Source organism: Paenibacillus nicotianae (assembly GCF_042681745.1).
In the GTDB taxonomy this organism is placed as follows: domain Bacteria; phylum Bacillota; class Bacilli; order Paenibacillales; family Paenibacillaceae; genus Saccharibacillus; species Saccharibacillus nicotianae.
On sequence record NZ_JBHUGF010000011.1, the window covers coordinates 361,570 to 476,912 of the forward strand.

Sequence of the window (115,343 nt, forward strand, 5' to 3'; positions counted from 1 at the left end):
GAAGCGCTTTCCCATCAATCCAGCACATTTCCACCCAGACCAGAGTGAAGGTTTTTCCACAACCATTTTAATGAAAGGGGAGTACCAACGTGAGAATGTCTACTTACCTCCGCAGATACTGGCAGTTGTATTTCCTGCTCATTTTACCGCTTGCTTACTTTCTAACATTTAAATACGGGCCGATGTACGGTATTCAAATTGCTTTTAAAGACTTTAACTTTTTTCAAGGAATTAATGATAGTGAATGGATCGGTTGGGATGCGTTCCGCGAAGTTTTTCAAAATCAGGATTTCTACAAAACATTGCGTAATACATTAATGCTGAACTTTCTAGATCTGTTGGTTTCTTTTCCAGCACCGTTATTATTAGCGATCATGTTGTATGAAGTCAAAGCGGTCTGGTTCAAAAAGTTATCGCAGACTATTCTGTATATTCCGCATTTTATTTCATGGGTAATTATCGGAGGCATTGTGTATCAAGTGTTCGGTACGCAATCTGGATTCGTCAACAATATGTGGATGGCTCTTGGCTTTCAGCCGATTCCTTTTCTTACCGATCCGAATTATTGGTTGGTAACGTACTTGCTAACAGGAGTATGGCAAAGTGCAGGTTGGGGTACGATTTTATACTTAGCTGCTTTGACAGGTATCAACAAAGAACTGTATGAAGCCGCAGATATGGATGGAGCAGGACGACTCAAGCGGATCTGGCATATTACATTACCGGGACTCAAAACAACGATTATTACATTGCTAATTATCAATCTAGGTAATATGGTAACGATCGGATTTGAACGTCCATTTGTAATTGGTAATGTAGCGGTACAAGATTACTCGGATGTGCTTAGTACATTTGTCTATCGGATTGGTCTAGAATCCGGTCAATACACGCTGGCTACAGTGGTTGGACTTTTTCAGGCAGTCGTTGGATTGATATTTGTACTCGGTGCGAACTATGCATCTAAGAAATCGACAGGAGAGGGGATACTCTAATGGAGAAAATAGCCGATATCAGCAAAACCACTGCGGTAAAAGCCAAAACAACGACCAGCAAAGGTGATCGTATTTTTGATATTGTGAATATCACTTTACTGACTATTGTCGTGTTAGTCTGTCTGATTCCTTTTATTCATATTCTGGCAATCTCTCTTAGCTCGGCGCGTCCGATTATGTCAGGCGAAGTATCGCTTTTTCCAGTCGAGTGGACAACAGAAGCGTATGTCAAAGTATTTAGCGATATGTCGATGATTCGTTCGCTTGGATTTACTGTGATGCTGACTGTTATTTTTACGATCCTTTGTATGGCGATGACGATTGCGGCAGGGTATCCATTGTCCAAGTCTAACCTTAAAGGACGCGGATTTTTTATGGTATTGATTATTATTACGATGTTTTTCAGTGGCGGTATTATTCCTGAGTATATTCTGGTGCGTAATCTGCATTTGCTGGATACGATGTGGGCATTGATTTTACCGGGATTGATTAGCCCTTTTTATCTTATTATTATGATTTCCTTTTTCCGTAATATTCCTGAGAGTCTGGAAGAAGCGGCTGAAATGGATGGAAGCAGTCACTTTTATACATTATGGCGAATTATTTTACCATTATCGTTACCGGTGATTGCTACATTAAGTCTGTTTTATGCGGTCGGACGCTGGAATGGATTTATGGATACGCTGATGTATATTAATAGCCCGGAATTATACCCGTTACAGCTCAAATTATATCAATTGATCCAAAATAATATGGCAAGCGAATTGATGCGCAATGAAGTGGTTGGTTCTGCACAAATGATGCCGGAAAGTCTCAAAGCCGCTAGTGTTATTTTTGCAACGATTCCGATTCTAATTGTCTATCCGTGGTTGCAACGTTATTTTGTCAGTGGAGTGATGTTAGGTGCAGTCAAAGGATAAGGTTATAGCACGTCTAAAGAGGTCATGAAAGGAGTCTATATGCTTACATCCAAAGGAGAATATTCTTTTTCAACATGCTGGAATATTAAGCGTCATACCAGTGGAGCAGAGATGATCGCTGAGATTCAAGAATTGGGATTTCAGCAAGTAGAACTGAATTACAATGTGACCACCGAGATGTTGCAGACGATTGAGCCGATGATTGAACGTGGCTTAATCGGTATCTCCAGTGTGCATAATACATTTCCTCACACCCCTGATCCTGATTATGGAACCGATTCGGTATTGCTCGGGTTCGATGATAAAGTGAAACGGCAAAAAGCGATCGATTTACTGGTAAAGTCCGCGGAATATGCTTATCGTTATGGAGCTAGAGCAGTTGTCGTGCATCCCGGAGAAGTCCCTTTTGCTACCAATATAGATGAGACGTTAAAAGGCATTTATCATGAACAAGGCAAAGACTCGCCTGCGTATCAACAGCTATGGTCAGAAATGATCGAGCGTCGGGAAAGTCTATCCGAGCATTATTTACAAAGGATTCAGCACAGTCTGGAAGAAGTATGTGATCGTGTGTTATCCAAAGGATATGATGTAGCTTTTGGCATCGAAACCCGTTCCCGTTGTTATCAAATGCCTACCCTATCTGAAGCGAAAAAGATACGTGATCGTATGCAAGGTGCGCCTGTCTATCTCTGGTACGATATCGGACATGGGATGATGATGGATCGGATGGGATTGTATCAGAATGCCGAAGAAGCGAACGCGATGAAAGATGATATTATCGGTGTGCATATTCATGAGACATTAGGATTATCAGATCATTGGTGTCCTTATATTCATAGTAAAGATATGACGTTTTTTGATCGTTTTCTCGATATTATTGATGCGGCTCCTGTCAAAGTATATGAATTGAAAGCCGCCTGTCAGCCTCAAGAGATTGAAGATAGTCATCAGTTATTGATAAGTAAAATTCAAGAACGACATCGCAAATAAAACATCCTATTCATATGACGAGATATCATATACAGACAAGTCGATATCAAACCAATAACAAGCAAGGAGGAATCTCTATGGCTGTGAGCGAGCAACTGGTGAAATTGAATGATCGTTGGGTAGAACAAGGTCTGGCGGGACAGATTCTAGATCAAAATCACCGATCGTTTGGTGGAGTGATTGATCCTGAAAATGGCATTGCCTGGCCGAATCATCATGCAGGAACGCCAGTCTGGATGGCGGTCTGGGGAGCGGCATTAGTCAACCCTTCTTCAGCCTATTACCATAGCGAACAAGTGTTAGAGCGACTTGAATATGCGGCTCAATATATGCTTGCTTTTCAACATGACGATGGGTCCATCTCTCCGGGGTGGACTAATTTTCATTCGCCTCCAGATACCGCTTTTGTCGTAGTCGGGTATTCGCAATTGTATCTATTGTTAGAACAGGATGATTGGAGTAAAAGTGCTCCGGTCGCTAGTCGTATATTATTATTTCTCAAGCAAACCATTCCGGTCATGGTAACAGGCGGTTGTCATACGCCTAATCATCGCTGGGTATTATCGGCGGCACTTAGTTATCTGTATCGATTATTCGGTGATGTTAGACTGCTAGAGCGAGCAGAACAATGGTTAGCAGAAGGGATTGATATCACTCCAGATGGAGAATGGACAGAGCGTAGTAACGGTATTTACAATGCGGTGAGCGATGTGATGTTTATTCATACGGCTCGCTTATTAGACAAGCCCGAATTGCTAGAGCCTGTGCGAGCGAATCTAGAGATGATGATCTATCTGATCCATCCGTCAGGCGAGATTGTGACTGATTATTCAGGTCGTCAAGATTTTGGACAGAATTTTACACTGGATAGTTATATGCTGTCTTACTATCTAATGACGATTATCGATCAGAATTCTCAATTTGCGGCAATGACAGGATTAGCTCAGCAAGCTTTACAGAATACTGCTCGTCCACCAAGCAGTGCGAACAATCCACTGGTAGGCATGTTGTTATATCCTGATGAAGGTGAGGCTGTACTGGCGACAGCTTTACCGACCCATTATCGCAAAATGATCAATCTTTCTTTTAATCGTCACCAGTATATCAAGCAGATTGCCGAAGTAGGCTATCATCAGATTCAATACAGTCGCCCTCATTTGGATTTCGGTGCACCGGTAATGCGTATTCGTAAAGGAGATACCAGCATTACAATGATGACAGAAACATCTTCATTGCTAGCTATCCGATACGGTCAAGTGCGATTGCTTGGTCTACAGATTGCTTCTTATTTCGGCCCGGGCTTTGTACCGATGCAATCTTTAACACCAACAGCAGATGGGTTCACAATGACAGCGACGTATGAAAAGGGTTACAATAGTTGTGTGCCCGAGCATGAATTACCTGATTCTGCACAAGCAACAGTGAGTCCATGGTATTTACTTCCTCATCAACACCGTACAGCTACGCATACGCAGACCTATCAACTGGAAGTGCGTATAAGTGAATTGGAACATGGATTTGATCTAGAGATTATCTCTAACGAGCCTACCGATGTAATGACACAGCTATCGTTTGTGTTTGACCAGCAAGCGATGATTACAGCCGTCGATGGGCAATTGGAGCAGATCACTCCTGAATCTCATTTATGGTCAGCAGGAACGGTTGTTGTTCAGCAAGGAAATGACATGATGGAATTAACAGGTGGATGTCTACAACATACCGCTAGCAGTGTACGAGAAGCATCGTATCCACGCGATTGTCAGACATTACTTGTGAATGTAATGACTCCTTTTGTGCATAGAATAGGGATTCGTTTCTTATCCGGTACCGATGTATGATTGAATCTATATACATCTACAACTATGTCGACTAAAGAGGTGATTGATTTGCGTAACCAAAAGTATACGTATACCGCTCCACCGAACGGGTTTCCTGAATGGAACCGCAATCCCGGTATTTTCCGTCTTAATCGTCTAGATGCTCATGCGTCTGTTATTCCGTATGATTCGGTAGAACAGACTTTACATGGAGAAATTACAGATTCACCTTATTACCAATCCCTAAATGGAACATGGCAATTCGCATGGGCTGAAAATCCAGATCAGCGTATTGTTGATTTTTATACAAAAGAGTATGACACCAGTACATGGCAAACGATCCCTGTACCTGCACACTGGCAAATGCATGGTTATGATGCTCCTCATTATACCAATGTACGTTATCCGTGGGATGGGCATGAAGATATTCAACCACCGGAAGCACCGACCAAGTTCAATCCTGTCGGTTCCTATGTACGCACGTTTTCTGTCCCTCAAGAATGGCAGGATAAAGGTTCGGTCTATATCCATTTTGCAGGTGTAGAATCTGCTTTTTATATCTGGGTGAATGGCGATCTTGTCGGTTATAGTGAAGACTCATTTACTCCGGCAGAATTTGATCTGACACCTTATTTACAAGCAGGTGAAAATAAATTAGCAGTAGAAGTCTATCGTTGGTGTGATAGTAGCTGGTTAGAAGATCAAGACTTTTGGCGATTGAGCGGTATTTTTAGAGATGTGTATCTATATGCGTTGCCGGATACACATATCCAAGACTTCTTTGTACATACTGATCTGGATGCACAGTGTCAGGACGCACAATTCACCGTCGATCTTACATTGCATCATTCCGGTTCAGCACTAGCTTATCCTGATCCTACAGACAGCCTACGATTTACTGATGTGGATAAGGAGTCTTACAGTGTACATGCCCAACTGTATGATGCAGACCGCAATCCACTCTGGGATCTTCCGTTAAGTAGCCCGGTTTCGTTTCCTTTTAATGCAACTGAAGGATTAGAAGGCGGAGATATTCATCGCACACAGATTCAGTTGTCGACCGATGTTATTAACCCTTTGAAATGGAGTGCAGAAGCGCCACACCTCTATCATCTGGTGTTGACGCTTAAAGATACCAACGGTCATATTATTCATCATACAGGCTGTCAGGTAGGCTTCCGTACGTTTGCAATTGAAGGCAATGTGATGAAGATCAACGGGAAAACAGTAGTCTTTAAAGGAGTTAACCGGCATGAGTTCAATGCGGTGACCGGACGTGCAATTACACGTGACGATATGATCGCAGATATTCAGCTCATGAAATCATACAATATCAATGCAGTACGGACTTCTCATTATCCGAATCATCCGCTCTGGTATGAACTATGCAATCAATATGGATTGTATGTGATCGATGAAGTGAATCTGGAAAGTCATGGCGCTTGGACATACGGGCAAAAAGAACTGCTCAATACAGTGCCAGGTAGCAATCCAGATTGGACATATAATGTGTTAGATCGTACGAACTCAATGTTCCAGCGGGATAAAAATCATCCATCTATCGTAATCTGGTCGCTTGGTAATGAATCGTTTGGTGGCGATAATTTCTTGCATATGGCAGACTTTTTACGCAAAGCAGATCCATCGCGAGTAGTACATTATGAAGGTGTATTTCATTATCGTCCTTCTGAAGATGCTTCGGATATCGAAAGTCAGATGTACACCCATATTCGGGAGATTGAGAAATATGCTCAACATAATCCAACGAAGCCGTTTATCCTGTGTGAATACAGCCATGCGATGGGGAATTCCTGTGGTGGTTTAGCAGAATACTGGAAATTGTTCGATCGTTATGAAGTATTACAAGGTGGATTTATCTGGGATTGGATCGATCAAGCGATTCAGACACAGACTGAAGACGGAACCACATATTTAGCATACGGTGGTGACTTTGGTGAGACTCCTCATGACGGTAATTTCTGCGGAGATGGTCTGATTTTTGCTGATCGTACGGTATCTGCGAAGCTGGATGAAGTGAAAAAATGTTATGAGCAGGTGAAGTTCAACTGGCGATTAGGTGAAGATCATCCTGTCGATGATGGGCTGGAATCGAATGCGGTCATTACAACTAAGCATTTATCCGCAGGCGAAGCAGTGATAGAGGTTGAATTAACAAATCAGTATTTGTTTACATCGTTAGAAGAATTTGATTTCAAATGGATATTAACAGCGAATGGTCAACCTGTTGATCAGGGTGTACTAAGCGATGTAAGTTGTGCGCCAGGGCAGAATGTGACCGTCACTTTACCAGAGTTGAAGCAGATTCAACGTGCACCAGGGGTGGAGTATATTTTGACATTATCGATCGTGCTTCGCGCGGATCAATTATGGGCGCAAGCCGGTCATGAAGTAGCCTTTTCCCAATTTACATTGCCTGTGGTATTGTCGTTCGGTTCGCATCATGATGCTGAATTGCACGATCCAGAGCCGATTAGCGAATCTAGCCTTGTCGCTGTACAACATGCAGGTATGATTATGATCAATGGTGAAGGATTCTCGATCATTTTCGATTCAACCAATGGCGAGATGCTGTCTTATCAGATCAACAAAGTACAATTGTTGGCTCAAGCACCTGCTCCGCATTTCTGGCGTGCGATGACAGACAATGATCGCGGGAATCATCTGGATCAGCGTAGCGAGGTATGGCGTAGTGCTTCAGATGAGCGAGAATTGGTTCATTTTGAAGTCGATCTGGCACGAGCACAAGATATCATCATTATCAAAGTAGAATATTTACTGCCGACCGCAGGGTATTCGCAGTGTTTTGTAGATTATCATATTTTTGCCGATGGACGGGTCGAAGTGACTCAACGATTGAATCCGGGCAAAGACTTACCTGAAATTCCAGAGATCGGTATGCTATTGATGATGGATGCTTCTTTTGATCAATTATCATGGTATGGATTAGGCCCGCATGAGACATATTGGGATCGTCAATCTAGCGGCAAAGTAGGCATCTACAATGGAACGGTAGCTGAACAAATGGCTCCGTATCTCAAACCACAGGAATGTGGAAATAAAGTAGATGTACGCTTAGCGACGATTACCAATAGCGATGGAGTAGGCTTACAAATTACAGGTCTGCCACTGGTGGAACTGAATGTTCTTCCATATACACCAGCAGAACTGGAAGCCGCTCCACATCATTACCAGTTGCCTGTCAGCGGACATACCGTTGTGCGTATCAATGATAAGCAAACCGGTGTCGGTGGCGATGATAGCTGGGGTTCCGAACCACATGAACAATATCGTCTGTATGCGAATCGTTCGTATACGTATAGTTATGTGATGCAAGGAATAGTGAAATAAATACAGACTGACGTAGGTAAAGACTAGAATCACATATATAGTATTAATTTTGTCCCCTCTTGGGAAAATGTGAAAAGATCTTTAGATTAAAATAAGATCAACACTAAAAACCAAAAGGGGATTTTTTATGATTGAAAAAACAATTTATATGAGAAAAAAATTTTAAAAGAAATTATTTACTATACATAATCGAATCTATACTAAGTATATTTATCGTAAAATTTCTCTAAAAAGTTCTTTGTACCTATTTATAAATATATATTATTTTTATAAATAAACAAAAAGGACTACAAAATTAGAAAATAAAGTGTACAATGTAATAGTCTGGAAGTCACTAGAAAATACATTCAGCCGATGAATACATAACTTTAGGAGGAATGAGAATGTTAATAAATCCAGGGAAATATGTACCAGTTTTAAAATGGAAGCAAGGGGAACAAAGAGCAGTCGAAGTACTACCCCATAGTATTAAAGAGAGAATGTCTCCATTACTTGAACTACCTCCTATTGATTGGGATTATGAAAATGAATGTCCAAAAAAGACAATAGATGAACATATATTAAGAATTGGAGAAACACTATCTGCTTCTTGGGCTATCGAAGCTCCTTTATTTATGGATTTGATTTATATTGATCCAAATGAGAGGCTTTACAATAGTCAACATCCTGTGTCCTATGTAATGCAAGAAGCAAGAAACAGAAATATTAATCTAATTCCAGTTACAAGTCCTGATCGTGATACTGCGTATCAAAACGAAGTTAGATTAGCTCATCAGCATGATCAAAACGGTATTTGCATTAGACTCAAAGAACATGATTTTTCAAATTTAGAACATAATATTACTAATTTAGTTTCCAATCTGAATGTGGGTTTTTCGGAGGTTGATTTAATTATAGATTACGAGTATTCTGATCCTGAAAATCAAGTAAGAACTTTATTTTTTTTGGAAGGTTTACTAAGTAATATTACTTTAATTCAACATTTTAGAAGTGTTATTTTAATTGGAACATCTTTTCCGCCAGATCTTTCTAAAATCGGTTCTAATTCTATAGATACAATAGAACGCAGTGAATGGTTAATATGGAAATCTATAATTCAAACAAATGATTTATACAAAACTATTCAGTTTGGTGATTACGTAATTTCTAATCCTGTACCATTTGATGCTGATCCTCGTTTTATTAACATGAGTGCCAATATTAGATATACAGCTACTGATAAGTATATTATTTTCAAAGGAAAATCAATTAGAAAAACAGGAGCTTCTCAATATTTTAGAATTGCTGCAGAAGTAGTTAGACATCTTGAATACTATGGAGCAAGTTATAGTAATGGAGACAATTATATAAATGAAGTTGCAAACCAAAATGAAGGTCCTGGAAATGCAACCTCTTGGCGCAAAGCAGGAACCAACCATCATCTTACAGTTGTTGTTAATGAGCTTTCCAATTTGATCTTGCCTTAAGTCTAATTCTTATTTCCTCTTGTAATTCGGTTATAGGAATTTTTTTAGCAAGTGCATCCCACAACACAGGTCGGGGTTTGCTTAAAAGTCCTTTTTGTAAACCCCGTTCTTTTAAAATATTTATTGCTTCATCTCTCCACAGCAATTGGGCAAGAGCATAAGCTTCAATATCATTATTTTTTTTTGGATGTCTAATTGTAAAAAAATGAATAATACCTTCATCGTCTTTCTCAGCTTGAATAATACCCCACCAATCTGGAACAATATCTTTTATATCCTCTAAATATTTTGCTGCAGACAAAATAGTTACTTTGTCAAACACCTTATTGTAGTATTCTGTTTGTAAAGGCAATCTAACTAAAGTATCGCTCTCACTCTTAATTTCATATCCGCTTATTTCTCCGTTTACAACAGCGACATCAATTCTTGCATCACCTTGACAAACAGAAAGCTCATCAAGTATCAATGTATCTGGTTCATTATTATGTTCTTGATTTAACATGAAATGAAGTGATGTTCTAATATCAATATCTCTAGTTTTCATTATCTACACCTCAATATTATCTATATATCATAAAAATGACTCTGCTAGTACTAGCAGAGTCATTTACAAAAATGCAAATTTTCTATTATGATTATTTCCTTTTTCTTGAAATAATCATAATAGAAAATTTTTATTTTGTAAACTTTAGATGATCTATTTTGGAATCAAAACATATTAAATAAAAATAATATAATTTATAGTACTATATATTTTCTTTTATCGAATTCATAAACTATTATAGCTTATTTATCTAATAATTTGATTATTGATTTATTACTTTTTGAAAAAATTATTTGTTTCTTCAAATTAAGAAGTTAATAATTAGACTTTGTACTCATAGGGTATTTAATATCTGTTCAATCAGCCAACCGCTTGCTCAAATGCTTGCGAAGTGATTCGGTAAGCGCAGGTTCTGCTAATAATTGGCGCAAAGCCGGTGTGTCGCCACGTTCATCATACAAAATCCGATTACATGCAGCGATTGTACTTCCATTACCTTCCTGACGGATCATTTCAAATTCATCCCCTGCTTGCACGACTCCATCTTCCAATACCCGAAAATAAAATCCAGAATATCCAGTTTCCCGTACACGCATAATCATTTCTTTACGTTCCAGATGAGCGGATAATTTAAAACAAGGTTGACGGGGTTGGCTAACCTGTACAACAGCGGTTCCGATCCGGTACACATCTCCGATACATACCACATCTTCAGTCAATCCAGTAACGGTAAAATTTTCGCCAAAAGCGCCTGCTTCAAAAGGACGATCCATTTCTTTTGCCCACCAATCATAATGATCTTGTGAGTAGACACAAGCGGCTTTGTCCGGCCCGCCATGATTTTTGAGATCGCCTTGACCATCGCCCTCGATGCCTTGCGAACTAATGGGTAATGATTTGGTAGAAGGACGTTTGATAAATCCGGTATAGACGGATTTGTTATTCCATTCTACATTTACAGGTAATGCTGTGTTTAACGAACATAATTTTGGTAACATAGATGTAGTAGGGTTTACCATAAGATCATTTCCTCCAGATTGAATTAAGATTACAAATATTGTTATAAGTTCTATCATAATATAAGCCTATTTATTAAAACATCTTTTTCACCAAAATATCCTTTTTGTTAAAGGCGCCCTGTGGAGCAGGGAAGAAAGGAAATGATCGATGAACATAGACAAACGCACACTCAAAATATGGCTTCCACTATTGTTCGTATGCTGGTTGATCTCGCAAAGTATGACAGGGATAGTGTATAGTGCACAGCAACAAGGATTTGTACGGGATGACGCAGGGCTATTCAGCAGTAGTGAGATTGACAAGCTTAATACAGAGCTAAGCGGACAAGAGTACCAGATGTATGTGAATACAGCTACAGGCATGGATGAAGCGCAGGGATTAGCGTATGCGAATCAGATTTATGATCGTTCCAATTTGGGCAAAAACGATATTGTACTTGTTATTACAACCAATCCGAATTATGTCCATCTGGTATTTCAAAATGCAGTGCTTGCTAACAAAATTGCAAATAGCAATGAGCGTACTGTACAAGGAGTAACTGATAACGAATTTGTCCCTTCAGCACAGGATGGCGATATTGTAGGCGGTGTGCTGGCAGTCAATAAATATATCAATCATGTGCCATTAACGACTGTTATTTCACAAAAGTTAGCACAAGTTGGTCTGAACTGGGGGTCGGCGATTGCCTTATTGATCGGTGGAATCGCTCTGATCTGGCTGGTCATATGGTTGATTATTCGACTGAACCGGGTGGGTAAGCTTCGTGCTCGTCGTCAGCAGATACAAGTACAGCATGATCAGATTGCGACCTCACTGAATAGCTTGATTGTATCTGATCTGTTCAAAGAATTAGAAATGGGATTTGTCACCGGACAAACCAAAGAAATGATTGAGCAATTGCAAGCACAATTGATGCAAGAACATGCGCGTATTGCTACTTCTCAGCAACAAATAGATGCTGTGACTATCTCCATAGGCACTGTCAAAAAGTCGGCTACCGATCTCGAACATATCGAACAACAGCAGACACAGTGGGCGACTGATATGGCAAATGTACAACAACATCATCAAGAAATTGACGAGTTATCACGTACAGTACGTGGCATAGTGGAAGCGTCCAAAGTAAATCTGGAACAAGTCAAACAAACTGTTACGAATTTGGAAAAGCAATACCAGTATCCACTGACAGCGATGAAAGATCGAATCGCTACGATTGAGCATATTTTGCAAGAAGCTGATCAACTGGATGAATTTGATTTTATCAAAGCCAAAGAACCGGCTGAACGTGCAGATCAATGGTTAGATGTTCTATTGGAAGATATTCGTCTATATGGAGAATGGGTACAGCGCAGTCAAAGGTATACCGCTGAGATCGACAATACCGAACAAGAATTACGTCCGGTTGTCGAACGGGAAAAGCTTAAATTAACTGTCGACGATCCTTTCCGTATATTAGAACATGCACGAGCAGAAGAGATCAGGCTGACTCAATTGCTGGCGGGTGGGAACGTAGAATTGATCCGTCAAAGTATGACTATAATCGAGCAAGATATTGCAGAAGCTCGTCAGGTAGTCAGTGATCTGATTCGTTTCCGGGATGAGTCCAACAAGACATTGGCAATGGCGCAACAGCAAATGACAGATTTTCGCAATATGCCTGAAGTATACAATCAAGAAGTGAGTCGTCTGCAAGCAGAGTATGCGAGCGTTCATATTCAAGAACAAGGGGCACGTTATCAAGAAATTCAGAAAAGACAGGGCGAAGTGAATATACTGACTCCGCAAATTGTGAATGCACTACATGATCAGATACAACAGTATCGTCAAGCCAATACGTGGAGTGAACAAGTAAGAGAGTCTTTATCTCGTATGGAGCAATTACGTACCGAGATTACAAGTTACAAAGACCTGTTAGACAATCAGAAGCAAAGTGAACAGCAACGATTACTCCATCTACAAGAAGACTACCAGCGTGCAAATAACCAGCAAGTGGCAATTAGCGTTCATCCTGACGATACACAACAAGTGCAAGCGATAAGTTATGACGCTCTGGAACAAGCAGAGCAGATGATTAGCGGAAGTTTGCTCAATATGTTGAAAGTAAAAGAAGCAGTAGATCATGCGGCAAGCGCTACAAAGAGTTTTGTAGAACGTGTAGAAGAACTGACCAGACAACGTCAAGAAGCTGTGGAAGCGATCGAAGGACTACTGCAAGAACACCGGAATTTGTCGGCTCGTTATTTTACAACAGCAATCACTACGCATGTTCCGATGCTTCATCGACTGATCGAAGAGTTACAGCAACTGGTTAGTCAGGGTTATTTTGTACAAGCACAGCAACAAGCGCAGGAAGGCGAAAGTATATTGCAATTGATTGCTCTCGAATACAAAGCTATCTATGATCAGGAGCAAGAGCGCAAGCGTCGTCAACGTTCATCAGGCGGAGGTTCAGGAGGTTCATCATCCGGTGGAGGAAGTCGCTCATCTAGCAGTTCCAGTTGGAGTGGAAGCAGTAGCCGTTCATCCGGTTCATCGAAATGGTAAATGATTTGCTGATTTATTGTATATTTTCTGAAAGCTATATTTGCAAACACGTCATTGAGAAGACTATGATAAGAATAGCTAGCAAGTCTAAAGACGATTGTATCAATATAGGGAGGTAGAACAATGGATCAGCACTCTTCAGATCAACCGGGACAACCAGCATCATCCAAACCGCTACCCGTCGAAAGTAAATATGTTAGAGAAACACGTTGCTTCAAAACATCCCGCGTGTTCCCGACCGATGTTAACAATCACAATACCTTATTTGGTGGTAAATTGATGTCCTATATCGATGATATCGCTTCGATTACTGCGTCCAAATTATGTCGTGTCGATACAGTTACAGCTTCTACAGACTCTGTCGATTTTCTATATCCGATCAATCCGACCGATTCGGTGACACTGGAATCGTTTGTCACATGGACAGGTCGTAGTTCGATGGAGATTTTTGTGAAAGTCATACGCGAAGACCTCAAAACAGGAGAAAAACGTATTGCAGCAACTGCCTTTCTTACCTTCGTAGCGATTGGTGAAGACAATCATAAAGTCCAAGTACCGACAGTCATTCCAGAAACCGAAGAAGAAAAGAAATTGCACGAAACCGCTCCTTCACGAGCAGCGATGCGTCGTCAGCGCAGAGAAGAAAGTAAAGAATTTGCTGACTATTTAACCACTGAATATCCCTGGGAATAACAATAAAAGCATGTATACTCTATCTGAATTAGAGCATACATGCTTTTTATTTTATGCCATCAATATCAACGGCTATACTACTCTTTCTGCTCGGTCTTGCGAGCTTTCCAGCGCCACATCATTTCTCCGAACAAATATCCGCACAACAAAAACAAAGGAACCGTATCTGTGATTTCTTCGAGAATACTATGAAAAGTCAGTACAAAACGATGATCTATATAATGCATGGCGATCATGCCGAGAGATGTTGTCCCACCGTAGCCTAATACACCTTCGCTCCATATAAATTGATACTTACTCATCATGACCTCCACATTAGTAACGGTATTAAAATCAATGTACGACAATACCTACATCTATCCGAACATGACAACTATTTCTAAATAATAGCGCATTCATAAAAGAGTCGCAAGACTATTCCTGCATAATTGGAAAATAAATACAATCGGAAGAATATCATATCTACTTGTAATGCTATCCCAGTTGCATATTTACATGCCGTCAGAGTAATTTCTACGCTTTACAAAGGGAGCAAGTCTTGTCTTTTGGCGATATGTTCACAATCTTTGCAGACTCCGACTAATCCACCATTATCATTAGCATAAAAAGTGAGATGTTTGACCTCTTTTTTGCAATACGAGCATTTTTGAAGGCGTCCACTGGAAAAAGATTGGACTTGCTTGGGTTGATGTAAATTGCGAACAGTTGCTAATTTGGGAGGGGTAGATACCGGTGGTACCGTTGTATCTTTGAGTTGAATATCAGCAGAGTTAGCAGCGTATTTTTGTTCAGATGTTAGATGTTTACGTTCACGAAAAGCAGATAAATCTACGATATTGGGGTTGGAATTGGACGTTGGGTGCTCTTGTGTTGTGTGATCTGGTTGAGATTCTTGAACAGGCAATATAGGATCTGCCGGATGGATCGTTACCTTTTTGAGAGGGAACACAATCCAGAGAACAACAGCAACAGCAACCATGGCTACTACAATAATACTGGTCAAAATAATCGATCCTGGTTGCATAGACATTTCCTTTCTTTTACACATATTTAGTAAGAAAAAAACAAATAATTACAAAGCGATTCCCTTTTAATTCCTATCTATCCCTTTTTTGTTACATTTAGTTTTGCTATAATTCGTGTCATAGGTAGAACGGTGCCTGTGTCTGGCATCAACACCGCGATATCTTACATATTACATGATGGTCGTAGAAAGTATAACTGCCACACGAGAGGAATGAAGATTGTGAAAAAGAAATTTAGAAGTTGGATGTCATTATGTCTAATCGCTACATTATGCGTATCTCTACTCAGTGCATGTGGTTCAGACGCCAAAGATAATGAGGCAAAAGATGGCAAAGTCACCTTGAAATTCTGGACGATTGCTCTTCAACCTACGTTCAATGATTATTTTAATGGCTTAATATCAGAATACCAAAAAAGTCATCCCGGGGTAACTGTAGAATGGAGCGATTATCCATATGATGCTATTTCCAATAAGTTATTAACCGGAATCGCGAGTGGTAATGTACCTGATGTAGTGAATTTAAATACAGAATTTGCTAATCAAATGGCTTCGAAAGGCGCACTTGCTGATCTAGGACAATGGATGAGCGCTGATGAGAAAAAATCATATTTTGATGGTATTTTTAATTCGACTGTTTTTGATAACAAAGCTTATGCTTTACCGTGGTATACCGGAACAGAAGTGTTATTTATGAACACTCGTCTGGTAAAACAAGCAGGGCTTGATCCCAAAAATCCGCCGAAAACGCGTGATGAGCTAAATGAATGGTCTCGTCAGATCAAAGCCAAAACAGGAGCGACTGGTTATGCGACTACGTTTGCAGCGAGAATGTTCCCGGTTGAAGGTATCTCGATCTTGAATGAAGACAAAACCGCAGCAGCGTTTAATACGCCAGCTACACTAGCTTTAATTCAGAAAATGCAAGGATTGATCCAAGAAGGTGTACTGGTGAAAGAAGATGCTAACTTTGATAAGCAGATTCAATACTATTCCAGTGAACAGACAGCTTTTGAAATTGCAGGTCCTACTTTTATTAATTTTATCAAAACATCTGCACCAGATGTATATAAAAATACGATTGCTGTTCCGCTACCTACAGGCAAAGCCGATGTGCGTTTGTCGAATACGATGAATGTTGTTGTACCTTTAAAATCAGCGAATGCCGAACAAGCGGCTGAATTTGCGAAATTTTTGACCAATGCAACCAATCAGACCGCATTTGCCAAAGCAGCAAATACATTACCAAGTACCAAAGAATCGATTAAAGATCCTTTCTTCACTCAAAATGATGGCACACTGGAATCTGAAGCCAAAGTCGTATCTGCCGAAAGTTTGGATAAAGCAGTCGATTATATGGTAGGTGTACCGAATGCAGGGGATGTGAACTCAGCGATTGCCCGTCAATTGCAAGAAATCTTTATGAATGGGAAAGACCCTCAACAAGGATTGACAGAAGCTGAACAAGAAGTAAACCAAATTCTGTCGCAAAACTAAGGGGCTCTGCAAACAGATCAGCAACCTAACCAAAGAAAGACCCTTTGAAGGCGGTGGACGAACATGAAGAAATGGATAAGAACAGAAACATTTGCCGCATGGGCATTTATGGCTCCTGGACTGCTAATTGTCGCTGTATTCGTGTTATGGCCAATTGTATACGGACTTCCATTATCGTTAACCGATTATTCGGTGATTGGAGAAACGCACTATGTCGGTCTAGACAATTATGTAACAGCTTTTCAAGATAAAAGCTTTTTGGCGTCGTTATGGAATTCGATGGTCTATGTGTTGATTGTACCGATTATTCAGATTATTTCGATATTAATGGCGATTCTGGTAAATAGCCGAATCCCATTAATCAAAGCTTTTCGCGCCGCTTACTATATCCCGGTCGTCACCTCTATGGTGGCGGTCGCGCTGATGTGGAGCTGGTTGTTCAGCAGTAATGGTGTGATCAACTATGCCTTGATTCAATTAGGTGTGATTCAAGAGCAGGTCGGCTGGCTGTCCAGTAGTAACACAGCATTGTATGTGATTATGTTTATTACGATGTGGAAAGGGCTTGGCTATTATATGATGCTGTATCTGGCTGGACTTCAATCGATTCCAACCGATCTCTATGAAGCATCTATGATTGATGGAGCAAGTCGCTGGCAGACTATTTACCGGATTACGATCCCTTTACTGCGTCCGCATATTTTATTTTGTACATTAATCTCGTTAATGGGGGCTATTCGTGTATTTGATGAAGTATTTGTATTAACCAATGGTAAAGGTGGGCCGGGTACAGCAACACTCACATCCAGTCTATATATTTATCAAAAAGGATTGGTACAATTTAACTTTGGTTACGCATCAGCACTCGGTCTGATCGTAAGTGTGATCGTCGGCATTTTGAGTATACTGGTGTTCCGTCTGAACAAGAAAGGCGGTGTGCAAACGTACTGATGAACAATCCAACGATAAATACCAAACCCAATTACAAAACACCCAGTCCACAAGCACGTAAATGGAAAAAAGGATTGCGGTATACGATTACGTATATTTTGCTGATTGCTTTAGCTTTTTTTATGACCGGCCCTTTTCTATGGTTGCTCAGTGTATCGCTGATGCCAGGGCGCAATGTATTTTCCAATCCACCTGCTATTTTCCCGACATTTATTAATTTCAGCAATTATGCGCAAGTGTGGAACTTTATGAATTTTCCAAAATACATTATGAATACTGTGATTATTACAGTGATGGGTGTAGTTTTTAATATTATTTTGTCCTGTATGACTGCTTATCCGTTAGCTGTATTTCGTTTTAAAGGAAGAGATGTAGTCTTTACAATGCTGATTGCTACAATGATTATTCCATCATCTACAGCAATGATCGTGCATTACTTAACCATTCAATGGATGAATCTAGGCAATACGTATCTAGGTGTAGTCTTACCTGCGGCAGTATCGGTATTTAATATTTTCTTGATGCGCCAGACGTTCTTAACGATTCCCGGCGAAATTCGCGATTCCGGTAAAATGGACGGCGCATCCGAATTACGCATCTGGTGGCAACTGGTATTACCACTTGTCAAACCGGGGATTGCAGTCATCATGCTACTTGAAGTAATGGCATTCTGGAACAATTTCCTGTGGCCAATCGTTGTGCTAGATGATCCCGAAAAATACCCATTAGCATCTGCACTCACGTATCTTAACGGACAATTTTCCTACAACTTCGGCTGGATCGCCGCCGGAACGATCATTTCCGTTATTCCCATCATCGTCGTTTTCCTGTTCACCCAACGCTACTACATGGAAGGCTTGGCAGGAGCCGTCAAAGGATAACAGAAGCAATACGCATTATAACCCGTCCCACATTTCGGGCAGGACTTTACAAAAAAGTATTAAAAATTTCCAACTACCACTTTCTTACTACCATATTCACAACAAGCTTTTCCCATAAACAATTCTCTATCTCTTTTCTTTTACACGTTTACAACAAGTATTGCTTAAAACAAAATAGCATTACCTTTACAGCGAGCAGTTGATCTTTTACTGCCCCACCAAATAGAAAATTGCCGAGCTTACTCTGAGCGAAGGGAACGATATCATGCTGAAAGAGCGAAGCGCTCGCCTTTAAGGTTGGATATCGACTGCTTAGCAGTCAAATCAAGATATCCAATCTTACCAGCGACGACAAGCAAGATATCGTTCCCAAAGCGGTGTAACCTCAAAGGAGTCATATTCCCAATGAAATTGGTGATTGTACCGTTAGACGAAAGACCTTGTAATTACAACTTTCCATATGAATTAACACGAGGTACTTCCTATCAGGCTGTTCGTCCACCTCATGAATGGATGGGTCGCAAAAAGATTGCCGCAGATACGCAGCGATTGTGGACATGGACACAACTGGAATGTCAATCGGCTGACGGAGCAGTGATTGCGTTAGATACATTGCTGTATGGTGGAATTGTTCCTTCCCGTCTGCACGAACTGGATATCGATGAACTGACTCGTCGTCTTGATCAATTAAAACAATTGAAAGAGCAGAATCCGTCGCTCAAATTGTTTGCTTTTCAACTGATTATGCGATGCCCGCAATATTCTTCTTCCGATGAAGAACCGGATTATTATGCCGATTGGGGACGAGAAATTTTTCGCAAAGGATATCTAGAACATTATGCGGAAGAGCACACCTTAACAACGGAAGAACAGCAAGAACTGGATGATATCAATAGCCGTTTGCCACAAGAAGTACTGGATGATTATCTAGGTCGTCGTGCCGTTAATCGAGAGATCAATCGTTTAGCACTAAACTATGTAGAACAAGATGTGATCGATTTTCTGATTTTCCCGCAAGACGATTCAGCACCTTATGGCTATACGGCACGTGATCAGCAAGAAGTGAGAGCTCGTATTCGATCATTGCGTCTAGGTTTACGCGTCTATATGTATCCGGGTGCAGATGAAGTCGGTTGTACACTGGTGGCTCGTATGATCAATCAACTAAGTAACAAGATTCCACAAGTCTATGTTCGCTTTAGCTCGGTGAACGGAGCATTCATTATTCCTGCGTATGAAGATCGCCGCTTATATGAAACGTTGAAGTACCAGATTATTGCCGCAGGAGGTATGGTTGCTTCAGATGAACAGAGCGCAGATATCCTGTTACTGCTTAATACCGCGGGCGAAAAAATGGGCGAAGCAGTCTATCAAGGATCACCTTCTGCTAACTATGATACAGAACGAACCACTGTAGAATTGGTCGAGTATGCAGGTTACCTATTGGATCGTAATCCTGACGCTGTAGTAGCGATAGGAGATATCGCTTATGCCAATGGTGGCGATCTGGAATTACTGGATTTGCTTCGTCAGCGAGGCATTTTATATCAACTGGCAGGCTATGCAGGGTGGAATACCAGCTCCAATACGTTAGGTACAGTCATTGCGCAAGCGATGATTTATCGTATCTATGGTTCGACTCAAGAACATATCGATTTTCTAGCGCTACGATATGTAGAAGATCTAGGCTACGATTCGGTCGTGCGTAAGTATTTGAGCAATGGGCCGATCCAAGAATTAGGTCTGGATAAATTTCAATTAGATGGTGAACGAGGATATGTTGCCGAAATGGTACGTAGCCATTTGGAGCAATTTATTCAGGAGCATTTGCAAGAAAATGGAGTTCGTATAGATATTCAAGATTGTTATATGCCATGGAATCGTATGTTTGAAGTAGGGTTATCGATTCGTACGCATCAATCGTGACCAGATCGCAAAGGAGAACAATTATGACAGAACAAATCAGACAAACAGATGTTGTTGTAATAGGTGGCGGTCTAGGAGGCTGTATGGCAGCTCTCGCCGCCGCCAAGCAAGGATTAACAGTCACGTTAACGGAACCGACTGACTGGTTAGGTGGACAGCTTACATCACAAGCGGTTCCACCGGATGAACATCGCTGGATCGAACGTACCGGAGCAACTGCTACATTTCGTGAATTTCGTGAACGTGTACGCGATTATTATCGTCGTAACTATCCATTAACGGATGAAGCTATGAACAATCCGATTCTGAATCCAGGTAACGGCTGGGTGAGTCGCTTAGCGCATGAGCCTAAGATTGCACTTGATGTACTGCATGAAATGCTGTCTCCTTATCTCCACACACAGCGTATTCAAGTGTTGTATCATACAGTGCCTGTGGAAGTAGCTACAGAATACGATCGTATCGTATCGGTCACAGTAAGTCATACGCAAGCTGTCGGCACAGTAAATGAATATACGCAATTGATTGGTCAATACTATCTGGATGCTACGGAAGAAGGCGACCTGTTAGCACAATCGGGAACAGAATTTGTAAGTGGAGCTGAATCCAAATCCGATACGAATGAACCGCATGCACTAGAACATGCAGATCCACTGGATATGCAGTCGATCACTCATGTCGCTGCTGTCGATTATGTAGAAGGTGAAGATTTTACAATCGACAAGCCAGCAGAATATGAGTACTGGCGTGAGTATATGCCTTCGTTTTCTCGTTTTCCAATTTTGAGCTGGTATGCATCAGATGCGAATGATACGACCAAGTTAAAAGAATTTACTCTTTTTCCAAATGATCAAGGGGTAACTTCTTTATGGGATTATCGCCGTATTATTGATCCAGCTATCTGGCAACAGCCGCTTCGCGAACAGATTCAAGAAGTCAGTCTACTGAACTGGGCGCAAAATGATTACTATGCAGGAGCGGTGACAGGTGTACCGATCTATGAACGTACCCAAAATCTAGAAAGTGCACGCCAGCTTACGTTTTCATTAGTGTACTGGCTACAGACAGAAGCACCGCGTCTGGATGGTGGCAAAGGCTTCCCTGGTATTCGTTTGCGTGGAGATATTCTAGGTACAGCAGATGGGCTTGCCAAAGCACCTTATATTCGGGAGTCTCGCCGAATCAAAGCACTATATACGATTACTGAACATGATGTGAGTAAAGAGTTACGCGGAGCTGAAGGAATCAAGCGATATGAAGATAGTGTAGGAGTAGGCAGTTATTCACTCGATCTACATCCAACCGTCAAAACACATCGTACATTCTATATTCCTAACTATCCATTTGAAATTCCATTAGGTTCGTTGATTCCGGTACGGGTCAAAAATTTATTGCCTGCTTGTAAAAATATTGGCATGACCCAGATTGCTGGCGGTTGCTATCGTCTGCATCCGGTAGAATGGAATATTGGAGAGTCGGCAGGATATCTGGTTGCTTATGCTATTCAGCAAGGTATTACACCGCGTGAAGTCTACGAATCTACAGAACATGTGAGTCGTTATCAAGACATGTTGATCGAAGCAGGCGTAGTGATTCACTGGCCGGAAGATGTAGAACAAGAAGTATTGAATCCACAGTAATATCGTCTTTTTCTTGTGCTAGTCACCCATACATGAAATAGCCTTGTGTCCATAGATCATACGGACAGAAGGCTATTTTTGTATAAAATATACAGTACTATAGCATGTAGAACGCCAGCTATCGTTATGATTGAATATGAAGATCATTCTGTTAAGCCTGCTGTCACCAGTTCTAACAATTCGGTACGTAATGTCTGCATCGCATCTTCATATGGCATCCGCAGATATTTACTCAAATGCTTCATATCTTCTTCATAGTAATCAAGTAACGCTAACATTGCTGCTTGATCCTGCTGTTGCTGAACCAATTGTAAAAGATTCACGAACTGATCTTCTGAGAGAGGTAATGCAAGCTTTTGCGCTTCCATCGGTTCACCGCCTGTTGACTAATTTGTAGTTGTTCTGCTAATTGCGCTTCGGTCTGTTGATGTAGATATAATCCTTCAATAATTTGCTTACCTTGAGCAAAAGGTAATGTATTGATAAGCTCCTGAAGAAGGATATCGGAATACGATTCTTCCATATGGTAAGGTGTATACGTATTGGCTTCGGTCAGTGTATTGAACGACTGGTATTCAGAACGAATCCGTACTTTATTGCGATACTGGATACGCCACGCGATCTGCTTGAGTTGTTTACGATATTGCTCGGATAACGAAAGAGTCTGTTCCATCATCATATCTCCTTTAAATAGATTTCCTTATTTTGTTACTTTAGGGAACTTATGTTCTTATTTTATAATAAAAAAGAAATGATGAGGTTGGAGATAAGAGTAATTTATAGCGATTTATAAGCTGATTTAAAGCGAGGAAAAAGATGGTCGTTATGGAAAAACCTTAATTGATACTTGATCCCATGTGTAGAAAGAGATAGTGTAGAGGTTGAATATCTATAGATCACTAATGACATACACGATTATGTTGAAAAAGAAAGGTGTTTTTGCACGTTATGCTTAAAATTCTAATGTTTATTTTTCTGATTCAGATTGTATATGTAACAGCGTATACGTTACGAACGATACTTACACTCAAAGGACAAAAATATGTAGCATCTGCAATCAGTATTGTCGAAGTCGTTATCTATGTGATGGGACTGAATCTGGTGCTCAAATATCTGGATCAACCGCTAAGTCTAACCGTATATGCGATAGGATATGGACTCGGTATCCTGCTCGGCTCATGGATCGAAGAAAAAATTGCGCTCGGGTATATTACAGTCAAAGTGATTAGCGATGTGCCGAATCAACGACTAGCAGAAGTATTGCGGGACAAAGGATATGGTGTTACATCATGGCTTGGACAAGGACGCGATGGTGATCGAATTGTGATGGAGATTTTAGCCAAACGCAAAAATCAGGATAGTCTGTATAAGACCATCCTGTCTGTCGATCCCAAAGCGTTTGTCATTATGGTGGAACCGCGTGAATTTCATGGTGGCTTCTGGACGAAAGCAATTAAGCGTTAAATCATACAGCAATATAATTTAGTAGCATATTTGAAAAGGTACTCCTCTATATTGAGCGGATCCCAAGCTATCCATGTTTACCAATGGTTCAATGGTTTAAATAATGATTGAAGCAAAATAAGAGGAGGGCTTTTGATATGCACACGAACGTTCCAACAAAAAAACTAAATGATGGACTGGATATTCCAGCAATCGGGCTGGGTACTTATTCGCTTAATGGTTATAAAGGTGCTGAATCGATCAAGCAAGGGATTGAAGCAGGTTATCGTCTGATTGACTCTGCTTTTAACTATGAAAATGAAGGTGCTGTAGGCAAAGCAGTACGTGAAAGTTCAGTGCCACGCGATCAGTTACGTGTCTGCTCCAAATTACCGGGACGACATCATGCGTATGATGAAGCATTAGTAACAATTGAAGAATCACTGCTTCGCACAGGACTTGATTATTTCGATTTGTATATTATTCACTGGCCTAATCCAAAAGTAGATAAATATGTAGAAGCATGGCAAGCGATGATTGAAGCGCAAAAGCGCGGTTATGTACGTTCGATCGGAGTTAGTAACTTTTTACCTGAGCATCTAGAACGCATTATTGCAGAGACAGGAGTAGCACCTAGTCTTAATCAGGTGGAGTTGCATCCGTATTTTGAACAGGCAGAGCAACGAGCAGCCAATGACAAGCATCAAATCATCACTGAATCTTGGAGTCCACTCGGTCGTGGTCGCGGAGAAAGTGTATTGGAAGACGCTGGAGTAAAAGCTATAGCAGATGCTCATGGAAAAACACGGACACAGGTGATTTTACGCTGGCATACTCAATTAGGTGCTGTACCGATTCCCAAAGCAGGATCGCTAGAGCATCAACAAGAAAACTTAAACATTTTCGACTTCGAGCTGACACCTGAGCAAATGAGTACTATTTCCGCATTTAGTAAAGACAACAAACGCTTATGGGATCAAGATCCAGCAGAGTATCAAGAATTTTAAACAAACAATAGATTCACTTTATATCGTCTATAGTTGAGCATATAACATACAAAAAAGCATCCAAATGAGGATGCTTTTTTTGTATGTCATAGTCTATTCTTATTTATTGCACAAACAACTGCATATGTTGGGTTAACCATTGTACATAACTTTGTTCGCGTGCGATTGCTTTGGTCAGCACTAGATAATGTCCAAGATGAGGATGATCAAAGTTCATCATCTTCCCTTCAGTACGCTCTATACCGAATACAGGCAATAATTGCTGATATTCCTCTTCTAAATGAACTAACTTTTCTTGGCGCTGATGTAGTTGATGTTCAAATAATGTGTGTGCTTCTTCTCGTGATAATGTATGGATAAAATACATTTTGAGCATAAAAGCATCTTTTTCTGTTTCCGGTAAAGGTTCTGGAGATACCGCCCATGCTAACAGTTCTTTTCGCCCGGCATCTGTAATGGTATACATTTTTTTTTCTAACTTTTCGCCTTGAATCTGAGTACGGAAATGAAGAAGCCCTTCTTCTACCAGCTTGCGTAACTCCGGGTAAATCTGACTATGCTTGGCACTCCAGAACTGCCCGATTTCTTTTTTAAATTGGCTGGTTATATCGTAACCACTGTATTCTTGACGATACAGTAGACCGAGAATCGCAAATTTTAATACCCTCACTTTTTCCATCCCCTTTACATCATCATTCGTATATTTGACCATAGCATATCATAGTGTTAAAATAAACATGTTGATATTTACATGTTTTACAAAACAGTTTGCAAGACAGAGTGAATGATAATTGAATTCAAATTCTAGAAAGCAGGTGCTGTACAATGGAAAACTTTGTAGGAAGTCACATGATTTATACGTATGAGAATGGTTGGGAATATGAGATTTATATCAAAAATGATCATACGATCGATTACCGTATTCATAGTGGTATGGTAGCTGGACGTTGGGTACGCGATCAAGAAGTGGATTTGGTGAAATTGACAGAAGGTGTATACAAAGTAGCATGGACAGAACCTACAGGTACAGATGTAGCGCTGAACTTTATGCCTCTTGAAAAACGTATGCATGGTATTATTTTCTTCCCGAAATGGGTACATGAACATCCTGAAATTACTGTTTGTTACCAGAATGACCATATCGCTTTGATGGAAGAATCCCGCGAAAAATACGAAACCTATCCTAAATATGTAGTACCTGAATTTGCAGATATTACATTTATCGAAAATGCCGGAGTAGACAATGAACAAGTCGTTGCCAAAGCACCGTATCCAGGAATGACAGACGATATTCGCGCAGGTAAATTCAAATAAAATTTGTATAATACACATTATGACCGTAATAAGGTTTATCTATAATCAATACAGCAAAAAGGAACGTCGCGATGACGCTCCTTTTATTTTTTTCTACAAATTAAATTCCTGCAAATGATTACGTCGCTGTATGCAGTGGAATAACCGATTCACGCTCGATCACACGTCCAGGAACAAGTGCACGTCCAAAAGTATAATAAGGATTACTTACTTTTTTCAAAATAGATTGCACAGCAAGCTTCGCCATTCGTTCCACATCGACTTCAACAGTAGTAAGTGGTGGTCTGGTGAGGGTCGCATAAATATCATTATCAAATCCTGTAACTGAATAATCGTGAGGAACAGTATAGCCTAGATCTTGTAATTTAGTAATCAGATTATGAGCGACTTGATCACAATTACATACAAATGCACTCGGCATAGGATCAGGTAATTGAATATCGATATACGTTCCATCTTCATCACGATCATCTAATATCCATTGAGATTGTAAAGGGATTCGATGTTCCAACAACGATTTGTAATAACCTAAAAAGCGATCTTGAATACTGCTCGTTGAATAAAGTGTACCTACATAAGCAATATCTCGATGACCACCACGAATCAACAGATTAGTCAATTCATAGGCTCCATAGAAATTATCCGTAACCACAGCATCCATATCGACATGCTCATCATAGAAGTCGAGAAAAATCTTAGGTAACTGCATTTCTTGCATTGCTTCAATATAAGGCTTGCCTATCTGCCCCAAAATAATCAAACCGTCTATTTTTTGCTCATAGTACAATCGCGGCAACGTCAGTGTCGATTCTTCTTGTTCTCCCAAAGTGGTCATAATGCCGTAATAACCACCTTGCTCTAGAATTTTGGCAATATATTTATACATGCGAAAATAAAAAGAATGATTGGTGCCAGTAAATCGCTCCGGGATCATCACCCCGATATTGTACGATAAGCCGTCTTTCATCGATTTGGCGGCGGTGTTATACCGATAGCCCATTTCTTCGGCAACTTGTTTAATCTTTTCTTTTAGACTATCGCTCACACCATCTTTATCTCCAAGCGCTTTGGAGACGGTTACACTACTGATATTCAAGCGATCTGCGATATCTTTCATCGTTACTTTATGATTCACAAGCGCACCCCTTTGTACTGGATCTATTGCATCTATATGTGAAGGTTTATCGGTAGCTTATTACTATAGATATGAACGTTCGCTGATTCCAATTCATCAAAAAAAGCTGTAACAGATTAATACTAATTTTTTTGCAAAAGGCTGTCAATTGATGATTAGTGATAGCCAGGAGCTTACAGCGAATCACATCATAAGTGTAACCGATAACAGCAACATAAAGGGGTTCGCTTGATCTTTGACTCCAAACACTTTACCGTATAATGAATAGCAATACATCACGCATCTTTACCAACGATAGGTGGAATATAGATGGAACAATCACATCTAGAACAAATAGTCCAACAAGCGATTACTACGAGTGTTTTATTAGATGATTATTATGTCAGTGAACAAGAAGTGATCTATACCAGTCTGTATGGAGATCATATCGAACGATTTCGTTTGAAGGCGAATCAACAATCTTATATTTTAAAAAGATTACCTGCCGATCAGGAGCCATATCGAGAATTATGGGTATACAAGCATATTATGCCACTGTTGCCAGAACACTATCCGAAATTAATCGCTTATGCCGCTAATGACTGGAACGATGATCTATCCGGGTATAATAATGCTGCTCAACAGTATAAAAGGTATACGTCTTCATGGATCGTTTTGGAAGATGTAGGAGAGATTCAGCATATCCATCAAGAACAGACTTTAATAGAGATGATCGATCAGATAGCAATTTACCATAGTAGTGATACTTCGTCGATTCCCAACATGCCGACTGAAGGGCAAAAGCCATCGATCACAGTGCTACAACAACAATTGTTATCCCAATGGGATGATTTCTATACATTAATACAAGATCGGGTGCAACAAGGTAATACTCATACAGATTGGATATCTTTGATCTCCGAGTTAAAGCAGGATATTCAGCAAAGGGAATGGATACAATCTACTGTTCTGTGTCATGGTGATCTGCATGCAGGCAATTACGGTCTTACGCCAACAGGGCGATTGATTATCTTAGACTGGGAACATTGTCATCTCAATATACCGTTTTGGGATTTGTATCATGTAATCGATCTATCTCATCCTTTATTCCCGCGGGCTATGGATATGAATTTGCGGATACGATTGTTATCACGATACTGGGAACAACAGGTCAATCCGGTACAATCAAAGTCAGATATGATAAAGCAGTACAGTGTATTTGCTATTATCTTTTCTAGCTGGATGTTGTTATTGATCGAGCGAGATTTACAGCTAGAGCAACCGATCTGGTCACATGCTCAATTATATGTGCAACAAGCAGAAGTATGGGAGCATCTAGAGCAGTGTATCCTGTTATGGCAATCGTATAGATAAGATCGAATGATCAATAGACAATCCAAAAAAACCTCGAAAGCTATTGAGTAGCCAACGAGGTTTTTTGGATATTTCAAATCTTATATATTTCGAATCTTGTATCTTATTCTTTTGAAGAATGAGCTTAGAATTTCAATTCATATCCTTCTTTATCACGGAATTTACCTAAAATAATAATGATAATATCAACAATAACCCAGACACCGCCTAGACCGGCTGTAAATAACATCAATAATCCTGTTCCTACTTTACCTACATAAAAACGATGTATTCCTAAATATCCAAAAAAGATACACAATAATAAGCTGACTAGATTACTTTTACGACTATACATAATGTTCCCTCCAAAGTGTGTTACTTATGATATTACATACGCATGTCCAGTGGTGAAGGTTCCTCTTTTTTTCGTTTAACGGTATATTTAGTATATACACGCTATACATGGATTGACGCAATAATTAAAAATAATAATAGAACTACTGGTGGAGGAACATTATGCAAAAAGTTGGACTTCTTATGCGCAAAATTCAATTTACTGAAAATCAAGGCCCACGTGTATTTGCTGAACGATTACAGACATTGGGACGAGAATTAGGGGTAGATATTGTATTTATTTCACCAGAACGTCATGTGAGCGGATATGATTGGTTACCTGGATATGAACATGAGAAAAGCGATCTGGTTAACTACGATATCGTATTGGATCAGATTCATAAAGAACAGATAGAACATGTTATTTATACGGTTTCTGGATTTACGTATTTGAAAATGTTTTTGCCCAAAAGTGTGCTGTTCCCGCATAGTTTCCCTGATCCGGCACTGACAGGATATGAGATGATGAAGCCTTTTTATAATATGGTCGACAAAGCGGTCGTACAGACTCCTTTTCTCAAACGGCAACTGGCTTCGCAATTCAATATTCATGATGTTGATGTGATTCCCATTGGCTTTAGTGAGACGTTAGCGAACAAACATTTTGATCCATCTCAAGTAGTGGATAATCGTATCTTATGGATTGGACGAGATGAAGAAAATCGCCGTCCTGATCTGGTGCTCAAGTATGCTCGCCAGAATCCAGACAAAGAAGTATTTATGGTGTTCGGGGGAGAACGTTATCGGGAGAGTATGCAGAAGTACGATATTCCTTCCAATATTCATTTACGATTTGCTTTATCGCAAGATGAGATTTTCCAGTTGATGAATTCCAGTAAAGTGTACTGGAGTTGCTCCAAATTCGATACGTTTGCGATGCCACTTACTGAAGCATTGGCAATGGGTAAAATTGTAGTCAAACCAGAGCATCCTTGTTATGACCATATCAGCTCGACCCATGCTTTTGCTGGTAATGAACGTAACTGGTTTGAACTGGTGAATATGGCGGCGGCTTCTCCGCGTTCCTTTTCACAGGACAATCGAGATTATGCGTTTGATACATTTTCCAGTTCGATTATGAGAGAAGGGTATCGTCAGTTCTTTTCTGAATGGTTAAAATAACAGCAGGTCTCGTCTCTATCGTGATGTTGATTGACATCCCTTCGTATCCTTGATACAGTTTTGATGAACAGAATAGACTTCTCATGGGATGTTACCATTCGGGCATAACCTGAACCAACCTGATTGCACATATAGTGTAAACAGGTGAGTTCAGGTTTTTTTATTTTCTGGTTCGATGGAGGCATCTGCTTTTAAACTCACATACAGGAGGAGAAATACAATGACAACAACATTTCCACAAGGCTTTTTATGGGGAGGAGCAATCGCTGCCAATCAAGCAGAAGGAGCTTATTTAGAAGATGGAAAAGGGTTAAGTATTGTTGATCTATTACCTACAGGAGAAAAGCGACGTGCGATTATGAAAGGCAATGTGCCTTCGTTAACGCCGCTAGAAGGAGAATTTTACCCTTCTCATGAAGCAATCGATTTTTATCATCGTTATCCTGAAGATATTGCGTTACTTGCTGAAATGGGTTTTAAAGTTTTGCGTGTCTCTATCGCTTGGGCGCGGATTTTTCCTACAGGCGAAGAAGAAGTACCTAATGAAGCAGGGTTATTATTTTATGATCGGTTATTCGATGAATTATTACGCTATGGTATTCAACCGGTTGTTACCCTTGCTCACTTTGATGTACCTATTCATCTGATTGAGAAATACGGTAGCTGGCGTCATCGTCAATTAATCACTTTGTTTGAAAAGTATGCGATTACTGTTTTTACACGTTATCAGCATAAAGTAAAATACTGGATGACCTTTAATGAGATCAATATGTTATTACACTTGCCGTTTTTAGGAGCAGGTCTTGTATTTGAAGAAGGGGACGATATTGAGCAGATCAAGTATCAAGCCGCTCATCATCAGCTTGTGGCGAGTGCTTTAGCTGTCAAAGCATGCCACGAGATTATTCCAGATGCTCAAATTGGTTGTATGCTTGCCGCAGGTAGTTTTTATCCATTTACATGTAATCCAGAAGATGTCTATCAAGGGATGGAAAAAGATCGTGAATCGTATTTCTTTATCGATGTCCAATCACGCGGAGAATATCCGGGATATGCAAAACGCTTTTTCCGGGATCGTGGATTAGATATTCAGATGGAAGCAGAAGACGCAGAGATTTTGAAGCAACATACTGTCGATTATATTGGATTTAGCTATTATTCGAGCCGTACAACAAGTACAGATCCTGAAGTAAACCAAAAGATGACCAGCGGTAACGTATTCGGTTCTGTAGCGAATCCTTATCTTGCCAAATCCGAATGGGGCTGGACGATTGATCCGTTAGGTATGCGTATTACAGCCAATCAATTACATGATCGTTATCAAAAGCCTTTATTTGTAGTTGAAAATGGTCTGGGCGCACATGATGAAATGCTTGCAGATCAAGCTATTGATGATGATTACCGGATCGATTATTTGCAAAAACATATTGTAGCGATGAGTGAAGCAATCCAAGATGGTGTGCCTATTATTGGATATACATGCTGGGCTCCGATTGATATTGTGAGTGCTTCTTCAGGTGAAATGCGCAAACGGTACGGTTATATTTATGTCGATCGTGATAATGAAGGAAATGGTACGCTTCAGCGGATAAAGAAAAAAAGTTTTGCATGGTATCAACAAGTGATTCAATCTAATGGAGCAGATGTCTGACATCTTTATTTATAATCGCTTGAATCAGGGTAGAGTGATGCCGGATGGAAGTCCAGTGGAAAGCTGATTTCCATCTGGTGATCTATCCTTTGTCCAAGCGTTGACAAGTATCTATCACCTGCATACACTAGACGTAACTTTATAGATAAGATCAAGAGTACACTGATCAACGACAACCAGATGAACCATAATACACATATGTATAGGCTGTGGAATCTGTTGTCTGTTAGAGATGTGAGGTAAAGAAATCAAGGGGGCAAGCTATGCGAATTGCCAAAGTCATTAATAATAATGTAGTTAGTATTTATCAAGCCGATGGATCAGAGTTAGTGGTCATGGGGCGTGGCATTGCTTTTAAAAAGAAACCGGATGATAAGATCGACGAAAGCAAAATCCAAAAAGTATTTGCTTTGAAAAACAAACAGACATCCGATAACTTTAAAATGCTGTTGCGAGAAGTGCCGATTGAATTGATCGAAATTGTAGAAAATATAATAGTCTATACCAAAGAAACGCTAGGCAAAAAGTTAAATGAAAATCTGTATGTTTCACTAACCGATCATATAAATTTTGCTATTGAGCGTTACCGAGAAGGATTAGAGATCAAAAATGTACTGCTCTGGGAAATCAAACAAATTTATAGAGAAGAATTTGGTATAGGACTCAAAACATTAGAGCAGATTAAGCATAAGCTCGGCATCGAATTGCCAGAAGATGAAGCAGCATTTATCGCTATTCATATGATTAATGCAGAAATGAATGAAGAAGTCTCCACGACGATGTCGATCACCAAGTTTATTCAACAGACACTAAATATCGTAAAATATCATTTTAAAAAAGAGTTTGATGAAGATTCACTCAGTTATTTTCGCTTTGTGACGCATTTGAAATTTTTTGCACAACGTGTATTGAAAGGCACCCATTATAACGATAATTATGATCATTTATATATGATGATCAAAGAAAAGCATCACGAAGCGGCAGCCTGTGCTGAAAAAATTCAAAAGTTTGTAGCAAAGGAATACAATTATCAATCGACTAACGAAGAGTTATTATATTTAACCGTTCATTTAGAACGTGTTATCAATCGCTAATACTTGCTTATTTATATATGCTTGTAAGCGTTGACAAAAATACAAAATCAGTATATTCTAAGCACATTGAAATAATCGAAACAGGTAACAACACAACTAAATAAGTACATCCGGGGTTGTTACTGGTGATGCAGGCAAAACCTAAGTTCTGAAAAGTAGTGCGATCGATTGATCCGCTATTTTTCAGGGCTTAGGTTTTTTGTGTGCTCAAAAACAGAAATCAGCAGGTTATATCAATCAAAATGAGGAGTGAACAGTATGGATTTTGAGAAATTAGCGAAAGAAATTGTTACCGGAGTCGGCGGAGAAAAGAATGTGATTTCGCTGGTTCACTGTGCTACACGCTTACGATTTACATTAAAAGACAATGCTCAAGCAGACACCGCATTATTGGAAAAAAATCCAGGTGTGATTGCAGTCAAAGAAAGTGGCGGACAGTATCAAGTGGTGATTGGCAATACAGTTCCTGAAGTGTATGAAGCTATAGGTAAAGTATCGACTATTATTGATTCTTCAGACAATGATCAGCAGGCTGGAGAATCCAAAAGTAAAAAAGGATTTGGAGCTGTTATTGATGTGATTTCCAGTATATTTGCTCCTTTGCTTGGTGTAATGGCAGGAGCGGGTATTCTCAAAGGATTGCTATTGATCTGTAGCAATTTTGGATGGTTAGAAGCGAAAAGCAGTACATATATTATTTTATTTGGTGCCGCAGATAGTTTGTTTTATTTTCTTCCTTTACTGCTTGCCGTTACAACAGCACGCAAATTTGGCGGTAATATATTTGTCGCTTTAACGATTGCAGGAGCATTGTTGATTCCTTCAATTACTGCGCTGAATGGAGCTGAAAGCGCAGTTACCTTTTTCGGTATACCGGTTGTGATGATGAGTTATTCTTCTACAGTGATTCCGATTATTATTGCTATTATTGTGATGAGCAAGCTAGAGAAATTTTGTAACCGTCGTATTCATGAAAGTGTCAAAAACTTTATTACGCCGCTGATTTTGCTTGTGATTATGGTGCCTTTAACACTTATGGTGTTCGGGCCATTCGGTGTGTATGTAGGTAATGGTATCGCAGATATATTAATCGCTGCTTTTTTATTCAGTCCATTGATTGCTGGTGCGCTTTTGGGAGCAGGCTGGCAGTTGTTTGTTATTTTCGGTGTGCATTGGGGACTTGTGCCTGTATTTATTAATAATATTGCTGTCTATGGTCGTGATGGCATCAAGCCGGCAGCAACAGCGTCTGTATTTGCACAGACAGGGGCTTCATTAGGAGTAATGTTAAAAACCAAAAATAAAAAACTTAAAACACTTGCAGGTTCAGCCACATTATCAGCGTTATTTGGTATTACAGAACCGGCGGTATACGGTGTGACATTGCCACTTAAACGTCCATTTATTGCCGGTATTATTGGTGGGGCAGTGGGTGGAGCTATTATCGGGCAAGCAGGAACACAAGCTTTTGCTTCCGGTGCACCAGGGTTACTGACGTTACCTATTTTTTATGGGCCAGGTGGACAAGGATTTTCAGGATTGATTATCGGTATTACCGCTTCTTTTGTTACATCTGTTGTGTTGACGTATATTCTTGGATTTGAAGATCCTGTAGAAGAAGAACAGCAAGATGCTGTATCGACAACAACAGCTTCTCCTGCTTCTCTTCACCGTACAGTACGGGCAAGCGATACAGTACTTAGTCCGCTAAGTGGTACAGTAGTAGCTTTGAGTGATGTACCTGACCCTGCTTTTGCAGCAGAAGCTATGGGCAAAGGAATCGCTGTTGAACCTTCTGAAGGTCGCATCGTTGCACCATTTGCCGGAACAGTCACTGTTGCTTTTAAAAAGAAACATGCGCTAGCAGTAGTATCTGATGATGGACTGGAAATTCTGGTGCATGTCGGTATGGATACAGTGAAGCTAGACGGAGAACATTTTACTTCCTATATCCAAGAAGGCGATCGGGTAAGTGTAGGTCAGCTTTTGCTCGAATTTGATATTGCCCGTATTCGTGAGGCTGGTTATTCCACTATTACTCCTGTGATCGTCACAAATACATTTGATTATACAGATATTGTACCTCTTCAGCAGACAGTAGTGACTCAAGGAGAACCGTTATTAGAAGCTGTCGGTACAGAAACCAATGGTGAATCTACAACCCATACAGTTATGTCTAATCCTAAGTATTCCACCTGAACAGTATCAATAAAGTAGTAGTCAAATGTGTATAGGATTGCTATGCTTTTAAAAGGATTATTCAAAGAAACAGTAAGGATGTGGAACAACCATGACAACATTACGCAAAGCGATTATAGATACTGACACCGCCGGAGACGATACAATCGCTATTTTGACAGCACTTCACCATTTTGATGTGCAAGGCATTATGATGACAGGTGGCAATGTGCAATTCGATCAGGAAGTCGAAAATGCTCTGTATACGATTCAAGTTGCAGGTAAAGGCGGAGCAGACGGACAGATTCCTGTCTACAAAGGTTGTGAACGCCCGCTGATGACTACATGGAATCAAGAACAACATCGCACCGTAGAAGATGTACATGGTAGCGATGGAATGGGCGGTTCCAACTTTCCACCAGCGATCCAACGTCCAGCCGATGGACATGCTGTTGATTTTCTGATCGAAAGTGTACATAAATATCCCGGCGAAATTCATTTGCTTGCGATTGCGCCACTAACCAATATCGCGATGGCTATTCAAAAAGATCCAACCATTGTGCCGAAAATCCCTCATTTATATGTAATGGGCGGAACGAATAATGCACTGGGCAATATTACGCCAGCGGCTGAATATAATTTCTATGTCGATCCAGAAGCCGCTCATATCGTTCTACGTTCAGGGATTCCAACCACGATGGTTGGTTGGGAAATGTGTACCCGTTATTCGTTGATGGACGATGAAGATCATGCAGAAATTGCACAACTGGGTACTGCTGGCGCAGACTTTTTCAAAGCAGTGAATCAAGTCGTTATGACATTTAACAAAGAAGTACATCGCCTAAATGGAACAACACACCCGGATACATTACTAATGGCGGTAGCGGCAAATGAAGCAGTCATGACGGAAAGCCATACGTACTTTGTCGATGTAGAAACCAAAGGCGAATGGACACGCGGCTACAGTGTTGTTGATATCAACGGACGACTGGGACAGACGCCAAACGTAAGAGTATGCGAGCAGGTGGATCGTCCTGTATTTAAGCAGATGTTACTGGATGTGCTCAATGCGATAAAGTAAAAGATAGGTATAGCATATGCAAATGTATTATCTAAAGAAAAGGCTGATCTTTTAGATCGGCCTTTTTGGTATATAAATTTAAAAGAGCTTTTATTAAAGCTTGAATAGAAGCGTTCTAAAAGGTATGATATTAATAAAAGGAGGTTGTGCTAATGTATAAAGTCTTGAATGTGCGTACAGAATCAATCACTAAAGCTCGTGCTAATTTTAATAAAGTAATTAAAGAAGTAAGAGAAACCCATGAACCTATATATATTTTATCCAATAATGAACCAAGTGCAGTTATTCTAGATGCTCAAAGTTATCAAGAAATTGTGGAACGAAATCAACAACTTGAAAGTGAATTATTATATGCTTATACTTCTCAACGTGTGCAAAATGGGAATTCAACATTAATACCTGCTGACGAAGTTGTAAATACAGATGTAACAAATAATCCTTATGCAGATCGAAGCGATGAGGAGTTATTTGATTAATGGCTAGGGTAGAATTCTGGGAAGAAGCTGCAAAAGATTATCGTCGTTTAGCTGGAAATCTACAACAGTGGGTAGATGTAGCGACAAAACGCTTAGAAGAAAGAGGTGCTGAGATTGGAAAGCCTCTACATAATAACAATTATTCGAATCTAGCAGGTATGAAAGAGTTAAAGTATGATAAATTAGGAATTCGTCTTATATTTAAAGTTTCGCAGAATGAGCAAATTGAAATCGTAGAGATTGTTGTTATTGGAGCAAGAGATGAAGGAAAAGTATTTAGAACAGCCGAAGCTAGACGACAAAAAAGAATATAAGTGCTACTAAAAAAGGCTAACTTCAAATGTTAGTCTTTTTTATATATGTATTTTTAACTATATAATTGTTCCAACATTTAATAGGTTTAAAAAATAATTAATCTCTCTCTTAAAAGAAACCGATATTAAAATAAAAGTCGAATTTTCGGGGGAAATGTCGGTGTCTGTCAAATTAAGAACTGCGTTAATTGTTACCTTTATTGCATTGTCGTTATTGCTATCTTTTGTACTGAGCACAACTATTAATTATTATTCTTCTAAAAGTATTAAAAATGAGATTGGGGAATCTCTAGCAGGAACAGCTTATCAGACAGCAGATAAGTTGGATAACTTTATGTGGTCCAGATCAGGGGAAGTAGAATTATTGGGGAGCTTGCCTGTTTTTGATAATAATCAAAATGTTCAAAATATTCAAGAAATGTTAGATCAATTACAATCTCATTTTCCATCGTTTTCATGGATCGGGTATACCGATACGAAAGGTAAAGTGTTAGCAGCTACAGATGGAATTTTGTTAGGAAAAGACTTGTCCGAGCGTCCTGTATTTCAACAGGGGATTCAGGGTAAATTTATCGGTGATGTACATGATGCAGTATTGCTAGCCAAATTGTTACCGAATCCGAGTGGAGAACCGTTACAGTTTGTCGATGTCAGTCTACCGATTCAAAATAGCCAAAACCAAACGATTGGTGTACTGGCTGCACATATGAGTTGGGCATGGGCGAAAGAAGTACAAGAAAGTGTCTTATTGCCGAACAAATGGGCAGATCAAAATGTCGATATGCTTATTGTAAGTAAAAAAGACCAGACTGTTTTATTGGGTCCACGCGATATGGTAGGCAAGCCTTTACCTTTGAAAAGTATAGAAAAAGCGCAATCACAAAAAGATGGTTGGGAACTTGAAAAGTGGCCGGATGGCAATACATACTTAACAGGGTATGCCTATGGAGATGGGTATTTGGATTATCCAGGGCTAGGTTGGACTGTTATTGTACGACAACCTGAATCAACAGCATTAGCATCTGTGTCTGAATTGATGCATTTTAATATCTGGATTACAGTTGCCGCGGCGATCTTGTTTGCTCTGATAGGTTGGTGGTTGGCAGAACGTATCTCGTTACCGATTCGCGCATTAACACGCACTGCTGATCGGTTAGCTTGTGGAGAAACGATTGAAATACCGAATGATAAAAGTTTTAGTGATATTGAACTACTGTCTGCTTCTTTGCAGACGATGGTAACATCGCTGAGTCAAAAAGAAGTAGAGCTGGATACGATGCAAAGTCTAGCGCATTATGATCACCTAACAGGTCTGCCGAATCGAAATGCATTGGAGACGTATTTAGAAGAAGCGTTTGAGAATCCCGAGCACCAGCCCTGTCTATCGTTTCTGTATATCGATTTGGATGGATTCAAAAAGGTCAATGATACATTAGGGCACCAGAGCGGCGATATTCTTTTGCAAAAAGTAGCCCAACGTCTATGTTATCTGACTCGTGAACATGATATTACTGTACGTCTAGGTGGAGATGAATTTCTAGTCGTGCTGAATATCGATCCTGCTCAATTGGATATACAGAAAGATACGGAAGCTTATGCTAACGATATTATTTGCAATCTGAACAAACCATTTATTGTAGAATATGAAAAAGTAAATATCGGTTGTAGTATCGGCGGAGCTGTCTATCCATATGATAGTGATAATCCGATCGAAATTATTCGTATGGCAGATCAGGCATTATATCAATCCAAACGTGCAGGTAAAAATCGCCTTACATTTTACCAGGAGCCCCTTTCACCTACCTCTATCGGCTAAAGGGAATGATAGGTATAAACAACAAGCTAGAGTAGAGTTTACTCTGGCTTTTTTGTTGTGTAATAGATTATTTACAAAGACAGCGTGCGCGCTGAAAAATCATCAGGATTAATAAAATTCCAAATATCCGGTATCTGCTCCAGATCATATTTGCGGACAGCTTCAATAATTTTGAGATGAATTTCTTGGCGCAAATCTTCTTGTTCTTGATAGGTCGTTTGCTGTAATGAACGCATAATTTTGGGTGCGAATTTATGGATTAAAAATAAAATAGCTTCTTCGTCTTCATTTTTAGCTTTTTGAATTAATGAGTGTAGAGCATGTGCCATCGTGGTTCCTCCTTACGTATCTTTTATTTTATCTCGGTTCATCTACATACTGAAGATACGTTTGTAATTTTTTAAGTGCTAATCGTTTGGTTTTGGAAATAGCTTGTTGTGTGACTTGAAGCTTAGCAGACACTTCTTTTTCGGTCATTTCATGAATATACAGATAACAAAGAATAGATTGCTCGCGATCGGTAAGTTGCTCAATCGCTTCATACATCCGTTTTTCAGTCACCACTTGTTGCCAGCTTTGTTCTACAAAATGATATGTATCTGTATCAGCAGGAAAAATAGAAGGAGAGGTATGATCTTGATCTCTATTTTGGTCTACGATTAGTTGATATCGATCTTTGTATAGACGGTTTTTCTTATCATAATTGATTGCGCTAAAATGAATAAGAGAAGCGATATAAGACGTAAAACGAGCTTCTAAAAAGAAAAGCTGAAACGCTTGATTAAGTTTTTGCTTATTTTGCGTTGTTGGATGATACATAGCTTGTTCCAAAAGTTGCTTATTGCTTTGTATACTCAAAAATGAGTGGATAATCGGGTTTTGCTCGGTTGTTATATTCATACGTATGACCTCCTGCACTGTATAGCATCAGTACAAATCTATTTACATAAAAAGATAGGTACCTAAAAAGTACAAATCTATATCTTTTTATCTATAAAGTTTAAAAAATGGAGGAAAATACAACTTCAATTCGGATTATTTTTGAAATATACTCCATCTTTATAACTATTTTTATATATCTACATACTGTATTTGATAAAAAAAGGTGTCAAAAATGGAAAAATATTTTTTAGAAATGATAGATTTTTAGCTTTTCACTATAAACGCAACGTAAAAATTTGTTGTAATCGTTTCCTTTTTGTCGGAATAGGGTATTTTTTGTTTATGTTGTTTATACAAGTAAAAGGATTGATGGAGGGGATGGTTAGATGAAAAGATGGGGGAGTATAGTGCTGATCGCGCTGTTGTTGGTTGGTTTATTGTCGGCTTGCAGTACGAGTACTAGCGGCGGCAAAGATGGCGTAGTGCAATTAGAATTTTTCCAGAACAAGCCAGAAGCCAAAGCTAGCTTCGATGAATTGATTGCCAAGTTCAATCAAGAACATCCAAATATTCATGTCTCTCAAGTAAATCCACCGGACGCAGAGACAGTGCTCAAAACACGAGTGGTCAAAAACGATATTCCTGATATTGTAGGCCTCGGGGCTACAGATACATATTCGTTGCTTGCGCAAAGTGATATTTTTCTGGATCTAACCGGCGATAAACTATTGCAAAATATTGACCCTAAATATGCTCAAATGCTGAAAGACGTTACAGGTATGGATCAAGTTACTGGAGTTCCTTTTGCTCTAAATGCAAACGGTATCATTTATAATAAAGAGATTTTTAAAAAGCTGGGCTTATCGGTACCCAAAACATGGGATCAATTGATAGCAACAGCCAAAAAAGCGAAAGCAGAAGGAACTATTCCGTTCTATTTCACTTATAAAGACGACTGGCAGACCAATCTACCTTTCAATGCGATGGGCGGTACATTAGTCGGTACAGACTTTTACAAAGAGCGTCGTGAAAATAAAACGACTTTTGTTCAAGCGTATCAAGAAGTAGCCAAAAAGCAATTAGAATTACTTAATTACGGTCACAGTGATAATTTTGGTAAAGCTTACTCGGATGGAAATCGTGCGTTCGCTAATGGAGAAGCAGCGATGTATATTCAAGGAAGCTGGGCGATCTCTGAGATTCGTAAAGTTAATCCAGATATTCAATTAGGATTTTTCCCGCTACCTGGTAGTAACGATGAATCCAAAAATAAATTAACCGCAGGGATCGATACATTACTGGCGATTTCCAGTCAGACAGAATACCCAGAACAAGCGAAAGAATTTATCGCGTTCTTGTTGCAACCGGCAAATAGCCAACAATATATCGACCAGCAAAATTTATTCTCTGCTGTGAACGGAGTACAGCAAAAAGACAGCAGTGTAGCGGAATTATTGCCGTATTTTGAACAGGGTAAAATTGTCGATTTTGTCGATCATTATATTCCAAGTGCTGTGCAATTGAACCCAACCGTACAAGCCTTTTTGCAAAATAAAGATATCAACGGGTTCCTGAGTACACTGGATAAAGAATGGGATAAAGTAGCGGCACGCAGAGCAAGCTAATCGATCGATGGAAGGAGTGATATGATGTCTAGCAAACGCATGGCAACTTATTATTGGATGACGATTCCGGCAGTATTGTTATTTTTCTTATTTCTAACTTTACCTGCGATTCAAGGGATTTTTTATTCATTTACGAACTGGAATGGTTTTGGTAAAGAATATGATTTTGTAGGATTTCGTAATTACGTCAGTTTGTTTACCGATAATGTAGTCGGTGAAGCTTACTGGTTTACGATTAAATACGCTGTTGTAGTTACGATTTTTATTAATATTTTTAGCTTGTTGATTGCGGTGGGACTCAATTCTCGTATCAGATTCCGCAATTTTTTTAGAGGCGTATATTTCTTGCCTAATATTCTTAGCGTATTGATTGTAGGTTACATCTTTAATTATTTGTTCTCTAATGTATTTACTGTATGGGGGCAGACACTCGGGATTAACTGGTTATCTACAAATATTCTTGGAAATGAAAGTCTGGCTTGGATCGGTATCGTGATTGTTGCGGTATGGCAAGGAATCGCACTGAATACGATTCTGTATCTAGCAGGCTTGCAGACTATTTCTCATGATCTGTATGAAGCGTCCAGTCTGGATGGCGCAGGCAAATGGCGCGAATTTTGGAGTATTACATTCCCGTTGATCGCTCCATTTTTTACGATCAATATGGTATTAGCAATGAAAAATGCATTGATGGTCTTTGACCAAATCGTTGCTTTGACCAATGGTGGGCCTGGACGTGCGACACAATCGATCTCATTCTTGATCTATACAGGTGGATTTGAAGGTGGAGAATTTGCTTATCAATCTGCGAACTCGGTTATTTACTTTATCGTGATCGCTGTTATCTCTATTCTGCAAATTCGATTCCTGCAAAGAAGGGAGATGGATATGTAATGGAAACACATAAACGTACCAACTGGACAGTCAATATTCTGGTAGCGATCGGCACTATTATCGTTCTGTTCCCTTTATATATGGCGATTACGATTGCTTTGAAAGATCCGCAACAAATGTCGCAATCGCTGTTTGGATTACCAACAACGTGGCGGTTTGATAACTTTGCCAGTGCGATAGAGCTGACTAACTTTTTCCAAGCTTTTCGGAACAGTGCACTCGTTACAACAGCGACAGTAGTCCTTACCTTGTTGACCAACTCTATGGTTGCTTATGCGATTGGACGCAATATGGATCGTAAATTTTTTAAAGGATTATACTTTTACTTTGTCAGTGCGATGTTTATTCCTTTTCCGATTATTATGTTGCCGATTGTTAAATTAACGTCTGCGCTACATATGACCAATCTGGTCGGATTGACTATCTTGCATACGGTATATGCTCTTGCTTTTAACGTCTTTGTCTATGTCGGATATATCCGTTCGATTCCAGCAGTGCTTGAAGAAGCGGCAACCGTAGATGGAGCAACGACATGGGGAACGTTCTGGCGGATTATTTTCCCGCTTATGGCTCCAATTAACGCTACTGTCGGAATACTGGTATGTTTGTCGACCTATAATGATTTCCTATTACCATTGATCATTATTAGCGATCAGAATATGTACACATTACCGTTAGTGCAGTACATTTTCCAGGGGCAATTCAATACCGATTATAATCTAGCATTTGCTTCGTATCTATTAGCGATGTTGCCGATGATTATTATTTATCTGTTTGCTCAAAAATGGATTATTAGTGGTGTAACACGAGGTTCGGTGAAATAAAGATTGGCAAAAATCCTTAAAAGTATCCTGATATTACAGGTATACTTTTAAGGATTTTTGTTAGTGTATCTCTAGGTTATCTAGCGATTGGCTACTTTTATTTCATATGGAGGATTGCTCAAATTATTTTTTTATGTATAATATAGTTAGATAATCTAATTATATATGAAAGTAGGTATTTTATATGGTTCGCAAACATTTTAATGAACAATCTTTACATAATCATCAACTACCCAAGTTAGGCAAAGTACCTTACGATGAGCTGTGTAAGCAAACATCTGCGCCAAATACTTCGATTGCTTCTGCTCAATTAGGTCTGTTAATGCTTTGGACAAGTGATCATATACTCGATATCGTCGATAATGCAATTGCTGATTATGATATTACAGAAAGTAAGCTTGATCTATTATTGCTAATTCAGTTACATGAAAATAGTGAGAAAGTGACTCCATCTGCTATTGCCGAACGTCTAAATATTCGTAGAGCATCTGTAACAGCGCTGTTGAATAGTGTAGAAAAAAAAGGTTGGATTATACGCGAGTCCAGTTTGGAAGATGGTCGGAAAATTTATGTTAAGTTATCCGCTACAGGTACAGCATTTGTTCAACGTATTTTGCCTGTATTTTGGTCTGCCTGTGCTTCATTAGTGGAAGGTTTAAGCGAAGAGGAACAGCAACTATTATCCAAAGTTATAGAGAAGTTGCATACACAAATAGAGCAACGATTCCAAATCGGAAGATAAATTTTTTTTGGATATATGATTAGATTATCTAACTATATAAAAAGAATGGAGATTTAGATATGCAAATTAACGAAAACAATTCAACTCTTTCAGAAGGAAGTTATTCCAAAATGACTGTCTTATTATGTTGGGCAGGCATGATTATTATGTGTAGTCTGTATCTTACTATTCCTTTGAGTTCTATATTTACCACACAATTCAATATTGATTCTACTCAAGCAGGATTGACGGGTAGTCTATTCTCATTAGGTTTTGCAATAGGCTGTTTATTTTACGGTGCTCTGGCAGATAAATATGGTCGTAAAAAGGTGATGACGATAGGGTTGTCTGCATTAGCAATCATTACGATTTTGATCGGGTGTACTCATCACTTTGCGATTTTATTGCTATTACGAAGTATGCAAGGAGTAGCAGCAGCTTCTTTTTCCCCGGTAGCGCTTGCCTATATTGTCGCTATATTTCCTAATCATCGTAAAGTGACAACGATTGGATTTGTTAGCACAGGATTCCTGATCGCAGGTATTGTAGGACAGGTCGCTTCAAGTTGGATCAGCACTTATTATGGATGGAATTTGGTATTTATTATATTTGGAGTCCTTTATGTAATTACCATCATTTGGCTTAAAGTCGGATTAATTCAAGATCATGTTCAACAACCTGATCTCCATATCTGGTCTTATCTTAAACAGTTAACATTAGTCATTAAGCAAAAAAATCTGATGCTTGCTTATCTAATCGCATTCCTTTTGTTATTTTCTTTTATTGTGATGTATATATTGCTAGAAAATAAGCTACAAAGCCATATTTTTGCATTAACATCTGTACAAATCTTATCGATTCGATTGATCGGTATTTTGGGAATGATGTGTTCACCATTTGCAGGAAACATTGCTCGTAAAATAAGTATACGCAACACCTTACTTTTGGGGCTTGGACTAGCGATAATCAGTCTGTTTATGATGGGATGGATAAATCATTTAGGATTGCTCATCGCATGCAGTGTAGTTTTTGTCGCAGGTATTGCGATTGCTGTACCTTCTTTAGTGGCTTTGGTCGGGCAACTAGGAGGGAAATATCGCGGCATTGCTGTTTCGGTATACACTTTTTTTCTGTTTGCAGGCACAAGTATAGCCCCAATCTGGTCAGTATATGCACTCTCTTTACAGCATACGCAGTCATTTATATATAGTGCATTATTGCTTACCGTAGGAGTTGTAGCAGTTTTTTGTATTCGTTTAAAATAATTCAAAATTATAAGACTTTAAAAAATAAAGCTACTACCTTTTGTTGAGTTAAATGATAGAAAGAGGTATGATAAAACAGTAACATCTATTTATTCTTAAAAAAGGAAAAAGGAGGAATTAGCAATGAATAAAAAAGGTTATATTTTGAAAAATGGAACAGTCTTGTCTATGGATCATACGATAGGGAATGTAAAGCAAGCCGATGTGGTGATTAACGGTTCAACGATTGAAGCGATAGGAAACGATCTACAACTGGATGAATCCGCTTATCATATCATTGATGCATCAGAACATATTATAATGCCTGGCTTAGTAGATACACATCGTCATATGTGGGAATCGCTAGTACGTACCGCAGGAACCAACTGGTCTCTGCCTGTCTATTTGCAAAATTTATACTATGGCGGTTTGGGAAGTCGCTTGCGACCTCAAGACAGTTATATCGCCAATCTATTAGGTGCTTTAGAAGCGCTCCATTCGGGTGTAACAACAGTACTGGATTGGAGTATGCCTTATTCTCCAGAACATACCGATGAATTGATTCGTGGGCTACAAGAATCAGGGATACGCTCTGTATTTGCGCTTGGTGTATCGGGCGAGACTGAATACTGGAATCGAGATAGTCGATTAGTAATTTCTGATGCAGAACGGGTCAAAAAGCAATACTTTACTTCCCAGGATCAATTGTTAACGATGGGGCTTGCAATACGTGGACCTGAATTTAGCCATTGGGATACGACAGTGACCGAAATCGGTATTGCCCGTAAATTAGAAGCGATCTGTTCGATGCATATTGGATTTGGCAACTGGGGAGCTGTCGATCGTTCAGTGACCAAGCTGTATGAAGCAGGCTTGCTCGGATCAGATTTGAATATGGTACATGGCAACAAAATGCAGACAGAAGAATACAAAATGCTAGTCGATGCAGGAGCATCATTATCGGTGACACCTGAAGTAGAAATGATGATGGGACATGGATATCCTGCCACTGGATTTTTCTTAGAGCAGGGCGGTATGCCTTCACTGGGTGTAGATGTAGTTACTTCAACTGGTGGCGATTTATTTGCTCAAATGAAATTTATGCTGCAAGCAGAACGAGCACGAGTCAATGAAGAGATTTTGAACAGTGGCAATATGCCAGGAGAATTGAATCTGTTATCTCAGCAGGTGCTTGAATTTGCTACAGTAGGTGGAGCCAAAGCATTGAAATTAGATCACCAAATGGGTCAATTAACACCGGGCAAACAAGCGGATATCATTATGGTCAGCACTTCTAATCTCAATACAGATTTGAATGTATTTCCGGTGATTGATCCTATTGGTGCAGTTGTACAATTCTGTCATCCATCCAATGTAGACACTGTATTTGTCGGTGGTCGTCTGATGAAGCAACATGGTCAGCTTGTAGGTGTAGATATAGAACGTGTACGTCGTCTTGTATCAGAAAGTAGAGAGTATCTGGATACTCAATATGTACTGAGCGATGCAGGTCGGGTCATCTATTCCTAATGGCTCTGATGATATAGATGAAAAGAATACACAAAAGAAAACAGGGACAGATCCATCATGATGATGAACTGTCCCTGTTATTGTTGACTAAAGTTGCTTCTTATTGCGTCTGAAATGTCTGAGCCCATTCGCAGAAAATCGCATAATCTTTCTCCACCTGATCGGCATAAGCGAAAGCCCAACGCGAAATATGTTGTACAAATGCTTCTGGTTTGCGTCCCATCGCTTTTAGAATTTCTTTTTCACTATGATAGGGAAGAATACCTTTGTTCACATCTGCATCTGCGCGTGCATGCATTTTGGCCGTTAATTTAGCCATCGTACTGAGCACACTTTCCATGTCTTCTATCGTTTGGATATCTTCTAATTTGAGACGCTTTTTGTAAGGCGAACGTTCACGTACATAGAAATCCCGCCCGTCTAACGTAAGAAAACCAAGATAAGGATCAGCTTTGTGATGCATCGCTTGTTGCGTTGTTGTTACGCGCTTGCCTTGATGACTAAAGGTCTGCCAGAATGAATCAGCATACGGTAGAAAATAAGCAGGCACAGGTGTCCGTACTTCTTTTACTTCCAATACAGCATCATCTTCACCTGTTGCACGGAGTCCACCTTCGATTAATACATAATACCGATCCAGTCCGATTGAAGCTGTACCTGAACCATGCTTAATCGCAATATCTTTGATCCGATAATGATCCTCTTCACCTTGATGACATACTAAAGTCTGCTGATAAAATCCCCATGCTTGCTCTAACAACGTTTGCTCTTTGTCAGAAGGAGTCAACAATTCTGCGGTTTCTTGAAAAACACGATCACTTTGCATAACAGCTGTGACTTTTTCGAGAAAATGTCCGTTACGGCGTTTTTCTAATTTACGTAACAATTTGCGTACAGGGCCTTTTGCTTTGTTTTCGTTCATGATGAATTTGGCTGGATCGTCTTTGTCTTCGACAAAACAAGAAATTTGTTTGTAATATCCTTTACTATAATGTTCTAGTAGCTGAAGTTGTTGCTCATCCGTATATTGAAGCTGTCGTCCAACCAGTGCGATACTGACTGACATTCGTAGTACATCATACAGATATGAACCGATATAACCTTCATCAAAATCATTCACATCATACACAATCTGCTTGGACTCATTGCGAAAAGCTCCAAAATTTTCAAAATGTAAATCTCCTTGAATCCATGTAGGGCGCTCTGTAGAAGTATGGTAAGGAAAGTAATGGCGTGTCGCATCAAAATAAAACAAATACGAACTTCCGCGGAAAAAAGAAAAAGCAGAAGCGCTCATTTTGCGATATTTCTCAGCTCTTTTGGGCGGGCTCAAATGCATAATCTTGCTATCAAATTCATCCAGTACCGATATCAATGTTTCTTTGCGTAATTTAGTACGCGTATGTATCACTTGCTCTGTCATATTGGGCAGTATCATATTGTAGTGCCTCCTCATCTCACAATATCTTGTATACATCGTACATCAGTTGTATTTTAGCACTTTCTCCTTACTAGGGTGTACTGTAAAATCTCGACCACCTAGCGTTAGTTGCAAATGGTTAAGTAAAAGCATAATGTGGGTTAAAGAGTATAGATACTTCTCCATTAGAAGAAGTAGAGGAAAAGGAGTAGAGACTAATGTACAAAATCATTCTCGTTCGTCATGGAGAAAGTGTATACAATCAACAAAATTTATTTACAGGGTGGACTGATGTAGCGCTTAGTGATCGTGGGATCGAAGAAGCACGCATAGCAGGTAAATTAATCAAAGAAGCAGGATATACAGTTGATCACGCTTTTGCTTCTGTACTCAAACGTTCGATTCAGACGTTGCATTACATACTAGACGAACTGGATTTACTATGGATTCCTGAACAGAAATCATGGAGATTAAATGAACGTCATTATGGTGCTCTGCAAGGATTAAGCAAAATCGATACCGCTGAGAAATATGGAGAAGAACAACTTCAACTCTGGCGGAGAAGTCTTACCGTTCGTCCTCCTTTATTGGAAAAGAATGATCCGCGTAGTCCTCGTCATGAACATCGATATGATGCTATTCCTGATGAGCAGATTCCTTACGGCGAAAGTCTCAAAGATACAGTAGAACGTGTTGGAGAGTTCTGGCATGATCATATTGTGCCGTTAATTCAGCAAAAAGAACATCTTTTGATCTCTGCTCATGGCAATACATTGCGCGCGTTGATCAAATATTTAGAAGATATTGATGAGAAAACATTAACCGAGCTTAATATTCCGACAGGTATTCCACTCGTCTATGAATTAGACGATGATATCAATCCGATTCGACGCTTTTATCTAGGTGAAGATGAACATATTGAACGTAAAACGAATGAAGTAGCTAATGAACACAATGTAAATGAATAGTGAGGAGAATCTCATGGATATCAGACCTCATTTGAAAACAACAAAAGCATCTGTAGGCATGTCTGCTACAGATGCTTTTTTTTAATTGTACTTTATTCTCACTCATCAATGGCAAACCAGAATCTGGCGGGAAAAGACACCTTTTGCTCCTTTTTTAGCTTCTCCACGATCGGTAATCGAGAATCCAGCGGTAGCTACCATATCATCGATATTCTCAATCGTAATCACGACCACTTTGTCAGCGATTCGGCGAGCATGTTGTAGAATACTTAATTGTTCTTCAGGGGTAGTGGTTGAAAATAAGTTGTACGGCATATCGATAATAGCTGCATCATAATGTTCTGTAATATCAGCAATATCACCTAACGTTACTTCTCCTTTTAAGCCAAAATGCTTAATATTGGCGCGTGCTCCCTGAGCAATATGCGGATTGATATCGCGTCCGACAATATCGATATCCATAGATAATGCTTCTACCAGTACAGTACCGATGCCACAGCAAGGATCAATTGCTTTGATCCCTACAGGATTGGGAACCAAAATATTCGCAGCTGCTCTAGCAAGACGGGTATTAAGAGCAATCGAATAATTTTGTGGTTTGCGCATATTGTGGAACCAGACCGCTTCATTTTTAAAGTAATGACCCAAATACCAGCGTCCACCAAAAGGAACAATTCCATACGTATGTTGAGGATGTTTCACATCGGCTTCTCCATGAATACGCATGCCTATTTCACGTTCAATTCCTAATCGTTCTTGATATTCTATTTTGTGCTCTTGATCCAGATCGTTGATTTTGACAAAAACTACTTTGAATGTCTGATCAAGCATATCGATCTGTTCGGCTTGAGCATATATTTCTTCTAACGTATCGCCTTCATACAAGACTTCGATTCGTTCTTTAATAAAAGGGCTACGGCTAGGCATAACAGCGATATTACTTTTAAGAATAAATTGATCGGTTTCCTGTCCAAAAAAAGCTCTCATTTCTAGATAACAAAGAGAATGTTCGTCTTGACGGTGAGAGTACGTATAAATATATTGCGGATTTGCATATTGTTGATCCAATCGTCGTCCATCCTTTAAGCCAGTTTGGCTACATATATTTCCTGCAAATCAGTCAAAAATAGCGCTGTTTTGCAAAATGTTTCATGTGGAACATTCTAATATTGTGGAACATCTTTAGAAAAAACGTAAAAACTATCCCGTTTTTCCCAACCGTTAGCTGCCCAGAATTGTTGACCTTCCACATTAGTTGCCATGACGAAAATATGGCATTTATCGATTCCGGCATTGGTTAAGCCGTTCATCGCTTTTTCAATCAATTGTGTCGCGATCTTTTGTCCCCGGTATGTAGGATTGACTGCCAGATGATACATATATCCACGCCTGCCATCATGACCGGCAAGTAATGTTCCTGCTAACACAGTAGTCTGATCATCTAGCTGCTTCTCCGCTACAAACGAACAATCAGGATTACGTTCTAAATATCTCTGAATATGAGGTAATGAATCAGCTTCGCTTAACCACATACCTTCAGTATGCTCCCAAAGCGCAATAATTTCATTATAATCTTCAATTTTCATTTCTCTGAGTGTAATCATGTTTATTCCTCCGGTATTGTAGGTAATCTAAAGTAAAAGTGATGATTTACGACTTATTTGTAAGGAACTTGCTGTGAACAGCATTTTTTTCTGGTAATTACATCGATTAAGGCTTAGCATGTAATAGAAGCTAGCATGACACACGTTGGAATTGAATTTACGTTTACGATAAAAATGAATATCGAACGATCAAGGAGGCACTCCTTTTGAATATAAAGAAAAACGCTACAAAATGGTTGATGATCACTATTATTTTATGTGCTCTTTCGATAGAAACCGTATCGGCAGCCAAGTTCCATGCTAATCAACAATTGACTTCAAACGGTGAGCCTTTGACAGCAAACACCGTTAATATAGAACAATCCGATGTTCCAATTCATCAAGCGAACGTATTTACCATTACAAAAGATTCTAAAGTAATTGCAACTGACCCTACGCTAAATATTACAATTCGTGGCGAAGAAAAATCAGATGGTACGTATAAAAATATGTCTATCCATACACCTACTTTTAATCGCATGTTAGAAGGCGTTCAAGTTGTTAATCCAGAGTACGCCCCGCAGATCATCTCATCCGATGTGGATGGTGACGGTCAGCCTGAAATTATTGTAATACTAACGAACGGTTATGGAACTGGAGTTGACCGAACCGAAGTCCAAGTATACCACCAAGACGGTACAGCTATTGGGGTAGAAGATGCACAACATGCCTGGTCTAAACATTTTCAGGCACAAATCAAAGGGAAACAGATTGAACTTTTATTGAATAAGCAAACGATGACTTTGCCGACTTCGATTCTTCAAGATGATAGTATTTCAGAAGATACAGCGGTAGAAGTTGGATCTGTTCAACAATATAAAATAGTCGATGGACAATTGGTTGTGGCTGTTTCTGTGCAAATTGGCATGATGAACGTGTTGGGTGAGCTCACTACTGTATATCAGTATCAGCAAGGCATCTTACAGGCCAAGTCTTCAAGTCTGCAACTGGATGAGCCGTATCGTTCTGCTATTCAGAAGAATTAGATTCCATATCTTTAGCGATGGCGACTAACTGCTGAATCCCGGTACGAATTTCTTGTTCACTGGCAAACGAAAAGCAAAGACGGATATATTGCTGTGACGTTTCGTGACGATCAAATAACGATCCAGGCACAAACGAAATCGATTGCTTGAGACAGCGAGCCAGTAGTTCAGGAACAGAGATATGATCAGGTAACCGAACCCAGAGGTTAAATCCGCCTTGAGGCGATTCATAATACCAGCCGGTGGAAGATAGTTCTTCTTCCATAATTTCTAAGCGAATCCGTAAAGCGATTCGTAGCTTTTCAATATGTTGTTGTAGCCGATTAGATGTGAAATACAGCAAAAATACTTTCTGATTGAGCAAAGGGGTACCACCATCTGCAAGTGACTTGGCAGCAAGTAATGGGGTAAACCACTCTGGCCTGGCTACAATACAAGCCATTCGCAGTCCGGGCGAAACGTATTTGCTAAAGCTACGAATATAGATCGTATATCCTTCTGTATCATAAGCAAACAAAGGAAGCGGCGGCTTTTGATCAAAATAAATATCCTGACAGGTATCGTCTTCAATCAATAAGCATTTATACTGAGCAGCTAGATCAACTAATTGTTTGCGTTGTTCTGCCGATATACAGACGCCTGTCGGATTGTGAAACGTAGGATTAAGGTAAAAGAACCGTGGTTTATATTTCTGCATCGCTTGTTCAATTTGAACGAGATCGTAGCCGTTGGCATCGATGTTTACAAGAACGAGCTTGGCTCCTTTTTGCTCAAACACATCCAAAGCACTGGCATAAGCAGGCGACTCGATGAGCACATGATCTCCCGGACGTATCCATACTTCTGCGATTAACGATATCGCTTGTTGAGCGCCTGTTGTAATTAAGATTTCATCAGCATGTACATGGAACTGTGAAGTCTTAGTAAAGTAGCGTTGAAGCATCTCTCTGAGCTCCAGATCGCCTTGCGCTGTAGCATAAGTGCCTAGCAACTTGGGATACAGATCGAATACTTGTTTCACATATTCGGCAAAATAATGATTAGGTAGTAGATTCGGTGTTATTAATGCTTTGGAAAATTGATAGTTAGCTTCTATACGGTGCAGTTCGCCTAAATTTCCTTGAAACAAAGGCAGACCTAATTCAGCTTCATTGGTCAGCACTTGCAAAGCAGGCGGTTGCACATAATAACCGGATTTATCGCGAGCATAGACATGACCATCTTCTTTGAGATGTTGATAAGCTTTGAAAATCGTTAAGCGGTGCATGCCGGTATCTTCTGCTAGCTGACGTACAGAAGGCAATTTGGCATGAGCTTGCCAGTCTCCGCGCTGGATACGTGTCTGGATATAAGTATAAACCGTTTGAAAAGAATGTTTACTTTGTGGCTGAGCCGATGATGAATCTACTGTAAGATGAGCCTGTTTTTTTTGCGGTTCAATCAGCGGTTTATTTGTCATGTTCGCATTCCTTTCTGATCTATAGCAGATCGTGAATGATTATATGAAATCAAACATAGAAATTGTACTCAGTGTAACGCTTATGCAGACCTTTTCCTGTACCATCTGTTCTATGGTATTCCATCTGTTCTGTTGTGCTTCCTTTACAATAACAGAACACAGAGGAGGAATGGAAGATGGTATTACTGGGGTATGCAATCATGTGCTTGATTTTTGGAACCACATTTCTAGCGATTAAGATTGGGGTCGATGCAGGGTTACCGCCTTTCTTTTCCGCAGGAATTCGCTTTTTTGTAGCTGGATTGATCTTGATGATCTGGATGTATGCACGTAAAAAGGTAAGCTTTTCTTTATTGTTACGCAAAGAAACGTTGTTTATCGGCTCAGGATTAACCTTTTTTACATTTGCAGCCTTATATTGGGCTGAACAATATATTACTTCTGGAGTAGGTGCTGTTCTGTCTGCAACCGGGCCAGCTTTTATTTTATTGATAAGAGCAGTGGTCTTGAAAGATAAAGTGCCTAGTATTTCATTTATCGGTGCCATGATTGGGTTAATAGGGGTTGCGTTGTTAATATTGCCAGGGTTATCCGGTCAGTATCATGCACTATGGGTCATTGCTTGTCTTGTTGTTGTCTTAGGGGAATTTGGCTACTCAGCAGCAGCAGTCTATTCCAAACAAGTCGTTAATACATTACAGGGCAGTTCACCGATTGCTCAAAATGCCGCTCAGATGATGCATGGAGGATGGATGTTATTGGTACTGTCTTTGATTACCGAACGGGGTCAAATACATATTGAAACGATGTTCAATTCCGCAGCTATCGGTTCGTTGCTGTACTTGATCGTACTGGGCTCAATGGGTGGACATACGCTATTTTACTGGTTAATCTCACGAACGAATCCTGTATTTCCATCGACATGGTTATACATTTCGCCTGTTATAGCACTGGTACTTGGATGGTTGATCTATAAAGAACCACTCAATTGGATCATGGGGCTGGGCGCTTTCGTTATTCTAATCGGCGTGATTTTGACCAATATCGAGACATTACGTTCGTTATTTGCAAATCGATCTACCAAAGCAATTAAAAGCAAAAACGCTTCTATTGTGAAAGTATATAAAAATTAAATAGGATATAAAGAAAAGACCTCCGTTCAGTTAGGAGGTCTTTCTGTTTGTAGATTATATTAGAATATTATTGATTAATCGCATAAATACCAGGCTTATTATTGATCGGCGCGATCCAAAGTTCGCCATCGCCAATCATCACACCCATATCACGTATAAACAATTCATCTAGACGCTGATTTGCTAATGCTTTTTTAACTTTAGCTGTCATAATAGTATTGTATTCTGTAATAAATTGAGACTCTTTAAGAATACTTCTTTTTTTGTTATTGCTATTGATGACTAGCGGATATGAAATACGTTTGGCGACCGCTTCTTTGTTGCCATTTGCTACAGCACGACGCAGATTAGCATAAAATCCAGTGAACTGTTTGACGTTATCAAATCCAGCTACGCTCACCAGTCGTTTTTCTTGCTCTGCTGTGAGCTTGTCTACTTTGGCTTTGGCGGTAGACGTCGATTCTGTAGAAGCTACGGTAGAGACAGTAGATGCGGTTGTATCAGCTTGTGCAGATACAGACAGTGCAGGGAGAGCAATCGATCCAGCTAATACAGAAGTCATTACGATAGTTATTCCTTTTTTCATATTCATTATTCATACCTCCTAGAGATTGATAGATTGTAAAGATCATGATCATACTCTGACTTTAGGATAGGATACATGAAAATGACTTATAAAATAACAATACCGTAAAATAATAACAAAGTAAAAGAAGGATCGTTATGATAAAGCTATAAATGACTGCATTAAGTATAGGGATAGCTTTGTATCGATACCGCTTTTTTTATAAATGATTAATCATGTAATTTTTGATTAATGGTATACACACCTAATTTGTTATTTAGAATAGCCATCCATATTTCGCCACTACCCACCATCACACCTTGATCACGAATAAATAAATCATCTAAACGTTGATTAGCTAGTGCTTTTTTAATTTCCGCAGTGATGATTGTATCGTATGCAGCAACAAATTGTTTTTGATTCAAAATTTTGCGTTGTTTTTTATCGCTATAAACAGACAAAGGGTACGAAATACGTTTGGCTACTGCTTCTTTATCATTTTTAGCTACCGCACGACGCAGATTGGTATAGAATCCAGTAAATTGTTTTACATTATCAAATCCAGCAATCTCAACAAGACTTTTTTCTTGCTTGGGTGTTAATTGGTCTACTTTAGCCTGGGTTGTCGCTTGAGTAGAACTATCTTTTGAAGTAGTAGTAGCTTGTGCAGATACAGATAATGCAGGGATAGTAAGAGATAAAGCTAGAACAGAAGTGAGCATGATTTTGATTGTTTTTGTATTCTTCATAATTGATTACCTCCAGAAAATGTAGATATTGAATAGACGGGAATGAATCGCCTAGAGACATTATTCAATAGAAGGTGGTCATTTGTAAAACAACAATATAGTAATGGCAAAGTAACAGGATAGTCATAGTAAAATGCCATAATATTCAAATCCAACGATATATTACTAGAAAGGAGATAGCGATGAAACCATCGGATCAACATCCTCAACTACAGACAATCAAAGAAGCTACTCATCGCATCTATACCGATATCGATTATGAAGCCAAGCCGAATTGGTATATGGTATGGGTGGAGAAGATAGACAACACCCAAAATACTGCTAAACAAAGTGACAAAATAAAGTAACAGAATAGCCATATGTTGAATAATATCTACTTTTTGCAGCCATTTTACGATCTGTAGTTAGTAGGTTATCTTTCTAATTAATTGAAACTTCTATCAATCTCAAAAAAGAGGTAGACCCTGTATAAAGGATCTACCTCTTTTGATTCTATTTATTCAAATGATACGGAACAGTCGCAACAACTACGTCTTTGTAATTAATCAGATAAGCACGCATCAATAGACTGGTCTGATTATGCAAAATCGTTTCCCACCAGTGATGAGTGACAAACTGCGGAATCAGTACTGTAATATGATCGGTTGCTGATGTTTTCCATTCGACGGTATCAATAAAGCGACGTAAAGGGCCTAAAATACTGCGGTAACGTGATTTTAGTACAATTAGACGCACACCAGGGTTCCATTCTTCCCATTTCTGCTCCATCTTATGAATAGCTTCATCATCGAAACCAACATAGACAGCAACGACATTAGGCGATAACGTCTTCGCATAACTGATCGTGTTCATCACTACGCGTGTAATCCCTGCAACAGGAATAATAATCGTGTTTCCTTTGACCTCAGGCTTATCGACTTTGATATCGATACGTAATTGTTCGGCTGTATTTTCGTAATGCGTATAGATTTTGTAGAAAATATAAACCACAAGCGGTAAGAACAAAAAGATCACCCATACTTGTGAGAACTTAGTGAAAATAAAGATCAATGTGATCGACAATGTAGTTAACATACCGACAGTGTTAATCGTTAACTTTAATCCCCAATTGGATGGCTTCAAGCGAATCCAGCGAATCATCATGCCTAATTGCGATAAAGTAAACGGAATAAATACACCAACCGCATATAGTGGAATTAGATTTTCCGTATCCCCTTTAAATACAATCACTAACAAAGCAGATAATAGACTCAAAATAATAATACCGTTAGAGAACCCTAGACGATCTCCACGTACCATAAACATATGAGGCATATATTTATCTTTTGCTAACATAAACGCAAGCAGTGGAAATGCAGAGTAAGCAGTATTCGCGGCAAGGAATAGAATCAGTGCCGTAACACCCTGAATCACATAATAGAGAACTCCATGACCAAAAGTCATGCGTGCGATCTGAGAAATAACTGTTTCGGTTGCACTTGGATGAATCCCATACCAGTAAGCAAGCAATGTGATTCCGATAAACATCGCTCCCAAAATAATACCCATCATCAGAAGCGTAGCGGCTGCATTTTTCTCAGCAGGCTTACGGAAGTTAGGAATAGCATTAGAGACGGCTTCTACCCCTGTTAGTGCCGAACAACCCGAGCTAAATGCTTTGAGTAATAAAAACAGACTGACATTCGAGACGGTACTATCAAACTGCGGAGCCGCCGCTTCAATCCCGCCTGTGAAGTAACGAATCACTCCTGTAATAATCAAAACAAAAATAGCGATAACGAATAAATAAATAGGAATAGCGAGTACAGATGCAGATTCAGTTACACCACGTAGATTCATAATCGTTAAAAATACGATCATGACTAGCGCGATTAGAACCCGGTGATCATGTAATACTGGAAAAGCAGAAGTAATTGCATCTGTTCCTGCGGATGAACTTACGGCTACAGTTAGGATATAATCAACAAGTAAAGATCCGCCTGCTATTAAGCTAGGGGCTTTACCGATATTATCCTTGGCTACAATGTACGCACCACCACCTGCTGGATACGCAAAAATCGTTTGGCGATACGAAATAATTAAAATAACCAACAAACCAAGCACCGCGATAGAGATTGGAACCGAATACCACAAAGCCGCAAATCCAGCAACCATGAGGACTAGCAAAATTTGCTCTGTTCCGTATGCCACCGAGGATAGCGCATCGGAAGAAAGAATCGCTAGTGCTTTAAGCCGACCTAATTTTTCAGCTTCAAGTTCTGCTGACTTCATCGGCCTTCCGATTAATATACGCTTGAACTTACCCAACATCTTGTGCACACCTTCATTTCTTGAAATTTAGAATGTAAGAAAGGCTAATCAATTTACGTTTTATATACACGCATTTCCTACGAATCAAGCACAACAAATCATGCTTGTTTAAGCTAACTTTTTAGGCAAGCGTATATCATTATACTCTAGCTTTGTAAAAAGTCATCACCTATTTTAAACAAATTTGATAAGTAAAAATAGACAAAGTGATATTTTGAACCAATCCTACTTCTATCTTCGTATATAAGACATTAAGAGATCATACAAAAATAGCAAGGAGAACTATATGAAAAAAGTCATGCGCCGCATATTGTGGGGATTATCGATTATTATTTTTATCGGAATAATTATGTGTTTTTATATGGGGTACTTTATGTATGCCTATGGTTTAATCTTTTTGGTCATCAGTATTTTATTTGGAATCGGGCAGATTGCACAGGTCAATAATAGTGTGTGGATGCACCAAAATGGATACGACCGTCATATCAGAGAACAGATCGAGCGACAACAGCGTAATCGGGAAGAATAAGCTACAGGTTAGTTAATTTAGTTCAAATTGCATTCATTTATAGGGCTATAGAAGGTTTAAAATCTAACATTACCTGATAACATAGAGTTACTACTATATTCAGGAGGTTGTTATATGAAGAAGAAGCACTGGTTAGTAACAGCAGCAGTTGTAGGTATGGCTTTGACCGGATCAGCAGGGGTATATGCAGGTACGAATTTGGAAAGTATCAAAGCTTCGCTTAATCATGGTCTGGGGATTCAAGTGAATGGTTCAGCGTATACACCGACAGCTAATGGTAAAACGCTAGCTCCTATTTCATATCAAGGAACAACGTATCTTCCTGTACGTTCGATTGGCGAAGCTTTAAATACATCCGTTAGCTTTGATGCAGCCAGTAACAAAGTCATTATTGGCAGTGGTTCTTCTACTTCTACAGGAACACCAGCTACACCAGCAGCCTCAACTGCTGTTATCAAAACGAAGTATTTACCAACTGATTTTCCTTTTCCTACAGATGCGAAACAAGTCAGTCTAGTCGAAAATGTAGCAGGTAACAAAAAACAAGTTTCTCTGTTGTATTCGACCAAATCGAATCTACTTGAACTGGGCAATACATATAAAAATTACTATTTGGGCAAAAATGTAACTCAAAATAGTGAGACGATTGAAGCCAATGAATTGAGTATTGTAAGTTCCAAAGATAATGATTTTGTTGTATCGATCAATAGTACGCCGATTGCTAATCAGACAGGTGCTTATGAGATCAGTATCGTTTGGAAAGAGCAATAAGCTTTTTGAGAAATGGTTAAAAAAACCATATATAACATATAATAAGGCATCGTTTATTTTCCGATATGATATATAACGTTATTATCATTAGGAGGATAAAGATGATTCCACGTAAATGGATAGTTACTGCCTGCATAGCAGGAGCTACACTGATTGGATCAACAGGAGTGTATGCTGGAGCTAATTTGCAATCGATAAGTGCTTATCTTAACAATGGTCTTTCTATTCAAGTTAACGGGAGTGCGTATACGCCAACAGCGAATGGACAGACATTAGCACCGATTACGTATCAAGGAACAACCTATCTTCCTGTGCGCTCTATAGCAGATGCCCTTCAAGTTGGAGTCAAATATGATGCTACTGCTAATCAAGTCATTATCAATTCAATGCCGCCAAGCAGTGCTACGAATGGAGCGACCAGTTCGACTTCTCCAAGCAGTAGCACCAGTAATGCACCGATTACAATGACTACACAGGTATTTCCAACAAAGTATCTGCCTGAAGATATTCCTTTTCCATCAGATGCACATGCTACAAGTATCACTGAAGATCTTGCAGGTGACGGGGAAAAGCAATCGTTTATTATTTATACCACACAAGAAGATCTGGTCACGTTAGGCAATGCTTATCAGAGCTATTTTGAAGCACAAGGATTAAATGAAACCAATTCGATTATTGATCCTGATTCGTTAAGTATTGTAGGCGAAGTCGAAGGAAGTTACGGAATTTCGATTCAAGGTAATCCATTACCGAATCAACCGAATTATAATCAAATCAATTTCACATGGACAGAACAACCGGCTTCGATCGATTGATAATGCAGTTTATTTTTTAATATAAAATCGTAAATAAAAAGCTTGCAGTGATCCTTGTTCAAAAGGGTCGTTGCAAGCTTTTTGTTATGATTGCGCTGGAAAAGAGGACTGATGTAATACAGCCGAAGATTCGCGAAAAATAGGATGCGTCTGTACGTGTGAGATTTGATACGGTCGATTAGGGTTTTTGATACGAGCTAACAATGTTTCTGCGGCAGTAATCCCCATATCATTACTAAAAATATGAACAGTCGTTAAAGGCGGATCGACAATTCGCGATGCTGAAGCATCATCAAAAGCACAGACTGATATGTCTTCCGGTATTTTGATTTGATTGGCTTTGAGCACCTGTATAAGATGAACAGCGATAAAATCATTTGTACATACAAAAGCAGAAGGTTTGTGAGACATGGCTTTGAAATGACGATCAATCCAATCTTTTTCCTCGAAAAACTCTTTGTCTTTACCCAAAATACAATAAGAACGATCCAATGAAATATCAGCTTCTACCAAAGCTCGATTAAAGCCCATCCAGCGTTCGTTAAAGCTTTTACAGTGATTATAATCGCCTACAAATCCTATTCGTTGATGCCCTTGTTGGATTAACGTTTTGGTCATTTCGTAGACACTGTACTCATTTTCCATAAGCAACAGATCAGCTTGTAAAGAAGGAGAAGGCAGATCAACTGCACAATCAATAAAAATAGTCGGTAAGCCCAGATTGGTGATCTTTTTACTGTAATCGCTATCAAATAATTCGATACAAATAATACCATCGACTTTGGAAGCTTCAAAATTGTTAGGTAAAGTAAGCGACTGAATATCAGCTTCACGCAAAATATGAATAGAGATCGTATACCCTTCCATACTCATCCGCTTTTCAAATCCACTAATTAGCAAAGAACCAAAATGCGAATTGTTAGGCAGACTTGAAGTTAACAGAGCTACATTACCAGTAGACTTGGGCACTAAATAATCAGATTCTACATAAGCAAATTGTTTATATTTTAATTCGGCTGCTTTTTGAATAACTTTATTTCGTGTTTCAATAGGGATCGTTGTATTACCATTAATAGCTTTAGAAGCGGTATTACGGGATATATTCAAAGCATCTGCAATATCCTGAATAGTCACTTTTTCTTTCTTCATAATCGGTTGTCCACCTTTAATCATCACATATTTTCAAAAGAAACGATTGGTTATTCGGTCTATAGATTGTATTCGTTATTTGTATTAAATGTATAATAATTCGCATTGAATAGCAACTTATGTTTACAAATGTAAACTTAAATTTGTGCATAATGTATCTATTTTTATGTTTTTAGATATATTAATGTCAATTTATAAAATGCAAATGTAAAATTATATTTTTACAAAACGTATTGACGAATGAACAATTTGTTTGTTAAATTGGTTATCATAATCATGTACAACAAAATGTAAGCCCTTTCTAAAACAGAGTAGGACTTAAAGGAGTGAAATCATGTGGATGGAGTAGGACAGAAAATAAAAGCAGGAAAAGGTGAAAATGTACAGAGGAAAACATTGAAAAAAAGGCAAAATCATTATTTTCTTTATGCTTTGTTAGCCCCGGCGCTTATATTGACTATCGTATTTAAATATATTCCGATGTACGGAGCGATTATTGCTTTTAAAGACTTCAGTCCACTTAAAGGTATTTTGCGAAGTGATTGGGTCGGGCTTAAATACTTTGAAAAGTTTTTACATTCACCCAATTTTACAGATATTTTTACCAATACGATTTCATTAAGCTTGCTCGGCCTTATATGTAGCTTTCCCATTCCTATCGTACTGGCGCTAATGCTTAATCAAGTCCGGCAAGCCAAAATAAAGAAAAATATACAGTTGGTGTTGTATGCACCGAATTTTATCTCTGTAGTTGTGATTGTCGGAATGTTATTTATTTTCTTATCACCTGTCGGTCCTATTAACCAACTGGTTAGTGCGATCTTTGGTCAACCGCTGATGTTTATGTCTGAACCTGAATATTTTAGATGGATCTATATTTTGTCTGGAATCTGGCAGGGTGCAGGATGGTCTTCTATTATTTATGTGGCGGCTTTGGCAGGTGTTGATCCAGAACTACATCATGCGGCAAGTCTGGATGGAGCCAATCTACTACAACGTATTCTGCATATCGACCTACCAACGATCCGACCGATTATGGCGATTGTGTTTATTTTAGCGGCAGGTGGCATTATGTCGATAGGCTTTGAAAAAGCGTACTTAATGCAGACATCTATGAACTTACCTTCTTCTGAGATTATTGCAACCTATGTGTACAAAGTAGGGCTACAAGCAGGCGATTATTCATATTCTGCGGCAGTTGGATTATTTAATTCTGTGATCAACGTCTTTTTATTAGTAGCTGTTAACTTTGTAGTGAAAAAACTCAATGAAGGCGAAGGCCTCTATTAAGGAAGGTGTACCGGATGAATATCGCATCCTCTCGTATGGATCGGGTCATTATTATTTTAAATTATATTCTGCTGACGTTCTCAGTCCTGATTATTGTCGTACCGCTTATCTATATTGTAATCGCTTCCTTTATGGACCCGATCGCTCTCCTCAACAAAGGGCTTTCGTTTAACATATCCAGTTGGAGCTTGGAAGGGTATCGCAAAATTTTGGGCAATGAAGCGATGACTCGCGGATTTTTCAATTCTGTATTTTACTCGGTTAGCTTTTCGATTTTAACAGTAATTGTATCTGTATTTGCAGGTTATGCGTTATCTGTAAATGAATTAAAAGGTCGCAATCTATTTATGACTATGTTTATTGTAACGATGTTTTTCGGCGGTGGATTGATTCCTACGTATTTGTTAGTCAAAAATCTAGGGATGTTGGATACCGTCTGGGCGATCCTGTTACCGGGAATTGTGAATGTCTGGGATATTATTCTAGCACGTACTTTTTTCAAAGGTATTCCGCATGAATTAAAAGAAGCCGCTAATGTGGATGGGGCGAACGATTGGACGATCTTTTTCCGCATTGTCTTGCCACTCTCCAAGCCGATTATTTTTGTTATCGCTCTTTATGCGTTTGTCGGACAATGGAATTCTTATTTTGATGCGATGATCTATCTGGATAATGCGAAGCTGTATCCGTTGCAATTGGTTTTGCGTTCGATTTTGATTCAGAACCAGACAATGCCTGGTATGATCGGTGACCAATTGGCGATGGCAGAACTGAAGCGTCTTTCTGAAATGATCAAATATTCTTCGATTGTGATTTCAAGTCTACCGTTGTTAGTCATGTATCCATTTTTCCAGAAGTACTTTGAAAAAGGTGTTATGGTCGGTTCGCTTAAATAAAGCAGGGCATTTCAATATATTCATGGAGGCAAATCTAATGAAAATGATCCAAAAAGTGTCTATTTCCGGTTTGACAATAGCACTGCTATTAACAGGTTGTAATTCAGGTGCATCAGAGCAAAATACCGATCCTAATGGTAAAGTGACTTTGAATTTTTTGACGCAAAGTTCTGCGCTTGCGCCTGCTGATCCGAATGATAAATTAATCAATAAGCGATTAGAAGAAAAAACAGGAATTCATATCAACTGGAAAAATTATACGACAGATCAATTTATAGAAAAGCGTAATCTAGCCGTCGCTAGTGGCGATCTTCCAGACGGTATTTTTGATGCTGGTTATACCGATTATGATCTGCTCAAATTAGCTAAAGATGGCGTGATTATTCCGGTAGATGATCTGATCAATAACTATATGCCTAATTTTCAAAAAGTATTAAAAAAAGCACCTGAGTACAAAAAGATGATTACAGCGCCAGATGGACATATCTATTCGTTCCCGTGGATCGAAGAACTAGGTACAGGTAAAGGAGCGATTCAATCGGTAGATGATTTCCCATGGATTAATCAAGCTTGGCTCAAAAAGTTAGGGCTCAAAATGCCTACAACAACTGAAGAGTTAAAACAAGTATTGATCGCTTTCAAAACGCAAGATCCGAACGGTAACGGAGAAGCTGATGAAATTCCATTATCTTTTATCGATAAGCCAGGTGGCGAAGATTTGACCTTTTTATATGGATCATTTGGACTTGGCGATAACTGGGATCATACAGTTGTGACCAATGATGGCAAAGTGGTCTTTACCGCATCAGACAACGGATACAAAGATGCGATCAATTATATTCATAGCTTGTATCAAGAAGGTCTGATTGATGTAGAGTCTTCTCAGCAAGACTGGAATACGTATCTAGCCAAAGGCAAAGACAAGCGTTACGGATTGTATTTCACATGGGACAAAGCCAATATTACCGGTTCTAATGATGATTATGAATTGATGAATCCGTTGGCTGGCCCAAATGGACAGATTAATGTAACCCGTACTAATGGAATGGGATTTGATCGCGGTAAAATGGTTATTACCAGTACGAATCAACAGGTAGAAGCCACAGCCAAATGGATCGATCAATTATATGAACCATTGCAATCGGTACAAGATAACTGGGGAACGTACGGGGATACCAAAGAGCAAAATATTTTCAAATTTGATCCAAAAAAAGGCATGTTAGAACATCTTTCTTTAGAAGGATCAGCACCTGTTGAAGTACGTCAAAAAACCAATATCGCAGGGCCATTAGCAGTTCTGAATGAATATTACGGCAAATATACAACGATGCCTGATGATGCAGCAGCCCGATTAAAGTTAATGAAGAAAGTCATGGTTCCACATATGCAAGCAGATCATATTTATCCTAAAGTATTCTTTTCTATAGAAGAGTTAGATCGCTTGTCGACGATAGAAACCGATCTGTTCGCTTATGTGCAACGCAAACGTACAGAATGGTATCAAAATGGGAAAGTGAATGAAGAATGGCCGGCATATCTACAAGAGTTGGATCGTCTGGGATTACAAGAATGGCTACAAATCAAACAATCTGGATATGACCGTAATCAACAATAAAGTAGATAGTAACGATACCGATACCGAAGGAGCTTGGTTATGATGATTATTCAATCGCAAGAAAAATACCGACCACTATATCATTTCACCCCTCAACAAGGGTGGATTAATGACCCGAATGGATTAGTGTACTTTAATGAAGAGTATCATCTCTTTTTTCAATATCATCCAGATGGAACGACATGGGGCCCTATGCATTGGGGTCATGCAATCAGTTCAGATCTGGTGAACTGGCAAGAACAACCTATTGCACTGGCACCTGATGAGTACGGTACTATTTTTTCGGGAAGTGCAGTGGTCGATTGGCATGATTCTACCGGATTTTTTGATGGGAAATCTGGATTAGTCGCTATCTTTACCCATCATGATCATAACCATGAACTGGATCGTATTCAGCAACGACAAAGTCTAGCCTATAGCGTAGATGCAGGTCGAACATGGATCAAATATCAGGGTAACCCAGTGCTGGAGCATGATGAACTAATCGATTTTCGTGATCCCAAAGTATTCTGGCATCAAGCAACAGAGCAGTGGATTATGATTCTGGCTTGCGGGCAAACGGTTCATTTATATCGTTCACCGAATTTGAAAGAATGGACATTTCTAAGCGAATTTGGAGAAGGCATTGGTTCGCATGATGGGGTGTGGGAATGCCCTGATCTGTTTCCATTAGTCGTCGATGGTTATTCGGACATGACCAAATGGGTGATGTTAGTCAGTATTGGAAGCAGTGATGAATATGTAGAAGGCTCACGAACTCAATATTTTATCGGAGACTTTGATGGAACGACTTTTACACCGGATTCGTCTTCGTATGAAGTGCGCTGGCTTGATTATGGGCGAGATCATTATGCAGGTGTATGCTGGTCAGATATTCCGGCTGAAGATGGTCGGCGTATCTGTATCGGTTGGATGAGCAACTGGAAATATGCCAATCTAACACCTACCGAGTTGTGGCGTGGAGCAATGTCTTTACCACGCGAACTAACATTGGAGCAGCGAACACAAGGAATAACACTGATTCAGCGACCTGTACAAGAGTTGATCCCGATGCGTAGCCCGATACTGTCGTTGGAACATGTTACTATCGCAGATGTGCAAAGCAAGCTAAACACTTTACAATTGGACAGCTATGAGATTCATATGACCGCTGATATCGATAGTAGATTTGCGTTGAAATTACGTGCATCAGAGCATCAAGCGACGATTGTAGGTTATGAAGGAGATCAAGGTGAAGTCTATATCGATCGCACCGATTCAGGAGATCATCATTTCCATCCTGACTTTGCCGGAAAACATATAGCCAACGTGTATCAAGATAGTCAGACGATAGAGCTACGTATCTATGTGGATCGTTCTTCTATTGAAGTGTTTGCTAATGACGGGCAAGCAGTCATCACCGATCTGATTTTTCCCGATTACGATGCACAGGGATTGGATATTCAATCATTGGATCACGATCTGCTACTGACATCATTTCATATCTATCAGCTCATATCCTCTTAATTAACAATATCAGGCATTATCATCATGGACGTACAGAGAGGAAAGAATAGATGAAGCATACAGATATCTTGTCTATCTCCATGTATAGATCGATAGCAGTCATTATGCTGATCGTATGTAGTCTAAGTCTGGTAGAAGTGACTTCTGCACAGGCAACAGCAACAATAGATTCCACTGTGGTATCAAGCAGTGCCTTGACCACGATAATACAAGCCAAGACCAATATATCCTCATGGATGCTCAAAGGAAAAGGAACAATGAAAGACAGTACAGCAGGAATTGTATTGACTTCAGATACTAAAGAAAATGTCAGTGCTATATCAGCGACATTATCGGCTGATTTTGTCTATGAAGCCGATATAACTATTCAAGATATGCGTACAGATGCTTCACTTATGTTCCGCTCTGATGCTGAAGGAGGAGCTGGTTACTGGTTACAGATTAAGCCAACGTCAGGACAGATCCAGCTTCGTAATGCTTTAGGGACGAATAGTAGTTTGCAACAATCGTATCCTGTCGATTTTCAAGTAGGACAGACGTATCATTTGAAAGTGAAAGCTAGTGGTTCTCAGCTCCATGTGTATTGGGATAAGCAGTATCGTCCTGTAATGCAAGTGACAGATAACACCTATCGTTCAGGTTATCTGGGCTTGCATGTATGGGATGGAAGTGTAACCTTTCAAAATGTTATCGTCAGTGATCTCAACACCAATCTAAAAACGCCTGTATTTACCACAGGAATATGGATGCCTCATATCGCTGGCAAGATCGTTACTGCAACGCAAGAGTCTGTCAATATATACAATTTGCGTTCAACCGATTTGATTGCAGAAGCAGATATTTCTTTTGCAGACAATGTAAAAGGTAGCGCGGCAGGTCTGATATTTCATGCCAATGATAAAGCGACTACAGGATATATCGCTTATCTGCGCAATCAAGGAAATACCATCAGTGTCGAGTTGAGAAAAAGAGATGGCACACTGATAGCCAAATCAACGCAAACGTACATCCATCAGCCGAACAGCAATCATCATCTTGAAGTTCGAATGATTCAAAATCGTATTCAGGTCTTTGTCGATGGATATACGCCAGCCGCAATTACGGTCACAGATAACAGTTATGCCCAAGGGTATACCGGTATGATTGCACAAGGCGGTCAGATTATTTTTCAAGATGTTTTTGTTACAGCACCAGCCGATTATTATACCGAACAATATCGTCCACAATATCATTATGCTGCTTCACGTAACTGGATCAGCGATCCAAATGGAATGGTTTATTTTGAAGGTGAATATCATTTGTTTTATCAAGATGGAGGACAATGGGGACATTCGGTCAGTACAGACCTTGTTCACTGGAAAAGGCTTCCGTTTGCTCTGAAATGGAATGATCTAGGGCATATTTGGTCTGGATCGGCAATCGCTGATACTACAAATGCTTCTGGTTTATTCGGTTCTTCAGGTGGCAAAGGCTTGATTGCTTACTATACTTCTTATGATCCTGATGCGCCGAATGGGAATCAGAAAATAGGATTAGCTTATAGCACCGATAAAGGACGCACATGGCAATATTCACAAGACCATCCGATCGTTATCCAAAATCCAGGTCAGACTGCTACTGAAGCTGGTGGATGGGATTTTCGTGATCCCAAAGTAGTGAGAGATGAAGCCAATCAACGTTGGGTGATGGTTGTGTCCGGTGGAGATCATATTCGCTTTTTTACTTCCACTAATTTGATCGACTGGACATGGACTGATAATTTTGGATACGGTGATTATATAAGGGGTGGAGTATGGGAATGTCCTGATTTATTTCCTTTACCTGATAATCAAGGACATATCAAATGGGTATTGATGATCAGCACAGGAGCCAATCCCAAAACAGCAGGTTCAGATGCAGAATACTTTATTGGCGATCTCACTGCCAAAGGTACATTTATCAATAACAATCCAGTCGGCAACGTATTAAAAGTAGACTGGGGGAAAGAATTTTATGCGGCGATGTCATTTGCTCAAGTACCGGATGGACGACGGATTACTATGGCATGGATGACCAATTGGGATTACCCGTTTGCTTTTCCAACAACAGCGTGGAAAGGCGAAATGACGATTCCAAGAGAGTTATCATTATGCAATACAGCCGAAGGATTACGTTTATTTCAAAAACCGCTAACTGAATTGTCGTCTTTACGAACTCCGTTGCGAACGATTAACAATCAAGTGATCTCAGAGCAGTCGCCTAATGTGTTAGCTGATCTACAAGCAGGTAGCTATGAGATTGAAGCCGAAATCGAATTGCCGGTAACCAATCCTGCACAAGCCTGGGGATTTGAAGTACGTAAAGGCAATCAGCACAAAACAGATATTGGCTATATCGGTGCAGAACAGTCGCTCTTTATCGATCGATCCTTGTCAGGCAATACCAGCTTTGCCGAGTTATTTTCAAAAAGGCAAACAGCAACGTTACAACCGATCAATCGGCGAGTTCACTTACGTATCTTTGTCGACAATTCTTCTGTTGAAGTATTTGCTAATGATGGGCAGGTCGTTTTTTCTGATTTGATTTTGCCTGATTCACAAGATACCGGAATGCGTTTGTATAGCAAAAATGGCGAACTAAACATCATAAGTCTGAATGTTTATCGTCTCCAAAGTATCTGGAAGCTATAATATTAATAAAAACTAATTTAATCCAGTTATAACATATAATTGTTTCTCTTCTACTGACCGATATTACTAATACTAACTTCATTAGTAATCAGCAGGAGGGGAACAATTATGTCTAAAAAGAAGTGGATTATTCCTATTTATATAGCAGCTATGGCATTAACAGGATCAGCAGGTGTGTATGCCAGTTCTTCACTCGAAAGTATTACAGCTTCGCTTAATCATAATCTTAATATTGAAATCAGTGGTAAAGCGTATAAGCCGACCGGCCCCAATGGAGAATCGCTGTCTCCTATTGTGTATCAAGGAACGACTTATTTACCAGTGCGTTCAATCAGTGAAGCCCTAAATACAGATGTAAATTATGATTCAAGTAATAACAAAATTTTGATCACACCCAAGTCTGGTGCTACAAGCAAACCTGCTAGCACTTCAGCAGGCACTTCTACAACTCCCAATGCCGCAACGACTACTCCAACTGTAACTGACAAAAATACGATCAATACATCAACACCATCTGCTACGACACCACCGCCTGCTATCGAGACTTTGAATCCTAACGATAGCGGTCGTATCGATGCCGCAGGCACAGCTCCAGAAGTAGTCACCAATGTTGTACCTGTGAATCCAGCACTCAGTATCGTGAATACACCGTTGATTACTACCAAATATCTACCACTTGATTTCCCTTTCCCATCGGATGCGACATCAATCAGTCTACGTGAATCGGTAGCAGGGGATAAAAAGCAATTGTTAATGATCTATGCCACTCAAATGGATCTGGTCACGCTCGGCAATGCGTATCAAGCTTATTATGGTGCGCAAGGTGTAGTAGAATCCAACAATCGTATTCAACCGGATGCTCTTAGTCTTGTTGGAACCAAAGACGATGCGTTTGGAGTGTCTATTCAAGGAAATCCACGTTCTGTAGCTCCAGGTTACAATCAGATTCGAGTCACTTTAGTACAACAATAATAGACATAAATAATCAAGCATACGACCCCTATCATCATACAAGGGATCGTATGCTTTTTTGTTGATCATAGCGTGAAAACGATACTGTAAAATGATTGCAAATGAGCTCTTTTCATGAGAAAAGCTTCACAATACCCACATTAGGCATGTTAGAATCAAAAAACATGTAAAATTTTCAGAAAATTTCAAAATAGGTAGTGCATTCGCAAAAATAGTGTGCTAAGATACCAAGAGTTTAAGAGGAACTCGTCGGAATCGTTTTGAAACATGTATGCAAAAACGTGAAAATAAATAGGCTGATGGCCTGTATAAGCAACACCCGAATACGAACAAAAGGAAGGTGATTTCATGAGCGCTATGACATCCACCAATGAAAGCAACACAGTCATTAACAAACAATTTAATCTTTTCCGGTTAACATGGCCGATCTTTTTAGAAGTATTTCTGTTTATGTTAATGGGAATTGTAGATACTTTAATGTTAAGTGATGTATCGGATAACGCAGTAGCGGCTGTCGGAACATCGAACCAAGTTATCTCTATCGCCATATTAGTATTAGAAGTGATCGGGAATGGAGCCGCAATCGTTGTCGCACAATATATAGGTTCTCGTAAAGTATTAGAAGCTAGTCGGATTACCGCTGTAGCGATTACGCTTAATTTAACAGTAGGATTGTTGCTTAGTGGTACATTCCTTTTGTTTGGCGGACATTTAATGGAGAAAATGCATTTGCAAGGTGAGATTCTTGCTCTTGCTGAAAGTTATATAGCGATTGTTGGTGGAGCGATTTTCTTACAAGCACTTATCAATACACTTGCAGCCGTTATTCGTACGTATGGTTTTACTAAAGAAACGATGTTTGTATCGGTATTTATGAACGTGATCCACGTAGTGGGTAACTATCTGTTGATCTTCGGTCACTGGGGTCTACCACAAATGGGTGTACAAGGTGCAGCGATCTCGACGATTGTGAGTCGTCTGATCTGCGCAGTAATTTTCTTCTGGTTATTGTATCGTGTCATGGAAGTACGTATTCAGATTAAAGATTACTTCCGTATGACGAAGAAATATATTATGCAAATTTTGAAAATCGGCGTACCTTCTGCTGTAGAACAAGTCACTTATCAATTATGTCAGCTTGTATTTGTATTCTATGTGACATATCTAGGTAGTGAAGCGATGGCTTCCCGTCAGTATGCTAACAATATCTCAACCTTTATCTATCTGTTCAGTATTGCAATTGGTATGGGAACAGCGATTATTGTGGGTCGCTTAGTGGGAGCGAATCTGAAAGATCAAGCGTACAAACGGGTATGGTCTAGTGTGAAATGGGCAATGGCGGCTACACTGGTGATGGATATTTTGATTATCATTTTCCGCGTACCATTGATCGGTATGTTCACTGACAATCCTGAAATTATTCGTATGGCATCTCAAGTCATACTGCTCAGTTTCTTACTGGAGACTGGACGAACCTGTAATATTGTAATTATTAACTCGCTTCGTGCGTCAGGAGATGCCAAGTTCCCTGTCTATATGGGACTGATCTCAATGGTCTGCATGAGCTTGCCACTTGGATATCTATTTGTTTTCAAAATGAATCTAGGGCTTGCTGGAATCTGGTTAGCGATTGCCGCAGATGAATGGGTACGTGCTATTATTATGTACTTCCGCTGGAAGAGCAGAGCGTGGGAGAAACATTCTCTTATTCAGCATGATGAACCGGAATCGTTAGAAAATGTTCCGGCTGTAGCATCGGTATAATAGTATTACTATGACTTATCGCTAAAAGATCAAGATATCGTACAAACCGTTTTAGTGCTTTTTCTACGCTGTGTAGAAAGTGCTAGAACGGTTTTTTTGTATTTGCTTTTATAATGGAGAGATACACTCGGTCACATCTTGTTATTATTTTGCAAAAAGTGATTACAATCACCCTGCCTCTTTCAGTATCCCGCTATGCTTGAATCAAGCGAATATACAAGTAAGGGAGAGATTCATGATGTTTTGTTATCAATGTGAACAGACACCAGCAGGTGGATGCAAAGTGATCGGTGTATGCGGCAAAAATGAGACGGTAGCGAGTCTTCAAGATACAATCATTTTCGGACTCAAAGGAGTGGCCGCTTATGCGACACATGCTCGTCAATTGGGATATACCCATCCAGAAGTGGATCGTATTACACATGAAGCACTTTATCTGACGTTAACGAATTCTAACTTTAATGTACAAGAACATATCGATATGGCATTGCAAGTCGGACAAGCCACTCTTCATATTATGGATACACTGGATCAAGCCCATACCGACCGCTTTGGGATTCCTCAACCGGTGACAGTAAGCTCGAATCAAGTTGAAGGGAAATGTATCGTAGTTACCGGACATAATCTATTTGCATTAGAAGCGCTGTTGCAACAGACTGAAGGGTTAGGGATTAACATTTATACTCACTCTGAAATGTTGCCTGCTCATGGGTATCCTCATCTCAAAAAGTACACTCATCTTAAAGGCAATATTGGTAAAGCATGGTACGATCAGCGCCGTTTATTTGAGAATTTCCCCGGAGCCATCTTAGCAACCACCAATTGTGTAATGCCGATCAAAGGCAGTTATGCAGATCGCTTTTTCACTTATGGGGTAACAGGCTTAGAAGGAGTTACCAAGATAGAGACAGAGGACTTTAGCGAAGTCATTGCGAGAGCCTTATCTTTACCTGAAGCACATATGCAGTCTGATGCTGTTATGACGACAGGGTATCACCATGCTAATGTACTGGGATTAGCACCGGAGATTATTGAAGCTGTGCAAAGTAAAAAGATTCGTCATTTCTTCGTGATCGCAGGTTGTGATGCACCCGGTAAAGGTGGAGATTATTATCGGGAGCTTGCAACTTCGCTTCCCCAAGACACTGTTATCTTAACGACTTCTTGTGGTAAATTCCGCTTTAATGATATCGATTATGGCACTGTGCCGGGTACAGATATTCCACGTTATATGGACTTGGGGCAATGCAACAATTCAGGCTCTACTGTCAAAATAGCGATGGCACTAGCAGAAGCATTCGGTTGTACGATGGCAGAATTGCCTGTCAGTATTGTACTATCATGGTTTGAACAAAAAGCAGTCGCAATTTTGCTTGGCTTATTCAGTCTAGGCATCCAAGATATTCGGATTGGGCCGAAACCACCTGAATTTATTTCAGACGGTGTCATGGAAGTTTTGCAATCAACATTTGGATTGAAATTGATCGGAGATGCCGCGACAGATATGGCCGATATGCTTTCTTAATGTAAAGAAACAGCCAGCAAACAGCCTACTTCTTGCTCTATCGTATAATACTTGGTGATATAGAAATGTTCTTCCAACCATTGTAGAACAGCAGGATGTTGTAATTCATGATATGTAGATTGCAGTCCAAGATCGCTTACAGACGGTGTACTTAATACATCATCAGTAATAGCAGAATGAACAACAATACGGTCTGTTAGACAAAGTCGTCCATGTGGCTTGAGGACACGATGAATCTCAGCCAGTGCAAGCAATTGCTGTTGATGATTCAAATGTCTGAATGTAAAGCTAGATACGACAAACTGGAAATGATGATCTGGATAAGGGATCGCTAGCATATTGCCTATGCGTGTATCGATCATAGGGAATTTGTGCTGACATTGCTTCAGCATTTCTTGCGATTGATCGATACCGGACATATGTACTTCGGATGTTACCAATTTGCCAGCAAGATTCCCTGTACCAATGCCTAGATCAAGCCCATGTTCACCGGCTGTAGCATGAATTAACTCTGCTGTGAATGTCAGTGCTTGCTCGTAATGAGGATACTCTTCGCTACGGGTCTGTACATCTTGATCATGAGTCATAGCACGCTGATCGAAATTCCACTGATCTTGCCAGTTCTGACGCAATTCACGTAAATGTTTGGCTTGATCAGCCAGATGGTAAATCTCTTGGATCGGCAACGTCTGCTGAGTCTGTAACAGCTCAATCATTTGCTCGGTCGTTTCAGCCATGCGTTTCATTTCTAACCATTGTGTGGTAAGCAGAGAACGTTGTAGTTCAAGATAATAACGTAATCGCTGACTATCCGGTAATGCTTGTGGTTCTAGCGCTTTCTTGATCTCTTTGATCGCCATACCTGCTTCGCGAAGCGCTATAATGGTCTGCAAGCGCCAGATATCTTCTTCTCCAAAGATACGGTACTGATTGTGTTCCCGCTCAACAGAAGGCAACAGACCGTTTTGTTCGTAAAAGCGGATTGTGCGCGTAGAGATACCGAGACGCTTAGACAGTTCATTAATTTTCAAAATATCAGCTTCCTTTAGTGTGAAATTATACTAAAGCATATCATGAATGTAATGAAGAACATCAGCCGTATTTTTGCTGATGTTCTTTTTTCATACGGATATAATCGGGATCGACTTTGGCTTCATCCCATTTTACTTTGAAAATACGAGCCGCTTCCGCTTTGATAGGATCATCGGTGTAAGGGAGAATCTCACCATTCTCATCATATTTGCGACCACCTTTGTGATTGGTATAACGACGTGCACGTGTATAACCCATTTGTAGAAATTTACGAGCCATATCCATGCCGATAAAGTCATCTTTTTCTTTATATTCCAGAAACATCGCATAGATTTTTTCGGACGACTCGGTAGCAATCTCCGGTGTTTTGAAGCGCCAGTGCGGTAAGATTTCACCTTTGTATGGCTCTACCATTAACACACCTTGCTCGCCTTTACCGACTCGATATAATTCAGGCTGTTTGCGTAGATCTAGCTTCGTATAGTCTAACGTATAATCAAATTTCTCAGGCATGATAAGAACTCCTTTGTATAGATAAGTAACTCTCTATTACCCGATTTGTTGTTTTTTATGTCAGTTTGCAGTGAATATGTATTTACGAAAAGGATATTTTCAGACAGAATAAGACAAAAGGAAGGTGTTGGATATGAGCTCATTGTTATGGAATATTGTAGTATCTACTATGTTGTTACAAGGAGGAAGCCAGTCTTATATCGCAGAAGGGCCAGCGATGCAACCAAATATTTATGCAGAAGATCGCTTAACTGTTGTTAAAGCGACTGAAAAAGATATTGAGCGCGGAGATATTATTGTTTTTCAATCGCCTGAAAATAACAAGATGTTTGTGAAACGTGTTGTGGGATTACCCGGCGAAAAGATCAAAATCAAAGGAAATCAGGTGTATATTAACAGCAAAGTCATTAAAGAGCCTTACATAAAAGAAGCTGTGAAAAAAGCAAAAGCAGAAGGATATGCGTATAATATCACTGATTATAATGGTGGAAATAAGAAGATTCCACAACATCAGTTTTTTGTATTAGGAGATAACCGTTCGAATAGTCTAGATAGTCGTATGTTTGGAACGATTTCGATCCAAAAAGTAAAAGGTGAAGTCACAGCAATTCAAGGGAAAAAGCTAAATTCTTCGAATTAATACGGAAATAAATAAGTAATATAAAATAACAAAAGCAGATACTCTATAAAAGAGAATATCTGCTTTTTGTTGTACTGTATTTGGATCAATATATTATGAATGATCACCCATGATATCTTTAATTTCATCTTTAAGCGCATCCGATTTGGTTCCGAAAATGACCTGTACAGCGCCTTGTCCGAGTCGCATGATACCTGCTGCTCCAAGCTTGCGCAATTCAGCATCATTGACTTGACGATCATCTTTGACCACCAGACGTAGACGGGTAATACAAGCATCAATACTCTCGATATTCGGTGATCCGCCTAGTTGATGCAACACTTGAGCCGCTTGACTATCATTCGCATTAATCTCAGGTTGTGCACTGATTGCCACAGATGGTGTTAACACATCCGAAGGTGTTTTTTCAAGATTAGCAACAGGTTCATCATCTTCACGACCAGGCGTTTTGAGATTGAACTTCACGATCAAGAAGCGGAACAATGTATAATAAACGACTGCAAAAGCAAGCCCTACTGGAATCATAATCAGTGGATGAGTCGCTAATTTCATATTTACAAGGTAATCGATCAGACCTGCTGAGAAACCGAATCCTAATTTAACATTCAATAAGTACATCACCAGACCGGATACACCTGTCAAAATAGCATGTACTAGATACAATCCGGGTGCAACAAACATAAAAGCAAATTCTAACGGCTCGGTAATCCCTGTCAAAAATGAAGCGATCGCAGAACCGATAAAGATCGAAGCTACCGCTTTACGCTTTTCAGGACGAGCGGTGTGAATAATAGCAAATGCCGCCGCCGGTAAAGCAAACATCATAATCGGGAAGAACCCGGACATAAACATCCCTGCGGATGGATCGCCTGCGAAAAAGCGTGTAAGATCGCCATGTACGACTTCGCCAGCAGCGTTAGTATAATCGCCAATCTGGAACCACGCGATTGAGTTCAATACATGATGAAGTCCGATCGGAACAAGCAAACGGTTCGCCATCCCGAATATAAAAGCACCAATACCTCCAAGCCCTACAACCCATGTACCAAAAATCGCGATCCCATCTTGAATAGGGCTCCAAATCATACCAAATAATGTAGCAAGGATGATCGTTGTAAAAGCAGTAATCATCGGTACAAAACGTTTACCTGCGAAGAACCCTAACCAATCGGGTAATTTGATATTGTAAAAGCGTTGGTACAGATACGCCGACCATAATCCGACCAGTATCCCGCCGAGTACGCCCATATCTAATTTTACATCATCGCCAATATAGCCGAATATCGTAGGCACAATACTTAATATTTTGACTAAGATCAGATACGAGATCACTGCGGATAAAGCGGCTACAGCATCACGAGCAATTCCGATGGCTACCCCAATAGCAAAGATCAAAGCCAGATTACCAAAGATCGCACCTGCGCCTGCTGTCAAAAATGGAGTGATATAGTGATTAATAAATCCTCCGACTGTTGATCCTAGCGGAATATCAGTCTCATAATTCAACAATCCCAACCCTTGTAAAATAGCGGCGGCTGGAAGTGTAGCGACTGGGAGCATTAACGAACGCCCAATCTTTTGCAAAAATCCTAACATAGATAATCCCCCTTAAATAGATATGATAGATGTATCATGTATACAGACTGCACAACCAAAATAGAAAAAGGATTCTATATCTTCGCTGTGCAAGTGTGTGACCTATAATTGATTGGTAGCTAGACAGATTAAGGCTGATACGTACGAAATAACCGGTACAGATGCATCGTCAAAAAGCAGACTTCATCTTCAGGTATCGAGACATTCAGTTCTTTTTCCATAACGATTTTCATTTTATTCGCCAGTATATATTCTTCAGCATACTGTTCTCGTATCGGCTGGATTAGAAGATTTTCGACTAATGATCCTTGTACAATCCGTTCTAACGAAAAGCGTAGATGGATCATTAAGCGCACTTGATTCATACTGCCTTGCTGAAAAGTAATCTGTTTTTCCTGCTCGATCATCGCTTGCAATTTACCGAGTAATGTAGACATTTTGACCAATTGTCCAACAGGTACATGACTAACAGCCGAATGGATATGATAAGTGAGAAAGCCTGCTTCATCTTCAGGAATCGTAATATCAAAAGCTCTACAGATCATCTGCAACGCTTGCAAAGCCACTTCGTATTCTTGTGGAAAACAAACCTGCGTCTCATACAGAAAAGGATTGGTAATCTCCATCTGATGGCGCACTCGATACACAGTAAACTGGATATGACTTGGCAATGCCAGATAGATTTTGTTATGCAATGTTTTGTTGAACCGCTTTTCGATCATTTGAATAATCTGGTCAGAGATTTCCATCGCTTTATGATCAATATCTTCAAAAAAGCTAGGGTGATTCATCAGTTGTTCCCGATCTTCCAATCGAAAGCGCTTTTCAATACGATCATCATCTGTAGAAAGAGTCGTTATATTTTTGGCGGCAAAACCAAGCCCTTTACCTAGCAATACATATTCGATATCTGTAGATTCATCAAAAGCCATCACAATATTGTTGCCAACGACTCGCTGGATCGATAGCAATATACTTTCTTTACTCAAAGTGGTGAGCCTCCTTTACATCCCTATTCGCTTATCCATTTCATCTAGCAACAGCGAACACGCAAAAAAGAGCCAAGTCACGAAGAATAGACGTATAGAAAGTTCTACACCTACTAAAATTCGTTGCTTGGCTCATGCCCATTATATGGTAACACGCCGATAACGTTATCAAGTTTTGAATGCGATTTCATCATGTAGCATATAACGATCACAATTGATCGTCAAGGTTATATTTTACGGAAAATCTCGAATATTTTCCAGAAGTACAGGATTATTCAATAAAATAAAGTTTATTCATCTTATTTTGCATAAAAAGCTTGAAAAATGCTCCGATTTTGAAGAATAGGGGTTGAAATTTCTTCCATAATCAATTACAGTAATAGACGTTGTTATAGGTTTGTAAGGTTTACACTAATTAAATAAAACTCATTGATGTATAATGTATAACCTCAATAATATGGTTTGAGGGTCTCTACCAGGAACCGAACAATCCTGATTACAAAATTAAGTGTGCTCGTCGCACCCATCTTTTGTAGTCAGGATTTTTTTGCGTCTTTACGAGCATCAACTTCTATGGACACTGATGGAATAGACGCAAGTCACTTGCTGACATCAAGAACAAAGGAGAAGATAGATATGAATTTCAAAGTTTTAATATTGACGATTGCTACATTTACAGTCGGTCTGATTGAATTGATTATCGGTGGTGTATTGCCACAGATTGCTTCTGACTTGAATGTATCTGTAAGTACAGCAGGGCAATTGATTATGATCTATGCTTTGGTCTACGCGATCTCTGGCCCAACCTTACTGGCATTAACGGCTAAGGTGGAACGGAAAAAGTTATACCTCTGGTCAATGTTAGTATTTACACTGGGTAGTCTGGTTGCTTTTTGGAGCCCGACATATGCAGTCTTGTTCTTATCTCGTATTATTACAGCGGCAAGTGGTTCGCTGATTGTAACCTTATCACTAACGATAGCAGTAAAAATCGTTGCTCCTGAATATCGGGCGCGCGTGATCGGTATTATTTCGATGGGTATTAGTTCTTCGATCGTATTGGGATTACCTTTCGGGGTATTGGCTGAAGAAGCTTTCGGCTGGCGCGTATTGTTCCTGGCAATTGCTGTGTTAACACTGATTGCTATGGTGGTTGTGCATCTGTTTATGGATCATGTTCCTTTAGAACGTATGCAGACACTCAAGCAACAATTGGCTTCACTTAAAGATATCAAAATCATTAGTGCTCATCTAGTAACGATGCTTACTTTAGCAGGGCATTACACATTATATGCGTACCTTACACCTTTCCTTGAAACGATGATGGGTCTTAACTCGAACTGGATTAGTATCGTATACTTCGTATTCGGTATTGCAGCAGTAAGTGGCGGTATGATCGGCGGAGCATTATCCGATCGTCTAGGTAGTAAAAAAAGTATTTTGCTCGTTGTCAGCGTGTTCGCTGTGATTATGTTTACTTTACCAATGGCTAGTCAATACGTGTATATCTTCCCGATTGCACTATTTATCTGGGGAGCATTAAGCTGGGCATTGGCTCCAGCGCAACAAAGTTACTTGATCCAATATGCACCGGAATCTTCGGATATCCAACAAAGCTTTAACTTTTCAGCATTACAAATTGGTATTGCTATCGGTTCAGCGATGGGTGGAGTATTGATCAAAAATACAGGCAATATCGCTATTAATGCTTGGGTAGGTGGCGGAATTATCGTAGTTGCTTTTGGAATTGCATTGTTCTATCTGCTATCCAAACCTGTAAGATCTCGCAGTGTAGCCAATACAATCACTCGCTAATATCATTATCGCGATATAGCATCTTTATCTCTAATAATGTATCTGATGTATATACAAACACCGACATGATCTACTTCTATGATCATGTCGGTGTTTTTTGATGCGTAAAGATATTAATTAAAGGCTGTTTGTATACAAAATTACAGTGACATCAACTACAGATAGTGCTATCTTATGCAATGAAAAAACAATACATATCAAAGGAGACTACGATGCCAAAAACAGATTTCGCTAACTTCCACTGGCTGAATGAAAGTAGTATACGTTTTGAAGAAGACAAAGTCATTTTGCATGCACCTGCACAAAGTGATTTCTTTTGTAATCATGGCGGCGTATCAGAAGAAGGGATTACCCCTGAATCGCTGACTAATGCTCCGTTCTTTTTTACAGAGGTATCTGGAGATTTTGTAATGCGTGTTCAAGTAGAGCATGATTTCAAAGACGTATATGATTCTGCTTCGATTATGGTAATGCAAGAAAATGATCTATGGGCGAAATTGTGTTTTGAATATACCGATTTTTATACACATTCGATTGTAAGTGTAATTACCAATACATTTTCGGATGATGCTAACGGAAATAATGTAGAAGGTAATACCGCATGGCTTCAAATAGCGCGTGTGGGGCAGTCTTTTGCTTTTCATTATTCATTAGATGGTGTTCGCTTTGATATGGTTCGCTTCTTTTATTTACCTGTTGAGCAACAAGTGAAAGTCGGATTGTTGCCCCAAGCTCCTACAGGTCAAGGCGGAGAACGAACATACTCGCATTTTTCGTTAGAACAACGAACAGTCAAAAATATTAGAATGGGCAAATAATAAATAGATTTTATGATTATACTGTGTATCATTTCAAAATAATTCTTTTGATATATCTGATTTAAGCTACCTAATGTATATAGGTGGCTTTTTTTGTTATACAAATAGATCTGAATGATGATTATATGGTTATTATATCTAAATAAAAAATAGACATTATTAAATATTGTTTGCTTTTAAATAAACAAAATTATATAATATCTATGAAATATGTAGATAAAAATTTATTTATCTAGAGGGAGATAATAGTATGGACAAAAATCAGGAAATATCAGATCGGTTCTGGCAAGCTTCACTAGCCGATTTGAAGCGAGGGTATGTGTTAGAAGAAGATAATCATTCATTAGGTCGTTTTATCTGTCTGATTGATGGGAAGATATGTGAGAAAGGAGTTATTTATCAAGAAGAAGGAGTATTTTACGAAGCAGAGCGCTATATGCAACATTATATTCAACAACACCATACGTCGATGTTTTCGTATTTGGTAGAATTGGATAAAAAGTGGACAGGGATGACCGAGATTCAAAGCGGGATGGTACAATCTTTTTATCAAGGACGTTCAGATACTGAAATTGTAGCAGAAGTGGGAGGTAGTAAATCCACGATTCGTAATCATCGATTTGCATTACGGGAGAAAACAAAACAAGCCAAAGTGTTTTTAGCGATTATGGAGTTGTTAGAAGAACAGCAAAATGATCCAGCTCCATTGGTATCTGTACATCGTACAGCAACGATGGTAGATGAGCGCTATGCTGTGACCGAGAAAGAAAGTAAAGATATTCTGAATCAATATTTCAAAGAAGGATTAGATGGGCCGTTATCTGAATTCCCACGTAAAGAAAAGCGCAAAATTGTGATTTTACGTCATCTCATGAATGGATTCGATCTTGGCATAAAGTATACAGAAAAAGAAGTGAACGAGATTCTAAAGCGTTCATATGCTGACTATGTAACGTTACGCCGTTATATGATTGAGTATGGATTTATGGATCGATTAGATGATGGAAGTCAGTATTGGGTGAAGCAATAAGTGCTTGTTACTCATCTAGATATCAAGTTAAGCCTTGTAGTAGTTAGACTTGCAATAAGCGATATAACACAATAAAAAACCTCTCTGTATTCTAGATCACAGAGAGGTTTTTGGTATTTATTTAGCACGTAGTTCTTTTTGAATCTGACATATACGGCTTTGAGAAATACCTAGAATACGAGCCAATTCATTTTGAGTCGCTTCTGGATTGGCTTTCATCGTATCTTCAACCTTGGTCAGCATTTCCCCCCGTTTACTTCGTGATTTGCGTAAAGAAGATTGCAGGTTACGATTAGGGACTGGCGCAGGCATATCTTCAAGCGCGATATGTTGAGATTCATCACCCATTTGTTCTGTGCAATCTCCGCAAATAAATTGATCTTTGTAATAGATTAGATCGTCAAATGTTCCGCAAAAGATACATTGAATTCCTTTATGTTTGCGAAAAATAATTTCTTTTTCTGTTATAAAGAATTCCATAGGATCGCTTACACCAATTTCCATTGTGTCTCGTATTTCTTTCGGAATAACGATTCGTCCTAGACTGTCCAACTGACGGACCATACCGGTTTTTTTCATGAGAAGTTCCTCCGCTTGGTCAAATTTATAAAAGAGAAATATAAAAGTAATTAGAAAAGTAAATGTATTTACTTTCTAACAACTGATTTGCATAAAGTAATAGTAACATCGAATGTACAGATAAGGAACAAATTTAACGCAAAAAATATAGTTCGGATATTTAGTTAATTACATAATTATTCATTAAAACAGTTTAAGATGCTTATTTTCTAGCTTGAAAATAATATTTTTCATAGTCATTCACAGTGAAATAGAGTAGTTCAAACATAAAACTGAATACACATTAAAATATAAAATTTGAATAATTTGTATAAAAATTCATTTAAATATATAATTGTTTTTTGCAATATTAGGAATCATTTTAAGACAATTTAGCCTGCTTATCGATTGACAGGAACAGTATAAAAAAATATGTAACTTCTACTTTTTTATCATACACCGATCTGTGCATACATTCAAATTTGTAGAATAGGTATATCATTATCATCATATTGAAAATAAAAAAAGCTACCTTTTAGGGTAGCATCATCATCATTAAGACCGGCGTAGCAGCCAGTGTAAATAGTGCTGCCAAAATCATTGAAATACTAGAGATTGTACCGGTTAAAGAACTAAGCTCAAATGCTTTGGAAGTTCCTGTTCCATGTGCGGCTGTACCGAACAAAATACCTCGTGCAATCTCGCCATCGATCCGTAACCATTTTACAATAAAAGGCCCAACAATCGTACCGATCAATCCTGTCATAATTACAAATACGGCAGTGACTGTAGGCACACCACCAATTGCTTGAGATACATTCATCGCAATCGGTGTTGTAATCGAGCGCGGAATAATACTACTCATTAGACCGCTATCCAGATGTAACAGCTTCGCTAATAATGCAGAAGACGTCACAGCCACAATCGAACCGAACAAAACACTGGATACAATCTCAACTGCATGCTTTTTAAGTGTTTGGATATTTTTGTACAATGGAATAGCAAAAGCAATTGTCGCTGGCTGTAGCAATCGAGATAACCATTGTCCACCTTGATTATAAGCGGTATAAGGAACATGAATCGTCAGCAAAAGAATCACCAGAATCAATGGCGTAATCAGCAGTGGAGACAGATAGACACGCGGGAAACGGCGATAGATTCGTTTGGTTCCGATATAGATTAATAAAGTTAATACCAAAAAAAGTATAGTGTTCATCCTGCATGACGCTCCTTCCGCTTAGCCATCATTCCGGCAAGTAAGCCTGAACTGACCATTACTAATATCGTACTCAAAATAACAATCGCAACAATCCGTACCCCATCATGTTCTAACATCGGGATATAATTCATAATACCGACCGCGGAAGGGATAAAGAACAACAACAGTTCAGCAAGCAACCAGTTGGCTCCAATCTCTACCCATTCCAGCTTAATCACTTTGGTCTGTAACAATATAAAAACAACTGCAATACCGATAATGCTACCCGGTACAGGAAGATGCAACCAGCGCACCAATGCATTTAACAATTCAGAAAATCCCATCAGCACAGCAACCTGAAGTATTCCTTTCATGATATTTCTCATCTATAGTAAACCTTCTCTCTTATTGGCTCCGAATGATTGTTTATATGAAAATTTTACATCTGTTTCTTTCATAGGTAAAATTCATATATGGCATGAAATGTATTCCATCTGTCTATAGGAGGAAAGTGACGTGGATATTCGGCATTTGCAATATTTTATGGAAGTCGCCCGGTTAGGGAGTTTTACCAAAGCGGCAGAAGCATTATTTATCACACAACCGACGATCAGCAAAACGATTCGTTCCTTAGAAGATGAGTTAGGCGCCAAATTGTTCAATCGGATTGGACGCACCGTCGAATTAACCGATGCCGGCAAAGTAATCCAGCAGCAGGCTCGTATTATTGTAAAATCTTTTCAAAATCTATCGTCCGAGTTAGACGATCTGCGTAATCTCAAAACAGGGCATCTGCGCATTGGATTACCGCCAATGATCGGTTCACGATTTTTTCCACAGATTATCGGAAAGTTTCATCAATTGTACCCCGATGTAACGATCCAGCTTTTTGAAAATGGTGGGAAAAAGGTCGAGCAAGATGTTGCAAACGGTGCACTGGATATCGGTGTTACCGTATTGCCTGTGACTGAAAATGTATTGAACCATTTTTCGTTTACCGAGGAAAAGTTGAATCTATTGGTTCCCAGCCAGCATCGATTGGCACAGCAAGATTGCGCTGAACTGAGCGCACTGGCAGAAGATTCATTTATTATTTTTAGCGAGGATTTTACTTTGCATGGTCGGATTATAGATGCGTGTATCCGGGCAGGATTTCAACCGAAAGTGATCTATGAAAGTTCGCAATGGGATTTGATTAGTGAAATGGTTGGAGCGGGCTTAGGAGTGGCACTATTACCAGAAACAATCTGTCAGCAGATTAGCAGGGATCATGTCCATATCCTGCCCCTGGTGAATCCCTCTATCCCCTGGCAACTCGGCATGATCTGGCACCAAGACCGCTATTTATCTTTCGCCGCACGCGAATGGCTTCGATTTACAAGAGAATTTTTGGGGAAATAGGAGGGAATCATTTGAAAAAAAATAAAATAAATAATAGATACAACTGTCTACTATTCAAAAATCACTAAACCTACGATCATGATACCATTTATTAATTACTTTGAACTTTCTACTGGTGATCAAATTATTGCTTATCAAGATGATCAGGAGTGGGAAGGTATTATTGAATATCAACCTGATTGGCCTATAGAATCTAGATACTATATAGATTTAAATAAATGCATCCAACGAAGCGTTCCGTCGGATATCATCCTAGCACGAGAAGAAGGTATACATTCAGGATGGCGATTCGGTTATAGTACTGCACAAAATCAAATAATAAAAGCTTTAGAGATTAACAATGTGAATAGTGAAAGTATAGAAAAATATTCAAATTACGCTATTGAATTATTGAAAGAAAAATATAAATCATATGCTCAAAAATCTACAAATAAAATACTGAAAATAGAAATAGATACAAATTCAAATTATTTAGGTTTTAACAAACCAATTATTTTTTCAGAGGAGATGAGATATTTTGGTATTGTTGAAGGTGATCGAATTGTTGGATATCAAGATGATCAGGAGTGGGAAGGAATTGTAGAATATCAAGCCGATTTGCCTGAAGAATATCGCTATTATCTTGATGTAGATAAGTGTATAGAAACTATACTTCCTGAAGAAGTATATAAAGCCAGAAGTGATGGAGCTATATTAGGAAAAGGTATAGGAGAGATAGAAACAAAGACAATTATAGCCCAAGCGATGTTTCAGGATGGATTGGATATTGAGAAAATTCAACAATATACAGACCTGTCCTTGACAGAGTTAAAATATATCCAAAAAAAGTGAGCTGAGATAGCTATGTATAAACCAATAGTTTTTTGTATACACACTTCTAAGTGATAAATATGAATAAACAATAAAACGCATTAAAAACTAGCTACTCATACTTTGATTATGGTGGCTAGTTTTTCTATATAGAAACCAATAATTATATGTAAAAAATTATTATAGTGATTTTTAAATCATAGAGTATGAAATTAAAGCATCGGCATCTAATATAAAGAGAATTAGTATATGTAAATAAATATATTTAAATATGAAAAAAATCAGATGAATACTGAAAATAAGACTGAGGTGAATGATGAATTATTTTGGTCAGAAAAACGAATTGGCAGTTGGTTATAGTTTCCGAAAGACACCATGGGAATTAGAAGGGATAGAAAAAGAGACTTGGGGAACTTTTGAATTATGGGTCAAAGATAAAAATGTATGTGAGTATAAGAAAGTGCATAGTTTATTGAATTATGAATGGAATTTAAATCATCTTATTGAATGGATAGTTAAAAATTTTAAGTATATTACAAATAACCATAAATTTCCTGTACCTGTTGATGGTCACAATTCACTAGAATTGATACAACTAGCAAGACAATTCGATTCAGATGATGAAGGGGAAATCGAAGAATGGTTTTCACGACTACAAGATTGGGAATTTAAACATAGTTGGTTTTCTAGTAGAGATGGATCATATTTGCCAGAAGTATTTTTTAGAAGAGTAGAGAATACTATCGAAATAAGCTGGGATAATATATTAACGTATCATACAGACGGAATCCGATTTTCAAATTCAAGAGGAATAGAACATATTGAAGTGGATATCTTCATTAAAGTTATCAAAAGTTTTTTGGAGGATTATTTCAAAAATTTGTTAAACATATCTAAGTACAAAGAGGAGGTACAGTTGAGTTACCATTTATTTCTTAAAGAGTTCTAATCCTAATACACGCGAAGCAAAAGGAATTATACATATAATAATTTTACAAGTAATAGAAAATAAATGAAGTCTGAGAAAATGAAGCAGATTAATTTACGAAAGTTAGGAGGATAATTCATGAGATATGATTTTGATATGACCGGCGAATTATTTGAGAACCTTGTAGGTACTTCAGAAACATGGAGTGATTTTCATGCCACTTCTTGTTTGTCATCTACCGTTGATTTTAATATTTGGGGTTTAGTGATTACACCTTCTCTATTAAATAAATTCTCAGATTCTAAATCTCAAATCATTATAGATTCAAGATGGCCTAAAGAAGATTTTTATATAGCTGGAATGACAAAGGTTAGGATTGAAGGAGTGATCGGTGGAGATATAGATGTAGGTCTCTATGCTAAAAATGATAGCAGGTTTCTTTACAATTCTAAGGGCGAAACTATTTCTATAAAACGACAATGGTCAGCTAATCCTAAAACTGCTTCTAGTTGCTATTATTTTGCTGGAGAATTAGATTGGCCGAATGGATGGTACGAATTACAATTATATGCAACAGGAAAAGTCATTATTAATTTTGATATAGAAGATTGCATCAGCTTAAATGAGTATACTCATTCTCCTCAAAAATATTCGTATACGCGCTTTTATTGAAGGTTTTGATACGTATAAAAACGTTTGAAGTTAGTAGCAAAATAATATTAGAGGAGCTTTAGGTGTGCAAAGATATGAAGTAGAACAAGTAGTTAAAGAGTTGAATAAATATATTGAAAAAGAGCTATGGTTTGATTTTACAGTCATACGCTTGCTTCAAGATAAAATTATTATCCACGGTGGACTCAGTCTTAGTTATCCAGACATCGAGATCCAATTCAAAGGGATTTTCTTTACTTCTTTATTAATGGACTGGAAGACAAATACAAGTCAAAGCTCTCTATTTTTACTAAATGGAGAAGAAGCAAAACAAATGAATTTGAAATTAAAAGTAGAGCAGTCGCATTTCATTTTTAAATTTTTGGCTGAAGCATATTCTGAAGAGGTAGAACTTTTAATTGTAGCACAAGAGATTTCATATCGTTTGTTAACAGTTAAGGAGGATATATGATATCTAACGTAAGCGAATTAACTATTGATGAGATAGGTACATTAGAAGGATTCACAGAACCTCATGAAGTAGACGAACGAATCCCTCTTTCAATTTGGTTTGAAACTATTCTAGCTACCAAGCTAAAAGATTTGAGCGACGGCGATTTAGCTAAAATGATAAGGCAACAAATATACATAAAATCAGTTACTCCAGAGGCATTAAAAAGACTAAAAGTAAATCCTATCGCAGGCTATTTAGGTGACGGAGAATTATTAGAATCACTATTGAGTGTAGAAAGTGATACATGGAAAGACGCTTCTGAAATAAAGCATACTGTTCTTGTATTCTTAGAAGAGTTCATAGCTTTGTTTCATGCCAATCAATTAACATTTCCAGAAGATGAAGATCGCTTTTCAAATGAAGATCGTGAAGAATACTTGCAGCATTTGTTAACTTTTAAAAAGCGTATTTTATAGCCATCTTATATACTCTACTAGAATTATGAGAAACTTTATTGAATGAGATGGAATACAGTCAATAAATGCTCAAGATACAGATGATACAATTAGCAAATATCTAAAATAAAAGAGGGAAAAAATGACAATATATAAATTATTAATAAATACGAATCATTTTTATTTAGAACCAAATAAAGTAACTATTAGGACAGCATTGATTGAATATTTTAATATTTCAGTTGGTGGTAGGGTGATTGCTTATCAAGATGATCAAGAGTGGGAAGGAATTGTAGAGTATCAATCTGATTGGCCTATAGCATCCAGATACTATATTGATTTAAATAAAAGTGTACAAAGAGACGTTCCACCTGATATCAATCTAGGCAGAAAAGAGGGATTGGATTCAGGATTGCCAGTAGGGTACGGCTTTAGCAAAAGAGAACTACTAAAAGCTATGACTGATGACAATATGAATCAGTATACTATTCAACAATATTTAAATTTTTCTATGGAAGCATTAAAAAACAAATATCGAACTTATATCCGAGAAACTCGAAAAGAAATATTAAAAATATCAATAGATACCAATTCAAATTATCTAGGACCGGATAAACCAACTATTTTTTTAAATCATATAAGATATTTTGAAATCACTACAGGTGATAGAATTATTGGATATCAAGATGATCAAGAATGGGAAGGAATGATAGAATCTCAATCTCATTTACCAGAATGGTATCAATTCTATATTGACTTAAATACATGTATAGAAACGATAATCGCTCCAGAAGTTTATAAGGCTAGAGATGATGGAGGAAGTATAGGTATGGCTCTTGGTGAAAAAGATACTAAACTATTTGTAGCTGAAGCGATGTTTCAAGATGGATTAGCGATTGAGAAAATCGAACAATATACAGACATTCCGTTATTAGAATTACAAACTATTCAAGAAGGCTATATTGAGAAAATAAATCATCAGATGAAGTATGAGTAGCTTGGTTATAAAAGATTATATTAAAGGAGAAAACAATGAATTGGGAATCAATAAATAGTCTGCCTGACAGCGTATCCACTGAGCTGTTAATAGATTTATTTCAAAATCTAATAGATGAATTTAATCATAAAAACCTAGAAAAAAGTATGTTCTTTTCTTTACTTATTGAATTGACTGATCGCCAAGTTATGACTTATGAGATCTTAGAACATAGTATACGAAAAGAGATAGATCATATTTTATCAGGATTATGGAATACTGATTCTTATGAAGATGTAGACGTAATTCTATCAATTGTAATTAACTTAGGTTTAGAATGTTGTTTTAAGAAGATTAAACAGTCTGCTATAGAGAAAAAAGCGGAAATGGATAAGTTAATACTCGCTGAAATATTGCAAGTGATTGATGAAGCAGGAGATCATATTGATAATCCTTATTACGAACTAGAAAATTTAAAGGGATCAAACAGAAAACTTCTATAAAGTACTTATGAATGGTCATATCATCTTAGATATTGAAGTCGATCGCTACAATCACAATGTAATTCTTCTGACTACATTTATACAGACTAGGATTGAATAAAAACAACCAAATCAGTAGTAGCTATAGATTTATATCAAGAAAAGAGAAGATATCATAATATTGTTATAGCATTGGAGAATAGAGAGTATGAGAATATCAAAAGAACATATAGCTCAATTTGGTCAACATCATAAAGAGTTTCGAAATCTAGAATCTCTACATGTTTATCGTGACCTGAGTAAAGAGAATCGTTCAGGATACAATGTAGAGATTATTTTGTGTAATACTTTTGTTGAAGAAAATACTAGAATGCGAATAACCTTTCTAGAGGCAAGAGATATTAACATAGGTAGCTTGGAAGGAATACTAGCATTAATGATTAAAATAAATGATGTATCCAAAGACCAAATGGAAGATATTAATTACAAAATTGTTGAAGAAGAAAATTGTACATTCTCATTTTATTGCAGAGATTTTGATCTCGAAATTATATAGTTATTTAGTGAATAAAATATGTTGAAGTCATCAAAAAAATCGTTTTTACAATACAGTAAAACAGGAGAAACAATGAAAAAAATAAAATTTTATTTGGAATATCGCTGTTATCCTATGTGGATTTATGATGAAGATGATACATTGATCGACAACTGTACAGTTAGTGAGCTTATGAATCAGACTTTGATTGTTGAAGCTCTAGATAAAATTCAAGAGGTTTATGACAGTTTATTTAAAGATAATAATATTAGTTTTGAGTTTGTAGGATTCACTGAGCAACAAGATAGAGAAGATTTTTTGAAGTTAGTTAATGAAACAGTATATTTGATTGAAAAAAAGTTAAAGAACGGTTATGAAGTTGAGAATAAAATAAAGATGTAAAAATGATAATTCTATAATTATTAAAAGAATTGAAAAAGATTCAACATATAAAGGAGGACGTATGAGAAATTTAATTACTGAAGAAGAAATCATTGAAAGAAACAGCGATTTTTTATACAGATTATTAATTGATTTCTTATATTTAGAAATACATGAAGATTCATTTGATTTAATTTATAGTTTTTTGGAAGTTCCAAACTTTTGAAATGGAGAATATGAGGGTAACCAATATATTTTAAGGAAAGTAAATAATGAGGACATTTTAATTTTTGACATGCTTATAGAAATGGAAGAGGTCGGAGAAGGATTTAATATAAGAACGTTAAAATTGAGTGTAAAAGAAATGTTATACATTATGGATAATATAAATGATTGGAGAGTACATAAGTGAAATTTAAGAGAGATATATGAATAATAAACAAAGATTATTACGAGAAATCATTGGTAATCAATAATGATCAATCGGAAACGCATTTAAATTTGGGGATTTATTATCTTCAATTTTACTAAATATTTATAAATAAGGATTGATAATATTGGAGAAGATGAGGATGATTACTGTCCCTTTAAATGATCAAGGAATGAAGGATATGGAGTTTGATTCAGATCATTCAATTCATGTCCAAGAAATTAAGCTTAATGAGCAGCAATTTCATAAATTATATGAAACGGGTATATTTGATTCGTTAAATAGGTTATGTAATGTAATCATAGATGATTTTGAATCTGAAGTTATTCCGTATAAGAATTTATTACATGCACAAAAAGAAATTAAAAACGTTTTTGGAAATAATGAGATGAATGAAGTTTCTTTACTTTTACAACTAATAGACTTGGCTATACTAAAACAAACAGGTATCTATTTTTATTTCTAAAAATATTAATGATCTTTTAACATTTATTAAATCAAAATAAAGAGGTGATGACTGTGCAATCTATTATTTTGATTGGAGACGAGCCATTCAATCTTGATTTTATTAAAAATCTTCCTAAATCAGTAGATACATGTTCACATGAGCCGGATAATTCAAGGTACGTTTTAGAATATGTAAATGATCGAATCTATTGTGACTATTTGCCAGAAGGTATACTAGATTATGAAAAAAGTGAATTACTACACTTACCTTTCCGATCTCCTCGTTTTATAGCGATGTTGTATACATCGAACGAAATAATGAGAGACTTCTTTTTAGAAAATGAAAAGTATCTTGCAAACATCTATATTGATAATGATCTTGGAGAAATTGTTCCAATGCAAGAGTTCATGTACAAACTAAAAGTGTAAGAAGTAGTACGCTCAAAGAAAGCTTTACTTATGATGCCCTCAACCGCTTGAGTCTGGATACACAGGTGCATTTAAAACAGGTACAGTAGGTAACCCAAATAAATCGACTTATGGTCAAGCATTGACTTAAATAATTATGATATCGATTATTATATAAAAAGCGATATATTAAATAGCAGATATGGTAATAGTTTGAAAGCGGATAAAGAATTTAGGGCTATATTATCTAACACTCCTGGATTTGAAGGATTAAAGCCTAACAAGCAAGGATTCTCTATCAAATTTAAACCACTAGGTAATTAGGAGGTAACTATGCATAATTTGCAGAATGTAACTGGTGCTAGATTAGAGGTATTTATTCAGTATGAAGATGATTTAAAAAAGTTAGGCTCGACATTACAACATTACCTTGATATCTCAAATTTCAGATATGAGTATAGAGAAGAAGAACCGTATGATTTAATAGGATACTCTGAAGTTTTTGGTTTTGAAATTGAATTAACATATATTCAAAGTAGAGACTGCTCACAAGATTATCAATTTATTCTGGAAGCTTTTACAACAGATTCTTTCCAAGAGTTATTTGATAATAATATGTATGATCTTTCTTTGTGGATGGCACGGTATCTATCCCTTTGTGATAATGTTATCACGATGGCTAAAACTCCAGATAAAAAGTATATGCAAAAGTTTTATTACGATAGTACTTCTTTCAAAAGAGAAAGTGTGTGTATTAAATTAAAATAATAGATAAAGATAGTGTTATTTTAAAAGCTTAAATATATATGTAATTTAAAGGGAAGGCTCAAAGAAGAAATTTACTTTGAATCTTCCTTTTTTGTTTAACCTAGTACCTTTGCTATACTTCATTTTTATATTGTTTTATGACATTAATATACAGATTTCTATCTTTTATAAATACTATATATGCTATTAATACTTGTAATCTAAAAAAGCTATTTTATAAGCTTAATTTAGACTCATACCTATATGTATAAAACTATTCCAAGCTTTTGGTAAAATAGAGAGATTGCAGTACAATAGAAATGATGCTTACCCAAAAAAACTCAACAAACCAAAGAAACAGCAAATAGAGAGAGAAGGTGCGGAAGGTGACGACCGTTATCGATATTTCAGTACGGACTTTAGTTGAATATGTGTATCGGACAGGCAGTATCGAATCAGGCTTCCGTGTCGCTCAGTCGATGCAAGAAGGAACACGTATTCACAAACAGATTCAAGAAGGATACGGAGAACACGGGGAAAAAGAAGTCCATCTCAAAACGGAAATTCCTTATCATGATCTGCTTTTTCGGATCGAAGGGCGTTGCGATGGATTATGGGTTGATGAACAAGGGCTACTCACTGTCGATGAGATCAAGTCGACTTCAATTTCAGCAGAGGATATTGGAGACGGGCGTGAGGTGCACTGGGCGCAAGCACAGATGTACGGCTATATCCTTGCACAAGATCGAAAGCTTGATCAGGTGCGAGTCCAATTAACGTATGTACACAAAAGCAGTGGCAAAGAAACCAAGCTTGAACGCATCCAAACCCGCGAACAACTACAACAGTTTGCTGAATATACGGTAGCTGAATATGCACCTTATGCAGAAATGATCGCCAAGCATCGTCAGAAGCGTAACCATAGTATTGAGCAGTTAGCATTTCCTTTTGCCGGGTATAGATCCGGTCAGCGTAAATTTGCAGGAGCTGTCTACAAAACGATCGGGGAAAAGCTGAATCTATTTGCTGAAGCGCCGACAGGCACAGGGAAAACGATTTCGACGTTATTTCCTGCGATCAAGTCGATCGGAAGCGAACAAGCAGAGCGACTGATGTATGTGACTGCCAAAACAGTCACCCGAGCCAATGCCGAAGAAGCATTGCAACGAATGGAAAACAGCGGCTTGAATCTACATGGCGTAACCATTACCGCCAAAGACAAAGTCTGCTTCTGCTCTGCGAATAGTACAGGTGGACGGGATAACTGCGAATATACGGAAGGGTATTATGATCGAATTAATGGTGCGATTCTCGATATGATGAGCAATGAGACGCTGATGACTCGCTCTGTGATCGAACAATATGCGCAAAAGCATCATCTGTGTCCTTTTGAATTATCTATTGATGCTTCGTATGCGTCAGATGCAGTCATTTGCGATTATAACTATGTATTTGATCCGAAAGTATCTTTCAAACGTCTATCTGATGATATGCGTAAAAAAACGATTTTATTAGTTGATGAAGCACATAATCTGGTTGATCGCGGACGCAATATGTTTTCGGCGGCATTGAATAAGGCTGCTTTTCTAGATTTGAAAAGAGATTATAAAGATTCGGCGGAATCGTTGTCCAAAATCTCCAGTGCGATCAATGCGTATTTTATTCGGTTAAGGAAGCAAGGTGAAGATGGCAAGTTGATCCAGCGTCAACAAGCACCGGAAGAGATTTTTCCTTTATTAGAAGAGTTTGTGATTCGAGCGGAAGTGACGTTGCTAGAACAAGGGGAGCAAGCGGATATCCAGTTGCTATTGGAAACGTATTTTGCAGTGCAAGCTTTTCTACGAATCGGGCGACTGTATGATATGGAGAGCCATATGACGTATGCAGAAGTGCAGGGTAGTGATGTGTATTTGCGAATGTTCTGTATCGATCCTTCACTACAACTTCGGCAGACGGCTAAAGGATATCGCTCGGTGATTCATTTTTCTGCGACATTATCGCCGATTCGGTATTACCGCGATATGTTAGGAGCCGAAGAGGATGATTATAATATTTCGATTTCTTCTCCTTTTTCGCGCGAACAATTGGAAGTGCAGATTGTACCGTTATCGACGCGTTATAGGGATCGGGAGCGCACTCGAACCGAACTTGCCAATGTGCTGGCTCAATTGATTAATGAGCGTCCAGGCAATTATTTAGCTTTTTTCCCTTCTTATCAATATATGCAAGATGTGATTGATATTTTTGAGACATTAGATGTAGATACAGATGTATTGATTCAGCAGTCGGGGATGGCGGAAGATGAACGAGATCGTTTTCTAAATGCTTTTCAAAGTGATAATCCACGTACATTAACAGGATTTGCAGTAATGGGTGGAATATTCAGTGAAGGGATCGATCTAGCCGGTGATCGTCTGACGGGTGTAATTATCGTTGGTGTAGGACTGCCACAGATTGGCCCCGAGCGAGAATTGATTCGTGAGCATTTCAGTCAGGCAGGATTCAATGGATTCGATTATGCGTATGTCTATCCGGGAATGAACAAAGTACTACAAGCAGGTGGACGCCTGATTCGGACAGAAGAAGATCGAGGCCTGTTGATGCTAGTAGATGATCGCTTTTTGCAACGTCCTTATTATCAATTGCTACCAACAGAATGGCGCAGTGATCCGCAGTAAAAAAATAGCAGAATAGAGCCTCACTGATCTGAACTTTTATATCTAGCAACAGCGGATAAAGTATAGTGATCTTATCTATAGGCATATCCATAGTTATATCAGTACAAAAAAATACCCCTGTATAGTTGATTTCGCAACTGTACAGGGGTATTCGCGTACAACTTTATATTGTAACCCTTAAATACTTATTTCTGTGAAGCTTTGGTAATTTCGCTATACGCCCAGTGTCCAGGGGTTACATCTTTCCAGCTACTTGGTGTAGTAGACGTAGAAGACGTGTCCTCGCCAAGTACACGATTCAATACCGTTACAATTTCAGCTCGACTCACTGCTTGATTCGGGTAAAATTGACCGTCAGGATAACCTTTCATCCATCCGGATTGAATCACTTCGCTGATGGTATTTGCTGCCCAATGTCCTTGCACATCTGCTGGTAATGATGCTGTAGACGTTGTATTAAGTCCTTGCCAGCGAGCAATTAATGTCGCTAGTTCTGCACGTGTCATCGGTTGAGCAGGTTTGAAATTGCCACCAGGATATCCTTGTAACCAACCGCTTCCTTCAATACTTTGGATACTGGAAGCTGCCCAATATGAAGCAGGGACATCTTTAAAGTCTGTATTGCTTGTTGTTGTCGGCGTGGTTGCATTTTGTATCGCAAGCGCGCGTTCTAACATGACAGATAATTCTGCACGAGTGACTTTCTGATCGGGACGGAATGTACCATCAGGATAACCTTGAATATAACTACTTGCTTTGACATTAGTTGTCGACTTGGTCGGCGTTTTAGTAGCTGCATCTGTGTTTTTTGTTGTTGATGTGCCTGTAGCCGCATTAGCTAATTCATCATAGATGGGATTATCATCTAACGCTGATGCGCCACTTGCTCCACCACCTCCGCTACCAGTAACCATAGTAGGATCAGGTATTGGTTCTGTCGGAGCAACAGGTACAAATGGGGCTGTAATCACCAGTGGTGGAGATACAGGTAACCCTGTATACGTGTCTGTTGTCGGCGTCTGTGCTGGTATTTCTGTTGTAGGAACGTTTGGAACAGGTTCTGTAGAATCAACAGGTACTACAGGTGGAAGTGTCGAATTAGAAGATACCTGAACCTTATAAAATTTGGAAATTCCATTTGTCCCACGGACTTCGAGTGTAATCGTCGTCAGACCTGGATCGAGTGATACCGGTTCTTCTGCATACACACTATCTGTGACGGTTACGCCATTAATAATCAGTGATGCATCTGGATCATACACACTTGCTTTGACTGTAGTCTGTGTAGTTCCATCAGGTAATGTTACAGCATACGCTGTATTTTCAGGTGAGAATGAAGGTGTTAATGCTCCATTTTCAATAGATAATGAAGCAAGATCTGTGCCCATATCAGGCGCAGTCGCGTGAATTACAAATGACTGCTCTAACGTGCTTCCATTACTGCCTGTTGCTAATACACGAATCGGATAACTGGTAACTCCGCGTGTAAGTGCTTTGGTGGTTTTCACTTGATTATCTTGAATAGTGAAATAATCATTAGCACTACTTCCCTCGCCACTAACCAGACTGTACGTAAACGTATCTTGTACTTTTGGATTTTGCGTAGAAGTGTTTAGTAAGCCTGCTGTTGTTCCAGCATCAACATTCCATGCAATCGTATCACCGGTCAACGTGATTTCAGAAGGCACAGCTAGTGTATTGGCTGCATAATCTTCTCTGATTTTGGATAGTGCACCATTCATATCAGAATCAAGACTACTATAAAAGACTAACTCGGTAGTGCCACCCGGCTCTAGATCGCCTGCATTGAATGTCAGTGTTAGCCAATCATCGGTTAAAGCGGCGGCAATATGCTTCCCGCCATCTTCGTGAAATGCAGGTTCCATATAAGGATTACGGCTGAACCCAACAGATGCTTGAGCGCGCGGATCTTGCGCTACGTACATGAATATATTGTCGCTGGCATTACCAATTGCCGCAGCAATCGCTTCAGCATCTTGAGGTGGATTAGAAGGAACCCAGTTAATCGTGCTGTTATCTTCGTGAAGATCAGCATCGATATCGGGATCAAGAAAGCGCATATAATGAACATCGTATACGGAATCTGTAACGCTGTTATTTTTGAGTGTGATCGTTGTTTTGAAGAAAGCATCTCCTGGTTTGAAGGAAATGTTTTGTTGTACGGCGATAGCTTGATCAGATGTGTTACCAGATGTTTGAGCGATTAATTGTTCATCTGTAGATAAATCTTGAGTGGTACTTGGAATATCAATACTTCCACTTTGTTCTTCATTTACAAACGTCAGCGGAGATTTTGAAGTTACGGCTGGTTTGTAACCTACTACAAAACCTTCTGAAGGGCTTCCAGGTAAAACATAATCACCACTGGTCATGTCTTTGCCAAAATCATAACCGTCTTTGTCTACATTCATACCGATGTTACGTCTTATTTCTCCGGGATGAAAACCGGATGGGTTATCGCTAGCTGTGCCAAGTGTACCACTGCTTGAAATCCCTAGTTCGATATACGTTCCACCTAGAAATGTATCCTGACCGTTCTGCGCATGTCTTGCTAACTCAGATGCGTGTGTAGGAAGCGGTGGTAGTAGTAACAAGACAGCCATCAAGCTACAGATTCCAGTTTGTAGCAGGCGGCGTTGGTCAAACGGATTACTGCTCATCAGTTATAGTCCTCCTTTATCTATGAATAGTTCGCAAATACAAATATTTGCAAACCTATACTACTGTTTATCGTAATCAAATCATTTAACTTTACATTTTTATGCAAAAAAGATTAAAAAATTGTTAAGAATAAGGAGAGGTAATCGTGAAGTTGGAGATTTCAGAAGTATTAAGCCAGACTTTTATGAAATTAACAGGGATATCTGAACATACCCCGGCTGCTCAATCCGTAAAAACAACGATTCAATTTATTCGTACGGCTGAAGAGATTTTTAAAAGTATGGATGCACGTTTTGCCGGTATGGGATTGTCCCGCGGTAAAATTATGATGCTATGTATTTTGTATGCAGATACGAATCGTAGTCTGTTACCATCGGAATTAGCAGATCGAGCGCAGGTAACCCGGGGCACAATAACGGGTTTGGTCGATGGATTAGAATCCGAAGGTTGGGTCAAACGTATTCATAATGAAAAAGATCGCCGTCGTACCTCGGTACAACTCACAGAAAAAGGAATGCGATTTGTAGAGCAAAATGTAGAAGGATATGTAGGACTTATGATTGCACTGACTTCCAAGTTTGAGGAAGAGGATTTTGTAAAAATGCAAGAACTAATCTCCAAATTGCGAGCAGGGTTTGAAGTAAGTAGTCAACTTGAAATATAACATTATTTACCATATTAATATAAATGAGCTAAATTACCTTAAAATAAAGAATTAAATGTAGGATTATTACGAAAAGTGTATATAATTAAAAGTATATGGTTATAAACATTGACAAGGTTTGCATACAGATTTAAAATTAGTTAACCTAATAATTAGTATGGCTAAATAATAGGATTTTACGTTGAGGTGAATAAACGGTGGAAGAAGATTTGAAGTTTGAAGGAATATCACCGATGGGTGAAGAGTTATTACGTGCATTTCGTCTTTTTCGCAAAGCAGATTGGCGTCAAAAGCCAGTAGCGGGATATAAACCAAGTGAAATTATGGCTTTGATCTGTATCGGTAACAAATCAGATTCGGCTGGTTGTGGGATGCAAGTCTCTGAACTGAGTCGCTTACTTCGAGTAACATCTCCAACAGTTACTCAATTGATCAAAGGTATGGAAAACGACGGATTGGTCGAGCGCAATATGGATCAAAGCGACCGTCGTGCTGTTCGTGTAACATTGACTGATAAAGGCGCAGCGATTATGGAGCAGTCACTTGCTGTGTTCAAAACGTCATTTGAAGGTTTGGTCGATTATCTAGGAGAAGAAGATAGTCGCAAATTAACCGAATTGTTAGGTCGCGTTTTTTCTTATTTCCAAGAACGAGTGTTTGAACCTGCGGAGCCAGAACATAAAGGGGATGCAGAGTAATGACCAAACTGCTAGGACAGCTTCGACCGTATTACGGTGGAATCGGTCTGGTTCTGCTGTTGGTATTTTTGCAAACGATGTCAGAGTTGTTCCTGCCGACATTAATGGCTGATATTGTCGATACAGGTATTGCGGCAGGGAATACAGCTTATATTTTGCGCATTGGCTTATATATGTTACTCTTTGCCGCAGGTGGAATGTTATGTTCCATCGCGGCTAGTTACTTTTCAGCCAAAATTTCGATTGGGTTTGGTCGCGATCTACGTAGTCGCGTGTTCTCGCATGTCGAAAATTTTTCATTACAAGAATTTGATCGTATCGGTACGGCTTCTTTGATTACCCGTACGACCAATGATATTACACAACTTCAACAAGTGCTAACGATGATGTTACGGATGATGGTGATGGCTCCGCTTATGATGCTTGGCGGTCTGATTATGGCGATCTCTAAAGATGCAGAGTTATCGCTTATTTTTGTTATTGTGATTCCATTGTTAGGGCTGGCTATTTTCAGTATTGCTCGCAAAGGAATGCCACTGTTCAAAGCATTACAAAGTAAATTAGATCGCTTAAATATGGTTATGCGTGAAAATCTGACCGGACTACGTGTTATTCGTGCTTTTAATCGAGATACGTATGAAAGTAAACGGTTTGACGGAGCCAGTCGTGATCTAGCAGATACAGCGATTTCCGTTAATAAACTAATGGCATTGATGATGCCTGTTATGATGCTGGTATTAAACTTTTCAATTATTGCAATTATCGGATTCGGTAGTGTACGGATTAGCTATGGAGATATGCAGGTCGGTGATCTAATGGCATTTATTCAGTATGCCACTCAGATTTTATTCTCATTCTTAATGTTATCTGTGATCTTCGTGATGGTACCGAGAGCGTCAGCTTCCGCAACACGTATTAATGAAGTATTGCAAATGAAGCCAGAAATTGAAGATCCTGAACAACCTGTAAGTTCTACTATGCAAGAGCGCCGGGGAAGTGTGATTTTTGATAATGTCACTTTCCGTTATCCTGGAGCAGAACAGCCCGCATTAGAACAGATTTCATTTCAAGCCAAAAGCGGTGAAGTCACAGCTATTATCGGTGGAACAGGATCAGGAAAATCAACATTGGTCAATCTGATTCCTCGTTTTTATGATGTAGAAAGTGGACAGATTTTGGTTGATGGTATCGATATTCGTGAACGGGATCAAGCGTCACTACGTGCGAAGATCGGCTATGTTCCGCAAAAAGCATTATTGTTTACAGGTACAATAGCTGAAAATATTCGTTATGGATATGAACAAGCTACTGATGAAGAAATGAAGCATGCGGCGACGATTGCGCAAGCATCTGATTTTATTAGTGAAATGAAAGATGGATATAATTCTGTTATCGCACAAGGTGGATCGAATGTATCGGGTGGACAAAAGCAACGGTTGTCGATAGCTCGTGCTCTGGTACGTAAGCCTGAATTGTATATTTTTGATGATAGTTTCTCAGCACTTGATTTCAAAACGGATTCTAAATTACGGGCAGCACTCAAAGCCGAAACAACCGATGCGGCTGTATTGATGATTGCACAGCGCGTGAGTACAGTGATGGATGCCGATCAAATTATTGTATTGGAAGATGGCAAAATTGTCGGTCAAGGCACACATCGTGAATTGCTAGAAAGTAGCGAAGTCTATCGTGAGATTGTATCTTCGCAACTGTCGGAGGAGGAGATCGCATGAGTGAAGAGCAAAAACCAAAACCTCCACAACGACCACAAGCCGGACAGATGGGCGGCCCACCACGGATGTCTTTGCCGGGTGAAAAGCCGAAAGACTTTAAAGGGACATTACGCAGATTACTTTCTTACCTGAAGCCTTATCGGATGCAATTACTTGTTGTGCTAATTGCTGCGGTACTCAGCACCTTATTCAGTATTGTGGCTCCGCGTATTATGGGAATGGCGACAGATGAATTATTTAACAGCGTCACCGGAGGAACAGCGATTAACTTTAGATATATTGTAGATCTGTTGATGATTCTTGGAGGTCTGTATTTATTCAGTTCGTTATTTGCTTATTTTCAGCAATACTTTATGTCTGGTGTTGCTCAAAATACTGTCTATGAGATGCGTAAAGATGTCAAAAGCAAATTATCTCGTTTACCGTTACGTTATTATGATCAACAGTCTCATGGTGAAGTGTTGAGCCGGGTAACGAATGATGTAGATAATATCAGTAATACGTTACAACAAAGTCTAACCCAGTTGATCACATCAATCGTAACACTGGTCGGTGTAATCGTAATGATGTTAACGATCAGTCCATTGTTAACACTGATTACAATACTCACAATTCCACTCAGTTTATTGGTTACGATTGTCGTCGCTAAGCGTTCGCAAAAACATTTTGCCGGACAACAAGCATCACTGGGTGATCTGAATGGTCATGTCGAAGAAATGTATACCGGACACCGGGTAGTCAAAGCTTTTGGACGTGAGAAGCAGTCATTGGCTCAATTCGATGAGTTGAATGAAAAGCTTTATGAATCAGGTTGGAAAGCTCAATATATTTCCGGTACGATTATGCCGTTGATGTCGTTTATCAGTAATATTGGGTATGTGTTGATCTGTGTAGTAGGTGGTATTATGGTGACCCGCGGTACAGTCGGTATCGGTGGAGTACAAGCGTTTATCCAGTATGCGCGTCAATTCTCACAACCGATCACACAGCTTGCGAATATTTCTAATATTATTCAATCGACAATAGCTTCAGCAGAGCGCGTATTTGAAATCATGGATGAGCAGGAAGAAGAAGATCAAGCGACGACTACAATTGCTCGACCTGTACGTGGTGATGTGACCTTTGAACATGTAGCTTTTGGTTATAAAAAAGATGAGTTGCTGATCGAAGATATGAATATTGAGGTGCGTGCCGGACAGACGGTTGCAATTGTAGGGCCGACAGGAGCAGGGAAAACGACGCTGATCAATCTGTTAATGCGCTTCTATGAATTGAATAACGGACAGATTACGATAGATGGTCAAAATATCCGCGAATTATCGCGTGCCGAACTACACAGTCTATTTGGAATGGTGTTGCAAGACACCTGGCTGTTCGGTGGAAGTATTCGTGATAATATTGCCTACGGACGTGAAGATGCGACAGAAGAAGAGATTATACGAGCTTCTGAAGCCGCGCGTGCGGATCATTTTATCCGTACCTTGCCGGATGGTTATGATACGGTGCTTAATGAAGAAGCTTCTAATATTTCACAGGGTCAAAAGCAATTGCTGACGATTGCGCGTGCGATTCTAGCTGATCCTGCGATTCTGATTCTGGATGAAGCGACCAGTAGTGTTGATACCCGTACAGAAGTATTGATCCAACAAGCGATGAATACATTGATGGAAGGGCGGACGAACTTTGTTATTGCCCACCGTCTATCTACGATTCGTGAAGCCGATCTGATTCTAGTGATGAATCATGGTAAAGTGATTGAGACCGGAACGCATATTGAATTGTTAGAACAAGAAGGATTCTATGCAGACTTGTATAATAGCCAATTTGCCGGACAGGTGAAAATAGCGAATTAATTTCAATAATACGGAGGATATTGTTATGATCTTAGGCGTGATTTTGATCTGTATTGTAGCGGTTACTCCTATTGCTTATCGTCATCACAAGCGAATCCGTATAGTTAGAAGAAAAAGTTCAGCAATTAGAACAACAAAGAAATAATTAAAATAAAAGAACGATCTGCATTCCTAGTTGTAGGGATATAGATCGTTCTTTTTAAGTTTGGATACAATAGTAGATAAGGTAGAAATAACAAAAAAAGCCTCTCTGTCGTAGTGCAGAGAGGCTTTTGATATCATCAATTAGTGAATATTTTTCTTCTCAAAGTTACCACCGATAACTTCTGACACATGCTCAATGGCTAGGAAAGCAGAAGGATCGATATCTTGTACAATCGTGCGTAACTTGGCAAGTTCGAGACGAGTTACAACGCAATAGATCATCTGCGTATCTTCTTTGGAATAACCGCCTTTAGCATACATAAAGGTTGTACTGCGTCCCAGACGGTCCACAATCGCTTGCGAGATTTCTTCGTATTCGGAAGAAATGATCGTAACCGATTTGGATTCTTCCAAACCTTCGACAACAATATCCATGACTTTAGCTGCGATATAATACGTAAAGATCGAGAACATCGCTGAATCCCAACCAAATACAAAACCAGCAACTGCAAAGATAAATACGTTAATAATCATAACGATTTGTCCTACAGGCATATGAAAACGTTTGGAAAGTAAAATCGCTACAATCTCTGTACCATCCAGTGATCCACCAAAGCGAATAACCAGACCAATCCCGAATCCAAGAATGACTCCGCCAAACATACTGGCTAGAATTTTATCGTTGGTAAGCGGATCAACATGATGTAAAAATGCAGTCATCAACGACATGACTGTAATCCCGTATAATGTAGAAAAAGCAAACGTTTTACCGATCTGTTTATACCCGATAATCAGAAAGGGGACGTTGATAATAAAGATAAAGAGACCTAATGCAACAGGTGTTACTTCAGATAAAATGATTGAAATACCTGTGATTCCTCCATCGATCACGCTGTTAGGAATAAGGAAAATTTCGAGGGCTACTGCCATCATTACAGCACCAGTTGTAATGAAAATGAATTTGGCGAGCAATTGGACGGGAGTTAATTTGCGGTGTTTTCTCGGCATACACAATCCTCTTTCTCAAATTATTAGGTAAGATTATTGAGTAATTCCATAAGCGCTACACGTTATGAATATTATTTCATAAACAAGCGAACCTATCGAACTATTCAACAATATCTAAAGAGCACTATTGCACTAAAAAAGATAAGTTACCTATATAAATAATATCATACATTTCTTTTCAATCCTAATAAAACGTAAAATTTAATCAATAAACTGCAAAAAAGGCAGAATTCTCAAGCTTTTCGCATATTATCGTAGCCAAGCAAGAGAAATGTACGTATTTGTCTGTTAATCGTTTAAAAGGTAGCCAAATAAGGGTATGAATAAGTATCTTATGCTCCAATTACGGGGGTACTTTTATGTATAACAAAGGGCTACTTATTTATAATGGAAATGCAGGTTCTCTCACTCCAGAATTACTAGGAACCGCTTTAAGTATTTTGTCATTAGAATTGTCTGAACTGAATGTACGCCGAACGAACCAACCGGGTGAAGCACAACAACTTTGCAAAGAATTAGGAGAACAATATGATGTTGTCTATATTTTAGGTGGAGACGGCACTGTCCATGAATGTGTAAATGGATTAGCATTGTTGGATCATCCTCCAGTGATCGGGGTATTGCCAGGTGGAACGTGTAATGATTTCTCGCGTGCATTGATGATGCCCCAGCAGATGGCAAGAGCCGCAGAAGTACTCAATGAACGTCATACACGCACGCTTGATATTGGAACAGTGAACGGACAATATTTTACTAATTTTTACGGGATCGGGTTAATCGCAGAGACTTCACAAAATATTAATCCTGATCTAAAAGGTGCTTTGGGCAAAATCAGTTATTTTCTTAGCACATTACAGACAGTGCGTACTGCTGAACCGTTTACCTTTCATATGACCCATGATGAAGGGGAAAGCGATGGAGAAGCAATTATGATCTATATAGCCAATGGGCGGTTTTTGGGAACGAATCCGTTACCCTTTCCAGCAAGTTCGCTTGAAGACGGGTTATTGGATGTATTGATTATTCGCGAAGCAGGTTTACCTTTATTACGTGAACTGATGAGTCGCAAAACTGAAGAAATCTGGAACCCGCAATACAGCAATATTGACTATATACGAACAACCAAAGTAACGTTAACGACTGCTCAACCGATGCCTGCGGATATGGATGGTGAAATTTATTTGGAGACACCTGCGGAGCTAGGGGTGTTATCAGGCAAATTAACATTTCTGATTGGAGAACCTGTCTCTGATATACAATAAATCCAATATGAAATGATAGCCCAAGACATCTCAAGTGATGATGATCAGCCAAAGATTGACGATGATCTGGATAAGGGCTGTCTGGTATTCTTGGGGTCATTATGATATGAATAGAGAGAACGTGAAATTCAAGCATCGTTATATTGAGATGCATTACAGGGGGAACAAGTAATCATGTCACAAGTTCAATCGGTTTATTTTAACCATGATGCTGGAGTCGATGATCTAGTATCTCTATTTATGTTATTACAGATGGAAAATGTGAAATTAACAGGGGTATCCGTTATTCCAGCAGATGGTTATTTGGAACCTGGTGCAGCAGCTAGTCGCAAAATTATCGACCGCTTTGGCAACTATGCACCAGAAGTCGCTCGTTCCAATTCACGCGGTAAAAATCCTTTTCCTGCGGCATGGCGTATGCATACGTTTTATGTAGACGCGTTACCGATTCTGAATGAATCCGGTACAATGGAAGCGCCACTGGCTGAATTGCCTGCTCACCGTCATATGATTCAACAATTGTTACAGACTGAAGGTAAAACAACATTGCTATTTACCGGGCCTCTGACCGATCTTGCTCGCGCTTTAGATGAAGCTCCCGAAATCGAAGACAAAATTGAAAAATTAGTCTGGATGGGTGGCGGATTTGCACATGGGAATGTAGATGAGCCTGAACATGATGGAAGTGCAGAATGGAATGTATTCTGGGACCCTGAAGCGGCACACCGGGTATGGCAAAGTAATATCGTGATTGATCTGGTTGCTTTGGAAAGTACGATCAAAGTGCCTTTAGATCTACATATCCGCAAACGCTGGTCAACTGATCGTCGTTATGAAGGTGTCGATTTCTTAGGTAACTGTTATGCTTGTTGTCCACCACTTGTACATATGGAGAACAATTCAACGTATTATTTCTGGGATGTACTGACAACATTATCGATCGGTCGTCCAGATATTGTACAGAAAAAAGTAGTCAATTGCGTGGTCATTCCAGATGGCCCGTCACAAGGTAGAACGGTAGAACAAGCAGATGGTCGTCCGGTGAATTTTGTGTATGATACGAATCCGACGGCGTTTTTTGATTATATGATCGAACTTGCCAAGAAATCAGCACCGGCTCGTTACTAATATAACTGATCTGTAAAGTAGTTGTTCCGTATAGCAAGAAACCTATTTTCAGATCAAATAAATACAAAATGGTATACGATCCGTCTGTCCAAACCTATATACTAGGTCAACCACAGACGGATTTTTGATTATATTGAATAATTTGTATGATAGATAAAGAGAAGATAGATTAGATGATTATAAGTATGCAGGAGGTCTATTTATGTACGTGATTGCAAATATCGGCAAGTTTACTGCATTGCCACCAATTGCTTTACATATATACAATAAGGATATGTTTGCTTTGGAGCAATCGTTAACAGAAGGTTGGGATATTGAAGAGCCTTTTGTTTTAAGCGAACATACTACAATTACTCCGTTAGATATGGCAATCAGGTTAGAACACGATAAAGTAGTACATTGGTTAGTGGAGCATGGGGTAAATTTGAATACCAAAGATAATCCTGCTTTCTTATTAGCAGTACGATACGGGGAAGAACCACTGATTCGGTATTTGTATGAGCATGGTGCGCAGATTAATCGATTGAACAGAGTTAAATCAAGTGCTTATGATACCGCTTATTTTGGCAAAAAAAAGAATATAGCGCTTGTCTATGAATTGGGATTAGATATCCAAAAATATGGAGGATCTGTTTTGCGTAAAGCAGTAGCAAATCATGATCTACAAACGATTGATTTCTTGTTAGATCATGGGGTAGATATCAATTACAATAAGCCAGATATGGTCTATCCGTATAATGCGACTCCACTTACTGTAGCTACCCGTAATGAAAATGTGGCAATGGTAGAGTATTTGATTCAGCGTGGAGCAGATGTCACGATAGCTGAAAAAAATGGAGAACGTGCATACACCATAGCGGTTATTAATAAAAATGAATCATTAGCACAACTGTTAAAAAGTCTAGAGCCTGCTGCATTTCATAACGAACAAAACAAATTATATACCTTGCAAAGTTACAAACTTCCTAAAGCATTAATCGACTTTCTAAGTACAAGCGAGCGTATACTACAGTGGATAGATTCAGACCAGCAAACACATCACATTGAATTTTTGTCTTTACTGGATACAGTAGAGATGAAGGTTGGGCGACAGCGATATCTACGACTGTCCGCAGAGATTAATCTATATTCGGATCTATGTATTGTCTGGAATCCGACTAAAAAAGTCATCGGTTGTTATGATGAAGAACATCTAATGTATACCACTTTGGGTACATGGTCAGATTTTAGTTATGATCCCGGCAAGTGTATGGATTCAGTAGTATAGATCATCAAGGAGACTATTTATGAGAACAAAAGAACAGTATATAGAGCAGTTACGTTCTTTATTACAACGTACTTCGTTACAGGAAGAAGAATATCTGGATTATATTACGAATCCGTTTGTACAATTTTTTCAAGATGACTTTGTTCCTTTTGTAGAGCTAACCGCTACCGGATATCGGTTGAAAATGTATGAACGGGGTCAAACAGTTTTTACCAAAATGATCTATGATGAAGAAGCGATGCTGTACTGGATTTTAGCCTATACAATAGAAATCGTAACGCATATTCATTTGCTTCGGAAATATGGAGTCGATAACAAAACGTCTTTTCTCACCTATGATGATGATCTGACTCAAGAATGGCATACAGATCAGACGAGTATATTCGATGCGATTGGTGGCATCTATGCACAATGGTGGCATGAGACAGGAAAAAGAGCAGAAATTGAAGCTCAATAAAACGGACGATTTGGAATATACTTACACGCAATGTTCGCTTATAGAACAAAATTTATTTTAAAAGTCGTAATTATGTTGCTCCATTCTATTAATTTATGTATAATAACGAGGTCGGACGAACTCAATGTACGACATTTACCAGTGAAGGTGATAAGATGAATCTTCTGGATCACAATGAGTCCAAAAAGAAAATGGCACAGTTATATAACGAAGTATCCAAAGAACTATTTGGCTATGGAACGACGTTGCTACGAGTTTCGGTCGAAGATCATATTATTACGTTTCAAGCGAGACACCGACGTTCTCCGCGGTCGGCGGCATTGGAAGGCGAAGACCCTGCACTCAAGCAGGAAGTCGATTTTCGTTTATCCACCGTCTATAAGCGTAAATTTCGTGAAAAGTTAGAGCAGGAATTACAATTGAATATTGAAGCTATTTTGCGCGATTATGATGCGCCTACCCAATGGGCTTTTACCAATGTGGTACTGGCGGAGAATCAATAACACAAGCTGGTTTCAACTAACACGCCAACCTGACTGGCGGATTTCCTTTTTTGATCTATCTCAAAAGGTGACCGGATACAGATCAGTTTGTAACGGGTACCGCTTTGCTTTGTTTATCGAAGAAAAGTGTTCTTGTTCTTACAAGGATACTTTTCTTTTTTGTTTGTTTACAGGTAATTGTTGCAACATTGTTATTCAGAATCAACCATTTGAGAGGGGAAACCAAACATGAGTAAAAAGTGGATGAGTGGATTACTGGCATTAACATTAGCAGGTGTAGGGCTTGCAGGTTGTGGAACAACGATTGATCAGAACGGTAATACAAGCACAGGTGGTAGTGCAGATGGACAAAAAGAACTGGTTATCTCGACATGGGGATTTTCCGAAGATTTTCTACAAGAATCGGTCTTCCAACCGTTTGAAAAAGAACATAATGTCAAAATCGTACTCGAAACAGGCAACAATGCAGAACGGTTAAACAAAATTCGTCAGGGCAGTACCAATGTGGATCTTATCTACCTCTCTGATTATTATGCACAACAAGCGATAGACGATAATTTACTAGAACCGATTGATCGTACAAAATTAACGAATTTAGATCACATTTACGATATTGCCAAAGCTCCAAATGGCGAAAAATATGGACCGGCTTATACAGTAGCCCAGCTTGGTATCGCTTATAATCCAGCTTTGGTTAGTGGTGAAGTAACATCATGGAGCGATCTATGGAAGCCTGAATTTGCCAATAATGTAACGATGCCAGCGATTACAGCAACGGCAGGCCCGATGATGATCGATGCGGCTTCGCGTGTAGCAGGCAACAAAGAATTTAACGAAGATGCAGCATTTACTCAATTGAAAACATTAGACCCGAGTGTGGTCAAATACTATAGCCAAACGTCAGAATACGTGAATATGATCGGACAAGAAGAGATTGCCGGTGGCCCGATCATGGAAATGTATTTCAAAGATATTCAAGCTGCTGTACCGGGTGCGAAGTTCGTCACTCCATCAGAAGGCGCATATGCGGTTATTAATACCGTTAACATTGTAAAGGGTAGCGATAACAAAGAACTGGCTGAAGAATTTATCGACTGGCAGTTAAGCAAAGAAGTACAAGAGAAATCTGCGAAAGCCAAAGTCGATTCTCCTGTTAATAAAGATGTGGTACTGACAGACGAAGAAGCACAAGGGATTACGTATGGTGCAGATATTATTGAAAATCTGCGTAAGTTAGATATGGAATTTGTAAATAAAAATATGCCAGCATGGACAGATCGTTGGAACCGCGAAATCGGGGGTTAAGCTCGAACCAAGTACGTTCTGTACAATCACATGTTGAAGGTCGAAGGAGGATGTACTGTGAGTGGATTGCAACGGAAAGTCATTATGGATGTCGATACAGGGATCGATGATGCGCTTGGTATTATGCTAGCTGTAGGTAGTGGCAGTTGCGATATTCTAGGGATTACGACTGTGAATGGTAATGTATCAATGCAACAAGCAACGATCAATACATTCAAAATTCTACAGTTGATCGACCGTACCGATATTCCTGTTTTTGCAGGAGCAGATACTCCGTTAGTTCGTGAGCCTAGATTTGAACATTCGGTTCATGGCAATGATGGGATCGGTGGCGCATTAACCGAGATGCAAGTAGATCAGCAGGTACAACCTCAAGCTGCGCACGAATTTATGATTGAGCAAATTATGAACTATCCCGGTGAGATCACGTTGATTCTCACAGCACCACTGACCAATCTAGCCTTGGCGATTCAACAACAACCGGAAATTGTCGCTAACGTCAAAGAAATCATTATTATGGGTGGAGCCGTCAATGAATACGGCAATATCACACCAACCGCTGAATACAATATGTATGTCGATCCTGAAGCCGCCAAGCAAGTATTACGTGCAGGCTTCGCCCATCTGGTACTTGTACCATTAGATGTGACACGCAAAGTGCTACTAAACAATAATCATCTTGGTGCGCTAAACCGTACGGCTCAACCTGAAATCGCAGGGTATGTACGTCAGAGTACATCAGCGTATATGGAGCGCTACGAACAACGTAATGGCGTCAAAGCATGTGCAATGCACGACCCACTTGCTGTAGCCGCCGCTCTCTATCCAGACGTGATCAGCACAACCTTATACCACGTCGATGTCGAGACCAATAGTGATTTATGCGACGGACAAACTGTATGCGATTTTCAAAATCGTCTGGGCAAACAACCTAACGTACAAGTCGCTTTAACTGTCGATCATATCGCTTTTTTTAACATCTTTTTAGAATCACTTAGTAAGCTTAAAGTAACTTCAAAGCAACTGAATCTGTAGTAAGTGTAGAACTAGAAGCATGAAAGATAAATCAGACTAACTAAATATCATCACAATAGATTTTTAAAAGTAACATTGCTTTTATACTGCTACTCCAACCCTTAACGCGACTATTCTGTATCCCTCGCATGATCTAAAATCGTGCGCTTAGTCATTTTGTAATTAAGCAATCCTTTTACCGAAAAAAATAGACTGATATTTTAAAAATTACAGAATTAAAAAATCATAATTAAGATATTTTGATGCGTATTTAAGATTTTAATTGTACTAAACAAATCCAATCGTTGCTGTCTCCTCCAAGCGGAGAAAACAGAATATTCTGAAAGAGCGAAGCGCTCGCCTTTGTAGTCGACTCCTTACCGCAAAGCGGTTAATCAAAGGAGCCGATTACAACAAGCGACGGTAAGAATATCCTGTTTTCGCAGCGACATTCACTAGAGCAAACCTAACTATATCTATCTTTCAAAGTTAATCTTATGAAAACATTCTTTTAAAAAGTAATACCAATTGCGCTGTCCCTAAGAATCACCTTAATTCTGCTCAGATAGGAGCGTATCCACCTATGAAAATCAATAAGATGTACTGGCTGCTCCTACCCGGGCTGCTGTTCCTTACCGTATTTATGCTAATCCCAATTATTTTGACGATTGGCTCCACATTTGTGCAAGAAGGCAAGCCTACTCTGGAAGGGTATCTGTACTTTTTTAGAGATGCGTATTTCAATCGGATTCTACTGACTACGCTACGAGTCAGTGTATTTACAACAGTGATCTGTATTGCGCTTGGTTATCCGGTGGCTTACTACATTTCACGCTTGGGCACACGGAAAAAAGGGATTTTGCTAGCATTATCTATTTTCCCATTGTTGACCAGCCCTGTTGTGCGCTCGTTTAGCTGGATGATTATTTTGGGACGTAAAGGTCTGGTAAATAATGCACTGGTGGCGACAGGCATTGTCGATAAGCCGATAGAAATTTTGTATACACCAATAGCGATGATTATCGGACTGGTACATCTGTTTTTACCATTGATCATTATTACGCTTGTCGGTGTAATGGAAAATGTAGATAGTGAACTGATTCGTGCAGCAGAAAGTCTGGGTGCTTCTCGGTTTACCGCGTTGCGTAAAGTGCTGTTTCCATTAACGATTCCGGGTCTGATTATCGGAAGTGTACTTGTATTTGTCGGTAGTCTGACCGCCTATACCACGCCAGCTTTGCTTGGAGGCAAAGAACGGGTGATCTCTACATTTCTGTATCAGAATGCGATGACGTTGAATGATTGGTATCTGGCTTCAGTGATTGCGACGATTATGATTGTGATTACGCTGGTTGTTGTAGGACTGATGAACAAAGTAGCTACGAAATTGAATCCGAAGGGGTGAGACGAAGATGAAAGAAAAACATTACGGGCTGGCGATATTTAGCACGTTAGTCTTTATTTTTCTGCTAGGGCCACTGGTGATCATCTCGGTCACCTCATTCGGGCCGGGTACAGTATTGAAATTCCCACCGGATGGATTTTCACTCAAATGGTATCAAAATATATGGGCAGTCGATATGTTTCCGAAAACGTTTGTGACATCGATTATTATTTCGCTACTCGGTAATCTGCTTGCTTTGATTCTCGGCGTACCTGCGGCGTATGCGCTAAGTCGATATCATTTTCGCGGACGTGATTTGCTCAATGCGATCTTTTTATCACCGGTATTGATTCCGGGGATTGTGCTTGGTTTTACGATGCTCAAATATGTGTTGGTCATGTATCATTTGCCGATCTATACCGGGTTATTGGTCGGACATACAGTAATTATGTTGCCGTTTATTATTCGGGTGATTGGTTCCAGTCTATCGAACTTTGACTTCTCTATCGAAGAAGCGGCAGTCAGTCTTGGCGCAGGGCGGTTACAAGCTTTCTTTAGAGTGGTGTTACCGAATATCCGCTCAGGCATTATGGCAGCGGTATTAATCGCTTTTCTGGAGTCATTTAATAATGTTGATATCTCGGTATTTATGACAGGGCCGGGAATCAGTACATTGCCGATTCAGATGTTGACGTATGTACAGAATTATTTTGATCCAACGATAGCCGCGATTTCGGTCGTATTGATGATATTAACCGGTCTATTGATGTTCGTGATTGAGCGTCTGATGGGTGGACTAGCTTACTTTACCAAACGATAAGGGGAGGCATACGACGATGACATTACTCAGCTTAGAACAGGTATCGGTGGCGTATGATAACCACCTGATTTTGGAGAATTTCGATCTCAAATTAGAAGAAGGCAAATTACTCTCATTACTCGGCCCAAGCGGCTGTGGCAAAACAACCACATTGCGTCTGATTGCAGGTTTTTTGGAAGCTAAAGGTGGCAAATTTATGTTCGATGGGCGAGATTATACGAATCTACCTGTGAACAAACGTAATTTCGGATTTGTGTTTCAAAGTTATGCGTTATTTCCGCATTTATCGGTTTACGATAATGTAGCGTTCGGCTTACGTTTGCGTAAAGTGAAAGAAGCGCAGGTGAAAGAGAAAGTATTGCGGATGCTGGATATTGTCAGTCTGAACGGTTTTGAAAAGCGGTTCCCACAAGAATTATCCGGTGGACAACGTCAACGTGTAGCGATTGCCCGCGCACTGGTAATTGAACCTGATCTGCTACTATTCGATGAGCCGTTAAGTAATCTGGATGCCAATTTAAGAGTGACAATGCGTGTAGAGATTCGCCGTTTACAACAAGAATTAGGAATGACTGCGGTGTATGTCTCTCACGATCAGGAAGAATGTTTTTCGATCTCGGATCAAGTAGCAATTATGAACGCTGGCAAAATCGAGCAATTAGGCGCACCGACAGAGATTTACCAGTATCCCAAAACCGAATATGTGGCTCGTTTTATCGGGTTTAATAACTTTTTGGTATTTGATGGTACACGCCAAGGGAATACAGGTGTAGAGTGGACAATTGGCGATTATGGATTTGCTGTGCAATTACAGACAGGACAATCCACAGCGGACACGTACAAAGGCGCAATTCGTCCAGAAGACTTACGTATTACGCGGTTAGATGAATTGACTGATCTGCAAAAGTCTTTGTCTAATCAAGTGCCAGGAACGGTCAAAGTGAGTACGTATCTAGGACGTAGTTATCAATTTGAAGTACAGACAGCACTGGGAGCATTTACAGTGAATCAAGAAATGGATATCCCGATCGCACCGGGTCAACAGGTGATGATTACTTTTCCAGCGGATAAGATTGTGATGGTGGGACAATGAGTAGTGTAAATACATCCACGACCTACAGTCATGAAGCCAATACATCCACATTGCCGCCTATCGCTGTTGATCTATTGATCACCAATGTGCAGGTCTACAATAGCTATTATAAAAAATTTCGTACAGGCGATGTAGCAGTCAAAGGAGAACAATTTCTATATATCGGTCAACAAAGTAGTGATCGGTTTGATGCTAAGCAGATCATCGAAGGCAATAGACGATATATGATTCCCGGTCTGATCGATATTCATTTGCATATTGAAAGTTCAATGGTTACGCCTGCAACGTTCTCTCACGGGATTCTGCGCCGTGGAGTGACGACGATTGTACCGGAACCGCATGAAATGGCAAATGTATTCGGACTGGAAGGGGTCAAAGAAATGATCGCCGCCAGTCAAGAGGTGACCTGCGATATGATGTACAGTATTCCTAGCTCTGTACCCGCAACACCGCTTGAAACAACAGGCGGTTCTATCGAGATTGCGGATATTGACGAGTTGATGCGCACCGAGTCGATTATTTGTCTGGGCGAAATTATGAACTATGTCGATGTGATACGTGATCCTGAATGTAAAACCAATCAGATTTTGCGTCATATGAAGACCCATTATCCTCATCTTGTGATTGAAGGGCATACGCCCAAATTACTTGATCTGGATCTTCATCAATTGATCACAGCAGGTATCGATTCTGATCATACCCATCAGAGTATCGAAGGAATGACTGAACGTATCGCAGCAGGAATGTTTATTGAACTGCAAGAGAAATCGATGACACCGGAAATTATCGATTATATGATTGAGCACGATGTAGCAGAGCATTTTTGCTTTGTAACAGATGATGTGATGACAGATAGTCTTGCGTGGCGTGGGCATCTGGATTATATCGTTCGTAAAGCGATCCAGATGGGGATGACACCTGAAGCAGCTATCTATGCAGCTACATTTACCCCTGCACGACGGATGAATATGAGTGATCGTGGAGCAATCGCACCTGGTAAGTTAGCCGATTTTATTTTGCTAACCGATATTGAGAAGTTCCAGATTGATGAAGTGTACAAAAAAGGATTGTGTGTATATCAGCAAGATCAGCTCTATGTACAAGAAGCTTCACTACCACAATTTCCAGCCCACTTTTATCAGAGTGTAAAGTTAGAATTACTGAACGAGCAACATTTTCAAGTAACTACCGAGAAAACTGACGGTCTGTATGAATGTCGGGTCATGATGGTCAAAGACGGATCGACCTTTACCGAAGAACGTCTAACTG

At 39.1% G+C, this 115,343-nt stretch carries 108 protein-coding genes and 1 riboswitch (1 of these 109 running past the window's edge); of the genes, 80 read left to right on the forward strand and 28 right to left on the reverse strand.

What is annotated here, in order from left to right; translation table 11 throughout:
- Positions 1–95 precede the first annotated feature (95 nt).
- The 6 genes from ACFSGI_RS20345 to ACFSGI_RS20370 all read left to right on the forward strand — a co-directional run bounded on the left by ACFSGI_RS20345 (position 96) and on the right by ACFSGI_RS20370 (position 9,557).
- The gene (locus tag ACFSGI_RS20345; RefSeq protein ID WP_379284223.1) at positions 96–992 is read left to right on the forward strand and encodes an ABC transporter permease; all 897 of its coding nucleotides are present in this window, start codon (positions 96–98) and stop codon (positions 990–992) included.
- Positions 992–1,912: a carbohydrate ABC transporter permease gene (locus ACFSGI_RS20350; protein ID WP_204826036.1), complete on the forward strand. Its 921-nt coding sequence runs from the start codon at positions 992–994 to the stop codon at positions 1,910–1,912. The genes ACFSGI_RS20345 and ACFSGI_RS20350 overlap by 1 nt, the downstream gene beginning before the upstream one ends.
- A 39-nt stretch (positions 1,913–1,951) precedes the next feature.
- Positions 1,952–2,905 (forward strand): sugar phosphate isomerase/epimerase family protein, encoded by a 954-nt coding sequence (locus ACFSGI_RS20355; protein ID WP_204826037.1) that lies wholly within the window; start codon positions 1,952–1,954, stop codon positions 2,903–2,905.
- Between the two features lie 77 nt (positions 2,906–2,982).
- Positions 2,983–4,743 carry a hypothetical protein gene (locus tag ACFSGI_RS20360; protein WP_379284226.1) on the forward strand — a complete coding sequence of 587 codons (1,761 nt, stop codon included), beginning with the start codon at positions 2,983–2,985 and terminating at the stop codon, positions 4,741–4,743.
- A 24-nt stretch (positions 4,744–4,767) separates the two neighbouring features.
- Positions 4,768–8,091, forward strand: coding sequence for a beta-galactosidase, LacZ type (gene lacZ / locus ACFSGI_RS20365; protein WP_204826316.1), 3,324 nt, complete (start codon positions 4,768–4,770; stop codon positions 8,089–8,091).
- Between the two features lie 383 nt (positions 8,092–8,474).
- Positions 8,475–9,557 carry a beta family protein gene (locus ACFSGI_RS20370; protein ID WP_204826038.1) on the forward strand — a complete coding sequence of 361 codons (1,083 nt, stop codon included), beginning with the start codon at positions 8,475–8,477 and terminating at the stop codon, positions 9,555–9,557.
- Here ACFSGI_RS20370 and ACFSGI_RS20375 read toward each other — a convergent pair.
- A complete protein-coding gene (locus ACFSGI_RS20375) occupies positions 9,526–10,101 on the reverse strand; it encodes a sce7726 family protein (RefSeq protein WP_379284229.1) in 576 nt (191 codons plus the stop codon). The genes ACFSGI_RS20370 and ACFSGI_RS20375 overlap by 32 nt on opposite strands.
- 356 nt (positions 10,102–10,457) lie before the next feature.
- Positions 10,458–11,120, reverse strand: a complete 663-nt coding sequence (locus ACFSGI_RS20380) for an MOSC domain-containing protein (protein ID WP_204826039.1) — start codon at positions 11,118–11,120, stop codon at positions 10,458–10,460.
- 148 nt (positions 11,121–11,268) lie between these two features.
- Between ACFSGI_RS20380 and ACFSGI_RS20385 the strand changes: the two genes are divergently transcribed.
- Together ACFSGI_RS20385 and ACFSGI_RS20390 are read left to right on the forward strand one after the other, a co-directional pair.
- A complete protein-coding gene (locus ACFSGI_RS20385; protein WP_204826040.1) occupies positions 11,269–13,665 on the forward strand; it encodes a TPM domain-containing protein in 2,397 nt (798 codons plus the stop codon).
- Between the two features lie 123 nt (positions 13,666–13,788).
- Positions 13,789–14,358: an acyl-CoA thioesterase gene (locus ACFSGI_RS20390; protein WP_204826041.1), complete on the forward strand. Its 570-nt coding sequence runs from the start codon at positions 13,789–13,791 to the stop codon at positions 14,356–14,358.
- 77 nt (positions 14,359–14,435) lie between these two features.
- Here ACFSGI_RS20390 and ACFSGI_RS20395 read toward each other — a convergent pair whose 3' ends face one another.
- Positions 14,436–14,660 (reverse strand): hypothetical protein, encoded by a 225-nt coding sequence (locus ACFSGI_RS20395; protein WP_204826042.1) that lies wholly within the window; start codon positions 14,658–14,660, stop codon positions 14,436–14,438.
- 218 nt (positions 14,661–14,878) lie between these two features.
- Positions 14,879–15,388, reverse strand: a complete 510-nt coding sequence (locus tag ACFSGI_RS20400; protein WP_379284233.1) for a hypothetical protein — start codon at positions 15,386–15,388, stop codon at positions 14,879–14,881.
- A gap of 240 nt (positions 15,389–15,628) precedes the next feature.
- Between ACFSGI_RS20400 and ACFSGI_RS20405 the strand changes: the two genes are divergently transcribed.
- The 5 genes from ACFSGI_RS20405 (at position 15,629) to ACFSGI_RS20425 (ending at position 22,277) form a co-directional block, all read left to right on the forward strand.
- On the forward strand, positions 15,629–16,879 hold the full coding sequence (locus ACFSGI_RS20405; RefSeq protein WP_204826318.1) for an ABC transporter substrate-binding protein: 1,251 nt from the start codon (positions 15,629–15,631) through the stop codon (positions 16,877–16,879).
- A 63-nt stretch (positions 16,880–16,942) separates the two neighbouring features.
- Positions 16,943–17,830: a carbohydrate ABC transporter permease gene (locus tag ACFSGI_RS20410; protein WP_204826043.1), complete on the forward strand. Its 888-nt coding sequence runs from the start codon at positions 16,943–16,945 to the stop codon at positions 17,828–17,830.
- Complete coding sequence (locus ACFSGI_RS20415; RefSeq protein WP_204826044.1) at positions 17,830–18,711, forward strand: carbohydrate ABC transporter permease; 882 nt, start codon at positions 17,830–17,832, stop codon at positions 18,709–18,711. Before ACFSGI_RS20410 ends, ACFSGI_RS20415 begins: the two co-directional genes overlap by 1 nt.
- A 405-nt stretch (positions 18,712–19,116) precedes the next feature.
- Positions 19,117–20,637, forward strand: a complete 1,521-nt coding sequence (locus tag ACFSGI_RS20420) for a DUF4127 family protein (RefSeq protein WP_204826045.1) — start codon at positions 19,117–19,119, stop codon at positions 20,635–20,637.
- A gap of 23 nt (positions 20,638–20,660) precedes the next feature.
- On the forward strand, positions 20,661–22,277 hold the full coding sequence (locus tag ACFSGI_RS20425; RefSeq protein ID WP_204826046.1) for an FAD-dependent oxidoreductase: 1,617 nt from the start codon (positions 20,661–20,663) through the stop codon (positions 22,275–22,277).
- Between the two features lie 143 nt (positions 22,278–22,420).
- Here the strand turns inward: ACFSGI_RS20425 and ACFSGI_RS20430 are convergent, their stop codons facing one another.
- Positions 22,421–22,600, reverse strand: a complete 180-nt coding sequence (locus ACFSGI_RS20430) for a hypothetical protein (RefSeq protein ID WP_204826047.1) — start codon at positions 22,598–22,600, stop codon at positions 22,421–22,423.
- A complete protein-coding gene (locus ACFSGI_RS20435) occupies positions 22,597–22,950 on the reverse strand; it encodes a sigma-70 RNA polymerase sigma factor region 4 domain-containing protein (protein ID WP_379284237.1) in 354 nt (117 codons plus the stop codon). Before ACFSGI_RS20435 ends, ACFSGI_RS20430 begins: the two co-directional genes overlap by 4 nt.
- Positions 22,951–23,225: 275 nt before the next feature.
- On the opposite strand from ACFSGI_RS20435, the gene ACFSGI_RS20440 reads away from it, so the two are divergent.
- Positions 23,226–23,741 carry a DUF2179 domain-containing protein gene (locus ACFSGI_RS20440; RefSeq protein ID WP_204826049.1) on the forward strand — a complete coding sequence of 172 codons (516 nt, stop codon included), beginning with the start codon at positions 23,226–23,228 and terminating at the stop codon, positions 23,739–23,741.
- 137 nt (positions 23,742–23,878) lie between these two features.
- Positions 23,879–24,727 carry an aldo/keto reductase gene (locus tag ACFSGI_RS20445; RefSeq protein ID WP_204826050.1) on the forward strand — a complete coding sequence of 283 codons (849 nt, stop codon included), beginning with the start codon at positions 23,879–23,881 and terminating at the stop codon, positions 24,725–24,727.
- A gap of 103 nt (positions 24,728–24,830) precedes the next feature.
- On the opposite strand, the gene ACFSGI_RS20450 is transcribed toward ACFSGI_RS20445, so the two are convergent.
- On the reverse strand, positions 24,831–25,397 hold the full coding sequence (locus ACFSGI_RS20450; RefSeq protein ID WP_204826051.1) for a PadR family transcriptional regulator: 567 nt from the start codon (positions 25,395–25,397) through the stop codon (positions 24,831–24,833).
- Positions 25,398–25,552: 155 nt separating this feature from the next.
- Between ACFSGI_RS20450 and ACFSGI_RS20455 the strand changes: the two genes are divergently transcribed.
- A complete protein-coding gene (locus tag ACFSGI_RS20455) occupies positions 25,553–26,041 on the forward strand; it encodes a phenolic acid decarboxylase (RefSeq protein WP_204826052.1) in 489 nt (162 codons plus the stop codon).
- A 118-nt stretch (positions 26,042–26,159) separates the two neighbouring features.
- Here ACFSGI_RS20455 and ACFSGI_RS20460 read toward each other — a convergent pair whose 3' ends face one another.
- The gene (locus ACFSGI_RS20460; protein WP_379284241.1) at positions 26,160–27,176 is read right to left on the reverse strand and encodes a substrate-binding domain-containing protein; all 1,017 of its coding nucleotides are present in this window, start codon (positions 27,174–27,176) and stop codon (positions 26,160–26,162) included.
- Between the two features lie 309 nt (positions 27,177–27,485).
- Here ACFSGI_RS20460 and ACFSGI_RS20465 point away from each other — a divergent pair, with 309 nt between their 5' ends.
- A complete protein-coding gene (locus tag ACFSGI_RS20465; protein WP_204826053.1) occupies positions 27,486–28,529 on the forward strand; it encodes an aminoglycoside phosphotransferase family protein in 1,044 nt (347 codons plus the stop codon).
- Between the two features lie 124 nt (positions 28,530–28,653).
- Here ACFSGI_RS20465 and ACFSGI_RS20470 read toward each other — a convergent pair whose 3' ends face one another.
- Positions 28,654–28,863 carry a TM2 domain-containing protein gene (locus tag ACFSGI_RS20470; protein ID WP_204826054.1) on the reverse strand — a complete coding sequence of 70 codons (210 nt, stop codon included), beginning with the start codon at positions 28,861–28,863 and terminating at the stop codon, positions 28,654–28,656.
- A 161-nt stretch (positions 28,864–29,024) separates the two neighbouring features.
- Here ACFSGI_RS20470 and ACFSGI_RS20475 point away from each other — a divergent pair, with 161 nt between their 5' ends.
- The 8 genes from ACFSGI_RS20475 (at position 29,025) to ACFSGI_RS20510 (ending at position 38,633) form a co-directional block, all read left to right on the forward strand.
- Positions 29,025–30,023 (forward strand): glycosyltransferase, encoded by a 999-nt coding sequence (locus ACFSGI_RS20475; RefSeq protein ID WP_204826055.1) that lies wholly within the window; start codon positions 29,025–29,027, stop codon positions 30,021–30,023.
- 220 nt (positions 30,024–30,243) lie between these two features.
- Entirely contained in the window at positions 30,244–31,674 is a 1,431-nt protein-coding gene (gene ascB, locus ACFSGI_RS20480) for a 6-phospho-beta-glucosidase (protein WP_204826056.1), read from the forward strand.
- Positions 31,675–31,937: 263 nt separating this feature from the next.
- Positions 31,938–32,768, forward strand: coding sequence for a BglG family transcription antiterminator LicT (licT, locus tag ACFSGI_RS20485; protein ID WP_204826057.1), 831 nt, complete (start codon positions 31,938–31,940; stop codon positions 32,766–32,768).
- Positions 32,769–33,026: 258 nt separating this feature from the next.
- Positions 33,027–34,967, forward strand: coding sequence for a beta-glucoside-specific PTS transporter subunit IIABC (locus tag ACFSGI_RS20490; RefSeq protein ID WP_204826058.1), 1,941 nt, complete (start codon positions 33,027–33,029; stop codon positions 34,965–34,967).
- A 91-nt stretch (positions 34,968–35,058) separates the two neighbouring features.
- Entirely contained in the window at positions 35,059–36,027 is a 969-nt protein-coding gene (locus tag ACFSGI_RS20495; protein ID WP_204826059.1) for a nucleoside hydrolase, read from the forward strand.
- A gap of 152 nt (positions 36,028–36,179) precedes the next feature.
- Positions 36,180–36,503: a type II toxin-antitoxin system Phd/YefM family antitoxin gene (locus ACFSGI_RS20500; protein WP_204826060.1), complete on the forward strand. Its 324-nt coding sequence runs from the start codon at positions 36,180–36,182 to the stop codon at positions 36,501–36,503.
- Complete coding sequence (locus ACFSGI_RS20505; protein WP_204826061.1) at positions 36,503–36,817, forward strand: type II toxin-antitoxin system RelE family toxin; 315 nt, start codon at positions 36,503–36,505, stop codon at positions 36,815–36,817. The genes ACFSGI_RS20500 and ACFSGI_RS20505 overlap by 1 nt, the downstream gene beginning before the upstream one ends.
- Positions 36,818–36,977: 160 nt before the next feature.
- Positions 36,978–38,633 carry a sensor domain-containing diguanylate cyclase gene (locus ACFSGI_RS20510; protein WP_379284247.1) on the forward strand — a complete coding sequence of 552 codons (1,656 nt, stop codon included), beginning with the start codon at positions 36,978–36,980 and terminating at the stop codon, positions 38,631–38,633.
- Positions 38,634–38,704: 71 nt separating this feature from the next.
- On the opposite strand, the gene ACFSGI_RS20515 is transcribed toward ACFSGI_RS20510, so the two are convergent.
- Complete coding sequence (locus ACFSGI_RS20515; protein ID WP_204826063.1) at positions 38,705–38,962, reverse strand: helix-turn-helix domain-containing protein; 258 nt, start codon at positions 38,960–38,962, stop codon at positions 38,705–38,707.
- Between the two features lie 28 nt (positions 38,963–38,990).
- Complete coding sequence (locus ACFSGI_RS20520) at positions 38,991–39,533, reverse strand: sigma-70 family RNA polymerase sigma factor (protein WP_204826064.1); 543 nt, start codon at positions 39,531–39,533, stop codon at positions 38,991–38,993.
- Positions 39,534–39,901: 368 nt separating this feature from the next.
- Here ACFSGI_RS20520 and ACFSGI_RS20525 point away from each other — a divergent pair, with 368 nt between their 5' ends.
- From ACFSGI_RS20525 to ACFSGI_RS20550, 6 genes are all read left to right on the forward strand, one after another.
- Positions 39,902–41,140, forward strand: a complete 1,239-nt coding sequence (locus tag ACFSGI_RS20525) for an ABC transporter substrate-binding protein (RefSeq protein ID WP_204826065.1) — start codon at positions 39,902–39,904, stop codon at positions 41,138–41,140.
- A 24-nt stretch (positions 41,141–41,164) separates the two neighbouring features.
- Positions 41,165–42,034, forward strand: coding sequence for a carbohydrate ABC transporter permease (locus ACFSGI_RS20530; protein WP_204826066.1), 870 nt, complete (start codon positions 41,165–41,167; stop codon positions 42,032–42,034).
- Complete coding sequence (locus ACFSGI_RS20535) at positions 42,034–42,858, forward strand: carbohydrate ABC transporter permease (protein WP_204826067.1); 825 nt, start codon at positions 42,034–42,036, stop codon at positions 42,856–42,858. The genes ACFSGI_RS20530 and ACFSGI_RS20535 overlap by 1 nt, the downstream gene beginning before the upstream one ends.
- Before the next feature lie 184 nt (positions 42,859–43,042).
- The gene (locus ACFSGI_RS20540) at positions 43,043–43,600 is read left to right on the forward strand and encodes a MarR family winged helix-turn-helix transcriptional regulator (RefSeq protein WP_204826068.1); all 558 of its coding nucleotides are present in this window, start codon (positions 43,043–43,045) and stop codon (positions 43,598–43,600) included.
- Between the two features lie 59 nt (positions 43,601–43,659).
- Positions 43,660–44,844 (forward strand): MFS transporter, encoded by a 1,185-nt coding sequence (locus ACFSGI_RS20545; protein WP_204826069.1) that lies wholly within the window; start codon positions 43,660–43,662, stop codon positions 44,842–44,844.
- 123 nt (positions 44,845–44,967) lie between these two features.
- Positions 44,968–46,353, forward strand: coding sequence for an amidohydrolase family protein (locus tag ACFSGI_RS20550; protein ID WP_204826070.1), 1,386 nt, complete (start codon positions 44,968–44,970; stop codon positions 46,351–46,353).
- Positions 46,354–46,453: 100 nt separating this feature from the next.
- On the opposite strand, the gene ACFSGI_RS20555 is transcribed toward ACFSGI_RS20550, so the two are convergent.
- Positions 46,454–47,791 (reverse strand): DUF2252 domain-containing protein, encoded by a 1,338-nt coding sequence (locus ACFSGI_RS20555; RefSeq protein ID WP_204826071.1) that lies wholly within the window; start codon positions 47,789–47,791, stop codon positions 46,454–46,456.
- A 200-nt stretch (positions 47,792–47,991) separates the two neighbouring features.
- Here ACFSGI_RS20555 and gpmA point away from each other — a divergent pair, with 200 nt between their 5' ends.
- Positions 47,992–48,741, forward strand: coding sequence for a 2,3-diphosphoglycerate-dependent phosphoglycerate mutase (gene gpmA, locus ACFSGI_RS20560; protein WP_204826072.1), 750 nt, complete (start codon positions 47,992–47,994; stop codon positions 48,739–48,741).
- A 105-nt stretch (positions 48,742–48,846) separates the two neighbouring features.
- On the opposite strand, the gene ACFSGI_RS20565 is transcribed toward gpmA, so the two are convergent.
- Positions 48,847–49,809, reverse strand: a complete 963-nt coding sequence (locus tag ACFSGI_RS20565; protein WP_379284254.1) for a methyltransferase domain-containing protein — start codon at positions 49,807–49,809, stop codon at positions 48,847–48,849.
- Between the two features lie 95 nt (positions 49,810–49,904).
- A complete protein-coding gene (locus tag ACFSGI_RS20570) occupies positions 49,905–50,345 on the reverse strand; it encodes a GNAT family N-acetyltransferase (protein WP_204826073.1) in 441 nt (146 codons plus the stop codon).
- 206 nt (positions 50,346–50,551) lie between these two features.
- Between ACFSGI_RS20570 and ACFSGI_RS20575 the strand changes: the two genes are divergently transcribed.
- Positions 50,552–51,370 (forward strand): hypothetical protein, encoded by an 819-nt coding sequence (locus tag ACFSGI_RS20575; RefSeq protein ID WP_204826074.1) that lies wholly within the window; start codon positions 50,552–50,554, stop codon positions 51,368–51,370.
- Here the strand turns inward: ACFSGI_RS20575 and ACFSGI_RS20580 are convergent.
- A complete protein-coding gene (locus ACFSGI_RS20580; protein ID WP_204826075.1) occupies positions 51,354–52,829 on the reverse strand; it encodes an aminotransferase-like domain-containing protein in 1,476 nt (491 codons plus the stop codon). The two genes, ACFSGI_RS20575 and ACFSGI_RS20580, sit on opposite strands and share 17 nt — an antisense overlap.
- 176 nt (positions 52,830–53,005) lie before the next feature.
- Between ACFSGI_RS20580 and ACFSGI_RS20585 the strand changes: the two genes are divergently transcribed.
- On the forward strand, positions 53,006–53,962 hold the full coding sequence (locus ACFSGI_RS20585) for a DMT family transporter (RefSeq protein ID WP_204826076.1): 957 nt from the start codon (positions 53,006–53,008) through the stop codon (positions 53,960–53,962).
- A 67-nt stretch (positions 53,963–54,029) separates the two neighbouring features.
- Here ACFSGI_RS20585 and ACFSGI_RS20590 read toward each other — a convergent pair whose 3' ends face one another.
- Both ACFSGI_RS20590 and ACFSGI_RS20595 read right to left on the reverse strand, forming a co-directional pair.
- Complete coding sequence (locus tag ACFSGI_RS20590) at positions 54,030–54,554, reverse strand: hypothetical protein (RefSeq protein WP_204826340.1); 525 nt, start codon at positions 54,552–54,554, stop codon at positions 54,030–54,032.
- Positions 54,555–54,757: 203 nt separating this feature from the next.
- Positions 54,758–55,276: a hypothetical protein gene (locus ACFSGI_RS20595; protein ID WP_204826077.1), complete on the reverse strand. Its 519-nt coding sequence runs from the start codon at positions 55,274–55,276 to the stop codon at positions 54,758–54,760.
- A gap of 182 nt (positions 55,277–55,458) precedes the next feature.
- Here ACFSGI_RS20595 and ACFSGI_RS20600 point away from each other — a divergent pair, with 182 nt between their 5' ends.
- On the forward strand, positions 55,459–55,623 hold the full coding sequence (locus ACFSGI_RS20600) for a hypothetical protein (RefSeq protein WP_204826078.1): 165 nt from the start codon (positions 55,459–55,461) through the stop codon (positions 55,621–55,623).
- A 145-nt stretch (positions 55,624–55,768) separates the two neighbouring features.
- On the opposite strand, the gene ACFSGI_RS20605 is transcribed toward ACFSGI_RS20600, so the two are convergent.
- The gene (locus ACFSGI_RS20605; protein ID WP_204826079.1) at positions 55,769–57,586 is read right to left on the reverse strand and encodes an APC family permease; all 1,818 of its coding nucleotides are present in this window, start codon (positions 57,584–57,586) and stop codon (positions 55,769–55,771) included.
- Positions 57,587–57,872: 286 nt separating this feature from the next.
- Between ACFSGI_RS20605 and ACFSGI_RS20610 the strand changes: the two genes are divergently transcribed.
- The 3 genes from ACFSGI_RS20610 (at position 57,873) to ACFSGI_RS20620 (ending at position 59,701) form a co-directional block, all read left to right on the forward strand.
- Positions 57,873–58,115 (forward strand): hypothetical protein, encoded by a 243-nt coding sequence (locus tag ACFSGI_RS20610; protein ID WP_204826080.1) that lies wholly within the window; start codon positions 57,873–57,875, stop codon positions 58,113–58,115.
- 114 nt (positions 58,116–58,229) lie between these two features.
- Entirely contained in the window at positions 58,230–58,886 is a 657-nt protein-coding gene (locus ACFSGI_RS20615; protein ID WP_204826081.1) for a stalk domain-containing protein, read from the forward strand.
- Positions 58,887–58,987: 101 nt separating this feature from the next.
- Complete coding sequence (locus ACFSGI_RS20620) at positions 58,988–59,701, forward strand: stalk domain-containing protein (RefSeq protein WP_204826082.1); 714 nt, start codon at positions 58,988–58,990, stop codon at positions 59,699–59,701.
- 84 nt (positions 59,702–59,785) lie between these two features.
- Here the strand turns inward: ACFSGI_RS20620 and ACFSGI_RS20625 are convergent, their stop codons facing one another.
- Positions 59,786–60,850 (reverse strand): LacI family DNA-binding transcriptional regulator, encoded by a 1,065-nt coding sequence (locus ACFSGI_RS20625; protein ID WP_204826083.1) that lies wholly within the window; start codon positions 60,848–60,850, stop codon positions 59,786–59,788.
- Positions 60,851–61,207: 357 nt separating this feature from the next.
- Here ACFSGI_RS20625 and ACFSGI_RS20630 point away from each other — a divergent pair, with 357 nt between their 5' ends.
- From ACFSGI_RS20630 to hcp, 8 genes are all read left to right on the forward strand, one after another.
- The gene (locus ACFSGI_RS20630) at positions 61,208–62,140 is read left to right on the forward strand and encodes an ABC transporter permease (RefSeq protein ID WP_379284434.1); all 933 of its coding nucleotides are present in this window, start codon (positions 61,208–61,210) and stop codon (positions 62,138–62,140) included.
- A gap of 14 nt (positions 62,141–62,154) precedes the next feature.
- Positions 62,155–63,036, forward strand: a complete 882-nt coding sequence (locus ACFSGI_RS20635; RefSeq protein ID WP_204826085.1) for a carbohydrate ABC transporter permease — start codon at positions 62,155–62,157, stop codon at positions 63,034–63,036.
- Positions 63,037–63,073: 37 nt separating this feature from the next.
- Positions 63,074–64,651, forward strand: coding sequence for an ABC transporter substrate-binding protein (locus ACFSGI_RS20640; protein ID WP_204826086.1), 1,578 nt, complete (start codon positions 63,074–63,076; stop codon positions 64,649–64,651).
- 42 nt (positions 64,652–64,693) lie between these two features.
- Positions 64,694–66,157, forward strand: a complete 1,464-nt coding sequence (locus tag ACFSGI_RS20645) for a glycoside hydrolase family 32 protein (protein ID WP_204826321.1) — start codon at positions 64,694–64,696, stop codon at positions 66,155–66,157.
- An 80-nt stretch (positions 66,158–66,237) separates the two neighbouring features.
- Positions 66,238–68,826, forward strand: a complete 2,589-nt coding sequence (locus tag ACFSGI_RS20650) for a glycoside hydrolase family 32 protein (protein ID WP_379284261.1) — start codon at positions 66,238–66,240, stop codon at positions 68,824–68,826.
- 108 nt (positions 68,827–68,934) lie between these two features.
- On the forward strand, positions 68,935–69,798 hold the full coding sequence (locus tag ACFSGI_RS20655) for a stalk domain-containing protein (RefSeq protein WP_204826088.1): 864 nt from the start codon (positions 68,935–68,937) through the stop codon (positions 69,796–69,798).
- A gap of 348 nt (positions 69,799–70,146) precedes the next feature.
- A complete protein-coding gene (locus tag ACFSGI_RS20660; RefSeq protein ID WP_204826089.1) occupies positions 70,147–71,562 on the forward strand; it encodes an MATE family efflux transporter in 1,416 nt (471 codons plus the stop codon).
- 238 nt (positions 71,563–71,800) lie between these two features.
- Complete coding sequence (hcp, locus tag ACFSGI_RS20665; RefSeq protein ID WP_204826090.1) at positions 71,801–73,087, forward strand: hydroxylamine reductase; 1,287 nt, start codon at positions 71,801–71,803, stop codon at positions 73,085–73,087.
- Here the strand turns inward: hcp and ACFSGI_RS20670 are convergent.
- Both ACFSGI_RS20670 and ACFSGI_RS20675 read right to left on the reverse strand, forming a co-directional pair.
- Complete coding sequence (locus ACFSGI_RS20670) at positions 73,084–74,118, reverse strand: MerR family transcriptional regulator (protein ID WP_204826091.1); 1,035 nt, start codon at positions 74,116–74,118, stop codon at positions 73,084–73,086. The genes hcp and ACFSGI_RS20670 overlap by 4 nt on opposite strands.
- Positions 74,119–74,179: 61 nt before the next feature.
- Positions 74,180–74,632: a DUF4385 domain-containing protein gene (locus tag ACFSGI_RS20675; RefSeq protein ID WP_204826092.1), complete on the reverse strand. Its 453-nt coding sequence runs from the start codon at positions 74,630–74,632 to the stop codon at positions 74,180–74,182.
- A 133-nt stretch (positions 74,633–74,765) separates the two neighbouring features.
- On the opposite strand from ACFSGI_RS20675, the gene lepB reads away from it, so the two are divergent.
- Positions 74,766–75,272, forward strand: coding sequence for a signal peptidase I (gene lepB, locus ACFSGI_RS20680; RefSeq protein WP_204826093.1), 507 nt, complete (start codon positions 74,766–74,768; stop codon positions 75,270–75,272).
- A 93-nt stretch (positions 75,273–75,365) separates the two neighbouring features.
- Here lepB and ACFSGI_RS20685 read toward each other — a convergent pair whose 3' ends face one another.
- Positions 75,366–76,868, reverse strand: a complete 1,503-nt coding sequence (locus ACFSGI_RS20685; protein WP_204826094.1) for a PTS transporter subunit EIIC — start codon at positions 76,866–76,868, stop codon at positions 75,366–75,368.
- Between the two features lie 128 nt (positions 76,869–76,996).
- Entirely contained in the window at positions 76,997–77,857 is an 861-nt protein-coding gene (locus tag ACFSGI_RS20690; protein WP_204826095.1) for a BglG family transcription antiterminator, read from the reverse strand.
- Positions 77,858–78,276: 419 nt separating this feature from the next.
- Positions 78,277–78,376: riboswitch (purine riboswitch) on the forward strand.
- A gap of 117 nt (positions 78,377–78,493) precedes the next feature.
- On the opposite strand from ACFSGI_RS20690, the gene ACFSGI_RS20695 reads away from it, so the two are divergent.
- The 3 genes from ACFSGI_RS20695 (at position 78,494) to ACFSGI_RS20705 (ending at position 81,520) form a co-directional block, all read left to right on the forward strand.
- The gene (locus ACFSGI_RS20695) at positions 78,494–79,672 is read left to right on the forward strand and encodes an MFS transporter (protein ID WP_204826096.1); all 1,179 of its coding nucleotides are present in this window, start codon (positions 78,494–78,496) and stop codon (positions 79,670–79,672) included.
- A gap of 212 nt (positions 79,673–79,884) precedes the next feature.
- Positions 79,885–80,490: a DUF1349 domain-containing protein gene (locus tag ACFSGI_RS20700; protein ID WP_204826097.1), complete on the forward strand. Its 606-nt coding sequence runs from the start codon at positions 79,885–79,887 to the stop codon at positions 80,488–80,490.
- A gap of 250 nt (positions 80,491–80,740) precedes the next feature.
- The gene (locus tag ACFSGI_RS20705) at positions 80,741–81,520 is read left to right on the forward strand and encodes a DUF2087 domain-containing protein (RefSeq protein WP_204826098.1); all 780 of its coding nucleotides are present in this window, start codon (positions 80,741–80,743) and stop codon (positions 81,518–81,520) included.
- 117 nt (positions 81,521–81,637) lie between these two features.
- On the opposite strand, the gene ACFSGI_RS20710 is transcribed toward ACFSGI_RS20705, so the two are convergent.
- From ACFSGI_RS20710 to ACFSGI_RS20720, 3 genes are all read right to left on the reverse strand, one after another.
- On the reverse strand, positions 81,638–82,099 hold the full coding sequence (locus tag ACFSGI_RS20710; RefSeq protein ID WP_204826099.1) for an AbrB/MazE/SpoVT family DNA-binding domain-containing protein: 462 nt from the start codon (positions 82,097–82,099) through the stop codon (positions 81,638–81,640).
- Between the two features lie 514 nt (positions 82,100–82,613).
- A complete protein-coding gene (locus ACFSGI_RS20715; RefSeq protein ID WP_204826100.1) occupies positions 82,614–83,294 on the reverse strand; it encodes a CidB/LrgB family autolysis modulator in 681 nt (226 codons plus the stop codon).
- Positions 83,291–83,662 carry a CidA/LrgA family protein gene (locus ACFSGI_RS20720; RefSeq protein ID WP_204826101.1) on the reverse strand — a complete coding sequence of 124 codons (372 nt, stop codon included), beginning with the start codon at positions 83,660–83,662 and terminating at the stop codon, positions 83,291–83,293. Before ACFSGI_RS20720 ends, ACFSGI_RS20715 begins: the two co-directional genes overlap by 4 nt.
- Positions 83,663–83,792: 130 nt before the next feature.
- Between ACFSGI_RS20720 and cidR the strand changes: the two genes are divergently transcribed.
- From cidR to ACFSGI_RS20795, 15 genes are all read left to right on the forward strand, one after another.
- A complete protein-coding gene (gene cidR, locus ACFSGI_RS20725; protein ID WP_204826102.1) occupies positions 83,793–84,677 on the forward strand; it encodes a cidABC operon transcriptional activator CidR in 885 nt (294 codons plus the stop codon).
- A 78-nt stretch (positions 84,678–84,755) separates the two neighbouring features.
- Positions 84,756–85,508 carry a hypothetical protein gene (locus ACFSGI_RS20730; RefSeq protein WP_204826103.1) on the forward strand — a complete coding sequence of 251 codons (753 nt, stop codon included), beginning with the start codon at positions 84,756–84,758 and terminating at the stop codon, positions 85,506–85,508.
- A gap of 295 nt (positions 85,509–85,803) precedes the next feature.
- Entirely contained in the window at positions 85,804–86,436 is a 633-nt protein-coding gene (locus ACFSGI_RS20735; protein ID WP_204826104.1) for a hypothetical protein, read from the forward strand.
- A gap of 117 nt (positions 86,437–86,553) precedes the next feature.
- On the forward strand, positions 86,554–87,087 hold the full coding sequence (locus tag ACFSGI_RS20740; RefSeq protein WP_204826105.1) for a hypothetical protein: 534 nt from the start codon (positions 86,554–86,556) through the stop codon (positions 87,085–87,087).
- Positions 87,088–87,151: 64 nt separating this feature from the next.
- Positions 87,152–87,538, forward strand: a complete 387-nt coding sequence (locus ACFSGI_RS20745) for a hypothetical protein (RefSeq protein ID WP_204826106.1) — start codon at positions 87,152–87,154, stop codon at positions 87,536–87,538.
- On the forward strand, positions 87,535–87,996 hold the full coding sequence (locus ACFSGI_RS20750; RefSeq protein ID WP_204826107.1) for a contact-dependent growth inhibition system immunity protein: 462 nt from the start codon (positions 87,535–87,537) through the stop codon (positions 87,994–87,996). The genes ACFSGI_RS20745 and ACFSGI_RS20750 overlap by 4 nt, the downstream gene beginning before the upstream one ends.
- Positions 87,997–88,117: 121 nt before the next feature.
- The gene (locus ACFSGI_RS20755; RefSeq protein ID WP_204826108.1) at positions 88,118–88,972 is read left to right on the forward strand and encodes a hypothetical protein; all 855 of its coding nucleotides are present in this window, start codon (positions 88,118–88,120) and stop codon (positions 88,970–88,972) included.
- A gap of 35 nt (positions 88,973–89,007) precedes the next feature.
- Positions 89,008–89,454: a hypothetical protein gene (locus tag ACFSGI_RS20760; protein ID WP_204826109.1), complete on the forward strand. Its 447-nt coding sequence runs from the start codon at positions 89,008–89,010 to the stop codon at positions 89,452–89,454.
- 187 nt (positions 89,455–89,641) lie between these two features.
- A complete protein-coding gene (locus tag ACFSGI_RS20765; RefSeq protein ID WP_204826110.1) occupies positions 89,642–89,989 on the forward strand; it encodes a hypothetical protein in 348 nt (115 codons plus the stop codon).
- Positions 89,990–90,061: 72 nt separating this feature from the next.
- Positions 90,062–90,370, forward strand: coding sequence for a hypothetical protein (locus ACFSGI_RS20770; RefSeq protein ID WP_204826111.1), 309 nt, complete (start codon positions 90,062–90,064; stop codon positions 90,368–90,370).
- 61 nt (positions 90,371–90,431) lie between these two features.
- A complete protein-coding gene (locus ACFSGI_RS20775) occupies positions 90,432–90,575 on the forward strand; it encodes a hypothetical protein (RefSeq protein WP_204826112.1) in 144 nt (47 codons plus the stop codon).
- Positions 90,576–90,921: 346 nt separating this feature from the next.
- Entirely contained in the window at positions 90,922–91,245 is a 324-nt protein-coding gene (locus ACFSGI_RS20780; protein WP_204826113.1) for a hypothetical protein, read from the forward strand.
- Between the two features lie 53 nt (positions 91,246–91,298).
- Positions 91,299–91,655: a hypothetical protein gene (locus ACFSGI_RS20785; RefSeq protein ID WP_204826114.1), complete on the forward strand. Its 357-nt coding sequence runs from the start codon at positions 91,299–91,301 to the stop codon at positions 91,653–91,655.
- Between the two features lie 312 nt (positions 91,656–91,967).
- Positions 91,968–92,402 carry a hypothetical protein gene (locus tag ACFSGI_RS20790; protein WP_204826115.1) on the forward strand — a complete coding sequence of 145 codons (435 nt, stop codon included), beginning with the start codon at positions 91,968–91,970 and terminating at the stop codon, positions 92,400–92,402.
- A gap of 365 nt (positions 92,403–92,767) precedes the next feature.
- Entirely contained in the window at positions 92,768–95,059 is a 2,292-nt protein-coding gene (locus tag ACFSGI_RS20795) for a helicase C-terminal domain-containing protein (protein WP_204826116.1), read from the forward strand.
- Positions 95,060–95,244: 185 nt separating this feature from the next.
- Here the strand turns inward: ACFSGI_RS20795 and ACFSGI_RS20800 are convergent, their stop codons facing one another.
- Positions 95,245–97,740, reverse strand: coding sequence for an S-layer homology domain-containing protein (locus ACFSGI_RS20800; RefSeq protein WP_204826117.1), 2,496 nt, complete (start codon positions 97,738–97,740; stop codon positions 95,245–95,247).
- Between the two features lie 146 nt (positions 97,741–97,886).
- On the opposite strand from ACFSGI_RS20800, the gene ACFSGI_RS20805 reads away from it, so the two are divergent.
- The 4 genes from ACFSGI_RS20805 (at position 97,887) to ACFSGI_RS20820 (ending at position 102,689) form a co-directional block, all read left to right on the forward strand.
- Positions 97,887–98,405, forward strand: coding sequence for a MarR family winged helix-turn-helix transcriptional regulator (locus ACFSGI_RS20805; RefSeq protein WP_204826118.1), 519 nt, complete (start codon positions 97,887–97,889; stop codon positions 98,403–98,405).
- Positions 98,406–98,602: 197 nt separating this feature from the next.
- Complete coding sequence (locus tag ACFSGI_RS20810; protein WP_379284275.1) at positions 98,603–99,103, forward strand: MarR family winged helix-turn-helix transcriptional regulator; 501 nt, start codon at positions 98,603–98,605, stop codon at positions 99,101–99,103.
- Entirely contained in the window at positions 99,103–100,836 is a 1,734-nt protein-coding gene (locus ACFSGI_RS20815; RefSeq protein ID WP_204826119.1) for an ABC transporter ATP-binding protein, read from the forward strand. The genes ACFSGI_RS20810 and ACFSGI_RS20815 overlap by 1 nt, the downstream gene beginning before the upstream one ends.
- Entirely contained in the window at positions 100,833–102,689 is a 1,857-nt protein-coding gene (locus ACFSGI_RS20820) for an ABC transporter ATP-binding protein (RefSeq protein WP_204826120.1), read from the forward strand. The genes ACFSGI_RS20815 and ACFSGI_RS20820 overlap by 4 nt, the downstream gene beginning before the upstream one ends.
- A 285-nt stretch (positions 102,690–102,974) precedes the next feature.
- On the opposite strand, the gene ACFSGI_RS20825 is transcribed toward ACFSGI_RS20820, so the two are convergent.
- Positions 102,975–103,841, reverse strand: a complete 867-nt coding sequence (locus ACFSGI_RS20825) for a YitT family protein (RefSeq protein ID WP_204826121.1) — start codon at positions 103,839–103,841, stop codon at positions 102,975–102,977.
- 359 nt (positions 103,842–104,200) lie between these two features.
- Here ACFSGI_RS20825 and ACFSGI_RS20830 point away from each other — a divergent pair, with 359 nt between their 5' ends.
- The 11 genes from ACFSGI_RS20830 to ACFSGI_RS20880 all read left to right on the forward strand — a co-directional run.
- On the forward strand, positions 104,201–105,103 hold the full coding sequence (locus tag ACFSGI_RS20830; protein ID WP_204826122.1) for a diacylglycerol/lipid kinase family protein: 903 nt from the start codon (positions 104,201–104,203) through the stop codon (positions 105,101–105,103).
- A 174-nt stretch (positions 105,104–105,277) separates the two neighbouring features.
- Positions 105,278–106,231: a nucleoside hydrolase gene (locus ACFSGI_RS20835; protein WP_204826123.1), complete on the forward strand. Its 954-nt coding sequence runs from the start codon at positions 105,278–105,280 to the stop codon at positions 106,229–106,231.
- Positions 106,232–106,433: 202 nt separating this feature from the next.
- Positions 106,434–107,498 carry an ankyrin repeat domain-containing protein gene (locus ACFSGI_RS20840; protein ID WP_204826124.1) on the forward strand — a complete coding sequence of 355 codons (1,065 nt, stop codon included), beginning with the start codon at positions 106,434–106,436 and terminating at the stop codon, positions 107,496–107,498.
- A gap of 19 nt (positions 107,499–107,517) precedes the next feature.
- Positions 107,518–107,955 (forward strand): Imm63 family immunity protein, encoded by a 438-nt coding sequence (locus tag ACFSGI_RS20845; protein WP_204826125.1) that lies wholly within the window; start codon positions 107,518–107,520, stop codon positions 107,953–107,955.
- A gap of 155 nt (positions 107,956–108,110) precedes the next feature.
- Positions 108,111–108,458 carry a DUF2294 domain-containing protein gene (locus ACFSGI_RS20850; RefSeq protein ID WP_204826126.1) on the forward strand — a complete coding sequence of 116 codons (348 nt, stop codon included), beginning with the start codon at positions 108,111–108,113 and terminating at the stop codon, positions 108,456–108,458.
- Between the two features lie 228 nt (positions 108,459–108,686).
- Positions 108,687–109,763, forward strand: coding sequence for an ABC transporter substrate-binding protein (locus ACFSGI_RS20855; protein ID WP_204826127.1), 1,077 nt, complete (start codon positions 108,687–108,689; stop codon positions 109,761–109,763).
- Between the two features lie 84 nt (positions 109,764–109,847).
- Positions 109,848–110,798 (forward strand): nucleoside hydrolase, encoded by a 951-nt coding sequence (locus ACFSGI_RS20860; protein ID WP_379284437.1) that lies wholly within the window; start codon positions 109,848–109,850, stop codon positions 110,796–110,798.
- A gap of 562 nt (positions 110,799–111,360) precedes the next feature.
- Positions 111,361–112,182 (forward strand): ABC transporter permease, encoded by an 822-nt coding sequence (locus ACFSGI_RS20865; RefSeq protein WP_204826129.1) that lies wholly within the window; start codon positions 111,361–111,363, stop codon positions 112,180–112,182.
- A gap of 7 nt (positions 112,183–112,189) precedes the next feature.
- A complete protein-coding gene (locus ACFSGI_RS20870) occupies positions 112,190–112,981 on the forward strand; it encodes an ABC transporter permease (protein WP_204826130.1) in 792 nt (263 codons plus the stop codon).
- 16 nt (positions 112,982–112,997) lie between these two features.
- Positions 112,998–114,074, forward strand: a complete 1,077-nt coding sequence (locus tag ACFSGI_RS20875; RefSeq protein ID WP_204826131.1) for an ABC transporter ATP-binding protein — start codon at positions 112,998–113,000, stop codon at positions 114,072–114,074.
- Between the two features lie 59 nt (positions 114,075–114,133).
- A protein-coding gene (locus ACFSGI_RS20880; RefSeq protein ID WP_204826323.1) for an adenine deaminase crosses the window boundary here: on the forward strand, positions 114,134–115,343 show its 5' portion. It continues 530 nt past the right edge of the window; 1,210 of the gene's 1,740 nt are visible here — the first part of the coding sequence; its start codon is at positions 114,134–114,136; its stop codon lies beyond the right edge, outside the window.

Coding starts and splice junctions, on each gene's coding strand:
- ACFSGI_RS20345 (WP_379284223.1), top strand. CDS start 96: ATGTCTACTTACCTCCGCAGATACTGGCAGTTGTATTTCCTGCTCATT.
- ACFSGI_RS20350 (WP_204826036.1), top strand. CDS start 992: ATGGAGAAAATAGCCGATATCAGCAAAACCACTGCGGTAAAAGCCAAA.
- ACFSGI_RS20355 (WP_204826037.1), top strand. CDS start 1,952: ATGCTTACATCCAAAGGAGAATATTCTTTTTCAACATGCTGGAATATT.
- ACFSGI_RS20360 (WP_379284226.1), top strand. CDS start 2,983: ATGGCTGTGAGCGAGCAACTGGTGAAATTGAATGATCGTTGGGTAGAA.
- lacZ (WP_204826316.1), top strand. CDS start 4,768: ATGTCGACTAAAGAGGTGATTGATTTGCGTAACCAAAAGTATACGTAT.
- ACFSGI_RS20370 (WP_204826038.1), top strand. CDS start 8,475: ATGTTAATAAATCCAGGGAAATATGTACCAGTTTTAAAATGGAAGCAA.
- ACFSGI_RS20375 (WP_379284229.1), bottom strand. CDS start 10,101: ATGAAAACTAGAGATATTGATATTAGAACATCACTTCATTTCATGTTA.
- ACFSGI_RS20380 (WP_204826039.1), bottom strand. CDS start 11,120: ATGGTAAACCCTACTACATCTATGTTACCAAAATTATGTTCGTTAAAC.
- ACFSGI_RS20385 (WP_204826040.1), top strand. CDS start 11,269: ATGAACATAGACAAACGCACACTCAAAATATGGCTTCCACTATTGTTC.
- ACFSGI_RS20390 (WP_204826041.1), top strand. CDS start 13,789: ATGGATCAGCACTCTTCAGATCAACCGGGACAACCAGCATCATCCAAA.
- ACFSGI_RS20395 (WP_204826042.1), bottom strand. CDS start 14,660: ATGAGTAAGTATCAATTTATATGGAGCGAAGGTGTATTAGGCTACGGT.
- ACFSGI_RS20400 (WP_379284233.1), bottom strand. CDS start 15,388: ATGTCTATGCAACCAGGATCGATTATTTTGACCAGTATTATTGTAGTA.
- ACFSGI_RS20405 (WP_204826318.1), top strand. CDS start 15,629: ATGTCATTATGTCTAATCGCTACATTATGCGTATCTCTACTCAGTGCA.
- ACFSGI_RS20410 (WP_204826043.1), top strand. CDS start 16,943: ATGAAGAAATGGATAAGAACAGAAACATTTGCCGCATGGGCATTTATG.
- ACFSGI_RS20415 (WP_204826044.1), top strand. CDS start 17,830: ATGAACAATCCAACGATAAATACCAAACCCAATTACAAAACACCCAGT.
- ACFSGI_RS20420 (WP_204826045.1), top strand. CDS start 19,117: ATGAAATTGGTGATTGTACCGTTAGACGAAAGACCTTGTAATTACAAC.
- ACFSGI_RS20425 (WP_204826046.1), top strand. CDS start 20,661: ATGACAGAACAAATCAGACAAACAGATGTTGTTGTAATAGGTGGCGGT.
- ACFSGI_RS20435 (WP_379284237.1), bottom strand. CDS start 22,950: ATGGAACAGACTCTTTCGTTATCCGAGCAATATCGTAAACAACTCAAG.
- ACFSGI_RS20440 (WP_204826049.1), top strand. CDS start 23,226: ATGCTTAAAATTCTAATGTTTATTTTTCTGATTCAGATTGTATATGTA.
- ACFSGI_RS20445 (WP_204826050.1), top strand. CDS start 23,879: ATGCACACGAACGTTCCAACAAAAAAACTAAATGATGGACTGGATATT.
- ACFSGI_RS20455 (WP_204826052.1), top strand. CDS start 25,553: ATGGAAAACTTTGTAGGAAGTCACATGATTTATACGTATGAGAATGGT.
- ACFSGI_RS20465 (WP_204826053.1), top strand. CDS start 27,486: ATGGAACAATCACATCTAGAACAAATAGTCCAACAAGCGATTACTACG.
- ACFSGI_RS20470 (WP_204826054.1), bottom strand. CDS start 28,863: ATGTATAGTCGTAAAAGTAATCTAGTCAGCTTATTATTGTGTATCTTT.
- ACFSGI_RS20475 (WP_204826055.1), top strand. CDS start 29,025: ATGCAAAAAGTTGGACTTCTTATGCGCAAAATTCAATTTACTGAAAAT.
- ascB (WP_204826056.1), top strand. CDS start 30,244: ATGACAACAACATTTCCACAAGGCTTTTTATGGGGAGGAGCAATCGCT.
- licT (WP_204826057.1), top strand. CDS start 31,938: ATGCGAATTGCCAAAGTCATTAATAATAATGTAGTTAGTATTTATCAA.
- ACFSGI_RS20490 (WP_204826058.1), top strand. CDS start 33,027: ATGGATTTTGAGAAATTAGCGAAAGAAATTGTTACCGGAGTCGGCGGA.
- ACFSGI_RS20495 (WP_204826059.1), top strand. CDS start 35,059: ATGACAACATTACGCAAAGCGATTATAGATACTGACACCGCCGGAGAC.
- ACFSGI_RS20500 (WP_204826060.1), top strand. CDS start 36,180: ATGTATAAAGTCTTGAATGTGCGTACAGAATCAATCACTAAAGCTCGT.
- ACFSGI_RS20505 (WP_204826061.1), top strand. CDS start 36,503: ATGGCTAGGGTAGAATTCTGGGAAGAAGCTGCAAAAGATTATCGTCGT.
- ACFSGI_RS20515 (WP_204826063.1), bottom strand. CDS start 38,962: ATGGCACATGCTCTACACTCATTAATTCAAAAAGCTAAAAATGAAGAC.
- ACFSGI_RS20520 (WP_204826064.1), bottom strand. CDS start 39,533: ATGAATATAACAACCGAGCAAAACCCGATTATCCACTCATTTTTGAGT.
- ACFSGI_RS20525 (WP_204826065.1), top strand. CDS start 39,902: ATGAAAAGATGGGGGAGTATAGTGCTGATCGCGCTGTTGTTGGTTGGT.
- ACFSGI_RS20530 (WP_204826066.1), top strand. CDS start 41,165: ATGTCTAGCAAACGCATGGCAACTTATTATTGGATGACGATTCCGGCA.
- ACFSGI_RS20535 (WP_204826067.1), top strand. CDS start 42,034: ATGGAAACACATAAACGTACCAACTGGACAGTCAATATTCTGGTAGCG.
- ACFSGI_RS20540 (WP_204826068.1), top strand. CDS start 43,043: ATGGTTCGCAAACATTTTAATGAACAATCTTTACATAATCATCAACTA.
- ACFSGI_RS20545 (WP_204826069.1), top strand. CDS start 43,660: ATGCAAATTAACGAAAACAATTCAACTCTTTCAGAAGGAAGTTATTCC.
- ACFSGI_RS20550 (WP_204826070.1), top strand. CDS start 44,968: ATGAATAAAAAAGGTTATATTTTGAAAAATGGAACAGTCTTGTCTATG.
- ACFSGI_RS20555 (WP_204826071.1), bottom strand. CDS start 47,791: ATGATACTGCCCAATATGACAGAGCAAGTGATACATACGCGTACTAAA.
- gpmA (WP_204826072.1), top strand. CDS start 47,992: ATGTACAAAATCATTCTCGTTCGTCATGGAGAAAGTGTATACAATCAA.
- ACFSGI_RS20570 (WP_204826073.1), bottom strand. CDS start 50,345: ATGATTACACTCAGAGAAATGAAAATTGAAGATTATAATGAAATTATT.
- ACFSGI_RS20580 (WP_204826075.1), bottom strand. CDS start 52,829: ATGACAAATAAACCGCTGATTGAACCGCAAAAAAAACAGGCTCATCTT.
- ACFSGI_RS20585 (WP_204826076.1), top strand. CDS start 53,006: ATGGTATTACTGGGGTATGCAATCATGTGCTTGATTTTTGGAACCACA.
- ACFSGI_RS20590 (WP_204826340.1), bottom strand. CDS start 54,554: ATGAATATGAAAAAAGGAATAACTATCGTAATGACTTCTGTATTAGCT.
- ACFSGI_RS20595 (WP_204826077.1), bottom strand. CDS start 55,276: ATGAAGAATACAAAAACAATCAAAATCATGCTCACTTCTGTTCTAGCT.
- ACFSGI_RS20600 (WP_204826078.1), top strand. CDS start 55,459: ATGAAACCATCGGATCAACATCCTCAACTACAGACAATCAAAGAAGCT.
- ACFSGI_RS20605 (WP_204826079.1), bottom strand. CDS start 57,586: ATGTTGGGTAAGTTCAAGCGTATATTAATCGGAAGGCCGATGAAGTCA.
- ACFSGI_RS20610 (WP_204826080.1), top strand. CDS start 57,873: ATGAAAAAAGTCATGCGCCGCATATTGTGGGGATTATCGATTATTATT.
- ACFSGI_RS20615 (WP_204826081.1), top strand. CDS start 58,230: ATGAAGAAGAAGCACTGGTTAGTAACAGCAGCAGTTGTAGGTATGGCT.
- ACFSGI_RS20620 (WP_204826082.1), top strand. CDS start 58,988: ATGATTCCACGTAAATGGATAGTTACTGCCTGCATAGCAGGAGCTACA.
- ACFSGI_RS20625 (WP_204826083.1), bottom strand. CDS start 60,850: ATGAAGAAAGAAAAAGTGACTATTCAGGATATTGCAGATGCTTTGAAT.
- ACFSGI_RS20635 (WP_204826085.1), top strand. CDS start 62,155: ATGAATATCGCATCCTCTCGTATGGATCGGGTCATTATTATTTTAAAT.
- ACFSGI_RS20640 (WP_204826086.1), top strand. CDS start 63,074: ATGAAAATGATCCAAAAAGTGTCTATTTCCGGTTTGACAATAGCACTG.
- ACFSGI_RS20645 (WP_204826321.1), top strand. CDS start 64,694: ATGATTATTCAATCGCAAGAAAAATACCGACCACTATATCATTTCACC.
- ACFSGI_RS20650 (WP_379284261.1), top strand. CDS start 66,238: ATGTATAGATCGATAGCAGTCATTATGCTGATCGTATGTAGTCTAAGT.
- ACFSGI_RS20655 (WP_204826088.1), top strand. CDS start 68,935: ATGTCTAAAAAGAAGTGGATTATTCCTATTTATATAGCAGCTATGGCA.
- ACFSGI_RS20660 (WP_204826089.1), top strand. CDS start 70,147: ATGAGCGCTATGACATCCACCAATGAAAGCAACACAGTCATTAACAAA.
- hcp (WP_204826090.1), top strand. CDS start 71,801: ATGTTTTGTTATCAATGTGAACAGACACCAGCAGGTGGATGCAAAGTG.
- ACFSGI_RS20675 (WP_204826092.1), bottom strand. CDS start 74,632: ATGCCTGAGAAATTTGATTATACGTTAGACTATACGAAGCTAGATCTA.
- lepB (WP_204826093.1), top strand. CDS start 74,766: ATGAGCTCATTGTTATGGAATATTGTAGTATCTACTATGTTGTTACAA.
- ACFSGI_RS20685 (WP_204826094.1), bottom strand. CDS start 76,868: ATGTTAGGATTTTTGCAAAAGATTGGGCGTTCGTTAATGCTCCCAGTC.
- ACFSGI_RS20695 (WP_204826096.1), top strand. CDS start 78,494: ATGAATTTCAAAGTTTTAATATTGACGATTGCTACATTTACAGTCGGT.
- ACFSGI_RS20700 (WP_204826097.1), top strand. CDS start 79,885: ATGCCAAAAACAGATTTCGCTAACTTCCACTGGCTGAATGAAAGTAGT.
- ACFSGI_RS20705 (WP_204826098.1), top strand. CDS start 80,741: ATGGACAAAAATCAGGAAATATCAGATCGGTTCTGGCAAGCTTCACTA.
- ACFSGI_RS20710 (WP_204826099.1), bottom strand. CDS start 82,099: ATGAAAAAAACCGGTATGGTCCGTCAGTTGGACAGTCTAGGACGAATC.
- ACFSGI_RS20715 (WP_204826100.1), bottom strand. CDS start 83,294: ATGAACACTATACTTTTTTTGGTATTAACTTTATTAATCTATATCGGA.
- ACFSGI_RS20720 (WP_204826101.1), bottom strand. CDS start 83,662: ATGAGAAATATCATGAAAGGAATACTTCAGGTTGCTGTGCTGATGGGA.
- ACFSGI_RS20730 (WP_204826103.1), top strand. CDS start 84,756: ATGATACCATTTATTAATTACTTTGAACTTTCTACTGGTGATCAAATT.
- ACFSGI_RS20735 (WP_204826104.1), top strand. CDS start 85,804: ATGAATTATTTTGGTCAGAAAAACGAATTGGCAGTTGGTTATAGTTTC.
- ACFSGI_RS20740 (WP_204826105.1), top strand. CDS start 86,554: ATGAGATATGATTTTGATATGACCGGCGAATTATTTGAGAACCTTGTA.
- ACFSGI_RS20750 (WP_204826107.1), top strand. CDS start 87,535: ATGATATCTAACGTAAGCGAATTAACTATTGATGAGATAGGTACATTA.
- ACFSGI_RS20755 (WP_204826108.1), top strand. CDS start 88,118: ATGACAATATATAAATTATTAATAAATACGAATCATTTTTATTTAGAA.
- ACFSGI_RS20760 (WP_204826109.1), top strand. CDS start 89,008: ATGAATTGGGAATCAATAAATAGTCTGCCTGACAGCGTATCCACTGAG.
- ACFSGI_RS20765 (WP_204826110.1), top strand. CDS start 89,642: ATGAGAATATCAAAAGAACATATAGCTCAATTTGGTCAACATCATAAA.
- ACFSGI_RS20770 (WP_204826111.1), top strand. CDS start 90,062: ATGAAAAAAATAAAATTTTATTTGGAATATCGCTGTTATCCTATGTGG.
- ACFSGI_RS20775 (WP_204826112.1), top strand. CDS start 90,432: ATGAGAAATTTAATTACTGAAGAAGAAATCATTGAAAGAAACAGCGAT.
- ACFSGI_RS20780 (WP_204826113.1), top strand. CDS start 90,922: ATGATTACTGTCCCTTTAAATGATCAAGGAATGAAGGATATGGAGTTT.
- ACFSGI_RS20790 (WP_204826115.1), top strand. CDS start 91,968: ATGCATAATTTGCAGAATGTAACTGGTGCTAGATTAGAGGTATTTATT.
- ACFSGI_RS20800 (WP_204826117.1), bottom strand. CDS start 97,740: ATGAGCAGTAATCCGTTTGACCAACGCCGCCTGCTACAAACTGGAATC.
- ACFSGI_RS20815 (WP_204826119.1), top strand. CDS start 99,103: ATGACCAAACTGCTAGGACAGCTTCGACCGTATTACGGTGGAATCGGT.
- ACFSGI_RS20820 (WP_204826120.1), top strand. CDS start 100,833: ATGAGTGAAGAGCAAAAACCAAAACCTCCACAACGACCACAAGCCGGA.
- ACFSGI_RS20825 (WP_204826121.1), bottom strand. CDS start 103,841: ATGCCGAGAAAACACCGCAAATTAACTCCCGTCCAATTGCTCGCCAAA.
- ACFSGI_RS20830 (WP_204826122.1), top strand. CDS start 104,201: ATGTATAACAAAGGGCTACTTATTTATAATGGAAATGCAGGTTCTCTC.
- ACFSGI_RS20835 (WP_204826123.1), top strand. CDS start 105,278: ATGTCACAAGTTCAATCGGTTTATTTTAACCATGATGCTGGAGTCGAT.
- ACFSGI_RS20840 (WP_204826124.1), top strand. CDS start 106,434: ATGTACGTGATTGCAAATATCGGCAAGTTTACTGCATTGCCACCAATT.
- ACFSGI_RS20845 (WP_204826125.1), top strand. CDS start 107,518: ATGAGAACAAAAGAACAGTATATAGAGCAGTTACGTTCTTTATTACAA.
- ACFSGI_RS20850 (WP_204826126.1), top strand. CDS start 108,111: ATGAATCTTCTGGATCACAATGAGTCCAAAAAGAAAATGGCACAGTTA.
- ACFSGI_RS20855 (WP_204826127.1), top strand. CDS start 108,687: ATGAGTAAAAAGTGGATGAGTGGATTACTGGCATTAACATTAGCAGGT.
- ACFSGI_RS20860 (WP_379284437.1), top strand. CDS start 109,848: ATGGATGTCGATACAGGGATCGATGATGCGCTTGGTATTATGCTAGCT.
- ACFSGI_RS20865 (WP_204826129.1), top strand. CDS start 111,361: ATGAAAATCAATAAGATGTACTGGCTGCTCCTACCCGGGCTGCTGTTC.
- ACFSGI_RS20870 (WP_204826130.1), top strand. CDS start 112,190: ATGAAAGAAAAACATTACGGGCTGGCGATATTTAGCACGTTAGTCTTT.
- ACFSGI_RS20875 (WP_204826131.1), top strand. CDS start 112,998: ATGACATTACTCAGCTTAGAACAGGTATCGGTGGCGTATGATAACCAC.